This window comes from Streptomyces sp. NPDC007084, from assembly GCF_040703595.1.
Lineage (GTDB): Bacteria > Actinomycetota > Actinomycetes > Streptomycetales > Streptomycetaceae > Streptomyces.
Genome location: NZ_JBEYFY010000004.1, coordinates 1 through 95,794, shown reverse-complemented (window position 1 = coordinate 95,794; position 95,794 = coordinate 1). Strand labels below are relative to the sequence as shown.

78 protein-coding genes, 2 tRNA genes and 1 riboswitch are annotated in these 95,794 nt (G+C 71.9%); of the genes, 51 read left to right on the top strand and 29 right to left on the bottom strand.

Features of this window, described 5'->3' with window-relative positions; genetic code table 11:
• Positions 1-2,193 (bottom strand): DEAD/DEAH box helicase (locus AB0912_RS05460; RefSeq protein WP_366696625.1); only part of this gene is annotated, 2,193 nt, incomplete at its 3' end.
• 471 nt (positions 2,194-2,664) lie between these two features.
• Between AB0912_RS05460 and AB0912_RS05455 the strand changes: the two genes are divergently transcribed.
• Entirely contained in the window at positions 2,665-3,426 is a 762-nt protein-coding gene (locus tag AB0912_RS05455; RefSeq protein WP_366696624.1) for a ferritin-like fold-containing protein, read from the top strand.
• Positions 3,427-3,687: 261 nt separating this feature from the next.
• Here the strand turns inward: AB0912_RS05455 and AB0912_RS05450 are convergent, their stop codons facing one another.
• From AB0912_RS05450 to AB0912_RS05435, 4 genes are all read right to left on the bottom strand, one after another.
• Positions 3,688-3,957: a hypothetical protein gene (locus AB0912_RS05450; RefSeq protein WP_366696623.1), complete on the bottom strand. Its 270-nt coding sequence runs from the start codon at positions 3,955-3,957 to the stop codon at positions 3,688-3,690.
• Between the two features lie 199 nt (positions 3,958-4,156).
• Positions 4,157-4,384 (bottom strand): DUF3107 domain-containing protein, encoded by a 228-nt coding sequence (locus AB0912_RS05445; protein WP_028801993.1) that lies wholly within the window; start codon positions 4,382-4,384, stop codon positions 4,157-4,159.
• A gap of 203 nt (positions 4,385-4,587) precedes the next feature.
• Positions 4,588-5,229: a TetR/AcrR family transcriptional regulator gene (locus AB0912_RS05440; protein ID WP_366696622.1), complete on the bottom strand. Its 642-nt coding sequence runs from the start codon at positions 5,227-5,229 to the stop codon at positions 4,588-4,590.
• A 201-nt stretch (positions 5,230-5,430) separates the two neighbouring features.
• Positions 5,431-5,649 (bottom strand): hypothetical protein, encoded by a 219-nt coding sequence (locus AB0912_RS05435; RefSeq protein ID WP_366696621.1) that lies wholly within the window; start codon positions 5,647-5,649, stop codon positions 5,431-5,433.
• Positions 5,650-5,808: 159 nt separating this feature from the next.
• On the opposite strand from AB0912_RS05435, the gene AB0912_RS05430 reads away from it, so the two are divergent.
• From AB0912_RS05430 to moeZ, 12 genes are all read left to right on the top strand, one after another.
• Positions 5,809-6,798: an alpha/beta hydrolase gene (locus AB0912_RS05430; protein ID WP_366696620.1), complete on the top strand. Its 990-nt coding sequence runs from the start codon at positions 5,809-5,811 to the stop codon at positions 6,796-6,798.
• A gap of 8 nt (positions 6,799-6,806) precedes the next feature.
• Complete coding sequence (locus AB0912_RS05425; protein WP_366696619.1) at positions 6,807-8,465, top strand: DUF3152 domain-containing protein; 1,659 nt, start codon at positions 6,807-6,809, stop codon at positions 8,463-8,465.
• A 56-nt stretch (positions 8,466-8,521) separates the two neighbouring features.
• A complete protein-coding gene (locus tag AB0912_RS05420) occupies positions 8,522-8,614 on the top strand; it encodes an Ms4533A family Cys-rich leader peptide (protein ID WP_366696618.1) in 93 nt (30 codons plus the stop codon).
• Between the two features lie 200 nt (positions 8,615-8,814).
• Positions 8,815-10,536 carry an ABC transporter substrate-binding protein gene (locus tag AB0912_RS05415; RefSeq protein WP_366696617.1) on the top strand — a complete coding sequence of 574 codons (1,722 nt, stop codon included), beginning with the start codon at positions 8,815-8,817 and terminating at the stop codon, positions 10,534-10,536.
• A 4-nt stretch (positions 10,537-10,540) separates the two neighbouring features.
• Positions 10,541-11,707 (top strand): ABC transporter permease, encoded by a 1,167-nt coding sequence (locus AB0912_RS05410; RefSeq protein WP_366696616.1) that lies wholly within the window; start codon positions 10,541-10,543, stop codon positions 11,705-11,707.
• Positions 11,704-12,702 (top strand): ABC transporter permease, encoded by a 999-nt coding sequence (locus tag AB0912_RS05405; RefSeq protein ID WP_366696615.1) that lies wholly within the window; start codon positions 11,704-11,706, stop codon positions 12,700-12,702. The genes AB0912_RS05410 and AB0912_RS05405 overlap by 4 nt, the downstream gene beginning before the upstream one ends.
• A 101-nt stretch (positions 12,703-12,803) precedes the next feature.
• Positions 12,804-14,474, top strand: a complete 1,671-nt coding sequence (locus AB0912_RS05400; protein WP_366696816.1) for an ABC transporter ATP-binding protein — start codon at positions 12,804-12,806, stop codon at positions 14,472-14,474.
• 202 nt (positions 14,475-14,676) lie between these two features.
• The gene (locus AB0912_RS05395; RefSeq protein WP_366696614.1) at positions 14,677-16,410 is read left to right on the top strand and encodes a DUF3492 domain-containing protein; all 1,734 of its coding nucleotides are present in this window, start codon (positions 14,677-14,679) and stop codon (positions 16,408-16,410) included.
• The gene (locus AB0912_RS05390; RefSeq protein WP_366696613.1) at positions 16,407-17,819 is read left to right on the top strand and encodes a hypothetical protein; all 1,413 of its coding nucleotides are present in this window, start codon (positions 16,407-16,409) and stop codon (positions 17,817-17,819) included. Before AB0912_RS05395 ends, AB0912_RS05390 begins: the two co-directional genes overlap by 4 nt.
• 303 nt (positions 17,820-18,122) lie before the next feature.
• Positions 18,123-19,094 (top strand): NAD-dependent epimerase/dehydratase family protein, encoded by a 972-nt coding sequence (locus tag AB0912_RS05385; protein WP_366696612.1) that lies wholly within the window; start codon positions 18,123-18,125, stop codon positions 19,092-19,094.
• Entirely contained in the window at positions 19,082-19,834 is a 753-nt protein-coding gene (locus AB0912_RS05380) for a spherulation-specific family 4 protein (RefSeq protein WP_366696611.1), read from the top strand. Before AB0912_RS05385 ends, AB0912_RS05380 begins: the two co-directional genes overlap by 13 nt.
• A gap of 63 nt (positions 19,835-19,897) precedes the next feature.
• A complete protein-coding gene (gene moeZ, locus AB0912_RS05375; RefSeq protein WP_366696610.1) occupies positions 19,898-21,076 on the top strand; it encodes an adenylyltransferase/sulfurtransferase MoeZ in 1,179 nt (392 codons plus the stop codon).
• A gap of 98 nt (positions 21,077-21,174) precedes the next feature.
• On the opposite strand, the gene AB0912_RS05370 is transcribed toward moeZ, so the two are convergent.
• From AB0912_RS05370 to AB0912_RS05360, 3 genes are all read right to left on the bottom strand, one after another.
• Positions 21,175-22,728 (bottom strand): alpha/beta hydrolase, encoded by a 1,554-nt coding sequence (locus AB0912_RS05370; RefSeq protein WP_366696609.1) that lies wholly within the window; start codon positions 22,726-22,728, stop codon positions 21,175-21,177.
• A 170-nt stretch (positions 22,729-22,898) separates the two neighbouring features.
• Positions 22,899-24,443, bottom strand: coding sequence for an alpha/beta hydrolase (locus tag AB0912_RS05365; protein WP_366696608.1), 1,545 nt, complete (start codon positions 24,441-24,443; stop codon positions 22,899-22,901).
• Between the two features lie 101 nt (positions 24,444-24,544).
• A complete protein-coding gene (locus AB0912_RS05360) occupies positions 24,545-27,352 on the bottom strand; it encodes a lysylphosphatidylglycerol synthase transmembrane domain-containing protein (protein ID WP_366696607.1) in 2,808 nt (935 codons plus the stop codon).
• A gap of 186 nt (positions 27,353-27,538) precedes the next feature.
• On the opposite strand from AB0912_RS05360, the gene AB0912_RS05355 reads away from it, so the two are divergent.
• The 5 genes from AB0912_RS05355 to nudC all read left to right on the top strand — a co-directional run bounded on the left by AB0912_RS05355 (position 27,539) and on the right by nudC (position 38,049).
• Positions 27,539-27,904 (top strand): MGMT family protein, encoded by a 366-nt coding sequence (locus tag AB0912_RS05355; RefSeq protein ID WP_366696606.1) that lies wholly within the window; start codon positions 27,539-27,541, stop codon positions 27,902-27,904.
• A gap of 249 nt (positions 27,905-28,153) precedes the next feature.
• Positions 28,154-31,678: an ATP-dependent DNA helicase gene (locus AB0912_RS05350; protein ID WP_366696605.1), complete on the top strand. Its 3,525-nt coding sequence runs from the start codon at positions 28,154-28,156 to the stop codon at positions 31,676-31,678.
• A gap of 158 nt (positions 31,679-31,836) precedes the next feature.
• Entirely contained in the window at positions 31,837-35,583 is a 3,747-nt protein-coding gene (locus AB0912_RS05345; protein ID WP_366696604.1) for a UvrD-helicase domain-containing protein, read from the top strand.
• Positions 35,584-35,593: 10 nt separating this feature from the next.
• The gene (locus tag AB0912_RS05340; protein WP_366696603.1) at positions 35,594-37,003 is read left to right on the top strand and encodes a dipeptidase; all 1,410 of its coding nucleotides are present in this window, start codon (positions 35,594-35,596) and stop codon (positions 37,001-37,003) included.
• Positions 37,004-37,101: 98 nt separating this feature from the next.
• On the top strand, positions 37,102-38,049 hold the full coding sequence (gene nudC / locus AB0912_RS05335) for an NAD(+) diphosphatase (RefSeq protein ID WP_366696602.1): 948 nt from the start codon (positions 37,102-37,104) through the stop codon (positions 38,047-38,049).
• A gap of 6 nt (positions 38,050-38,055) precedes the next feature.
• Here nudC and AB0912_RS05330 read toward each other — a convergent pair whose 3' ends face one another.
• Positions 38,056-38,298 (bottom strand): mycoredoxin, encoded by a 243-nt coding sequence (locus AB0912_RS05330; protein ID WP_366696601.1) that lies wholly within the window; start codon positions 38,296-38,298, stop codon positions 38,056-38,058.
• Between the two features lie 242 nt (positions 38,299-38,540).
• On the opposite strand from AB0912_RS05330, the gene AB0912_RS05325 reads away from it, so the two are divergent.
• The 5 genes from AB0912_RS05325 to AB0912_RS05305 all read left to right on the top strand — a co-directional run bounded on the left by AB0912_RS05325 (position 38,541) and on the right by AB0912_RS05305 (position 42,488).
• The gene (locus AB0912_RS05325; protein WP_366696600.1) at positions 38,541-40,736 is read left to right on the top strand and encodes an ATP-dependent DNA helicase UvrD2; all 2,196 of its coding nucleotides are present in this window, start codon (positions 38,541-38,543) and stop codon (positions 40,734-40,736) included.
• 164 nt (positions 40,737-40,900) lie between these two features.
• Positions 40,901-41,227, top strand: coding sequence for a hypothetical protein (locus tag AB0912_RS05320; RefSeq protein ID WP_366696599.1), 327 nt, complete (start codon positions 40,901-40,903; stop codon positions 41,225-41,227).
• A gap of 173 nt (positions 41,228-41,400) precedes the next feature.
• Positions 41,401-41,769, top strand: coding sequence for a WhiB family transcriptional regulator (locus AB0912_RS05315; RefSeq protein WP_366696598.1), 369 nt, complete (start codon positions 41,401-41,403; stop codon positions 41,767-41,769).
• Positions 41,766-42,089 (top strand): hypothetical protein, encoded by a 324-nt coding sequence (locus AB0912_RS05310; RefSeq protein WP_366696597.1) that lies wholly within the window; start codon positions 41,766-41,768, stop codon positions 42,087-42,089. Before AB0912_RS05315 ends, AB0912_RS05310 begins: the two co-directional genes overlap by 4 nt.
• A 132-nt stretch (positions 42,090-42,221) precedes the next feature.
• On the top strand, positions 42,222-42,488 hold the full coding sequence (locus AB0912_RS05305) for a hypothetical protein (protein WP_366696596.1): 267 nt from the start codon (positions 42,222-42,224) through the stop codon (positions 42,486-42,488).
• A 10-nt stretch (positions 42,489-42,498) separates the two neighbouring features.
• On the opposite strand, the gene AB0912_RS05300 is transcribed toward AB0912_RS05305, so the two are convergent.
• Positions 42,499-43,980 carry an AarF/UbiB family protein gene (locus AB0912_RS05300; RefSeq protein WP_366696595.1) on the bottom strand — a complete coding sequence of 494 codons (1,482 nt, stop codon included), beginning with the start codon at positions 43,978-43,980 and terminating at the stop codon, positions 42,499-42,501.
• Positions 43,973-45,163 carry a TOMM precursor leader peptide-binding protein gene (locus AB0912_RS05295; RefSeq protein WP_366696594.1) on the bottom strand — a complete coding sequence of 397 codons (1,191 nt, stop codon included), beginning with the start codon at positions 45,161-45,163 and terminating at the stop codon, positions 43,973-43,975. Before AB0912_RS05295 ends, AB0912_RS05300 begins: the two co-directional genes overlap by 8 nt.
• 214 nt (positions 45,164-45,377) lie before the next feature.
• Between AB0912_RS05295 and AB0912_RS05290 the strand changes: the two genes are divergently transcribed.
• The 4 genes from AB0912_RS05290 (at position 45,378) to AB0912_RS05275 (ending at position 49,255) form a co-directional block, all read left to right on the top strand.
• Entirely contained in the window at positions 45,378-45,974 is a 597-nt protein-coding gene (locus tag AB0912_RS05290) for a M48 family metallopeptidase (protein ID WP_366696593.1), read from the top strand.
• 149 nt (positions 45,975-46,123) lie between these two features.
• Entirely contained in the window at positions 46,124-47,791 is a 1,668-nt protein-coding gene (locus tag AB0912_RS05285; protein WP_366696592.1) for a TerD family protein, read from the top strand.
• Between the two features lie 11 nt (positions 47,792-47,802).
• Positions 47,803-48,483 (top strand): AIM24 family protein, encoded by a 681-nt coding sequence (locus AB0912_RS05280; protein WP_366696591.1) that lies wholly within the window; start codon positions 47,803-47,805, stop codon positions 48,481-48,483.
• 16 nt (positions 48,484-48,499) lie between these two features.
• A complete protein-coding gene (locus AB0912_RS05275; RefSeq protein ID WP_366696590.1) occupies positions 48,500-49,255 on the top strand; it encodes an AIM24 family protein in 756 nt (251 codons plus the stop codon).
• Between the two features lie 87 nt (positions 49,256-49,342).
• Here AB0912_RS05275 and AB0912_RS05270 read toward each other — a convergent pair whose 3' ends face one another.
• Both AB0912_RS05270 and AB0912_RS05265 read right to left on the bottom strand, forming a co-directional pair.
• Complete coding sequence (locus AB0912_RS05270; protein ID WP_366696589.1) at positions 49,343-49,864, bottom strand: NUDIX hydrolase; 522 nt, start codon at positions 49,862-49,864, stop codon at positions 49,343-49,345.
• Positions 49,861-51,312, bottom strand: a complete 1,452-nt coding sequence (locus tag AB0912_RS05265; protein WP_366696588.1) for a zinc-dependent metalloprotease — start codon at positions 51,310-51,312, stop codon at positions 49,861-49,863. The genes AB0912_RS05270 and AB0912_RS05265 overlap by 4 nt, the downstream gene beginning before the upstream one ends.
• Positions 51,313-51,502: 190 nt before the next feature.
• Between AB0912_RS05265 and AB0912_RS05260 the strand changes: the two genes are divergently transcribed.
• From AB0912_RS05260 to AB0912_RS05245, 4 genes are all read left to right on the top strand, one after another.
• Positions 51,503-52,618, top strand: coding sequence for an SDR family oxidoreductase (locus AB0912_RS05260; protein ID WP_366696587.1), 1,116 nt, complete (start codon positions 51,503-51,505; stop codon positions 52,616-52,618).
• A gap of 413 nt (positions 52,619-53,031) precedes the next feature.
• A complete protein-coding gene (locus tag AB0912_RS05255; RefSeq protein WP_366696586.1) occupies positions 53,032-53,493 on the top strand; it encodes a molybdenum cofactor biosynthesis protein MoaE in 462 nt (153 codons plus the stop codon).
• Positions 53,494-53,644: 151 nt separating this feature from the next.
• Positions 53,645-53,848 (top strand): hypothetical protein, encoded by a 204-nt coding sequence (locus AB0912_RS05250; RefSeq protein ID WP_366696585.1) that lies wholly within the window; start codon positions 53,645-53,647, stop codon positions 53,846-53,848.
• A gap of 174 nt (positions 53,849-54,022) precedes the next feature.
• The gene (locus AB0912_RS05245; protein ID WP_366696584.1) at positions 54,023-55,120 is read left to right on the top strand and encodes a PDZ domain-containing protein; all 1,098 of its coding nucleotides are present in this window, start codon (positions 54,023-54,025) and stop codon (positions 55,118-55,120) included.
• Positions 55,121-55,228: 108 nt separating this feature from the next.
• Here the strand turns inward: AB0912_RS05245 and AB0912_RS05240 are convergent, their stop codons facing one another.
• Complete coding sequence (locus tag AB0912_RS05240) at positions 55,229-55,771, bottom strand: PPA1309 family protein (RefSeq protein ID WP_366696583.1); 543 nt, start codon at positions 55,769-55,771, stop codon at positions 55,229-55,231.
• 163 nt (positions 55,772-55,934) lie between these two features.
• Here AB0912_RS05240 and AB0912_RS05235 point away from each other — a divergent pair, with 163 nt between their 5' ends.
• The 4 genes from AB0912_RS05235 to AB0912_RS05220 all read left to right on the top strand — a co-directional run bounded on the left by AB0912_RS05235 (position 55,935) and on the right by AB0912_RS05220 (position 61,336).
• Positions 55,935-58,934, top strand: coding sequence for a UPF0182 family protein (locus AB0912_RS05235; protein ID WP_366696815.1), 3,000 nt, complete (start codon positions 55,935-55,937; stop codon positions 58,932-58,934).
• A gap of 52 nt (positions 58,935-58,986) precedes the next feature.
• A tRNA-Met gene (locus tag AB0912_RS05230) sits at positions 58,987-59,060 on the top strand.
• 228 nt (positions 59,061-59,288) lie between these two features.
• Complete coding sequence (locus tag AB0912_RS05225; protein ID WP_366696582.1) at positions 59,289-61,157, top strand: tetratricopeptide repeat protein; 1,869 nt, start codon at positions 59,289-59,291, stop codon at positions 61,155-61,157.
• A 105-nt stretch (positions 61,158-61,262) separates the two neighbouring features.
• Positions 61,263-61,336, top strand: a tRNA-Met gene (locus tag AB0912_RS05220).
• A gap of 129 nt (positions 61,337-61,465) precedes the next feature.
• On the opposite strand, the gene AB0912_RS05215 is transcribed toward AB0912_RS05220, so the two are convergent.
• The 3 genes from AB0912_RS05215 to hisN all read right to left on the bottom strand — a co-directional run bounded on the left by AB0912_RS05215 (position 61,466) and on the right by hisN (position 63,467).
• Positions 61,466-61,882: a Fur family transcriptional regulator gene (locus AB0912_RS05215; RefSeq protein ID WP_366696581.1), complete on the bottom strand. Its 417-nt coding sequence runs from the start codon at positions 61,880-61,882 to the stop codon at positions 61,466-61,468.
• A 149-nt stretch (positions 61,883-62,031) separates the two neighbouring features.
• Entirely contained in the window at positions 62,032-62,424 is a 393-nt protein-coding gene (locus AB0912_RS05210) for a CBS domain-containing protein (RefSeq protein WP_366696580.1), read from the bottom strand.
• 242 nt (positions 62,425-62,666) lie between these two features.
• Positions 62,667-63,467, bottom strand: coding sequence for a histidinol-phosphatase (gene hisN, locus AB0912_RS05205; RefSeq protein WP_366696579.1), 801 nt, complete (start codon positions 63,465-63,467; stop codon positions 62,667-62,669).
• Positions 63,468-63,781: 314 nt separating this feature from the next.
• Here hisN and AB0912_RS05200 point away from each other — a divergent pair, with 314 nt between their 5' ends.
• Entirely contained in the window at positions 63,782-64,393 is a 612-nt protein-coding gene (locus AB0912_RS05200) for a TetR/AcrR family transcriptional regulator (RefSeq protein WP_366696578.1), read from the top strand.
• A 24-nt stretch (positions 64,394-64,417) separates the two neighbouring features.
• On the opposite strand, the gene AB0912_RS05195 is transcribed toward AB0912_RS05200, so the two are convergent.
• From AB0912_RS05195 to AB0912_RS05180, 4 genes are all read right to left on the bottom strand, one after another.
• Entirely contained in the window at positions 64,418-64,741 is a 324-nt protein-coding gene (locus AB0912_RS05195; protein ID WP_366696577.1) for a multidrug efflux SMR transporter, read from the bottom strand.
• Between the two features lie 124 nt (positions 64,742-64,865).
• The gene (gene rsgA, locus AB0912_RS05190) at positions 64,866-65,879 is read right to left on the bottom strand and encodes a ribosome small subunit-dependent GTPase A (protein ID WP_366696576.1); all 1,014 of its coding nucleotides are present in this window, start codon (positions 65,877-65,879) and stop codon (positions 64,866-64,868) included.
• A 16-nt stretch (positions 65,880-65,895) separates the two neighbouring features.
• Complete coding sequence (gene aroA / locus AB0912_RS05185) at positions 65,896-67,236, bottom strand: 3-phosphoshikimate 1-carboxyvinyltransferase (protein ID WP_366696575.1); 1,341 nt, start codon at positions 67,234-67,236, stop codon at positions 65,896-65,898.
• Positions 67,237-67,661: 425 nt separating this feature from the next.
• Positions 67,662-68,393 (bottom strand): M50 family metallopeptidase, encoded by a 732-nt coding sequence (locus AB0912_RS05180; RefSeq protein WP_366696574.1) that lies wholly within the window; start codon positions 68,391-68,393, stop codon positions 67,662-67,664.
• Positions 68,394-68,443: 50 nt separating this feature from the next.
• Between AB0912_RS05180 and AB0912_RS05175 the strand changes: the two genes are divergently transcribed.
• The 10 genes from AB0912_RS05175 (at position 68,444) to AB0912_RS05130 (ending at position 78,714) form a co-directional block, all read left to right on the top strand.
• Positions 68,444-69,259, top strand: coding sequence for an SOS response-associated peptidase (locus AB0912_RS05175; RefSeq protein ID WP_366696573.1), 816 nt, complete (start codon positions 68,444-68,446; stop codon positions 69,257-69,259).
• A 37-nt stretch (positions 69,260-69,296) separates the two neighbouring features.
• Positions 69,297-69,926 carry an alpha/beta family hydrolase gene (locus AB0912_RS05170; RefSeq protein WP_366696814.1) on the top strand — a complete coding sequence of 210 codons (630 nt, stop codon included), beginning with the start codon at positions 69,297-69,299 and terminating at the stop codon, positions 69,924-69,926.
• Between the two features lie 299 nt (positions 69,927-70,225).
• Entirely contained in the window at positions 70,226-70,918 is a 693-nt protein-coding gene (sigR, locus tag AB0912_RS05165) for an RNA polymerase sigma factor SigR (protein WP_366696572.1), read from the top strand.
• Complete coding sequence (gene rsrA / locus AB0912_RS05160) at positions 70,915-71,217, top strand: mycothiol system anti-sigma-R factor (protein ID WP_366696571.1); 303 nt, start codon at positions 70,915-70,917, stop codon at positions 71,215-71,217. Before sigR ends, rsrA begins: the two co-directional genes overlap by 4 nt.
• A gap of 189 nt (positions 71,218-71,406) precedes the next feature.
• Positions 71,407-72,771 (top strand): HD-GYP domain-containing protein, encoded by a 1,365-nt coding sequence (locus AB0912_RS05155; protein ID WP_366696570.1) that lies wholly within the window; start codon positions 71,407-71,409, stop codon positions 72,769-72,771.
• 74 nt (positions 72,772-72,845) lie between these two features.
• Positions 72,846-74,066 (top strand): HD domain-containing protein, encoded by a 1,221-nt coding sequence (locus AB0912_RS05150; RefSeq protein ID WP_366696813.1) that lies wholly within the window; start codon positions 72,846-72,848, stop codon positions 74,064-74,066.
• A 153-nt stretch (positions 74,067-74,219) separates the two neighbouring features.
• Positions 74,220-75,200, top strand: a complete 981-nt coding sequence (locus tag AB0912_RS05145; RefSeq protein WP_366696569.1) for a hypothetical protein — start codon at positions 74,220-74,222, stop codon at positions 75,198-75,200.
• A 59-nt stretch (positions 75,201-75,259) separates the two neighbouring features.
• Entirely contained in the window at positions 75,260-75,910 is a 651-nt protein-coding gene (def, locus tag AB0912_RS05140) for a peptide deformylase (RefSeq protein WP_366696568.1), read from the top strand.
• 351 nt (positions 75,911-76,261) lie between these two features.
• Positions 76,262-77,347 carry an epi-isozizaene synthase gene (gene cyc1 / locus AB0912_RS05135; RefSeq protein WP_366696567.1) on the top strand — a complete coding sequence of 362 codons (1,086 nt, stop codon included), beginning with the start codon at positions 76,262-76,264 and terminating at the stop codon, positions 77,345-77,347.
• Positions 77,344-78,714 (top strand): cytochrome P450, encoded by a 1,371-nt coding sequence (locus tag AB0912_RS05130; protein ID WP_366696566.1) that lies wholly within the window; start codon positions 77,344-77,346, stop codon positions 78,712-78,714. Before cyc1 ends, AB0912_RS05130 begins: the two co-directional genes overlap by 4 nt.
• A 61-nt stretch (positions 78,715-78,775) precedes the next feature.
• On the opposite strand, the gene AB0912_RS05125 is transcribed toward AB0912_RS05130, so the two are convergent.
• Positions 78,776-79,741 carry a helix-turn-helix domain-containing protein gene (locus AB0912_RS05125; RefSeq protein WP_366696565.1) on the bottom strand — a complete coding sequence of 322 codons (966 nt, stop codon included), beginning with the start codon at positions 79,739-79,741 and terminating at the stop codon, positions 78,776-78,778.
• 94 nt (positions 79,742-79,835) lie between these two features.
• On the opposite strand from AB0912_RS05125, the gene AB0912_RS05120 reads away from it, so the two are divergent.
• Positions 79,836-80,039, top strand: a complete 204-nt coding sequence (locus AB0912_RS05120) for a hypothetical protein (protein ID WP_366696564.1) — start codon at positions 79,836-79,838, stop codon at positions 80,037-80,039.
• Here AB0912_RS05120 and AB0912_RS05115 read toward each other — a convergent pair.
• The 7 genes from AB0912_RS05115 to AB0912_RS05085 all read right to left on the bottom strand — a co-directional run bounded on the left by AB0912_RS05115 (position 80,000) and on the right by AB0912_RS05085 (position 90,233).
• Complete coding sequence (locus tag AB0912_RS05115; protein ID WP_366696563.1) at positions 80,000-80,551, bottom strand: hypothetical protein; 552 nt, start codon at positions 80,549-80,551, stop codon at positions 80,000-80,002. The genes AB0912_RS05120 and AB0912_RS05115 overlap by 40 nt on opposite strands.
• A gap of 169 nt (positions 80,552-80,720) precedes the next feature.
• Positions 80,721-82,811, bottom strand: coding sequence for a putative Ig domain-containing protein (locus AB0912_RS05110; RefSeq protein ID WP_366696562.1), 2,091 nt, complete (start codon positions 82,809-82,811; stop codon positions 80,721-80,723).
• Positions 82,812-83,316: 505 nt separating this feature from the next.
• The gene (locus tag AB0912_RS05105; protein ID WP_366696561.1) at positions 83,317-84,351 is read right to left on the bottom strand and encodes a ribonucleotide-diphosphate reductase subunit beta; all 1,035 of its coding nucleotides are present in this window, start codon (positions 84,349-84,351) and stop codon (positions 83,317-83,319) included.
• Positions 84,351-86,732, bottom strand: coding sequence for a ribonucleoside-diphosphate reductase subunit alpha (locus AB0912_RS05100; protein WP_366696560.1), 2,382 nt, complete (start codon positions 86,730-86,732; stop codon positions 84,351-84,353). Before AB0912_RS05100 ends, AB0912_RS05105 begins: the two co-directional genes overlap by 1 nt.
• Positions 86,733-86,866: 134 nt before the next feature.
• A riboswitch (cobalamin riboswitch) is annotated at positions 86,867-87,053 on the bottom strand.
• Between the two features lie 346 nt (positions 87,054-87,399).
• Positions 87,400-89,010: a monocarboxylate uptake permease MctP gene (gene mctP / locus AB0912_RS05095; RefSeq protein WP_366696559.1), complete on the bottom strand. Its 1,611-nt coding sequence runs from the start codon at positions 89,008-89,010 to the stop codon at positions 87,400-87,402.
• Positions 89,007-89,273, bottom strand: a complete 267-nt coding sequence (locus AB0912_RS05090; RefSeq protein ID WP_366696558.1) for a DUF3311 domain-containing protein — start codon at positions 89,271-89,273, stop codon at positions 89,007-89,009. Before AB0912_RS05090 ends, mctP begins: the two co-directional genes overlap by 4 nt.
• A gap of 195 nt (positions 89,274-89,468) precedes the next feature.
• On the bottom strand, positions 89,469-90,233 hold the full coding sequence (locus AB0912_RS05085; protein WP_081219342.1) for a GntR family transcriptional regulator: 765 nt from the start codon (positions 90,231-90,233) through the stop codon (positions 89,469-89,471).
• 390 nt (positions 90,234-90,623) lie between these two features.
• Here AB0912_RS05085 and AB0912_RS05080 point away from each other — a divergent pair, with 390 nt between their 5' ends.
• The 4 genes from AB0912_RS05080 (at position 90,624) to AB0912_RS05065 (ending at position 95,571) form a co-directional block, all read left to right on the top strand.
• Positions 90,624-91,910 (top strand): extracellular solute-binding protein, encoded by a 1,287-nt coding sequence (locus AB0912_RS05080; protein WP_366696557.1) that lies wholly within the window; start codon positions 90,624-90,626, stop codon positions 91,908-91,910.
• 141 nt (positions 91,911-92,051) lie between these two features.
• The gene (locus tag AB0912_RS05075) at positions 92,052-93,041 is read left to right on the top strand and encodes a sugar ABC transporter permease (RefSeq protein ID WP_366696556.1); all 990 of its coding nucleotides are present in this window, start codon (positions 92,052-92,054) and stop codon (positions 93,039-93,041) included.
• Entirely contained in the window at positions 93,038-93,913 is an 876-nt protein-coding gene (locus AB0912_RS05070; RefSeq protein WP_366696555.1) for a carbohydrate ABC transporter permease, read from the top strand. Before AB0912_RS05075 ends, AB0912_RS05070 begins: the two co-directional genes overlap by 4 nt.
• Positions 93,914-93,921: 8 nt before the next feature.
• Positions 93,922-95,571, top strand: coding sequence for a glycoside hydrolase family 3 N-terminal domain-containing protein (locus tag AB0912_RS05065; protein WP_366696554.1), 1,650 nt, complete (start codon positions 93,922-93,924; stop codon positions 95,569-95,571).
• Positions 95,572-95,794: the final 223 nt, after the last annotated feature.

Here is a 95,794-nt window from a genome sequence, read left to right as displayed (position 1 = left end):
GCGTCGGCGGACCGGCTTGGCCTCGGCCTCGGGTGCGTCGGCGGCTTCCGCGTCGGCGGTCGTGGCCTTGGCGCGGGTGCGCCGCGGCTTGGTCTCGGCGACCGTCTCCGTCACGCCCTCGGCCGTGTCGGCCACGGCCTCCGCGGCCTTGCGGGTGCGGCGGCGCGGGGCCGGCTTCGTCTCGGCTTCGTCCGCGGCCTGGGCCGGGATTTCGGCGTCGGTGACGGCCTTGCGGGTGCGTCGGCGGACCGGCTTGGCCTCGGCCTCGGGTGCGTCGGCGGCTTCCGCGTCGGCGGTCGTGGCCTTGGCGCGGGTGCGCCGCGGCTTGGTCTCCCCGACCGCCTCCGTGACCTCGGTCGCGGCGGCCTCGACGGTGTCGACGGCGGCCTCCGCGGCCTTGCGGGTCCGGCGCCGCGCGGGCTTCGCCGGCGCCTCTGCCACCTCTGCCACCTCGGCCGCCTCGATGGTCTCGGCGACCGGTTCGGCGGCCTTGCGGGTCCGGCGGCGGGCCGGCTTGGCGGGAGCCTCCACGGCGTCCGCCACGACCTCGGCGGCGACACTCTCGACCACGGCCTCGGCCGCGGTCACCGCCGCCTCGGCGTTCTCGATCGCCTCGATGCTCTCGGCGGTCCTCCGGGTCCGGCGACGACGCGTCCTGACGGGCTCGTCGGTGGCGCCCTCGGCCGTCGCCACGGCGGTCACCGCGGCCTCGGCCACCGGCGCGGCCACGGCGGCGGGCTCGGAGCCCGCTCCACCGCGCGTACGACGACGGCGACGCGGCGTCCGGGGCTCGGCGGCCCCGTCGGTCTCGGGAGCCGGCGCCGGAGCCTGCGTGGTGCCCTCGGGGGACGCGGACGGCGTCGCGGACGACTCGTCCATCGGCGCGCCGTTGCGCGTACGACGGCGGCGGCGCGGGGTGCGCTCCGCCCGTTCGCGCTCACGCTCGGGGGCGGCCGGCGCGGACGAGCGGCCACCGCGGCCCCGCGGACCGCCACGGCCACCGGTCTCGCCCAGGTCCTCGACCTCTTCGGCCGCGAGCCCCGCGCGGGTGCGCTCGGCACGCGGCAGGACACCCTTGGTGCCGGCCGGGATGTTCATCTCCTCGAAGAAGTGAGGAGAGGTCGAGTAGGTCTCCGGCGGGGCCGGGAAACCGAGGTCCAGCGCCTTGTTGATGAGCTGCCAGCGCGGGATGTCGTCCCAGTCGACGAGGGTGATCGCGATGCCCTTGGCGCCCGCGCGGCCGGTCCGGCCGATGCGGTGCAGGTACGTCTTCTCGTCCTCGGGGGACTGGTAGTTGATGACGTGGGTCACGCCCTCGACGTCGATACCGCGGGCGGCGACGTCGGTGCAGACCAGCACGTCGACCTTGCCGTTGCGGAAGGCGCGCAGCGCCTGCTCGCGGGCGCCCTGGCCGAGGTCGCCGTGGACCGCGCCGGAGGCGAAACCGCGCTGCTGGAGCTGGTCGGCGAGGTCGGCCGCGGTGCGCTTGGTGCGGCAGAAGACCATCGCGAGACCGCGGCCGTCGGACTGCAGGATCCGCGCGACCATCTCGGGCTTGTCCATGTTGTGCGCGCGGTAGACGAACTGCTTGGTGTTCGCGACCGTCGCGCCCGAGTCGTCCGGCGTCGAGGCGCGGATGTGCGTGGGCTGCGACATGTAGCGGCGCGCGAGACCGATGACCGCGCCCGGCATGGTCGCCGAGAACAGCATCGTCTGACGGCGGGCCGGCAGCATGTTCATGATCTTCTCGACGTCGGGCAGGAAGCCCAGGTCGAGCATCTCGTCGGCCTCGTCGAGGACGAGCGCCCGGATGTGGCCGAGGTTGAGCTTCTTCTGGCCCGCGAGGTCCAGCAGGCGTCCCGGGGTGCCGACGATGACGTCGACGCCCTTCTTCAGGGCCTCCACCTGGGGCTCGTAGGCCCGGCCGCCGTAGATGGCGAGGACGCGGACGTTACGCACCTTGCCGGCGGTCAGCAGGTCGTTGGTCACCTGGGTGCACAGCTCGCGCGTCGGCACGACGACGAGGGCCTGCGGGGCGTCGGTGAGCTGCTCGGGCGTGGCCCGGCCGGCCTCGACGTCCGCGGGGACGGTGACGCGCTCCAGGAGCGGGAGGCCGAAGCCCAGCGTCTTGCCGGTGCCGGTCTTGGCCTGGCCGATGACGTCGGTGCCGGAAAGGGCGACCGGGAGCGTCATCTCCTGGATGGGGAAGGGGTTGATGATGCCGACGGCCTCAAGGGCTTCGGCCGTCTCGGGAAGGATTCCGAGCTCTCGGAAAGTCGTAGTCAGGGTGCTGCCTCTTCTGTGTACGCGGTGCGAGGCGAGCGCGGGGGTCGTGTCGGGACCGTGCCGGGGACGTCGGCCGCTCTGTGACGGGCGGGCCGAGTGGCATGGGACCACTGCCGACGCTCGAGCTCTCGTGCCGCTGAGGGTCCCTCCGGATGCCGTACGCGATGTGCCGTACCGACGAGGAGGGCTGTCGGGTCGGAGCCGATCGGGCCACCGACCGGGCATCCTCATTCGTGCGGCCCGACACATACTCGCCGGGCGCATTACCACCATACCCCGGAATCGCGCATACGCGATGGCCGGTTTGGTCACGTAGTCGTCGTCACACTGGTTGACCAGGGACTTCCCCCGTGCGGTGAGAGGGCTATTGTGCGCTTCATGACGACGCCTGACAACGCCGCTGAGAAGCCCGCCGAGGCCCCCGCCGACACCGCTCCGACGGCCGGCGGCATCGCCGCGCAGAACTGGGACACGGCCTCCGCCGACCCGCAGTACCGCGCCGCGGTCGTGGACCTGCTCGGAGCGCTGGCGTACGGCGAGCTGGCGGCGTTCGAGCGGCTCGCGGAGGACGCCAAGCTGGCGCCCACGCTCAGTGACAAGGCGGAGCTGGCGAAGATGGCGTCGGCCGAGTTCCACCACTTCGAGCAGCTGAGCGACCGGCTCTCGGCGGTCGGCGCGGACCCGGGACAGGCCATGGACCCGTTCGTCGCCGCCCTCGACGGCTTCCACCGGCAGACGGCCCCCTCGGACTGGCTGGAGGGGCTGGTCAAGGCGTACGTCGGCGACTCGATCGCCAGTGACTTCTACCGCGAGGTCGCGGCCCGCCTGGACTCGGACACCCGGGGGCTGGTCCTCGGCGTCCTGGACGACACCGGGCACGCGAGCTTCGCCATCGAGAAGGTGCGGGCCGCGATCGAGGCCGACCCGCGGGTGGGAGGCCGCCTCGCGCTGTGGGCGCGCCGGCTGATGGGCGAGGCGCTGTCCCAGTCGCAGCGGGTGGTCGCCGACCGTGACGCCCTGTCCACGATGCTCGTCGGCGGGGTCGCGGACGGCTTCGACCTCGCGGAGGTGGGCCGGATGTTCTCCCGGATCACCGAGGCGCACACCAAGCGGATGGCGGCGCTGGGGCTGGCCGCCTAGCTCCCGCCAGAGCCGAGCGGGCTTCCGGTCCTCCGGCCCGTGGCCTCCGGCCCGTGGCCTCCGGCCCGTGGCCTCCGGCCCGTGGCCTCCGGCCCGTGGCCTCCGGCCCGTGGCCTCCGGGCCACGGCTCCCTCCCCGTACGGAGGGTCAGCCGTCCGGCTTCCTCCCGTACGGCGGGTCAGCCGGGCTTTCTTCCGTACAGCGGGTCAGCCGTTCGGCTCCCGTCGGTGCGACCGGAACTGGCGCACCCGGCGGAACGGCCTACGCGGTCGCCGAGCGCCGGCGAAAACGCTCCTGCGGGCGCAGCAGCAGCGACAGCAGCGCGGCGGAGACGGCGACCGCTCCCACGAGGATGACCAGGAAGTGGCCGGAGCCCAGCGCGGTGTGCGCCAGGAAGGCGCCGAACAGGCCTCCCGCCACTCCCGTCGACAGGACCAGACTGCGCGCCGGCAGCCGGTGGGGCAGGCGGTACGCCGCCGCCCACGCCAGGGCCAGACCAAGCAGCGCGGAGCCGAGCGCTTCCAAGAACATGGTGGGGTGTCCCTCCCTCACGGCCGGTGCAAATCGGTCGTAGCCGGTCCTACCCGTGGCGTGCGGAACGCAACCCTCCCCTGTGGCCGAACTGTGCTCCATCTGTGGAGGAGTTCGGGTGCGGCCGGGATGCGCGCGACGGGCCCGGTGACATCGTCACCGGGCCCGTCGGGTACCTCTGATCCGCTCTGCGAACCTCTTACAGAGCGCTGAATCCGACCTTGCGCTGCGTGGGCTCACCGAGCTCCACGTAGGCGAGGCGGTCGGCCGGAACCAGGACCTTGCGGCCGTGGTCGTCCACGAGGCTGAGGAGCTGCGACTTGCCGGCCAGCGCCTCCGACACCGCGCGCTCGACCTCCTCCGGGGTCTGACCGCTCTCCAGAACGATCTCGCGGGGCGCGTGCTGCACGCCGATCTTGACCTCCACGGCTTTGTCCCTCCGACGGTCAGTCATGTGCGCGTTCGTACGCGCCGTACGCAGCACACATTAGCCCGGTGAGGGGACGTCCACGCTCCGCCCGGGAACGCCAGGAGCGAACAGGGGGCGGGAACAAAAGAGCGGTCCGCTCCGTGGTGGTCGTTGCCGTGCGACGGCCGGTGCCGCTGCGACGGCCGGTGCCCGTGCGACGGTCAGTGGTGGTCGGTGCCGTGCAGCGGGAAGCCCGCGATGCCGCGCCAGGCGAGCGAGGTCAGCAGCTGCACCGCCTGGTCGCGCGGCACGCTGCGGTCGCTGTGCAGCCAGGAACGGGCCACGACCTGCGCCAGCCCGCCGAGCCCCGACGCGAGGAGCATCGATTCGGCGCGCGAGAGACCGGTGTCCTCCGCGATGACGTCACAGATCGCCTCGGCGCATTCGTGCGTCACCTTGTCGACCCGCTCGCGGACCGCCGGCTCGTTGGTCAGGTCCGACTCGAAGACCAGCCGGAAGGCGCCGCCGTCGTCCTCGACGTAGGCGAAGTAGGCGTCCATCGTGGCGCGGACGCGCAGCTTGTTGTCCGAGGTCGACGCGAGCGCCGCCCGCACCGCCTGGAGCAGCGACTCGCAGTGCTGGTCCAGCAGGGCGAGGTACAGATCGAGCTTCCCCGGGAAGTGCTGGTAGAGGACCGGCTTGCTGACGCCCGCGCGCTCGGCGATGTCGTCCATGGCGGCCGAGTGATACCCCTGAGCAACGAACACTTCCTGGGCGGCGCCGAGGAGCTGGTTGCGTCGGGCACGGCGCGGCAGGCGAGTGCCCCGCGGGCGTGCCGCCTCTGTCTGCTCGATGGCTGTCACGCCGCCTCCCAAAGTTGTCCACTGCGGTGTGCGCCGCGCCGCCATCGTACTTTTCGGTAACCGTGCTGTGTGCGGTGCGAGCGCACAATTTCACGTACCGGACGCCGACGGCCCGGGCGCACAGCGGGCCGAAGGGGACGAGCTGGACGCCCGCCCCTCCCTACGGCCCTGATCAGCGGTGTCGCGCCACCGGTCGCACGCTCACCGGTAGTCGTCCTCGTTCAGCCGGACGATCCGCGCCTGCTCGGCGAGATCCGCCTCGTCCGCGCTGAGCGGATCGCCCGGCGGGCGCGGGTCGTCGTCGTCCGCGGGGTCCACCTCGGCGGCCTGCTCGGCGGCGTCCGCCTCGGGGGCCTCCGCGTCGAGGATGTCCCGGAACTGGTCGTCGAACGTTCCGGAGTCTGTCGGGTCGACTGTCATGGTTCCTCTTCCCGAACGGTACGAGTGCGCTCCTGACGTACGGACGAGTGCCCTCGATCGAAGCCTAGGAGACACACGATCCGGGCGCTATGCGATCCGCCCGCCATCTGTGACGGCGAACACATGAACCCCGGCGTGATCGTCTCGTAACATTGCGGCATGTCTTCGACCGAACTCCCGTCCGCGGTGGCCGCCACCGTCACGCCCAGGGTCGGTTCCGTCAGGGTCGCCGAGGGCGAGCGGCTGCGGTCGGTCGGGCTCCCCGGGGTCACGCTGACGATCCGGTCGAGGCCCCCGGCCCGCGAAGGACTGCCGCCCGCCCTGTACGTGCACGGTCTGGGCGGTTCCTCGCAGAACTGGTCGGCGCTGATGCCGCTGCTCGACGACCTCGTGGACAGCGAGGCCCTGGACCTGCCGGGCTTCGGCGACTCGCCGCCGCCGGACGACGGCGACTACTCGGTCACCGGACACGCGCGCGCGGTCATCCGTTATCTCGACGCCTCCGGACGCGGGCCCGTCCACCTGTTCGGCAACTCGCTCGGCGGCGCCGTCTCCACGCGCGTCGCCGCCGTCCGCCCGGACCTCGTCCGCACGCTGACGCTCGTCTCGCCCGCCCTGCCGGAGATCCGCGCGCAGCGCAGCGCCTGGCCGACCGCGCTGCTCGCGCTGCCCGGCGTGGCCGGTCTGTTCACCCGGCTCACCAGGGACTGGAGCGCCGAGAAGCGCGTACGCGGGGTGACCGCCCTGTGTTACGGCGATCCCACCATCGTGACGCCCGAGGGGTTCCGCAACGCGGTCGAGGAGATGGAGCGGCGGCTCGCCCTGCCCTACTTCTGGGACGCCATGGCGCGTTCGGCGCGCGGCATTGTCAACGCGTACACGCTGGGCGGGCAGCACAGTCTGTGGCGCCAGGCCGAGCGCGTTCTCGCACCGACGCTGCTCGTCTATGGCGGACGCGATCAACTCGTCGGCTACCGTATGGCCCAGCGCGCGGCCCGTGCCTTCCGTGACTCCCGGCTGCTGACTCTGCCGGACGCGGGGCACGTCGCCATGATGGAGTATCCACAGACGGTGGCCACAGCCTTCCGTGAACTCCTCGCGGACCAGGGAGAGTTGACCTCCGAGGCGGCAACCGGCGCGGAGAGCTGAGGCAGGAAGTGGGACGACACAGTCGTCGGGGGCGGGCCGACCAGGCGGACACCTCGCGAACGCGAGCGGTGCCCGGGGCCGAAGCGTCACCCGAGCCGGGCCCGGACCCGGTCCGGCGAGCGGCTGCGCCCCGTCCCGGCCCCCTCGGGCCCTACCCGCCCGCGAACACCCCCGCGCCCCGCAGCGCACCCCCACGCGCCGACGTGACCCCGTCCCACGGCTTCCCGACGGTCTCCGACGGCACTCCCGCGCGCGGGATGCCCCGGTTCGTGGACGGGACGCCGGCGCACGGTGTCCCGCGTTTCCCGGACGGCACCCCGGCGCACGGGGTGCCGCGCTTCTTCGACGGCACACCCGCCCACGGCACGCCCCGACTTCCCGACGCAACCCCCGCGCACGGCACGCCCCGGTTCGCCGACGGCACCCCCGCGCACGGCACGCCCCGGTTCGCCGACGGGACCCCGGCGCGCGGGGTGCCCCGGGTGCGGGGTGGGCATCCCGAGCAGTGGGAACAGGGCGGCGGCTGGGGGGAGCCGGGGGGCGGAGTGGCTCCTCAAGGCCCGCCCGCCGGGCCGATGGTCCCGCGTCAGCGTCAGGAGCGTCCGGGCGTCCCGCCGAGCGCCCCTCGGCAGGCGTACGTCGACGCCTTCGACCTCGCCACCGACTTCGACACCGCCACGGACGAGGACGACGACCTCTTCGCGTCCCGCGCGGGCGCTCCCGGCCGGACGCCCGGCCCCCGGACCGAAGACGACCCCTACGACTTCGGCTCGGACGAGGGCGCGCGGGCCGGCGCGGCGGGCGGCTCCGGTGTGCCGCCGGTGCCGGAGAGCGGGACGCCGGACAAGGGGCGCGGCGGCAAGGGGCGGGCGTTCACCGGCATCGCGGCGGCCGCCGTCATCACCGTGCTCGCCGTCGTCGTCGCCGGCCAGGTCGCCACCGGGCGGCAGGACACCGACGCCCGGGCCCGGTCCGCCGCCGCCGGTGACCGGGTGACCCGCGATCCAGCCTCGCGCGGTGACGGCAGGCCGACCCAGGCCGGCCGCCCGAGCACGGCCGCCCTCGCCCTGACGTACGACCAGAAGATGGCCAAGACGTACGCGTTGGGCCCGAAGCTCAAGGGGCCGGGGAAGTTCGACGCGGTCCCCGGGTTCGACAAAGCGCCCGGAAAGGGGCGTAAGTACGTCTATCGGATCGACGTGGAGCAGGGACTCGGCCTCGACGGCGCCCTGTTCGCCGAGGCCGTCCAGAAGACCCTGAACGACAAGCGGAGCTGGGCGCACGGCGGAGCCCGCACCTTCGAGCGGATCAGTTCCGGCAAACCGGACTTCGTCATCACCCTGGCGAGCCCCGGCACCACCGCCACGTGGTGCGCCAAGTCGGGCCTCGACACCACGGAGGACAACGTCTCGTGCGACTCGGCGTCCACCGAGCGCGTCATGATCAACGCCTACCGGTGGGCCCAGGGCTCCGTGACCTACGGTGACAAGATTCACTCCTACCGGCAGATGCTGATCAACCACGAGGTCGGTCACCGGCTCGGATACGGGCACGTCAGCTGCACCAAGGACGGCGCGCTCGCCCCGGTCATGCAGCAGCAGACCAAGTTCCTCGACCACGACGGAATCCACTGCCGGCCCAACCCCTGGGCCTATCCCGGGAGTTGACGCAGGCCTCTGAGGTCACGTTGACATGCGCCGAAAGTTCGTTCATATTTTTCCGCATGTCGCCCCGTCACGCCTCCGCCCGCGCCGCCATCGAGCTGGCGCTCATCGGCGTGACCGCGCTGTGCGTGGCCGACATCGACTGTCGCTGACGCCCGCCCCCGGCGAGTGCGTCGCTTTCCTTCTCGTCTCCTTCCCGTGCGCCCCGGAACCTCTCCGGTTCCCCGCGCCCGTACCTTCTCCGGTCCGGTCGGACTCCGACGCTTGACGCCCTGGGCGGGCTCCGCGCTCCGCTGTCTCATTCCGCGTCACCCCGTCTCAGTATTCGAACCACCCGAGAGGTCGTCTTCCGATGCGTCAACCGTCCCTCATAGCCCGCCGTGCGGCAGTGGCAACCGTCAGCCTGGTCGTGGCAGCGGGCGCCGCCGCCTGCGGCCCTGAGGACAACGATGCCAAGAGTTCCGGAGGCGGCGACTCCCAGGCGAAGAAGGGCGGCACCCTCACCGTCCTGAACTCCAACCCGCAGTCCGACTTCGACCCCGCGCGGCTGTACACCTCCGGCGGCGGCAACGTGCCCTCGCTCGTCTTCCGCACCCTCACCACCCGCAACCGCGAGAACGGCGCGGCCGGCGCGAAGGTCGTGCCCGACCTGGCCACCGACACCGGCCGCCCGAGCAAGAACGCGACCGTGTGGACGTACACCCTGAAGAAGGGCCTCACGTACGAGGACGGCACGCCGATCACCTCCGCCGACATCAAGTACGGCATCGAGCGCTCCTTCGCCGCCGAACTGTCCGGCGGCGCGCCCTACCTGCGCGACTGGCTCATCGGCGGAGCCGACTACCAGGGTCCCTACAAGGACAAGAAGGGCCTCGACTCGATCGAGACGCCCGACGACCTGACCATCGTCTTCCACCTGAACAAGCCCGAGGGCGAGTTCCCCTACCTGGCCACGCAGACGCAGTTCACCCCCGTCCCGAAGGCCAAGGACACCGGCACCAAGTACGAGCAGCACCCGGTCTCCTCGGGTCCGTACAAGGTCGTCAAGAACGAGAACGACGGCGAACGGCTCGTCCTGGAGCGCAACACCCACTGGTCCGCCTCGACCGACGCCGAGCGCAAGGCCTACCCGGACCGGATCGACGTACGGTCCGGTCTGGACTCCTCCGTGATCAACCAGCGGCTGTCCTCCTCCCAGGGCGCGGACGCCGCCGCCGTCACCACGGACACCAACCTCGGCCCGGCCGAACTCGCCAAGGTGACCGGCGACAAGGAGCTGGCCTCCCGCGTCGGCACCGGACACTTCGGCTACACGAACTACATCGCCTTCAACCCGAAGGTGAAGCCGTTCGACAACCCGAAGGTGCGCCAGGCGATCTCCTACGCCATCGACCGCAGCTCGGTCGTCAACGCGGCCGGCGGCTCCTCGCTCGCCGAGCCCGCCACCACCTACCTGCCCAACCAGAAGTCCTTCGGCTACACGCCCTACGACCACTTCCCGGCGGGCGCCTCCGGCAACGCCACCAAGGCGAAGGAACTGCTGAAGGAGGCCGGTTACAAGAACGGCCTCACCGTGACCCTGACCCACTCCAACAGCAAGGACTTCGAGACCAGCCCGGAGATCGCGACCGCCATCCAGGACGCGCTCAAGAAGGCCGGCATCACCGTCAAGCTGCAGGGCCTGGAGTCGAACGACTACAGCGACAAGATCCACAGCGCCAAGACCGAGCCGGGCTTCTTCCTCGCCCACTGGGGTGCCGACTGGCCCTCCGGCGGCCCCTTCCTGGCCCCCATCTTCGACGGCCGGCAGATCGTCAAGGACGGCGCCAACTTCAACACCGGCTTCCTGAACGACAAGTCGGTCAACAGCGAGATTGACGCGATCAACAAGTTGACCGATCTTGACGAGGCCGCCAAGCGCTGGGGCGCACTGGACGAGAAGACCGGCGAGCAGGCGCTGACCGTGCCGCTGTTCCACCCCGTCTACAAGCGCCTGTACGGCAAGGACGTCAAGAACATCGTGATCAGCGACTGGACCGGCGTTCTGGACATCTCCCAGGTCGCGGTGAAGTAGCACCGTGAGCGACGTACTCGTCGCCTCCACGGCCCCCGGGACGGACTCCTCCGTCCCGGGGGTTTCGGGGGCCCGTCAGTTCTGGCGGCGGCTGCGCGCGCAGCGGGCCGCCCTCGCCGCGGCGGCCGTCGTCGCCCTTCTGGTCTTCGTCGCGGTCGCCGCGCCGCTGCTCACCGCGATCGAGGGCCAGGACCCCACCACCTACCACCCCTCGCTGATCGACTCCGCGCGCGGCGGCGTCCCGGTGGGCTCGCTCGGCGGCATCAGCGCCGACCACTGGCTCGGCGTCGAACCGCAGACCGGCCGCGACCTCTTCGCCCGTCTCGTGTACGGCGCCCGGGTCTCCCTCGGCGTCGCCCTCGGCGCGACGTTCGTGCAGGTCCTCATCGGCGTCGTGGTCGGCGTCGCCGCCGCCCTCGGTTCCCGATGGGTTGATCAACTGTTGAGCCGGTTCACCGAGATCATCCTCGCGCTGCCGCTGATGATCATGTCGCTGGCGCTGCTGGCGATCGTGCCCGGCAGCTTCCCCCGGCCGCTGCTGGTCGCCCTCGTCATCGGCCTGATCGCCTGGGGCAACGTCGCGAAGATCACGCGCGCCCAGACGCTCACCCTCAAGGGACTCGACTACGTCTCCGCCGCCCGGCTCAGCGGCTGGGGCACCTGGCGGATCGCCCGCCGCGAACTGCTGCCGGGACTCGCCGCGCCGGTCATCACCTACGCCGCGCTTCTTGTCCCGATGAACATCAGCGCGGAAGCCGCGCTGTCCTTCCTGGGCGTCGGAGTCAAGCCCCCGACACCCTCCTGGGGACAGATGCTCACCGCCGCCGACGTCTGGTACCAGGCCGCCCCGCAGTACCTGCTGCTGCCCGCCGGCGCGCTCTTCGTGACCGTCCTGGCGCTGACCGTCCTCGGCGACGGCATCCGCACGGCCCTCGACCCCCGCGCGGCCTCCCGGCTGCGCATCGGCACGGGCCGCAGGCGCGAGCGCAAGGCGGACGCCGGGACCGGGAAGACCACGTCGGGTGCGGATGCCGGGACCGAGAAGACCTCGCCGGGCGCGGACACCGGGACCGGGAAGACCACGTCGGGCGCGGACACCGCGGGCGGCGTCGGGGCCCTCGGCGCGCGGGCCGAGGCGGACGCGGCCGGCCGGAAGGAGGACCAGGCATGAGCGGCTTCGGCGGGTTCGTCCTGCGCCGCCTCGTCGGCACCGCGCTCACCCTGCTCGCCATCTCGGTGATCGTCTACGTCGTCTTCTTCGTCACGCCCGGCAACGTCGCCCAGATCACCTGCGGCCCCCGCTGCTCCCCGGAGCAAGTGCACCAGGTGGCCCAGCAGTTGAGGCTCGACGACCCCCTCTACCTGCGGTACTGGCACTTCCTCCAGGGCATCCTCGTCGGCCAGGACTACTCCACGGGCACCTCCGTCGAGCACTGCTCGGCGCCCTGCCTCGGCCTGTCCTACCAGGGCGGCCAACAGGTCACCCACCTGATCTTCACCAAGCTGCCGGTCAGCCTGTCGCTGGTGTTCGGCGCGATGATCCTGTGGCTGATCCTCGGTGTCGGCACCGGTGTGCTGTCCGCGTGGCGGCGCGGCCGGCTCAGCGAACGCGTGCTGACCGGCGTCACGCTCGCCGGCGTGGCCACGCCCGTCTTCGTGATCGGCCTCGTCCTGATGATCGTCGTCTGCGGACAGCTACGGCTCCTGCCGTTCCCGCAGTACGTCAGCCTCACCGACGACCCCGAACAGTGGGCCTGGAACCTGCTGCTGCCCTGGCTCTCCCTCGCCCTCATCGAGGCCGCCACGTTCGCCCGGCTGACCCGGGCGTCGATGCTGGAGACCCTCGCCGAGGACCACATCCGCACCTTCCGCGCGTACGGCGTCGGCGAGCGGTCGATCATCGGGCGGCACGCGCTGCGCGGGGCGTTCGCGCCGATCATCGCGCTCAACGCCAACAACGTCGGCAGCGCCATCGGCGGCGCGGTCCTCACCGAGACCCTCTTCGGACTGCCCGGCATAGGCCAGGAACTGGTCCACGCCGTGAATGTCGTCGACCTTCCCGTGGTCGTCGGCATGGTCATGGTCATCGGCTTCTTCGTGGTCATCGCCAACGCCGTCGCGGACGTGCTGTACGCGGTGGCCGACCGACGGGTGGTACTGGCATGAGTCCGACGGGTGGTACTGGCGGGAGTCCGACGGGTGGTTCTGGCGTGAGTGACGCAACGGCCGGGTCCGTCCCCGCGGACTCCGGGTCCTCGCCGGTCGAGGTGGACGGCGGGCCCTCGCTGGTCGAGGTGGACGGCCTCACGGTCGGCTTCGGCGACCTGCGGGCCGTCGACGGGCTCTCCTTCCGGCTGGCGAAGGGCGCCGCCCTCGGCCTGGTCGGCGAGTCCGGCTCGGGCAAGTCCACGGTGGCCTCCGCCCTGCTGGCGCTGCACCGCGGCACCGGGGCGCACGTCTCCGGCACGGTCCGGGTGGCGGGCGTGGACGTCCAGCGGGCCTCGGACGACGAACTGGGCCGCCTGCGCGGCGGGAAGGCCGCCATGGTCTTCCAGGACCCGCTGTCGTCCCTGGACCCGTACTACGCGGTCGGCGACCAGATCGCCGAGGTGTACCGGGTGCACACGAAGGCCTCGCGCCGCGCGGCACGCGCGCGTGCGGTGGACGTGCTGGACCGGGTCGGCATCCCCGACGCGGTACGCCGGTCCCGCTCGCGCCCGCACGAGTTCAGCGGCGGCATGCGCCAGCGCGCCCTGATCGCCATGGCGCTCGCCTGCGAACCCGAACTGCTGATCGCCGACGAGCCGACCACCGCCCTCGACGTCACCGTCCAGGCGCAGATCCTCGACCTGCTGCACACGCTGCGCCAGGAGACCGGGATGGGCCTGCTGCTGGTGACCCACGACGTCGGGGTGGCCGCCGAGAGCGTAGACGACATCCTCGTGATGCGGCACGGCCGCGCGGTCGAGCACGGCCCGGTCGCCGCCGTCCTCGGCGCGCCCCGGGAGACGTACACCCGCGAACTGCTCGGCGCCGTCCCGCGCGTGGACGTGCCCCGCCGCCCCGAGCGCGACGGCTCACCGAAGGCCCGCGCGGAGAACCCCGTGTCCAAGGAGGTCCCGTCGGACGACGTGGTCCTCGAAGCCGTCGGTCTCCGGCGCGAGTTCGGGCGCGGGAAGCGGCGGGTCGCGGCCGTCGACGACGTGTCGCTGACCGTCCGCCGGGGCGAGACCCTCGGCGTGGTCGGCGAGAGCGGCAGCGGCAAGACCACCCTGGGAAGAATGCTGGTGGGGCTCCTGGAGCCCACCAGCGGAACCGTCCGCTTCGAAGGGCGCGAACAGTCCGGCGTGCGCCCCAGTGTGCAGATGGTCTTCCAGGACCCGGTTTCCTCCCTCAATCCCCGGCGCAGCGTGGGCGAGTCCATCGCCGACCCGCTACGGGCACGCGGCGAGCGTGACGAGGGGCGCATCCGGGGGCGCGTACGGGAACTGCTGGAGCGCGTGGGGCTCGAAGCGGCGCACTACGACCGCTACCCGCACGAGTTCAGCGGCGGACAGCGCCAGCGCGTGGGCATCGCCCGGGCGCTGGCCGCCGAGCCGCGCGCCATCGTGTGCGACGAACCCGTCTCCGCGCTCGACGTCACCACACAGGCCCAGGTCGTCGCGCTGCTCGCCGAACTCCAGCGGGAACTCGGCCTCGCGCTGGTCTTCGTGGCGCACGACCTGGCCGTGGTACGCCAGGTCAGCGACACGGTCGCGGTGATGCGGCGCGGCAAGCTCGTCGAGTACGGGCCCGCCGACGAGGTGTACGAGCGCCCCGGCGACCCGTACACCCGGCAACTGCTGGCCGCCGTACCGGCGCTCGAACCCGAGGTCGCGGCCCGCCGCCGGGCGGCCCGCAGGGAACTGGCGGCCGGCAAGGAGCCCGTACCCGCGTGACCGTCCGACCGGCTGCCGGTCTCCCGCTGATCTCCTAGCGCGCCGAAACGCCTCCCGCGCGGGAAAGTTACGACCGTTCACCCCTTTTGGTGGCGCGATGGACAACCGTCCGTCGCGCCACCGCCTTGTCCGCATACGTTCGTCCCGCTGCGAGCCGTCGGGTCAACGGCGGCTCCCCATACGGGAGATCGGGGGTGTACTCGTGCGCATCGGACTGCTGACGGAGGGTGGCTATCCGTATGTGAGCGGTGACGCCAGACTCTGGTGCGACCGGCTCGTGCGCGGGCTCGGGCAGCACGAGTTCGACATCTACGCGCTCAGCCGCACCGAGCGCCAGGAGGACGAGGGCTGGATCCAACTGCCGTCCCAGGTCAGCCGCGTACGCACGGCACCGCTGTGGACGGCGGAGGACGACGGCGTGGTGTACGGACGCCGGGCCAGGCGCCGGTTCGCCGAGGCGTACGGGGACCTCGCGGCGGCCGTCTGCGCGGGACCGGGGACAGCGGGCGCGGCGGAGGTACCCGAGCGGGCGGCGGACTCCGCCGGCGCCCAGGCGGACCGTTTCGCCAGCGCCCTGTACGGACTCGCCGAACTCGCCCGCGACGAGGGCGGACTGGTCGGCGCCCTCCGCTCGGAAGGAGCGGTCCGCGCCCTGGAGCGCGCCTGTCGCGCGCCCGGCGCGCTGCGGACCGCCCGCGCGGCACGCGTCCCCGACCTGCTCGCCGTCGCCGGCCACATCGAGCGCGCCCTGCGCCCCCTCTCGCTCGACTGGTACGAGGACGACGGCCTCGGCTCGGTCGACCTCTGCCACGCGGCGGCCGGCGGAGCGGCGGCCCTGCCCGGCCTGCTCACCCGGCACTTCTTCGGCGTCCCCCTGCTGGTCACCGAGTACGGCGTGCAACTGCGGGCGCACTACCTCGCCTCCGCGACGGTCGGCGAGGCCCCCGCCGTACGCGCCCTGCTGGCCGCCTTCCACGGCGCGCTCGCCGCCGAGGTGTACGGCGCCGCCACCCTCATCACACCCGGCAACGCCCACGCCCGCCGCTGGCAGGAGCGCTGCGGCGCCGACCGCGCCAAGCTGCGCACCGTCTACCCGGGCATGGAGGCCGAGCGCTTCGCGGAGGTCGGGGAGGGCGTCGACGGCAGCCGGTGCGCGGACCCCGACACGCTGGTGTGGGTCGGCCGCATCGAACCCGCCAAGGACCTCATCTCCCTCCTGCACGCCTTCGCGGAGGTCCGCAAGGAGGAACCGAAGACCCGGCTCAGGATCGTCGGCGCCCCCGCCGAGGGACCGGACGGCGCCACCTATCTTGCCCACTGCAAGGCGCTGGCCGCGCAGCTCTTCCCCGACGAGGCCGAGGGCGTGCACGCCGTCGGCGACAACCCCGTCTCCTTCGAGGAGATCGGCGGACCGGAGGTCCCGAACCTCGCCGAGGCCTACGCCTCCGGTGCCCTGGTCGTCCTCTCCAGCGTCGTGGAAGGCTTCCCGATCAGCCTGGTCGAGGCGATGTTCTGCGGCCGGGCCACCGTCTCCACCGACGTGGGCGCGGTCGTCGAGGTCATCGGCGGTACGGGCCTGGTGGTCCCGCCGCGCAACCCGCGGGCGCTCGCCGAGGCGTGCGTGGCGCTGCTGCGCGACACCGAGCGCCGTGAGCGCCTGGGCGCAGCCGCCCGCGCACGCGCCCTCGAACTCTTCACCGTCGAGCAGAACGTCGCGGCGTTTCACAGCATTTACCTGGAGATCGTCTCCCACTCCCCGGTACGCCGCGTGGTCGTGGACCACGCGGGGGAGCCGCTGCCGTTCGGCGTGCCCGCCGAGGCCCACCTCCCCGGCCGCTGGACCGAGGCCCGCCTCGCCGCGGCGGCCCGGACCCGCTGGTCCGAGGGCGCCCCGGTGCGCGCCACGGCGAGCGTCCCGGCGGGGGAGGGCGCATGACGGGCGACAACGGGGCGAGGGGCACCCGGAGCGGTACCGACGCCCTGGCCGGACTCGACCCGGACACCGATTCTGGCGCGGACATCGACTCCGACACCGGCATCGGCTCCGACCCCGGCGTCAGCTCTGGAATCGGCTCCGACACCGGCATGAGCACGGGCTCCGGCACCGGCGTCGGCGTCGGCTCTGGCATCGGCATGAGCGGTGGCTCCGGCACGGACGCCGAGAGCGCCGATGGTGGGTACGGGCCCGTCGGTACCCGCGCGGAGAGCGTCGATGGTGGCCACGGGCCCCTCGGTACCCGCGCGGAGGCGGCCGACGGCGGTCGCAAGCCCGGCGGGCGGCGAGGGGCCGTGGACCCCGTGAAGGCGCTGATGCACCGTCACCGGGAACTCTGCGAACGGGCCGTCGACCCCCTGGAGATCGCCGCGGGACTTGAGGCGCACGGTGTGACCGACCGCACCGCCGCCCGCTTCCGGCACCGGGACGTCTTCTCCCTCGCCGAGGAGATGTACGCGCGCGTGCCGCGCGACGGCGAGGCGGCGCCGCCCGGCACGCAGACCACCGCACAGCCCGCCGGTGCGCGCGCCTACTGGGCCGTCCTCGCCCTGGCACCGGGCGCCCTCGGCGCGGCCGTCGTCACCGGGCTGCGCCTCACGCACGGTCAACCGCGCCTCGCCGTCGCCGCGTTCGGCGCCCTCGCGGTCGCGTTCGCCGTCCGCCTCGCCCTCCGCCGTGGGCCGCTCGGCAGCAGCCACAGCACGACCGGCGCCACCCTCGGCTGGACCTGCTGGCTCCTCGCGTACGCCCTCCTCGGCGACGGCCTGCTGACCGCCGGCCTCGGCGACGGACCGCACGGAGACTGGCCCCTGGCCACCGCCCCCGTCCTCGCCCTCTCCCTGGCCTGCGCCCCGGCCGCCTGGTGCGCCCACCTGTTCGTCAGCCGCGCCCGCCGCCGCCTCACCACGAGCCGGGGCCTGGAGGAGTTCGCCGCCTCCGTACAGCCCCTGCTCCTCGGCGCGGTCGGCCTGTTCCTGTGCGCGCTGCTCGGACTGCTCGCCCTGTGCGGTGCCGTGCTCGACGAGCCGCCCGGCTATGCCGGAGCCGGTGCCCTCGGTGCCCTGCTCCTGCTCGCGCGGCTGCTCACCGCACGCGGCTTCACCCACGCCCCGGCCCTGGCACTCGCGGGCGCGGGCGCGGCCGAGACGGCGGCCCTGGCCACGGTGTTCGCGGCCCGCCTCCCCGGCTGCTCCTTCCTGGCCACCCCCGTCGACACTCTCACCGCCGCCTGGGGAACCGGCGCCGTACCCGCGCTGGCGTGCGGGGCGGGCGCCGCCGTCCTGCTCCTCCACGCCACCCGCACCCTGACCCGGGCCTCCGCCCACGCCCGCACCGGCGAGACCCCATGAGGCGCGGGCGCCGGAACCGGCCCCCGGGGCCGCCGCCCGAGCCGCACCGCGCCACGGCGGACGCGAACCCCGGCCGCGCGGACGGCCACCGGAACCGCCGCCACCCGGACCTTCCCGTCCCCCTCCCGGCCCATGGCCTCGCCGCCCTGGACCCTCCCCGGCCCCGGGACCACCCCGGGGCCGGGCCTCTCGCTCCCGCGGGGCCGACACCGCGGGCCCTCTCCCCGACCTACTGCGCCACCTACAAGGAGACAGCCAGATGATCACCTCCCGAACCGGAGAATCCGCCCCGGGAGCCGCCCGATGAGGGTCCTGCTGATCGGAGCCAACGGCTACCTCGGCCGTTTCGTCGCCGACAGACTGCTCGCCGACCCGGCCGTGCAGCTCACCGCGCTCGGCCGGGGCGACGACGCCGACGTACGGTTCGACCTCGCCTCGGGCAGCCCCGGCGCGCTCACCCGCTTCCTGGACGCGGTGCACCCCGGAGTCGTCATCAACTGCGCGGGCACCACCCGCGGCGGCGCCCGCGACCTCACCCGGCACAACACCGTCGCCGTCGCCACCGTCTGCGAGGCCCTGCGGCGCAGCGGCTGCGGCGCCCGGCTCGTGCAGATCGGCTGCGGAGCCGAGTACGGGCCGAGCCAGCCCGGCTCGTCCACCGCCGAGGACGCCGTACCCCGTCCGGGCGGCCCGTACGGCGTGAGCAAGCTCGCGGCCACCGAACTCGTCCTCGGCTCCGGCCTGGACGCCGTCGTGCTCCGCGTCTTCTCGCCCGCCGGACCCGGAACCCCCGCCGGCTCCCCGCTCGGCCGGCTCGCCGAAGCCCTGCGCCGAGCCATGCAGTCCGGCGACGGCGAACTGAAGCTCGGCGGCCTCGGCGTCCAGCGCGACTTCATCGACGTCCGCGACGTCGCCCGCGCCGTCCACGCCGCCTCGCTCTCCGCCGCGCAGGGCGTCATCAACATCGGCTCGGGCCGTGCCGTCCGGCTCCGCGACGCCGCCTCCGTCCTCGCCCGCGTCGCCGGATACGGCGGCGCCCTGCACGAACTCGACGGACCGCCGGGCCCGGCCGGACCGGCCATCCGGGCCACCATCGGCCACCCCCGCCCGGAGCCCGACCACGCCGCCCCCGTCGCGTACCCGTACCCGGACGGCTGCGGCGGCTGGCAGCAGGCCGATGTGCGCACCGCCCGCGACCGGCTCGGCTGGCGTCCCCGGATCAACCTCGAAGAATCCCTCGCCGACATCTGGATGGAGGCGGCATGCCGCATCTGACCAGCACCGCCACGGGCACCGCCGGCACCGACCGGTCCGGGACCGGCTTCGGCGTCCCCGGCTACGCGCACCCCCTCGTCGCTCCCGTCGAGTGGGACGGACTCACCCGCCCCGGCACCCCCTTGCACTGGGTCGTCCTGAACGTGGACAACGGCCCCGGCGCCCGGCCCGACCCGCGCTGCCTGGAGGCCTCCGGACGACTGCGCAACGCGGGCGTCCGGGTCCTCGGCCACCTGGACACCGCCTACGGCGCGCGCCCGTTCACCGAGATCGTCGCCGACGCGCGGCGCTATCTCGACTGGTACCAGACCGACGGATTCCTGCTCGACCGCTGCCCCGCCGAACGCTCCGCGCTGCCCGGCACCCGCCGCACGGTCGGGGCGCTGCGGGGGCTGCGCGACGGCGCGCACATCGTGCTGGGCCACGGCACCCACCCGTTCCCGGGATATGCGGAGAACGCCGACCAGCTCGTCACCTTCTCCGGCCCCTGGAGCGAGTACCGCTGGTCGCAGGCCGCCGAGTGGACCGCCGAGTATCCCCCCGACCGCTTCTGCCACTTCGTGCACGGCGTGCCGCGTGGCCATCTGGAGGAGGCACTGCGGATCGCCCGCTGGCAGGGCGCCTCCACCATCTACTTCACCGACCGCTCGGACCACGGCGGCAGGGGCACCCCCTGGGAGGCGATGCCCGGCTACTGGGACGAAATCGTCTCGCGGATCGGAACGGGTGTCTCGGAATGAAGAAGGGCGTGGCAGTGTTACGGGGAGAACAACTGTAGTGATTGACCGACCAACGGAGTCCCCGTGTCGCTGCCACCCCTGGTCGAGCCAGCCTCTGAGCTCACCGTAGACGAGGTCCGCAGGTACTCCCGCCACCTGATCATCCCCGACGTGGGCATGGACGGGCAGAAGCGGCTGAAGAACGCCAAGGTGCTCTGTGTGGGCGCCGGCGGCCTCGGATCGCCGGCGCTGATGTACCTGGCCGCGGCCGGCGTGGGCACGCTCGGCATCGTGGAGTTCGACGAGGTCGACGAGTCGAACCTGCAGCGCCAGATCATCCACAGCCAGGCGGACATCGGCCGCTCCAAGGCCGCGTCGGCCCGTGACTCCGTGCTGGGCATCAACCCGTACGTGAACGTGATCCTTCACGAAGAGCGGCTCGAGGCCGAGAACGTGATGGACATCTTCAGCCAGTACGACCTGATCGTCGACGGCACGGACAACTTCGCGACCCGCTACCTGGTCAACGATGCCTGCGTGCTGCTGAACAAGCCGTACGTGTGGGGCTCGATCTACCGCTTCGACGGCCAGGCCTCGGTCTTCTGGTCCGAGCACGGTCCCTGCTACCGCTGCCTCTACCCGGAGCCCCCGCCGCCGGGCATGGTCCCCTCCTGCGCCGAGGGCGGTGTCCTCGGCGTGCTGTGCGCGTCCATCGGCTCCATCCAGGTCACCGAGGCGATCAAGGTCCTCACCGGCATCGGCGACCCGCTCGTCGGCCGCCTGATGATCTACGACGCCCTGGAGATGCAGTACCGCCAGGTCAAGGTCCGCAAGGACCCCAACTGCGCGGTCTGCGGCGAGAACCCGACCGTCACCGAACTCATCGACTACGAGGCCTTCTGCGGTGTCGTGTCCGAGGAGGCCCAGGAGGCGGCGGCCGGCTCGACGATCACTCCCAAGCAGCTCAAGGAGTGGATCGACGACGGCGAGAACATCGAGATCATCGACGTCCGCGAGGTCAACGAGTACGAGATCGTCTCGATCCCCGGCGCCAAGCTGATCCCGAAGAACGAGTTCCTCATGGGCACCGCCCTGGAGACCCTGCCGCAGGACAAGAAGATCGTCCTGCACTGCAAGACGGGTGTCCGCAGTGCGGAAGTCCTCGCCGTGCTGAAGTCCGCGGGCTTCGCGGACGCCGTGCACGTCGGCGGCGGTGTGATCGGCTGGGTCAACCAGATCGAGCCCGACAAGCCGGTGTACTGAGCCGAGCCCGACGAGCCGGTTTTCTGACCGGCGGCTCGGCAAGCTCCTCTGCCGGCGGGGGTTCCGCGGACCGGGTGTCCGTGGAACCCCCGCCGTCGTCATGAGCAGACCTTGCCGTCCTTCGGCACCGTCCCCTCCAGCAGATAGCGGTTCACGGTCGAGTCGACACAGTCGCTCCCACTGCCGTAGGCGCCGTGCCCCTCGCCCTTCCACGTCAGCTCCACGCCGACGCCCTTGCCCAGCTCGTCGGCCATCCTGCGGGCACCCTCGTACGGAGTCGCCGGGTCCCCGGTGTTGCCGACGACCAGGATCGGGGCGGCGCCCGGAGCGCTCACCTCGGGGGTGTCGTACTGCCCGGGCACCGGCCAGTCGTGGCACCAGCCCGCCGTGTCCCAGGCCATGAAGTCCCCGAACACGGGCGAGATCTTCTCGAACTCGGCGAGCCGTGCCTTCGTCTCCCGTGGCGTCGGGCGCTGCTTGTCGTCCAAGCACGATATGACCCGTTGGGAATGCGTCGTCGTGCCGTAGTGCCCGGAGGCGTCGCGTTCGTTGTAGCCGTCGGCGAGGTCCAGCAGCGCCGAACCGTCCCCGTCCTCGGCGTCCTTCAACGCGTCGGTGAGGGTCGGCCAGCCCTGCTTGCTGTAGAGCGGGAGCACGATGCCGGTGACGGCCAGCGTCTGGGTCAGCTCCCGGCCGCCGGCGGTGGGCAGCGGCTTCGCGTCGATCCGCTTCAGCAGGTCCGCGATCTTCCGCGAGCCCTGCGCGGGGTCCTGGCCGGTCGACTTGAGGTAGTCGTCCAGAGCGCGCTGGAAGCCCAGCGTCTGGTTCTTCGCGTGGCCCACCGTGTCCGCGCTCGGGTCGACCACGGCGTCCAGGATGAGGCGCCCCACGTTCTTCGGGAACAAGTGGGCGTACACACCGCCCAGTTCCGTGCCGTACGAGATGCCGAAGTAGTGCGTGCGGCGGTCGCCGAGGACCTGGCGCATCAGGTCCATGTCCCTGGCCGTGTCGGTGGTCGACACATGGGACAGCAGCTTTCCGGCGGCCTTGGCGCAGCCTTTGCCGAAGTCCGCGGCGTCCTTGAAGTAGGCGGCTTCCTCCGTCGCGTCGTCCGGCGTGGTGTCCACCGACTCGGCGGCCTGGATCGCCTTGTCCGACCGGCACCGCACGCCTTCGCTGGCCGCCACCCCGCGCGGGTCCCAGCTCACCAGGTCGTACCGCTCGTGCAGCGGGCCGACGACGCTCCCGTACGACGGCAGGGCGCCGACGCCCGAGCCGCCCGGGCCGCCGAAGTTGAACAGCAGCGAGCCGATGCGCTTGCCCTGGCCGCCGGTCGCCTTGGAGCGGATGAGCGCGAGCCCGATCGTCTCGCCCGCCGGCTTCTCGTAGTCCAGCGGCACCTTGAGGGTGGCGCACTGCCAGCCGCTGCCCGGCGCGGGCCCGTCCGAAGTGGCCTTGCAGCGGCCCCAGTCGAGCCGCTGCCCGGTCAGGGAGGCGGGCAGTCCCGGTGACCCGGTGGAGGACGGTGCCGCCGCCGACGGCCCGTCACTGTTCTTCCCCCCGTCCTTGCCGTCGCCGGACGAGCCACCGCCGCAGCCGGCCACCAGCAACGCGGCGGCGGCAACCGCCGTCCACCGTGCGAAACGTGTCATGAGCGTCCCCCCTTGCCCGTGCTCCGCCCGAAGTCGCGGATCACTTGCAGGCCATAGTAGGCGCCGGCCGCCGACCGTGCCGGAGCCTGTGGATAACGCTCTGACCTGCGAATATCTGGGATCGGGTCTGCGAATATCCCGGAGCGGGCCCGCGAATGTCTAGGCGCAGACTAGGCGCAGACCGTTCCGGCCTTCGGCACGGTGCCCGTCAGCAGATAGCCGTTCACCGCGCCCTGCACGCACTTGTTCTTGCTGTCGTAGGCCCCGTGTCCCTGGCCCTTGTACGTCAGCTCGACGCCCACGCCCTTGCCGAGCGCGTCCACCATCTTCCGCGCCCCCTCGTACGGGGTGGCGGGGTCGCCGGTGTTGCCGACCACGAGGATCGGGGCCGCGCCGGGAGCGCTCACGTCCGGGTGATCGGCGGCGCCCGGCACCGCCCAGTCGGTGCAACTGACCATGCCCCAGGCCAGATAGTCGCCGAACAGCGGCGACGCCGCCCGGAACTCCGGCAGCTTGGACCGTACGAAGTCCGCGGTGTACCGCGCCTTGTCGTCGGCGCAGTTGATGGAGATGTTCGCCGCCGTGATGTTGCTGTAGGTGCCGTTCTGGTTGCGGCCGTTCATCGAGTCGGACAGCAGCATCAGCGTCTTGCCGTCGCCCTCGTACGCCTGCTGGAGTCCCTCCGTCAGGTACTCCCAGAAGTCCTTCGAGTACAGGGACTGCGCGATGCCGTTGGTCGCCGCGGTCTGGGTGAGCCGGCGCGGGAAGATCCCGGGGATCGGCTTGGCCTCCAGGTCCTTCAGCAGTTTGGCGATGCGGTCCTTGACGTCCTGCGCGGTGTCGCCGATGGGGCAGTCCTCGACCTTCGAGGTGCAGTCGTCGGCGAAGTTGTCGAGCGCGAGCTGGAAGCCCTTGGCCTGCCCGAGCGAACTCTGCTCCGGGTCCTGCGTCGGGTCCACGACTCCGTCGAAGACGGCCCGGCCGACGTTCTTGGGGAACAGATGGGCGTACACGCCGCCCAGTTCGGTGCCGTACGAGATGCCGAAGTAGTGCAGCTTGTCGTCGCCGAGCACCTGGCGCATCAGGTCCATGTCGCGTGCCGCGTCGGTGGTGCGGACGTGGGGGAGGACCTTGCCGGAGTTCTTCTCGCACGCCGCGTTGAACGTCTTGGTGTTGCGCAGCAGGTCCCGCGTCTCGGCGTCGTCGTCGGGGGTCGCGTCCTGCTGGAAGTAGCTGTCGAGCTGCGCGTCGTCCTCGCACTTCACACCGGCGCTGCGGCCCACCCCGCGCGGGTCGAAGCTGACCAGGTCGTAGCGGGTGCGCAGGGCCGCGTAGTCCTTGCCGAAGGCGGGCAGGGTGGTGACGCCCGAGCCGCCGGGGCCGCCGAAGTTGAAGATGAGCGAGCCGATGCGCTTGCCCTCGTCGCCGCTCGTCCTGGCCCGGATCAGCGCGAGCCCGATCGTGTCGCCCTTGGGGTCCGCCCAGTCCAGCGGCGCCTTCATGGTGGCGCACTGCCACTCCGTACCGCCCGGCAGGGGTGAGGGAGCGCTGCCGCCGCCCTCGGAGTCGGAGGGTGCCGGGCACTCCTTCCAGCTCAGCTTCTGTGCCGTCAGATCCTCGTTCTTGGAGTCGCTGCCGCACCCGGTCGACCACGCGGCCAGCAGGACGGCGGACAGGGTCAGGGCAGCGGCGCGCAGGGGAGACGGGTTCGGCATGCTTCCCATCCTGCGGGGCAGCGGGGCCGCGCGCTCGGGGCGCGAGCCGTGTGGGTGAGGGCGCGCGGTGAAGCATGTACGACGGGAGCCGCGCGGGTGTCCTAGAGCGCGCCCTTGCGGGTCAGATGGTTGAAGAACAGCCAGCCGGGCAGCACCGGGATCCACAGCGTGAGCAGGCGGTACAGCAGCACGGCCGGGGCCGCGACCTCCTTGGGGAGGCCGACGGCGATCAGACCGACCGTCAGGGTCGCCTCGACCGCGCCGACGCCGCCGGGGGTGGGCGCCGCGGAGCCCAGCGCGTTGCCGGCGAGGAAGACGACGGCGACGCTGGCGAGGCTGAGCGTGGTCGGCTCCTCGTGGCCGAACGCGCGGATCGACGCGTCGAGGCACATCACGAAGCAGGCCGTCAGCAGCAGCATGCCGCCGATGCCGGTGACGAGCTTCTGCGGCCGCTGGAGCACGTCCAGCATGCGCGGGATGACACCCGCGAAAAGCGACCGCACGCGCGTGGCGACGAATTTGCGCAGGAAGGGCACCGACGTCACCACGAGGACGAGCACGGCGACCGTCAGCAGACCGGCGATGACCGTCCGGGACGGCGACAGGGACGGCGTCTTCTCCGTGCCGGTCAGATAGCCGAAGGACAGCAGCATCAGGATGTGACAGCCGAGCCCGAAGAGCTGGGAGGCGCCGACGCTCGCCACGGCGAGCCCGGGCCGCACCCCGGCCCGCTGGAGGAAGCGCGTGTTCAGGGCCACACCGCCGACCGCCGCGGGGGCGACGATCTTCACGAACGAACCGGCGACCTGGGCCGCCACGGTCCGCAGGAAGGGCACCCTTTCGGGCACGAAGCCCAGCAGGCTCATCGCCGCCGCGAAGTAGCTCAGCGCGGAGAACAGCACGGCCGCCGCGACCCAGCCCCACTCGGCGTTGTCGAACAGCGTCCCGAACTCGATGTGGGTGAGCTGGGTCAGCAGGAAGTACGCGCCGATCGCGCCGGCGATGAAACTGATCAGCGTGCGCGGACGGACCCGCTCCAGACGGACCGGTTCGACAGGGGCCTGCGGTCTGATGAGCAGCACCTGATGGCGGATCTGGGTGAGCAGATCCTCCTCGCGTGCCTCGTCCAGCGCCTCGTCCAGGGCGCGCTTCTCGGCGCGCTGCTCGGCACGGACGGCCTTCTTGTCGGTCTTGCCGGGGACGGGCGCCGCCGCCTCGGCCGCCTCCTCGGCGCGGGCGAGCTTGGCCTGCCGGGAGGCTTCGAGGACGGCCTCCCGCTCGCGCTGCGAGCGTTCCCGCGCCAGCTTCCGCAGGGTCGCGCGGGTGCTGCGGGTCAGGGCGATGGGCTGCAGCATGGGCAGGCAGTCCGCGACCGCGTCCGGGCCGAGCACACCGACCGCCGACGCGACCGCGCGCTCGGCGCCCACCCGCAGCGCGACCGTGGTCACCAGCTGGGCGATGTCCACCCGCAGCAGGAGATCGCCGGCCGCGATCTCGCCGCCGCGCAGATCCGTGAGGATCACCTTGCCGGAACGATCCACCAGAATCGCGTCGCCGGCGAGCCTGCGGTGCGCGATACGGCGGGACTGCAGGGCCTGCACCTGGTGCCAGGTGTCGCGCAGCAGCTCGTCGGTGACCATCTCGTCGGGCAGCGAGTCGAGGGTGCGGCCACCGGTGTGCTCGTAGACGAGCATCACCGCGTCGGGCCCCAGCTCGGAGGTGGCGATCAGCTTGGGCGCGTTGGCCCCGGCGGCGATGGCCGCGTACGCGAGGAGTGCTTCCTGCTCCAGGGCCTGGCGCAGCGACTGGAGGCTGCGGCGCGTGGTGATGCCGCGCAGCGTCAGACGCCGCCAGGCGCGGTAGAAGAAGCCCTGCGCCTGCTGCTCACGGTCGACGACCGTGACGTCCAGGGGCGGGCCGTCCTCCAGGGTGACGAAGTAGCGCCGGCCGCGGTCGCCGTTCTCCGTGCTCTCCGGTGTCTCCTCGCGGGCCGCGCTGACCGGGTGGAAGCCCACGTGCCGCAGGCCCGCCATGAGGGTCCGTCCGGTGGGCCGTACGTTCGGCGAGCCGACGGCGTACAGCGTCCCGTAGGCGACGGTCCAGCCGATGAGCACCGTCAGGATGATCGAGAACGGGGTCGTGTAGCCGGTCACCAGCATGGAGAACGCGTCGAGCAGCAGCACCACCCAGAGCACCGCGCGCCAGCGCGGTCTGCGGGACATGCCGACGGCCGTCATATAGGCGATGACCGGCGCGAGATAGCCGTGCACGGGGTCCGTGAGGGCGTGGACGTCACCGGGGGAGGGCTGGGTGAGCGCCTCCTGGATGGAGCCGGGGGCGCCCTTGGCGACCCAGAGGTCAGTCGCCAGGGTCACGCCGTGGGCGAGGACCGCCGCGAGCACGCCGTCGGCGATGCGCAGCCCGTCCCGCTTGATCAGCCGTTCGATCGCGAACGCGACGGGCACCAGGAGGATCGCGATGCTCGACACCAGCCCCGCGATCTTGATCAGCAGATCGGGTGCCTGGCCGGTGCCCTTGTTGATGTCCTGTTCGAGACCCGAGGTGGTGCCGTGCGCGAACGCGGCGACGGCGAGCAGCACGGCGATGGCGAGCACACCGAAGAGGAGCCGCATGAGGTCCGAGGGGCGGTGCACGCGCGCGGGGAGGAGGGGTTCGTCACCCTCGACCTCGTCGGCGTGGGCCTCGTCCGCGTCCTCGCAGTCCGGGCCGGGCCGGCGCTTGCGGGCCGCGCGATCGGTGACGCTCTCGCTCTTCTCGCCTTTCTCGTCCTTGGCGCCCTTCTCGTCCTTGGCGTCCTTGGTGTCCGTCTCGCCGACGCCGGTGTCCGGGCGTGACGAGGCAGCGGAGGTGCTCTCCGCGTCTTCGGGGTGCACGCCCTGCTGCCTCATGGTCTCTTCTTGATCTCGTATCACCGGTCACCGCCCGCACGATGGTGGCATGCCCGACTGACACACGGGGGCATCAGGGTGCAAATGCGGGGTCGCACAGTCTGCCTCAAGCGTCACCCCTGGGCGAGGTGTACGCACAGTCACCACCGGGTCACATTGTCGGTGCCATCGGGCAGGATGGGGCGGATGAGCGAGCAGAGCCTTCCGGCCGACGCCCTGCCGGAGTACGCGGAGCGGGTCCTTGAGGTCGCCGAGCTGATCCCGCCCGGGCGCGTCATGACGTACGGCGACATCGCCGAGTGGCTTGAGGAGGGTGGCCCGCGTCAGGTGGGCCGGGTGATGGCCCTCTACGGCGGGGCGGTTGCGTGGTGGCGGGTCACCCGCGCCGACGGGACGCTGCTGCCCGGCCACGAGCTGGACGCGCTGACCCACTACCGCTCGGAGGGCACGCCCCTGAAGGAGGCGAGCCGCTCCGCCGACGGGCATCTGCCGCGCGTCGACATGAGACGGGCACGGTGGGACGGCGGCGAGCGGGCGGAAGGTCACACCTGACAGCTTCCGGCATTCACGGGGCGGAAGGGGAACCTGAGGCCCGTACGAGGGAACCGAGGCACATCCGTGACATGCCGTACGTTCGTGAGGCGAGGGACGCGCGTGACGTGAGGGAAGAAGCGGAAGCCCTGCTTCCGTGAACCTCACCGGCGTACCGTCGTCGGCGCGCGTCCCCCTCACCCCCGAGGCCACCGCCCCCGACGCGCGACGGCCCGCCAACCCGTACGACCACCAGGACCGGCGAACCACGTGAGCTCCACTTCCTTCACCAGGCACCCGGCGCACCCCCAGGTGCGCCAGGGGAGCCGTGGCGCGTACCGACTGGTGCGCACCGCGCCGGCCCGGGTAGATCCCCCTCGTCTTGACGCAGGACAGCGCACGGTGGTTGAGCACGGCACCGGACCGCTTCTCGTCCTCGCCGGCCCCGGCACGGGCAAGACGACCACGCTGGTCGAGTCCGTCGCGGCGCGGATCGCGCGGGGCGGCGATCCGGCACGCATCCTGGTGCTCACCTTCAGCCGCAAGGCGGCCGTCGAGCTGCGCGACCGCATGGCGCTGCGCATCGGCGCCGCCCGCGCCCCCCAGGCCACCACCTTCCACTCCTTCTGCTACGCCCTGGTCCGCGCCCACCAGGACACCGACCTCTTCGTGGAGCCGCTGCGACTGCTCTCCGGACCGGAACAGGACGTGGCCGTGCGCGGCCTGCTCGCCGGCCAGCCCGACCTGGAGCGGCTCGGCCTCGCCTCGGTGCGCTGGCCGGACGAGCTGCGCGCCTGCCTGACCACACGCGGCTTCGCCGACGAGGTCCGCGCGGTGCTCGCCCGCAGCCGCGAGCTGGGCCTTGGCCCCGACGCCCTGGAGGCCTTCGCCCGGCGCATCGGCCGCCCCGACTGGAGCGCCGCGGCCGGCTTCCTCGCCGAGTACCTCGACGTGCTCGACATGCAGGGCGTGCTCGACTACGCGGAACTCGTCCACCGCGCGGTGCTCCTCGCCCACCGCCCCGAGGCCTCGGCCCGGCTCGCCGCCCAGTACGACGCCGTCTACGTGGACGAGTACCAGGACACCGACCCCGCCCAGGTCCGGCTGCTGCGCGCCCTCGCCGGCGGTGGCCGCACCCTCGTCGCCTTCGGCGACCCGGACCAGTCGATCTACGCGTTCCGGGGCGCCGACGTGAACGGCATCCTCGACTTCCCGGACGCCTTCCCGCGCGTGGACGGCCGCCCGGCTCCGGTCGAGGTCCTCAGGACGTCCCGCCGCTCAGGCGCCGCCCTGCTGGAGGCGACCCGCCGGCTCACCCAGCGCATGCCGCTGACCCGCCTGCCGGCCGAGAAGGTCCGCGCCCACCGCGAGCTGTCCCCGGTACGGGACGGGGGGCGCGCGGAGGTGTACACGTACCCCACGGCCGGTACGGAGCTGGACAACATCGCGGACATTCTGCGCCGCGCCCACCTGGAGGACGGCATCCGCTGGGGCGACATGGCCGTCCTGGTCCGCGCGGGCTCCCGCACCATCCCCACCGTCCGGCGCGCGCTCACCGCGGCGGGCGTCCCCCTCGACATCGACGGCGACGACCTGCCCCTGCGCCACGAACCGGCGGTGGCCCCCCTCCTGACGGCACTGCGGGCGGTGGCCCGGGCGGAGTCGGAGACGGAACCGGACGTCATCGGGGCCGGCGGCCCCGATGACTCGGAGGGCGCCGACGACGCGCAGAGCACCCGGGAAGCCGATGCCACCGGGGACATCGAGAGCTTCCACGTGGCCGGGGAAGCCGGGGACAGCGAGAGCATCCGGGAAGCCGAGGAAGCCGAGGAAGCCGAGGAAGCCGACGACACCGAGCGCATGCGGGAAGCAGAGGGCGGCAGGAGCGCGGGCGGTTCCGCCGGCGGACCGGTCGTCGCGGCCTGGCTCGACACCGAGACCGCGCTCACCCTCCTCGCCTCGCCGCTCGCGAGCATGGACGCCGCCGACCTGCGGCGCCTCGGCCGGGCGTTGCGCGAGGAGGAGCGGGCCGCCGGGAACCTCGTACCGCCACCGTCCGACGAACTGCTGGCCCGAGCGCTGGCCGAGCCGGAGCGGCTCGTCGCGCACGATCCCGCGTACGCCCGGGGGGCCCAGCGGCTCGGCGCGCTGCTGCGCAAGGCACGCGAGCGTCTGGCGGGCGGCGGGAGCGCCGAGGAGGCCCTCTGGGACCTGTGGCAGGGCACGCCGTGGCCCCAGCGGCTGGAGCGGGCCGCCCGCCGCGGCGGCGCGGCCGGGCGCAACGCCGACCGCGACCTCGACGCCGTGTGCGCGCTGTTCGCGACCGCCGCCCGCGCGGAGGAGCGCATCGGGGGCCGGGGCGCCCTGAACTTCCTGGAGGAGATCGACGCCGAGGACATCGCGGCCGACACGCTCACCCGCCGAGCCCTGCGGCCCGACGCGGTGCGCCTGATGACGGCGCACCGCTCCAAGGGGCTGGAATGGCGGCTCGTCGTCGTCGCGGGCGTCCAGGAAGGCCTGTGGCCGGACCTGCGCCGGCGCGGCTCCCTGCTGGAGGCCGACCGCATCGGGCGGGACGGACTCGCCGAACCCCTCACTCCCGGAGCACTCCTCGCCGAGGAGCGCAGGCTGTTCTACGTGGCCGCCACGCGCGCGCGGGAACGCCTGGTGGTGACCGCCGTGAAGGCGCCCGCCGACGACGGCGACCAGCCCTCCCGTTTCCTCACCGAACTCGGCGTCGAACCCAAGGACGTGACCGGCCGCCCGCGCCGGCCCCTGTCCGTGGCCGCGCTCGTCGCCGAACTGCGCGCCACGACGGTCGACCCGAACGTCTCGGAACGCCTCAGGCAGGCCGCGGCCCACCGCCTCGCCCGGCTCGCCGCCCTCTCCGACGAGGACGGCCGGCCCCTGGTGCCCTCCGCGCACCCCTACCGCTGGTGGGGCGTGTACGAGCCGACCGAGAGCAAGGTTCCGCTGCGCGACCGCGACCAGCCCGTCGTGCTGTCCGGCAGCGCCCTCGACCAGCTCGCCAACACCTGCGCCCTCCAGTGGTTCCTCGGGCGCGAGGTGAAGGCCGACGCGCCCGCCACCGCCGCCCAGGGCTTCGGCAACGTGGTGCACGTCCTCGCCGACGAGGTCGCCTCCGGCCGTACCCCCGCCGACCTCGACGTCCTCATGGAACGCCTCGACTCCGTGTGGAACGCGCTCGCCTTCGACGCGCCCTGGAAGTCGGCCCAGGAGAAAGAGCACGCGCGCGTGGCGCTCGAACGCTTCCTGAAGTGGCACGTCATGGACCGCACCGGCCGCACCCCGGTGGCCAGTGAGCACGACTTCGACGTGACCCTGGAAGCGGGTCCCTACGAAGTGCGCATCCGCGGCTCCATGGACCGCGTCGAGGCGGATACCGAGGGCCGCGCCTACGTGGTCGACTTCAAGACCGGCAAACAGGCGCCCAGCGCCGCCGAGGTGACCCACCACCCGCAGCTCGCCGTGTACCAGCTCGCCGTCCGCGAAGGCGCCGTCGACGACGTCTTCGACGGCGAGCGCCCCGAGCCGGGCGGCGCCGAACTCGTCCAACTGCGCCAGGGCGCCGCCAAGAAGGACGGCGGCGAGACCCTTCCCAAGGTGCAGGCGCAGGAACCCCTGGAGGGCGAGTGGGTCGGCGACCTGCTGGCGAACGCCGCGGGCAAGGTCCTTGACGAACGTTTCTCTCCCACGACCGGACAGCACTGCGCCCACTGCGCGTTCCGGGCGTCGTGCAGCGCGCGGCCGGAGGGGCGGCAGGTCGTCGACTAAGGCGTCCCGAGTTCCGTATCAGGGGGCCGGTCCCGCGGGGTCGAGACATCGGACCTCACCGACGTGACGTACGGCACCACATGCGCTGACCAGCGGTTCTTCCGTCCCGGGAGGCGATGTGGCCCCCACTGTCAGCGGGCGCCGCTAGCCTCTCGGACATGCCCGCCCGTATCACCCGTCCCGATCAGCTCAAGGAGCTGCTCGGGATCCCGTTCACCCCGGAGCAGACGGAGTGCATCACCGCGCCGCCCGCCCCGCAGGTGATCGTGGCCGGAGCGGGCTCGGGCAAGACCACGGTGATGGCGGCGCGCGTGGTCTGGCTGGTCGGCACCGGACAGGTCGCCCCCGAGCAGGTCCTCGGCCTGACGTTCACCAACAAGGCGGCCGGTGAACTCGCCGAGCGGGTCCGCAAGGCGCTCGTCAAGGCCGGCGTCACCGACCCCGACGTCATCGACCCCGACAACCCGCCGGGCGAGCCCGTCATCTCCACGTACCACGCCTTCGCGGGCCGCCTGCTCACCGACCACGGCCTGCGCATCGGACTCGAACCGACCTCCCGGCTGCTCGCCGACGCCACCCGCTACCAGCTCGCCGCCCGCGTCCTGCGCGAGGCCCCGGGCCCCTACCCGGCGCTGACCCGCTCCTTCCCCGACCTCGTGGGCGACCTCCTGACCCTCGACGCGGAGCTGTCCGAACACCTCGTACGGGCCGAGGACCTGCGCGCCCACGACGCCGAACTGCTGCGCACCCTCGAAGGCGCCAAGCTCAGCAACGCCGACCTGCGCAAGGTCCCCGAGGCCGCCGCCGCCCGCCGGGAACTCGCCGAGCTGGTCGGCCGTTACCGCGCCGCCAAACGCGAGCGGGACCTCCTCGACTTCGGTGACCAGATCGCCCTGTCCGCCACCCTCGCCCGCACCCGGCCCGAGGTCGGCGAGATCCTGCGCGACGAGTTCCGGGTGGTCCTCCTGGACGAGTACCAGGACACCTCGGTCGCCCAACGCGTCCTGCTCGCCGGCCTCTTCGGCGGCGGCACCGGACACCCGGTGACGGCGGTCGGCGACCCCTGCCAGGCGATCTACGGCTGGCGCGGCGCCTCCGTGGCCAACCTCGACGACTTCCCCGAGCACTTCGCCCACCCCGACGGCAGCCCCGCCACCCGCCAGTCGCTCAGCGAGAACCGCCGCAGCGGCGGCCGCCTCCTCGACCTCGCCAACGGCCTCGCGGAACCGCTGCGTGCCATGCACGCGGGCGTGGAGGCCCTGCGTCCCGCGCCCGGCGCCGAGCGCGACGGCCTGGTGCGCTGCGCGCTGCTGCGCACCCACGCCGAGGAGATCGACTGGCTCGCCGAGTCCATCGCCCATCTCGTCCGCACCGGGAAGGCGCCCGGCGAGATCGCCGTCCTGTGCCGCACCGCCACCGACTTCGCCGAGATCCAGGGCGCCCTCGTCGCCCGTGACCTCCCCGTCGAGGTGGTCGGCCTCTCCGGGCTGCTCCACCTGCCCGAGGTGGCCGACCTCGTCGCCGTCTGCGAGGTCCTCCAGGACCCGGGGGCCAACGCCTCCCTGGTCCGGCTGCTCACCGGCCCGCGCTGGCGGATCGGCCCGCGCGACCTCGCCCTCCTCGGCCGCCGCGCGCGGCTGCTCGTGTCCCACGCGCGCGTGAGCGCCGCCGAGGACCCGGACCGCCGGCTCGCCGCCGCCGTCGAGGGGGTCGACCCGGCCGAGGTGATATCGCTCGCGGACGCCCTGGACACCTTCCTGGAGACCCCCGTCGAGACACCGGGGGACGACGACGGGCTGCCCTTCTCGCCGGACGCGCGCGTGCGGTTCGCCCGCCTCGCCGCCGAACTGCGCGACCTGCGCCGCTCGCTGGCCGACCCGCTGATGGACGTCCTGCACCGGGTCCTCGCCGTCACCGGTCTGGAGGTCGAGCTGTCCGCGTCACCGCACGCGCTGGCCGCCCGGCGCCGCGAGACCCTGTCGAACTTCCTGGACGTCGCGGCCTCCTTCGCCGCCGGTGACGGCGAGGCGAGTCTGCTGGCCTTCCTCGGCTTCCTGCGCACCGCCGCGCAGTACGAGAAGGGCCTGGACAACGCCCTGCCCGGCGGCGAGAACACCGTCAAGGTGCTCACCGCGCACAAGTCCAAGGGCCTGGAGTGGGACGTCGTCGCCGTGCCCGGCCTCGTCAACGGCACCTTCCCCAGCAGTCAGGGCCGCGAGAAGTGGACTGCCCAGGGCAAGGTCCTGCCGCACGCCCTGCGCGGTGACGCCGACACCCTGCCCGACATCGGCTCCTGGGACGCCCGGGGCATCAAGGCCTTCCATGAGGCCATGAAGGACCACCAGCACACCGAGGAACTCCGCCTCGGCTATGTGACCTTCACCCGCCCCCGCAGCCTCCTGCTCGGCTCCGGCCACTGGTGGGGGCCCTCCCAGAAGCGCCCCCGTGGGCCCTCCGACTTCCTGCACGCCCTGTACGAGCACTGCGCGGCCGGCCACGGCGAGATCGAGGCCTGGGCCGAGGAACCGGCGGAAGGCGAGGAGAACCCGGCCCTGACCGAGGCGTCGGCCGACCACGCCTGGCCGCTCCCGCTGGACGAGACGGCCCTCGCCAGGCGCCGCGCGGCGGCCGAGACCGTCCTCGCCCACCTGGAGCGGGTCGCCTCCCACGACGCCGCGCACCCCGGAACCGCAGGGCACCGCCCGCCGGCCGCTCACGACCCGGCCTCGTACGACGACCCGGAGTGGCCGCCCCCGCCCGAGGACGAGGAGCCCGAACCGTTCGCCTACGGGGAGGGCGGTTTTCCCGAGGACGACTATCCGGAGGGCGGCCTTTCTGAGGACGTCGATCAGGACGCCGGCCTCCCCGGGGGGCCCTTCCCCGAGGGACCCTTCTCCGAGGGACCCTTCTCCGGAAGGGGCGGCGACCCGGACTGGGAATCCTGGACGACGACCCGCCCCGGCGACCGTCCAGCCGACCGCCCCGCCGAGCACCGATCGGGCCGCCCGGCCGACCACGGACCAGGCCGCGCCGACGAGCACGGTCCGGCCCGCCCGACCGTCCCGCACCAGGGCCACGCCCCCTCCGAGGACGCCCGCCGGGATCCCGAGGACGCCCGTCGGCATCCCGAGGGCGAGGAGACTGGCACCGAGCGCCTCACCCCCGAGGAGGCCCGCACCCTCGCCTCCTGGGACCGCGACCTGGACGCGCTCACCGGGGAGCTTCTGCGGGCCCGCGCGGCCGTCACCGACGTCCCCCTGCCCGCCTCGCTCACCGCCTCCCAGGTGCTGAGCCTCGCCGCCGACCCGGACGCGTTCGCGCGGGAACTCGCCCGCCCCATGCCACGCCCCCCGCAGCCCGCCGCACGCCGGGGCACCCGCTTCCACGCCTGGGTCGAGTCACGCTTCGAAGAACTGCGGCTGCCCATGCTGGAACCCGAGGACCTGCCCGGCAGCGACGCCGAGATCGCCGACGAACGCGACCTGGAGGCCCTGAAGGACGCCTTCGAGCGCACTCCCTACGCCCACCGCACCCCGTACCGCGTGGAGACGCCCTTCCAGCTCGCCATCGCGGGGCGCGTGGTGCGCGGGCGCATCGACGCGGTCTACAAGGAAGGCGAGGGCGACGAGACGACGTACGAGATCGTCGACTGGAAGACCAGCCGCGAGCGCGCCGGAGACCCCCTCCAGCTCGCGGTCTACCGCCTCGCCTGGGCCGAGCGGCAGGGCGTCCCCGTGGAATCCGTCACGGCCACCTTCGTGTACGTGCGCGGCGGCGACATCGTCCGCCCGGACGGCCTCCCGGACCGAGCCGCGCTGGAGCGGCTGCTCACCGAGGACCCGGCGGGCCCGGCGGACGGCGGCCCCGGGGATCCGCCGGACGAATCCGCCTCCGTGGGCCGCTAGGCTCGTGAGCATGAGCAAGCCCGTTGACGACGCCGTCAGCACCGTCCGTACGTACATCGAGACCCACCGCACCGCCTTCCTCGACGACCTCACGGAATGGCTGCGCATCCCCTCGGTCTCGGCCCGGCCCGACCACGCGGCGGACGTGGCACGCAGCGCCGACTGGCTCGCCGCGAAACTCAAGGACACCGGCTTCCCGACCAGCGAGGTCTGGCCCACCCCGGGCGCGCCGGCCGTCTTCGCCGAGTGGCCCTCCGACGACCCCGACGCCCCCACCGTCCTCGTCTACGGACACCACGACGTCCAGCCCGCCGCCCGGGAGGACGGCTGGGACACCGACCCCTTCGAACCGGTGATCCGCGGAAACCGCCTCCACGCGCGCGGGGCCGCGGACGACAAGGGGCAGGTGTTCTTCCACACACTCGGCGTCCGCGCCCACCTCGCCGCCACCGGCCGCACCGCGCCCGCCGTACACCTCAAGCTGCTTGTCGAGGGCGAGGAGGAATCCGGCTCCCCGCACTTCCGCGCACTCGTCGAGGAGCACGCGCAGCGCCTCGCCGCCGACGCCGTGATCGTCTCCGACACCGGCATGTGGTCCGAGGACACCCCCACGGTCTGCACCGGCATGCGCGGCCTCGCCGAATGCGAGATCGAACTGCGCGGGCCCGGCCAGGACATCCACTCCGGATCGTTCGGCGGCGCCGTGCCCAACCCGGCGACCGCCGCCGCCCGCCTGGTCGCCGCCCTGCACGACGAGCACGCGCGCGTGGCCGTCCCCGGCTTCTACGACGGCGTCACCGAACTCACCGACCGCGAGCGCGAACTCTTCGCCGAACTGCCCTTCGACGAGGAGCGGTGGCTGCGCACCGCCAAGTCGACGGCCACCCACGGAGAAGCCGGTCACACCACCCTGGAGCGCATCTGGGCCCGCCCGACCGCCGAGGTCAACGGCATCGGCGGCGGCTACCAGGGACCCGGCAGCAAGACGATCATCCCGTCCTCCGCCCTGGTGAAGCTCTCCTTCCGGCTGGTCGCGGGACAGGACCCCGACCACATCGAGAAGGCGGTCCGCGCCTGGGCGGCCGGTCAGGTGCCCGACGGCATCCGGTACGAGATCACCTTCGGCCCGGCCACCCGCCCGTGCCTGACCCCGCTCGACCACCCCGCCCTGCGGTCCGTCGTACGCGCCATGGGCCGCGCCTTCGAACAGCCGGTCCGCTACACCCGGGAAGGCGGCTCCGGACCGGCCGCCGACCTCCAGGAGGTCCTGGACGCCCCGGTGCTCTTCCTGGGCATCTCCGTCCCCTCCGACGGCTGGCACGCGCCCAACGAGAAGGTCGAACTCGACCTCCTCATGAAGGGCGTCGAGACGGCCGCCCACCTCTGGGGCGACCTGGCCGAGAACTGGCGCGAGCAATAGTGAACAAGCCGATCCCCACCCTCAGGGGCGCTCCGGACGCCCGCCCCGCTCGACCGCCCGCCGAAATAACCGTTCCACCGGGGGAGTTGGAAGCACCCGTGACCACCTGGACCGACCACAGCGCCGACCGTCCCATCTCGCTCACCGCGCCGAGCGGCATCGACCGCGCCGCCCACCACCGGCTCGACGAGGCCTGGCTCGCGGCGGCCTGGAGCCACCCCACCACCCGCGTCTTCGTGGTCTCCGGCGGTCAGGTGCTCATCGACGAGACGGCCGACGGCAGCACCGAACTCCTGATGACGCCGTCCTTCGAGGCGCCCCTCACCGAGGCGCACCGCTACTTCCTGGGCACGGACGACGACGGGGTGAGCTACTTCGCGCTCCAGAAGGACGCGCTGCCCGGCCGTATGGACCAGTCCGCGCGCCCCGCCGGGCTGCGCGAGGCCGGCCTGCTGCTCTCGCCGCGCGACGCCGGGCTGATGGTCCACGCGGTCGCCCTGGAGAACTGGCAGCGACTGCACCGCTTCTGCTCCCGCTGCGGCGAGCGCACGGTCATCGCCGCCGCCGGACACATCCGCCGCTGCCCCGCCTGCGGCGCCGAGCACTACCCGCGCACCGACCCCGCGGTGATCATGGCCGTCACGGACGACGAGGACCGCATCCTGCTCGGCCGCCAGGTGCACTGGCCCGAGGGCCGCTTCTCCACGCTCGCGGGCTTCGTCGAGCCGGGCGAGTCGATCGAGCAGTCCGTGCGCCGCGAGGTCTTCGAGGAGGCGGGCATCACGGTCGGCGACGTCCAGTACGTCGCCAGCCAGCCCTGGCCGTTCCCCTCCAGCCTCATGCTGGGCTTCCTCGCGCGTGCCACCTCGTCGGAGATCAACGTCGACGGCGAGGAGATCGAGGAGGCCCGCTGGTTCTCCCGGGAAGACCTGCGGGCCGCCTTCGAGTCCGGAGAGGTCCTGCCTCCCTACGGAATCTCGATCGCGGCCCGCCTGATCGAACTCTGGTACGGCAAGCCCCTGCCGACGCGGGGGACCGCCGTCTGACGTCGCTCAGACGCCGATCTTCTGCTTGACCTGGGCCAGCGAGGGGTTCGTCAGCGTCGAACCGTCCGGGAAGAGAACGGTGGGGACCGTCTGGTTCCCGCCGTTCGCCTTCTCCACGAACGCCGCGGACTCCGGGTCCTGCTCGATGTTGATCTCGTTGTACGTGATGCCCTCGCGGTCCATCTGGCTCTTCAGCCGACGGCAGTAACCGCACCACGTGGTGCTGTACATCGTCACAGTGCCCTGCATGTCCAACGGCTCCTTCACGACTGGGGTGCGTGCTCGCTGCCAGTGGAACGCTGACGCCCCGGCCGCCATTCCCGCCGGGGGTATCCGCACGCGTCCCACGTGGGTTCCGCACACGGCTCCGGTCTGGGCCCGTCCGCCGGACGGCCGCCCGGAACGTGACGCCTGCCGCATTCGTACGACCGCGGGCGCCTCCCTGTGGACAACCGGCTCACCCGCCACTGGAGACCTGGCAGCATGGCGGGGTGACAGCAGCAACGCACTCCACCCTCTTCCCGCAGGTTCCGGACACGGCCGACGCGGTGCTCGACGGGCTCGACCCCGAGCAGCGCGAGGTCGCCACCGCCCTGCACGGTCCGGTGTGCGTCCTGGCGGGCGCCGGCACCGGCAAGACGCGGGCCATCACCCACCGCATCGCCTACGGGGTGCGGGCCGGGATCCTCCAGCCCTCCAGCGTGCTCGCCGTCACCTTCACCAACCGCGCCGCCGGCGAGATGCGCGGCCGGCTGCGCCAGCTCGGCGCCGGGGGAGTGCAGGCGCGGACGTTCCACTCGGCCGCGCTGCGCCAGCTCCAGTACTTCTGGCCGAAGGCGGTCGGCGGCGGTCTGCCCCGGCTCGTGGACCGCAAGATCCAGCTCGTGGCGGACGCGGCGGCCGCCTGCCGCATCCGCCTCGACCGGGGCGAGCTGCGGGACGTCACGGGCGAGATCGAGTGGTCCAAGGTCACCCAGACCATCCCCGCCGACTACGCGGCGGCCGCCGCCAAGGCCGGCCGCGAGGCCCCCAGGGACCCGGCCGAGATCGCCCAGATCTACTCCGCCTACGAGGACCTCAAGCGCGACCGCGCGGTCATCGACTTCGAGGACGTGCTGCTGCTGACGGTCGCCGTCCTGCAAGACCGCCACGACATCGCGGAACAGGTCCGCTCCCAGTACCAGCACTTCGTCGTCGACGAGTACCAGGACGTCAGCCCCCTCCAGCAGCGGCTCCTGGAGCTGTGGCTCGGCGAGCGGGACAGCCTCTGTGTGGTCGGCGACGCCAGCCAGACGATCTACTCGTTCACCGGTGCAACTCCGGACCACCTCCTCGACTTCCGCGTCCGTCACCCCTCGGCCACCGTCGTCAAACTCGTCCGCGACTACCGCTCCTCACCGCAGGTCGTCCACCTCGCCAACGGCCTGCTCTCCCAGGCCCGCGGCCGGGCCGCCGAGCACCGCCTCGAACTGGTCTCCCAGCGCCCCCCGGGCGCCGAGCCCGTCTACGCCGAGTACACGGACGAGCCCGCCGAGGCCGAGGGCGCCGCCCGCCGGATCCGCGACCTCATCGCCTCGGGTGTCCCCGCCGCCGAGATCGCCGTCCTGTTCCGGACGAACTCCCAGTCCGAGACCTACGAACAGGCCCTCGCCGACGCCGGTGTGCCCTACCAGCTCCGGGGCGCCGAGCGGTTCTTCGACCGTCCCGAAGTGCGCAAAGCGGGATCGGCCCTGCGCGCCGCCGCCCGCTTCGGCGGCAACGACGCCCTGCTCGACGACGCCGACGACCTGCCCTCCCAGGTGCGCGCGGTGCTCTCCGGGGAGGGCTGGACCAGCCGCCCCCCGGCCGGGTCCGGCGCGGTCAGAGAGCGCTGGGAGTCGCTGGCCGCCCTGGTGAACCTCGCGCAGGACTTCGCGACCGCCAAGCCCGGCGCGACCCTCGCCGACCTGGTGGCCGAGCTGGACGAGCGGGCGAACGCCCAGCACGCCCCGACCGTCCAGGGCGTCACCCTCGCCTCCCTCCACTCCGCCAAGGGACTGGAGTGGGACGTGGTCTTCCTCGTCGGGGTCGCCGAGGGCATGATGCCGATCACCTATGCAAAGACCGACGAACAGATCGAGGAGGAGCGCCGCCTCCTGTACGTCGGGGTCACCCGGGCCCGCGAGCACCTCTTCGTGTCCTGGGCGCTGGCCCGCTCACCCGGCGGCCGTGCGGGCCGGCGCCCCAGCCGGTTCCTCGACGGCCTGCGCCCCGGCTCCGTCACCACGGCAGGGCGGGGCGGTGGCGGAGGCGCCGGAGGCATCGAGCGCGGCGTCCGGGGCGGGGCGGCCACCGCCGTGGGCCGCAGAAGCCGGACGCCCGCGCGCTGCCGGGTCTGCGGCCGGACCCTGACCGACGCCGGCGAGATGAAGCTGATGCGCTGCGAGGGCTGCCCCTCCGACATGGACGAGGGTCTCTACGAGAGGCTGCGCGAGTGGCGGGCGGTGCAGGCGGAGCGCAGCGGCCAGCCGGCCTTCTGCGTCTTCACCGACAAGACCCTGATGGCGATCGCGGAGACCGCCCCGGACGACGCGGGAGAACTTGCCCGCATCCCCGGCGTGGGAGTGCGCAAGCTCAACCGCTTCGGGGCCGATGTTCTGGCCATCTGCGCAGGTCGAGAGGTTGGAGAAGAGCACGATGGTGACTGATTCAAACTCGTCGAAAAAATAGTTTGCGCATGCCCCGGCAATCCCCATAGGTTCTTAACCACGGAAGCAGCGGCCTTCTCCGAGGCCCTGGTTCCGTGCTGTACTTAACAACCGTCGGGTCGGCTCACGCCGATCCCCCAAGACGCCGAGAGGAGGCGATTCCAGTGATCAGCATCAACACCAGCTTCATTCAGTCCGTGAAAATGACCGATCCCTCGACCGTCGTCTCCACCTGCTCGCTCGGTGTCTCGAACCTGGGCACCGGTCTGTCCGGCATTCGTGTCGTCCGGCCGGCGTCCTCCGTGTCTCTCGCGGGTCTTCCTGTCCGTGAGCGCAATGAGCGACCGACGCAGGCACTGGAAGCGGCAGTAGTGGCTGAGGCGCACGCCTATGCCTTTGCGGCAGCCGGTGCCGGATCCCTGAAGCAGACGCAGCAGCACCACACGATGTGGGCCTTCCGTGGGCCTGAACCCTGGAGTGATCCAGCCTGATTCGATCAGGCCGGCGCCTTCAGGGCCGCGGAACCCCACCCGGGATCCGCGGCCCTTCTGTTTGTCCCCGACCAGGGACGACAGAGCGAAAGGGGCCTCGGGACAGAAAAGAACCCGGTACCAGCCGCCAACCGGCCGACCCGGCCGGCACGACCAGACGAGGAAAACCAACCGTGCAACTCGAAGCGCGCGCCCCGTCCGTACCGCCTTCCGAGACGATCCCCCCGCCCGGCCCCACGGAGGACTCCACCTTGATCCCCCTCACCGCGCTCACCGCGCTCGACGACGCCATCGAGAACCTCGGCGTACCCGTCCCCTGCCGTTCCTACGACCCGGAGGTCTTCTTCGCCGAGTCGCCGGCCGACGTCGAGTACGCCAAGTCCCTCTGCCGCACCTGCCCGCTGATGGAGGCCTGCCTCGCCGGCGCCAAGGAGCGGCGTGAGCCCTGGGGCGTCTGGGGTGGCGAGCTGTTCGTCCAAGGTGTCGTCGTGGCCCGCAAGCGGCCGCGTGGCCGCCCGCGCAAGAACCCGGTCGCGGCATGAACATCCGAGGAACGATCGACCGCCCCCTGACGCACGACCCCAAGAAACAGGCCCCGATGAAGCCGTCCACGAGCGAGCCCGCCGGCTCCGCGATCCCAGACTTCACCTCCCATGGCGCGAACGACTCGCGTCAGAACAGGACCCGAGAAATGCAACTCATCCCAGAAGCCCTGGCTCGTGCGCATATGCACGAGCAACTGCACCAGGCCGAGCGGGAACGCCGGGCCGTGCGCCTCGCGACCGCTCGCCGCATGCAGCGCCGGGCCGAGCGCGCTTCGCTGCGCGCCCGCCGTGCGCTGGCCATGGCGGTCATGCAGTAGTCGACCCCGGTCGCTCTGACACCGCGGCAGTTGCAGCCACATCCCTATCCCCACGGGGGCCGGTCCGCTCGGACCGGCCCCCGCGGTGCGTTGTGCGGGGCGATCGACGGACGCCGGGGATATCGTCGCCGGGTGGCGAGTCTTCCCGGGGACAGTGACAGCAGGGGCTCCGCACCGCGGTCCGAGGCGGGCGAGACCCGGAGCGACGCGGTCCGGACCCGGAGCGAGGCGGGCGGGACGCGGAGGATCATGTGCGCGCGCTGCGGTATCCCGGCCGACGGACCACCGCCTACCTGGACCTGCTCCGTCGAGAACGGCGACCGCCACTACTTCTGCGACACCTGCTCCCGCGACAACCTCAGGGCCATCGAGGGTCGCCTCGACTCGCCCTGGTGGTAGCCCGGCCGGCTCACGCCCCGGCGGCGGGCAACTCCTCGTCCAGCTCCGCGCCGGACGCTTTTCCCTTTCCCTCGTCGGCGCCCACCGTGCCCACCGCGCCTTCCGCCTGATCCAGGTCCCCTGTGTCCTCCGCGTCCTCCGCGTTTTCCGCGTCCGCGAGGTCCTCGTCCGTCGGCACGAACCCCGGGAGCCATTCCTCCAGTTCGTCCCGCAGCCGGACGGTCGCGCCGAGCTGACACAGGACGCCGATGGTGCTGAGGGTCACGCGGTGTATCAGGAGGTACGACGGCGGCAGGTTCAACTGCCGCCCCAACTGGTGGGCGGGGGAGCGCGGATCGGCGATCCGGGCTGCCTGGTTGCGCATCCAGCTCCGGGTGAAGGTGAACTCCTCGACCCGGGCCGGTTCGATGATCGGCACCAAGTAGTCAAGGACCGCGTCCGGTTCGAGGTCTATCGACTCCTTGACGAAGCCCTCCTCGCGGAGCATGTCGTAGACCGACTCGGCGTCACCGTCCAATGTCATCCGCAGGGAGTCGCCGATCGTCTGCGGCAGGCCGCCGGGCAGCCGGTCCACCGTGCCGAAGTCCAGGACGCCCAGCCGCCAGCCGCTCTCCTCGTCCGGCAGCAGACGGAAATTGCCCGGATGCGGATCGGCGTGCAGCAGTCCGGTGCGGGCGGGGCCGGAGAAGAGGAAGCGGGCCAGCAACTGGCCGGCGCGGTCGCGCTGCTCCTCGGTGCCGTCACTGATCACCTCGGACAGGGGCACCCCGTCGATCCACTCGGTCACCAGGACCTGCTCGCACTGGTGGACCACCGCCGGCACCAGGACGTCCGGATCGTCCGCGAACTCCTCCGCGTGCGCCGCCTGGGCCTGCGCCTCCAGGCCGTAGTCCAGCTCCTCGGAGACCCGGTCGCGCAGCTCCGCGATCAGCGGCTTGATGTCCATGCCGGGAATCAGCGGCCCGAGCAGCCGGGCGAAGCGGCTGAGCTGGGTCAGATCGGAGAGCAGCGCGTCACCCGCGCCCGGGTACTGCACCTTGACGGCGACCTCGCGCCCGTCGTGCCACACCGCCCGGTGTACCTGCCCGATCGAGGCCGCCGCGGACGGCTTGTCCTCGAACTCCAGGAACAGCTCGCCCCACTCCGCCCCGAGCCGCTCCTCCAGAACGGAGTGGACCGTGCGCGTCGGCATCGGGGGCGCCGCCTCCTGGAGCTTCGTCAGCGCCGCCCGGTAGGGACCCGCGACCTCCTCCGGGAGTGCCGACTCGAAGACGGACAGCGCCTGCCCGAACTTCATCGCGCCGCCCTTCAGCTCCCCGAGCACCTTGAAGAGCTGCTCGGCCGTGCGCTGCTGCAGCTCGCGGCCCACCAGCTCCGCGGACGCCCCGCCGATGCGCTTGCCGAGCCCCCAGGTCGCACGCCCGGCGAAGCCGAGCGGCAGCGCGGCGAGTTTGGCAGTACGGGTCACTGCCTTCCGGGGAAGATCAGACATGCGCCCTCCAGGTCCCAGCAAGCCCTGCCGCGTGCGACTGTTGCTCCCCCATTGTCGCGTGCCGCTTCTCGTCCTCGGAGGCCCGCTCCCGTTTTGTTTTCCCGGCGGCTCCACAGGGGCAGCCGGGATGGGCCAGGACCGGCTTCGCGTGCCAGGCGCAGCCCGGCAGGGACGCCTCCCAGCGGACCCCGCCGGCAGAAGGCGCATCCCCGTCCAGGAAGGCGAGCGCATGACTGGCGGCGAGTCCGGCGACCGCCGAGGCCAGGGCCAGATCGCACGGCGGCACCCGGCGCTGCCTCCCGGAGCGCCACTGCGCGACCAGCCGTGGCCAGGTCGGGTCCCGGTCGGCCCGCGTCTGGTCCAGACAGCCCGCGCAGCCGGTGTCGCCGGGAAGGACCAGGGGGCCCACGACTCCGGTCGCCTCGACGACCCCGGCGTACAGATGGGGTGTCCCCGAGGTGATCAGGGGCTCGGCGGACACCGGGTCGGGCGCGTGCACGGCGAGACCGTCCCGGGGAGCGAGGACCACCAGGTCCAGCCCGCGGGCCGCTTCCCCCTCCTTCCCTTTGGCCGATGACCGGGGTGGACGGTCCGGGGCCGCCGCGCGGACCGCCCGCCGGGCCGCGGACTCACGGCGCTCACCGACCGAGTCGACCGGCAGCCCGCCCGGCGCGACGTCCCAGGGCTCGACCCGGCCCAGGTCACGCACCTCCACCTCGCCCACACCCGCGCCCGCGAGCAGCGAGGCGAGGACGGCCCCCACCCGGCCGGCGCCGCGCACCTGGACCCGCAGGGCGCGGCGGGCGGCGAGGCGCTCGACGGCCCCCGCCGGCTCCGGGGCCACCAGGGAGAGGGAGCCGAGATCGGGCCGCATCCGCTCCATGACCGCCTTCTTCTCCCGCAGCGCCGCCGCGGCGGGGCCGCCGCCGGTCGCGTCGTCCAGCAGCCCCGACGCGGCCAGCCGGTCCACCAGACCGTCGACATGGCCTTCCGGCAAACCCATCTCACGCCCCTGCTCGCGCAGCAGCGGCATCCCGCGTGTCCCGTCGAGCAGGTCGAGGAAGCTGCCGGTCGCCGTGTCCATCGGGCCCAGCACCATCGCGTGCGCCGGTGCCATGCCGAACTGCACCGTGTTGAGATCCCGCCAGGCGCGCCGCAGCGCGGGCTTCACGATCGGATGCATGACCTACCCCCGTAGACCTAGTACGTCCCCGAATGTCCGCCGTGCTCCCGCAGCGCGGACCGAATGCCAGCATGGCCGTCCCGCCCCGGACCCCGCCGAAAGTTGTCCACAGGCGGCATCGTTCGTCATACAAATCAAACGCCGGGGGCGCGGATCGGCACCGAACCGTCCCGGGGACGGGACTTCCCCCCTGCCCAGCGGGTAACGTCGGGGCGTGCCCGCCGACCCACTGCACCGCGCCGCAAAACCACAGCGCAGCACGACGAGCCCGCCGCCGAGCGGTTCGGGGGCGAGCCCGATCGAGGTCCGCAGGAGCGCCCGCCGGCGCAGAACGGTTTCCGCGTACCGCGAGGGCGATCGCACCGTCGTGCTCATCCCCGCCCGGATGTCCGAGGCGGAGGAACAACGCTGGGTGACCGTCATGCTGGACAAGCTGGCCGCCCAGGAGAGCAAACGGGTGCTCGGCGACGCCGAGCTGTCGGAACGCGCCGAGCGGCTGTCGGCCCAGTACTTCGAGGGCCGCGCACGCCCGTCGTCCGTCCGCTGGGTCACCAACCAGAACACCCGCTGGGGCTCGTGCACCCCCTCCGAGGGCAGCATCCGGCTGTCCCACCGGCTCCAGGGCATGCCCGAGTACGTCGTCGACTACGTCCTGCTGCACGAACTCGCCCACCTGCTCGTCCCCGGTCACGGCCCGCGTTTCTGGCGCCTTCTGGAGGCCTATCCGCGGACCGAGCGGGCGCGCGGCTACCTCGAAGGCGTGGTCGCCGCCGACCGGCTGCCCCGGCTGCCCGCCGCGAACGACGAGTAGGGCGTACCCGCCCGGCCGCCGTGGCCCGGGGCGTGCCCCGGCGCGGAGGCGATTGTGTACCGGGTCTGTACCGGCTGAGCCCGGTCCCGGATTTTGCCGTTAGCCTGACGCGACGCACTTGTATTCGGGATGGGGGACGGTCGTTACGCATGGCCAGGGAATTCCAACGCGGCCACAAGGCCAAGATCAGTGACCTCACCGCGGGCACCGATCTGTACGTGGGTGTGCAGATCACCGGTCCCGGGCTGACCTTCGACATCAGTTGCTTCGGCCTCGACGCCAACGAGCAACTGTCCGACGACCGGTACTTCGTCTTCTTCAACCAGCCGAAGTCCCCCGAGGAGTCCATCCAGCTCCTCGGCGCCCAATCGGGTGACACCGAGTCCTTCCGCGTGACGCTCGACCGGATTCCGGCCCACATCCAGAAGCTGTCGTTCACCGCGACCATCGACGGCGCCGGACAGATGTCGCAGATCGCCCCCGGTTACCTGCGGATCGTCGCGGGCGGCGAGGAGGTGGCCCGGTACGCGTTCAGCGGCGCCGAGTTCTCCACCGAGCGCGCCGTGATGCTGGGCGACTTCTACCTGAAGGACGTCTGGCGGTTCGCCGCCGTCGGGCAGGGTTTCGACGGCGGCCTCGAAGCGCTGCTGAAGAACTTCGGCGGCGAGGTCGCCGAGGAGGAGCCCGCCGCGCCCCCGGCCCAGCCGCAGCCGCAGCCGGGCGCCGCGCCGTCCTTCGCCCCGCCGGCCTTCGGCGCCCCGGCGCCCGGCCCGGCTCCCGCGCAGGGATTCGCGCCGCCGCCCGGCACCACCCCGCCGGCCCCGGCTCCCACGCCCTCCGTGCACGCCGCGCCGACCATCGTGGCGCCGCTGCACACCCCGCCGGGCGGCGCGCCGGTCCCGCCGCCGGGCCCCGCCCCGTACGCGCAGCCCCCCGGCCCTCCCGGTCCGCCCGGCCCGCCGCCTGGTTACGGCCAGCAGGCGCCGACCGCACCTCCCGGTTACGGCCAGCAGGCGCCTCCCGTGCCTCCCGGGTACGGCCAGCAGCCCCCGTCGGCATCCCCCGGCTACGGCCGGCAGCCGCAGTACGGGCAGGTCCCCGGGCAGCCCGGCGCACCCTCCCCCTACGGCGCTCCCCAGGGATCTCCGCAGGCCGGAGCCGGTGTCGCCGCCGCTCTCAGCGTCTTCAAGGAGACGCCGACCGGGCAGCGCTGGACCCCGCAGAACAAGAAGCTCATCCGCGTCGACCTCGGCGTCGGCGGCCAGCCCGTCCTGGCCCGCCAGGGGAGCATGGTGCTCTACCAGGGCAAGGTCGACTTCAGCTACAAGGGCGCCGGATTCGCCGGGCGGCTCGTGGGCAACGCGACCGGCCAGGAGATGCAGCTCATGCGCTGCACCGGCCAGGGCCAGGTGTTCTTCGCCGAGAACGCCACCCACGTACACCCGATCGAACTCCAGGGTGACGCCATCTGCGTCTCCGCGGAGAGCGTCCTCGCCTTCGACGAGTCCCTCCAGTACGAGGTCCGGCGCATCGAGGGTCACGGCATCCCCGGCGGCGCGCTGTTCACCATGCAGTTCCAGGGGACCGGCACCATCGTCGTCAAGACGCACGGCGCGCCCGTCGTCCTGCCGGTCACCCCCACGACGTTCGCCGACTGCAACGCCGTCGTCGCCTGGTCGGCCGCCGCGCAGGTGATCGTCTCCAGCCAGGTGCGGACACGCCGCAACGCCTACCCCGGCGACACCGGCGAGAGCGTGAACCTCCAGTTCCGCGCCGCGCCCGGCAGTTTCGTCGTCGTCCAGCCGTACGAGGTCTGAGGGAGCCCGTCATGAACCAGCCACTCGCGGGCTTCGCCCCTGCACCCGTCACCGCGCGCATGGAGAACCACGGCAACCACATGCTGAAGGTCGCCATGCAGAGCGGAAGCGACCTCTACGCGCGCGTGGGCTCGATGGTCGCCTACGAAGGGTTCGTCCAGTACGAGCCCAACCCGTCGGCCGTACGCCAGATCGCGCGCGACTGGATCACCGGCGAGGGCGCGCCCCTCATGAAGTGCTCCGGCGACGGCCTGCTCTACCTGGCCGACTACGGGGCGGACGTCGTCGTCATCAACCTCAACGGCGACGCGATCTCCGTCAACGCCACCAACCTCCTCGCCTTCGACGCGCACCTCACCTGGGGCGTCGAACGGGTGAAGGGGCTCGCCAAGTTCGCCGGACAAGGTCTGTGGAACACCAAGATCTCCGGTCAGGGCTGGGTCGCGCTGACCTCCCGGGGCAAGCCCATCGTCGTCGACTGCGGCGGCGGCGAGGACGAGACGTACGTCGACCCGGACGCGCTCGTCGCGTGGTCCCCGAACCTCAAGGTGAAGGGCAAGCGCAGCTTCAAGGCACAGTCGCTGATCGGCCGCGGCAGCGGTGAGGCCTACCAGATGGCGTTCTCCGGGACGGGCATCGTCGTCGTCCAGCCCAGCGAGGACAGCACCGACCGCCTCCGAGTCCGGGGCTGAGGGGGAGCAGGACACCATGCAGAGCCCGATTTTCGGCTACAACGACCAGCAGACCCAGGACCGCTACAGCCTGCAGAACCCGCAGATGCTGCGCGTCGTCCTGGAGGGACACGACGACATCCTCGCCCGCAAGGGCACCATGGTCGCCTACCAGGGACTCGTCGAGTTCGACGCCGAGTACCAGAACAGCAGCCAGCACCGTGCGCGGGCGTACACCGGTGAGGGCCTCGACCTGATGCGCTGCCACGGGCAGGGCACGGTCTACTTCGCCAACCTCGCCCAGCACGTGCACGTCGTCGACGTGGACCACGACGGCCTCACCGTCGACAGCAGCTACGTGCTGGCGATGGACTCCGCGCTGCACCACGAGGTCATCGCCGTGGACAGCCAGTACGGCATCTCCGGCTCCGGCAAGTACCAGCTCAACATCACGGGCCGCGGCAAGGTCGCGCTGATGACCTCCGGCGCGCCCCTGATGATGCACGTCACCCCGGACCGGTACGTGAACTGCGACGCCGACGCGATCGTGGCGTGGTCCACCGGCCTGCGCGTGCAGATGCAGGCCCAGACGCACTCCTCCGGCGTGTGGCGGCGCCGCGGCAACACCGGTGAGGGCTGGGAACTCAGCTTCATGGGCAACGGGTACGCGCTCGTCCAGCCCAGTGAACTGCTGCCGCCGCAGAACGCGGCGATCGGCCAGGGACTGCGCGCCCAGTACGGCATGGGCCAGCACGGTTCCCACGCGCAGAACCAGGGCAACGCCTGGAGCTGACCGGACGCCGGTCAGGGCCGGGAACGTGAACGATGAACGCGAGCGATGTAAGGGGCGACCACCAGGAGTGGTCGCCCCTTACATCGTTCACAGCCGGGCCCGGGCCGCCTCCAGGAGCCGTACGACCGACGCGTCGGCCACCTCGGGGACCTCGTCGTACGCGAACCAGCGCAGGTCAAGGGACTCGTCGCTGATGGCCTCGACCGCCTCGGACGGCGCTACGGCGACGTACTGGACGTCCAGATGCCAGTGGCACGGCGCCGGGATGGCGTGCCGGTCCAGCCTGACCGGGCCGCCGGGCGCCAGCGTCAGACCCGGGATGCCGGACTCCTCGGTCGCCTCACGCAGGGCGGCGGCGGCCAGCGTCGGGTCACCCGGCTCGCAGTGCCCGCCCATCTGCAGCCACATCCGGAGCTTGCGGTGCAGCGTCAGCAGCACCCGGCCCCGCTCGGGGTCGACCACCAGGGCGCTCGCCGTGATGTGCCCGGCCTGGCAGGACTTCCACATGCCGTCCGGGTGCTCGGACAGATGCGCCAGATAGCCCTGGCGCAGCTCTTCCTGGTCCTCGTAACCCTTCAGCACGAGGACCGCGTCGTCGTACAGGCTCACTCGGTGCCGTCACCCGGCGTGTCGTCGTCCTTGGCGTCGGCCGCCTCCGGGGAGCCCTTGCCGCCCTTCGTCAGGTCCGGGGCGCCGGCCGAGCCGGACGCGGCCTCGCCGAGCATCTTGTCCAGCTCGGAGAAGTCGAGCTGCTCACGGTGCACGAAGCCGTCCGGGTCGTCCAGGTCGGACGCCGTGGGCAGCATGTCCGGGTGGGCCCACAGACCGTCCCGGCCGTCCACACCGCGCGCGTCGGTGAGCGAGGCCCACAGGCGCGAGGCGTCCCGCAGCCGGCGCGGACGCAGCTCCAGGCCGATCAGCGTGGCGAACGTCTGCTCGGCGGGGCCGCCCGTGGCGCGGCGGCGGCGCAGCGTCTCACGCAGCGCGTCGGCCGACGACAGGCGCGGCTTGGCCGCCGCGTGCACGACCGCGTCGACCCAGCCCTCGACCAGCGCGAGCGCCGTCTCCAGACGGGCCAGCGCGGCCTTCTGCTCCGGCGTGTCCTCCGGCTGGAACATGCCCTGCTGGAGCGCCTGCTGAAGCTCCTCCGGGTTCTGCGGGTCGAACTGGCCGACCACGTCCTCCAGCTTCGCGGTGTCGACCTTGATCCCGCGCGCGTACCCCTCGACCGCGCCGAACAGGTGCGAGCGCAGCCACGGCACGTGGGCGAAGAGACGCTGGTGGGCGGCCTCGCGCAGCGCCAGGTAGAGCCGCACCTCCTCCAGCGGGACGCTCAGGTCCTTCCCGAAGGCGGCGATGTTCAGCGGGAGGAGCGCGGCCTTGCCCGCCGGGGCGAGCGGCAGGCCGATGTCGGTGGAGCCGACGACCTCGCCCGCCAGGACACCCACGGCCTGCCCGATCTGCGTACCGAACATGGCGCCGCCCATCGAGCGCATCATGCCGATCAGCGGGCCCGCCATGGCCTGCATCTCCTCGGGCAGCACATCGCCCATGGCCGCGCCGACGCGCTCGGCGACCGGATCGACCAGCTCCCGCCACACCGGCAGGGTCGCCTCGACCCACTCCGCGCGGCTCCAGGCCAGCGCCGAGCCGGCTCCGGACGGAAGCGACGTCGCGTCGTCGAGCCACAGGTCGGCCAGCCGCACCGCCTCCTCGACGGCGAGCCGCTCGGCGGGGCCGACGCTCTCGTCCTTCGTGCCGTCAGAGGTGCCCTGGGAGACCGTCTGGCGGGCGATCTGCTTGGCCATGTCCCAGTTCACCGGGCCGCCCTCGTACGAGAGCATCTGGCCGAGCTGCTGGAACGCCGCGCCGAGATCATTGGGGTTCATCGAGCCGAACATGGCTGCGAGGGGATTGTCGGCTCCGGGACCACCGGCTCCGGGACCGAAACCGAACGGTCCCTGGCCACCGCCGCCCTGCTGGTCCTTCTTCTTGCCCTCGTCGCCGTTGTCCGGCTCCTCCGGCGGAAGGCCGAATCCGAATGGGGTGTCACTCACGGGATTCCTCGGCTGGTAAGGCCGCCGGTGCGTTCCGACGGCGGCTGCCCACAACACCACCCAGCGTAGACACCAGAACCCGATCGGGCCTCGGTGCTTCGCCGACTCGTCGCCTGCGGCAGGATGGATGCCACCTGGTAGGGGCGCGTCAACCGCGCCCATTACTGAAGACAACCGCTGGAGACGCCCGGTGAGTTCCCCAGATCCACAGGTTCGCGCAGCGCGAAACCGCTCAACCAGTCCGGCCGCGCGCGGCCCCGTCGTCGCGGTCACCGGCGCCGCGGCGGGTGTGGGCGCGCTGCTCACCGAGCGGCTGGCCGCCAGCGAGGAGATCAAGCAGGTCATCGCCATCGACGAGCGGCGCGGGGAGTGCGCCGACGCCCAGTGGCACATCCTCGACGTCCGGGACCCGGCGATCGCCGAGCGGCTGCGCGGCGCGGACGTCGTCGTGCACCTGGCCCTCGACCTCGACCTGGAGACGGACGCGGCGGCCCGCACGGCTTACAACGTCCGGGGGACGCAGACCGTGCTGACGGCCGCCGCCGCGGCCGGTGTCCACCGGGTCGTCCTGTGCACGTCGGCGATGGTCTACGGAGCGCTGCCCGACAACGAGCTGCCGCTCGCCGAGGACGCGGAACTCCGGGCGACCGCCGAGGCCACCGGTGTCGGCGACCTCCTGGAGATCGAGCGGCTCGCCCGCCGCGCGCCCCGCGCCCACCCCGGTCTCAACGTGACGGTCGTACGGCCCGGCGTGCTGGTCGGCGGCGGCACGGACACCGCGCTGACCAGGTACTTCGAGTCGCCGCGGCTGCTGGTCGTGGCGGGCTCCCGGCCCGCCTGGCAGTTCTGCCACGTCGAGGACCTGTGCAGCGCCCTGGAGTACGCGGTCGTCGAGAAGGTCGAGGGCGAGCTGGCCGTCGGCTGCGACGGCTGGCTGGAGCAGGAGGAGGTGGAGGAGCTGAGCGGGATCCGGCGGATGGAGCTGCCGTCCGCGGTCGCGCTGGGCGCCGCCGCCCGGCTCCACCGGATCGGCCTCACCCCGTCGCCCGCCGGCGACCTGGCCTACACGATGTACCCCTGGGTGGTGAGCGGGAGCCGGCTGCACGACGCCGGGTGGCGTCCGCGCTGGACCAACGAAGAGGTCCTCGCCGAGCTGCTGGAGGAGGTCGCCGGACGGCACACCGTGGCCGGCCGCCGGCTGGGCCGCAAGGACGCGACCGCCGCGGGTGCGGCGGGCGCGACGGTGGCCCTGCTCGGCGCGGCGGCGGTCGTCCGGCGCGCGCGGAAGGCACGACGCCGGATCTGAGCCCGGGCGTGTCGCGGCCCCCTGCGGTCGGCGGATCACCGGCCGGGCGTGTCGCGGTCCGAGAGGTCTACGGCGGAGCGGCCGTGCCTGGCCGTGCCTGGCCGTGCCTGACCCGGCGTGCCGTGCCCGGACTCGTCTGTGCCGCGTGCCGGACCGCTCGTACGGCGTGCGCGGACCGCTTGTACGGCATGCCCGCACGGCCCGAAACGCGCGCCCGGACGGCCCGAACCGCGCGCCCGGACGGCCCGAACCGCGCGCCCGCACGGCCCGAAACGCCCGCCCGGACGGCCCGAAACGCCCGCCCGGACGGCCCGTACCGCGCGCCCGACTGTAGGAGGCTCCAAGGCGGCACGCGTGCGTGCCGGGTGAAAGGTCTATTCCGGCTTGTCGGCGGGGTGCGGCACGATGGAGTCATGGCACCTACCTATGACCACCCCGGAGAGCTGGGCGCGCGGGATCCGATCCGGCTCCTGGCGGTCCGCGACGAGCCGCTCTCCCTGGACGAGGTCTTCCGGGCCGTCGGGGACGACGCGGCCGGCGGGACGGCGCTCTTCGTGGGGACGGTGCGCAACCACGACGGCGGAGCCGACGTGGCGGCCCTCGGGTACTCCGGTCACCCCAGCGCCGAGGCCGAGATGCGGCGGGTCGCCGAGAAGGTCGTCGCCGACTACCCGGTGCGGGCGCTGGCCGCCGTCCACCGGGTGGGTGATCTGCGGGTCGGGGACCTCGCGGTCGTCGTCGCCGTCGCGTGCCCGCACCGGAGCGAGGCCTTCGAGGCCTGCCGCCGGCTCATCGACGACCTCAAGCACGAGGTGCCGATCTGGAAGCAGCAGACGTTCACCGACGGATCGCAGGAATGGGTCGGCGCCTGCTGACCCGCCCCCCTTCGTCGCCCTTCCCTCGCCCTCCGGCCGCGGGCCGGAGGCTCCGGTTGCGTAACCGGTGCCCTGCCGTGAGCGTTAACCCTGCGGATGGTTAATCTGCTGATCAGTCAGTTGCGGTCGCTCATGGGGTTGGGAGGTCGACATGGCGGCGCTTGCCTGGTTGCTGATTCCGTTTTTGGCCGCGATCGGTGCCGGACTGTGGGGCAGTTGGGCCGGCCGGAATCGCAAGGCCGCGGGAGACGGCGTAGAGCTGGCCGGATACACACGCTTCCGGGAGGCCATGGAGCGGCGTGAGGCCATGGAGCGCTCGGACGCCGTAGCGAAGGCACCCTCCGACGTGCTCTGAGGCACCCCGCCCGCCTTGGCGGACGGACCCGCTGCCGGAGTCCGGCAGCACCCCCGTAGGGTCCGCCGCCGGAGTCCGGCAGCATCCCCGTACGGCCCGCTGACGGAGTCCGGCGGCCCCCCGTACGGACGGCCCCGACGGTGCGCTGACAGGACCGTCCCGTACTGTCGTTCCATGCCACGCCGCACCGCGACGATGCTCGCCTCCACTCTGATCCTGATCGCGCTCCTGTGCGCGGGAGTGTTCATCAAAGTGCCCTACGCGGAGATGTCACCGGGGCCCACGGTGAACACCCTGGGGGATCACGACGGCGAGCCGGTGCTGCAGATCTCCGGGCGCAAGACGTACCCGACGACCGGTCACCTGAACATGACGACGGTCCGGGTGACCAGCGCCGACTACAACATGAACCTCGTCGAGGCGGTCTACGGCTGGCTGGCGCACGACAACAAGGTCGTGCCGCACGACACGCTGTACCCGAACGGCAAGACCGAGGAGCAGTCGACCCAGGAGAACGCCGAGGAATTCAGCGAGTCCCAGGAGAGCGCCAAGGTGGCCGCCCTCAAGGTGCTGAACATCCCGGTGAAGTCCTGGGTGATCGTCTCCACTGTCCTCAAGGGCTCCCCGGCCGAAGGACGGCTGCACGCCGGAGACGTCATCAAGTCCGTCGACGGCACCGCGGTGAAGGCGCCCGACGACGTCGCGAAGCTCGTCACCAAGCACAAGCCCGGTGAGAAGGTCGTGTTCACGATCGTGCCCGCCAAGGAGCAGGCCGCCGCCGCCAAGGAGCACACGACGGCGACGGTGACCAAGGACGTGACGATCACCACGACCACGTCCGACGACAAGGGCAGTGACCGCGCCATCGTCGGCATCTCCGCCGGGACCGACCACACGTACCCCTTCACCATCGACATCAAGCTCGCCGACGTCGGCGGACCGAGCGCCGGTCTGATGTTCGCGCTCGGCATCGTGGACAAGCTCACCCCGGGCAACCTGACCGGCGGCAAGTTCGTCGCGGGCACCGGCACCATCAACGACGCGGGCAAGGTCGGCCCCATCGGCGGCATCGAGATGAAGACCGTCGGAGCGCGCGACAAGGGCGCCCAGTACTTCCTGACGCCGAAGGACAACTGCGCCGCCGCGGCCAAGGACACCCCGGGCGGTCTCACGCTGGTCAAGGTCGACACCATCGACGACGCGATGAACGCCCTGAAGGACATCAGCGCGGGCCGCACCTCCGACCTGCCGAAGTGCACCACCAAGGGCTGACCGCCGCCGACCCGCACGGCACCGTTCACTCGTGAGAGGGGGCGCCCCGGAACTCCGGGGCGCCCCCTCTCACACCGTCACCGCACGGACACCCGTCCGCGCGGCGCCTCAGTCCGCGAACGTCGCCGACAGCGCGTCAGCGAGGCCCGGCACCAGGCCCGCGCCCGTCAGGACCTCCGTCGACGCGTCCTTCTCACGCAGCCGCAGGGCCGAGTCGCGGGTGCCGTCCCGCAGCACGCCGACCGTCATCCGGACCTCCTGGCGGTCCGGATGCGCGGCCACCCACTGGGTGAGCTTCTTGCCGCTGAGCCCCTCCGGGACGGAGGCCTCGGCGGACGGCGGCAGCATCAGCCGCTCCACGGTGAGCGCGCAGCCGGCCACCGCGTCGGGCCAGGCGATGGTGCCGAGGAACTCGTCCAGCGGCTTGCCGGCGGGGATCTCCTCCTGCTCGATGGGGGTGAGACCGGTGGTCGCCTGCTCGTCCTCCAAGCCGAGCTGACGGGCGAGCCCGGGTTCCTGGGCCCGCAGCCGTGCGGTGTCTACGAGGGCGAAGAGGCGGGCGGGCTGGTCCCAGCCGAGGCCGGAGGCGTACTCGTCGATCTCGAGTACGGCCCGGGTGAGGGGGCTCGCTGCCATGGGAGTGTTGGACATGGTCACAATCCTGCCTCGTTCGTACCCGGAAACGGGAACCGAGTAAAGCGTGAGTAAGTTGCATAGATGAGGCTCCTCGATCACGGAGCCTTGCGGACGGCTCTCCGACTCGGGGGCCTGACGGATCAACAGCGACTTCGAGGTGCGCACCTTGGCTTTCCAGATGCCGGACCGCGGCGGAGGCCCGACGGGGCCACGGATCAGAGTGGGCCGACCGTCCCGGCGTGCCCGGACCCTGCTCATGACCCTGGGCGTGCTGGCCGTGCTGGCCATGGCGTTCGTCATGTTCGCCGGGTTCTGGACGGACTGGCTCTGGTACAGGTCGGTTCACTACTCGTCGGTCTTCACCACCACCCTGTGGACCAAGATCGGGCTCTTCTTCGTCTTCGGCCTGCTGATGGCGGCCGCGGTCGGTGTCAACATCTGGCTCGCGCACCGGCTGCGTCCGCCGCTGAGCGCCATGTCGATGGAGCAGCAGAGCCTCGACCGGTACCGCATGGGCATCGCGCCCTACAAGCGGTGGCTGCTCGTCGGCATCGTCTCCCTGGTGGGACTGATCGCCGGCGCGTCCGCCTCGGGCCAGTGGCGCACATGGCTCATGTGGGTGAACGGAGTGCCCTTCCACCAGAAGGACCCCCAGTTCCACCTCGACGTCTCGTTCTACGCCTTCGACCTGCCCTGGTACCGGTTCCTGCTCGGCTTCGGCTTCGCCGCCGCCGTGCTGTCCCTGATCGCCGCCGCGCTCACGCACTACCTGTACGGCGGCCTGCGGGTCACCAGCCCGGGAGCGCGCGCCACGGCGGCGGCCACCGGTCATCTCTCGGTGCTCCTCGGCATCTTCGTGGCGCTGAAGGCGGTCGCCTACTGGCTCGACCGGTACGGCCTCGCGGTGAAGTCCAGTGACTTCAAGGCGACGGGCAACTGGACGGGTTTGCGCTACGTCGACGCGAACGCCTATCTGCCGGCGAAGACGATCCTGTTCTGCATCGCCGTCATCTGCGCCCTGCTCTTCTTCGCCACGCTGTGGCGGCGCACCTGGCAGCTCCCCGTCATCGGCTTCGGCCTGATGGTGCTGTCGGCGATCCTCATCGGCGGGCTGTATCCGGCGATCGTGCAGAAGTTCCAGGTCCAGCCGAACGAGCAGGCCAAGGAAGCGCCGTACGTCGAGAAGAACCTCAAGGCGACCCGCGAGGCGTACGGGATCGACGGCACCGACGTGAAGGACTACCCGGGGGCGAGCGACACCAAGGACAAGACCAAGCTCCGGGACGACGCCGACACGGCGGCGAGCATCCGCCTCATGGACCCGAACGTCGTGTCGCCCACCTTCCAGCAGCTCCAGCAGGTGCGGAACTACTACGGCTTCCCGTCGAACCTGGACGTCGACCGGTACAGCAAGGACGGCAAGGACCAGGACACCGTCATCGGCCTGCGCGAGCTGAACCTGGCGGGCATCCCGAAGAACAACTGGATCAACGACCACTTCCGTTACACGCACGGATACGGCGCCGTCGCGGCCAAGGGCACCTCGGCCGACAGCGAGGGCCGCCCGGTCTTCACCGAGTACGACCTGCCGTCCCGGGGCGACCTCGGCGAGTACCAGCAGCAGATCTACTACGGCGAGAAGACCACCCAGTACTCGATCGTCGGCGGTCCCCAGAAGGAGATCGACTACTCCGACGACAGCGGTGAGCGGACCACGAGCTACAAGGGCAAGAGCGGCGTCAGCCTCTCCAGCCCGGTCAACCGCGCCGCGTACGCGGTGGCGTTCGGCGAGCCGCAGATCCTCTACTCGGGCGCGATCGGCGAGGGTTCCCGGATCCTGTACAACCGCACGCCCAAGGAGCGCGTCGAGTCGGTGGCCCCCTGGCTGACCATCGACGGCGACGCCTACCCGGCGGTCGTCAACCACCGGATCCAGTGGATCGTCGACGCGTACACCACGACCAACGGCTATCCGTACGCGTCCCGCACCACCCTCGGCGACACCACGGCGGACTCGCTGACGGCGGCCAACAACCAGCGGGCGGTGGTGGCCCAGCAGAACCAGGTCAACTACATCCGCAACTCGGTGAAGGCGACCGTCGACGCGTACACCGGCGAGGTCAAGCTCTACCAGTGGGACACCAAGGACCCGGTCCTGAAGACCTGGATGAAGGCCTTCCCGAACACGGTGAAGTCGAAGCAGTCGATCTCGCCGGACCTGATGGCCCATCTCCGGTATCCCCAGGACCTGTTCAAGGTGCAGCGTGAGCTGCTCACCCGCTACCACGTGAAGGACGCGCAGACGTTCCTCAGCGGCAGCGAGGTGTGGCAGGTCCCGGAGGACCCGACGAACAAGTCGGGCAGCGCGGTGCCGCCGTACTACCTGAGCATGAAGCTGCCCGGGGAGACGTCACAGGCGTTCTCGCTCACCACGACGATGACACCGAACGGCCGGGACAACCTGAGCGCGTTCGTCTCGGTCAACGCCGAGGCGGGGACACCCGGTTACGGCAAGATCAACATTCTCAAACTGCCGACCGGCAGAACCGTCGACGGCCCCAAACGGGTGCAGAGCCAGTTCAACTCCGAGCCGTCGATCGCCGAGTCCATCAGGCTCCTCAGAGGCGGCGACTCGGAGGTCGAGTACGGCAACCTGCTGACGGTGCCGCTCGACGGCGGACTGCTGTACGTGGAACCGGTGTACGTGCGCGGCGGGGACCTCAAGTACCCGTTGCTGCGCAAGGTCCTTGTGACCTACGGCGGCAGCACGGCCTTCGAGAACACGCTCAGCCAGGCGCTCAACAAGGTCTTCGGGGCGGAGAGTTCGACCGAGCCGCCACCGGACGAGACCACCCAGCCGCCGCCGACGTCCAGTGACCCGACGGTCCAGTCCGCGCTCGAAGACGCCCAGAAGGCCTTCGACCAGGGCCAGGAAGCCCTCAAGAAGGGCGACTGGCAGGCGTACGGCCAGGCGCAGAAGGATCTCCAGGACGCCCTGAAGCGGGCCGAGGACGCCCAGGACAAGGCGGACAAGGCCGGTAGTGGCGGCTCGGGCGCCGACAAGGGCGGTGACAAGGGCAACGACAAGAGCGGTGAAAAGAAGGGCAGTTCGAGCAGTAGCCCGGGCAGCCCCAGTAGCAGTCCCAGTAGCAGTCCGAGCAGCGACAAGAGTTCCTGAAGTAGCTGGTCAGGGGCCCACTCCGCGCCGTGGTACGGTTGCAGAACAACGGCGCGGGGTGGAGCAGCTCGGTAGCTCGCTGGGCTCATAACCCAGAGGTCGCAGGTTCAAATCCTGTCCCCGCTACTGAAGTCGAAGGCCCGGATCCAGTTCATGGATCCGGGCCTTCGGCGTGTGTGACGCCACGCCGGGGCGGGCCGGTGACCTGGCGACTCCGAGGAAGTCCCGCGCCATACGTGGGGAGTTGGGGGATCTGTGTTTCACTTGTCTCTCTGTGGCCATGTCGACAAAACGCTGAAGTGACCTCACTGGCTGCGGTATACCAGGTGTACCCAGGTTGCAGGTGGTGCGACGATGGACGTTATGGGGGACAAGGCAACTCTGTTGGATACAGGGCGGTTTGCGCAGCCTGCCGACTTTGAGCAGCCTGCCGACTTTGAGCAGCCTGCCGATCTCACGCAGCCTTCGGACCGGGACGAAACCGGGGAGGCCGCCGAGGAGGCACGCCACTGGTCGGCGGCCGAGGCCGGCGACGTCGAGGCGATGAGCGTCCTCGGCGCGATGCTGCTGCGCCGGGGCGATCTCGACGCGGCCGAGCCGCATCTGCGTGCCGCCACCGCCGCGGGCGACCGGGCGGCGGCCAACAACCTGGGTGTCCTCCTGCACCAGCGCGGGTACGCCGACGAGGCCGCCGGCTGGTGGCGGATCGCCGCCGTCGCGGGCAGTGCCGCCGCGGCGCACGCGCTCGGCCGGCACCACCGCGAGCGCGGTGACGAGCCGGCCGCCGAGTACTGGCTGCGCCAGTCCGCCGAACAGGGCCACGCCCTCGGGGCGTACGCGCTCGCCGACCTCCTGGAGCACCGAGGTGATGTGGGCGCCGAGCAGTGGATGCGCTCCGCCGCCGAGCGCGGACACCGCGAGGCCGCCTACCGGCTGGCGCGCGCGCTCGACCGCAAGGCCCTCGACACGGGCCAGGCCGTGGGCGACAACGGTGTCATCGGCGCGGCGGGCGAGGACGCCGAGCAGTGGTACCGGCAGGCCGCCGCGCGCGGTCACCGGCGGGCCGCGCTGCATCTCGGCGCCATCCTGGAGAAGCGCGGGCACCTCAAGGAGGCCGGGCGCTGGTATCTGACGTCCGCGAAGGACGGCGAGGCGCGGGCCGCCTGCGCCCTCGGCTTCCTGCTGCGCGACGCCGGGGACACCGAGAGCGCCGCGGTCTGGTGGCTGCGGGCCGCCCAGGACGGCGACGGGAACGCGGCGAACGCGCTGGGCGCGCTGCACGCCGAGCGCGGCGAGACGCAGACCGCCGAGCGGTGGTACCGCGCGGCGATGGACGCGGGTGACGTGAACGGCGCGTACAACCTGGGGCTGCTCTGCGCGGAGCAGGGGCGGACCGCGCAGGCGGAGCAGTGGTACCGGCGGGCCGCCTACGCCGGTCACCGCGAGGCCGCGAACGCGCTGGCGATCCTGCTGCTCCAGGTCGGGGACGCGGCCGGGGCCGAACCCTGGTTCTCCAAGGCCGCGGAGGCCGGCAGCGTGGACGCCGCGTTCAATCTCGGCATCCTGCACGCCGGGCGCGCGACCGACAGCGACGACGCCGCCGCCCTGCGGTGGTACGAGCGGGCCGCCGCGGCCGGGCACACCGAGGCCGCGCTCCAGGTCGCCATCGCCCGCCTGCGCGAGGGTGACGAGCGTGCCGCCGAGCGGCATCTGCGCTGCGCGGCGGGCGGGGGCAGCGCGGAGGCGGCCTACCGGCTCGCCGCCGTGCTCGACGCCCGCCGACCGCCCGCGCCCGAGCACGAACTCGGCGAGCCCGCGCAGGAGAAGAGCGAGTGCGAGGAGTGGTACGAGCGGGCGGCCTCCCAGGGGCACCGGCGCGCGCAGGTGCGGGTCGGGATGCTGGCCGCGGCGCGCGGTGACGTGGTGGAGGCGGCCCGCTGGTACCGGGAGGCCGCCGAGGCCGGTTCGCGTAACGGCGCCTTCAACCTCGGGCTGCTGCTGGCCCGCGAGGGGAGCGAGCCGGAGGCGGCGTTCTGGTGGACCCGGGCGGCCGACGCGGGCCACGGCCGGGCGGCACTCCGGCTGGCCCTCGTGTACGCCCGCCGCGGCGAACTGGCGGAGGGCAAACGCTGGGCCGACCGCGCGGTGACCCTGGGCCCGACGGAGGTCGCCGAACGGGCGGCCCGCCTGAGGGACGCGCTGCGGGAGGAACTGTCCGCGTGAGGGGGCGCCCATGGGGGCGCTGCTCTGCCGAGGGGGCCGGCGTGCGCTCGCCGGACAACTGATTTGCGCTGGTCCGCAACCGTGACGTACTGTTCAGTTCATCGACGCGGGGTGGAGCAGCTCGGTAGCTCGCTGGGCTCATAACCCAGAGGTCGCAGGTTCAAATCCTGTCCCCGCTACTGAAGGCCGAGGGCCGGAATCCGAAAGGGTTCCGGCCCTCGGTGTTTCCCCCGTCGTGAGGGGGCATGGTCTTGTCCGCGAAAAGCCCCGGCACAGTACGTGTGCCGGGGCTTTCCCATGGAACTTCGCTACGCCGCCGCGCAGTTCGGGCAGACGCCGCGGTACGTCATCTCGACGCCCGACACCGTGAAGCCGAAGCGCTCGGAGTCGGGGAGGTCGCCGAGCGGGTCGCCGCCGGGGTGGACGTCACGGATCGCGCCGCACTGGGCGCACACCAGGTGGTGGTGCGGCCGGTGCGCGTTCGGGTCGTACCGCTTGGCGCGCTTGTCGGTGGCGACCTCCAGCACCTCGCCCAGCGAGACCAGCTCGCCCAGCGTGTTGTAGACGGTCGCCCGGGAGATCTCGGGCAGCTTCGCCACGGCCCGGGCGTGCACTTCGTCGGCCGTCAGGTGGACGTGATCGCCGTCGAGCACCTCGGCCACGACACGTCGCTGCGATGTCATACGCCAGCCGCGTCCGCGCAGTCGTTCCAACAGGTCACTCATACAGATCAGCGTAACAGCAGGGCGCACCAGATCCCGAACGCGTGTGACTTTGGAAGCGGGCTGGACTTGGATCATGTCTAAGTCGCAGCGGGTGCCTCGCGTGCCGTACGCGCCGGGAGTGCCGTACGCGCCGCGCGAGCCGTACGCGGTCAGGCGGGGACCTGCTGGCGGGTCGGGGCCCAGCAGCGGATGATGTCGCGGACCGAGACGATCCCGACCGGGCCGCTCCCGTCGAGCACGATCAGGTGCCGGAAGCCGCCGTGCGCCATCGCGGACGCGGCCTCCTCCAGGGTCCAGCCGGCGGCGGCGAAGACGACGTCGGTGGTGGTGTGGGTGCCGGCGGTCTCGGCGTCGGGGTTCTGGCCCAGGGCGAGCGAGTTGAGGATGTCGCGCTCGGTGAGGATGCCGAGGCCGGAGGAGTCCTCGTCGAGGACCACCGCCGCCCCGACGTGGCGCGCCGACATCAGTCGGGCCGCCTGGCGAAGGGTGTGTGTCGGGCCGATGGTGAGGACCACCGTGCTCATGGCGTCGCGGACGAGCATGGGCTGGAGCCACCTCCTCGGTGAACCGCCGGTCTCCCGGTCACTTGCCGGCCTCCCGGTGAAGTGCCGGAGAAGCGCTCGAGAAGCGATGGAGAAACGGTTCACAAGTTCACAAGTGGGGGAACTCTCAGCGTCGCAGTTAAAGGGAAAGTCAACAAGAGGGCGCGTGCGGTGAATGCGGGGGCGCCCGAGGAGTGCTCGGCGTGCGCGGCGTGCTCGCGGTGCCTACGTGCTCGGAGTGCTCAGTAGCGCTGGTTGAGGTACCCGAGCATCTCGTCGTGCAGGATGCCGTTGGAGGCCGCCGCGTTGCCGCTGTGCGGGCCGGGGCGGCCGTCGAGTCCGGTGAAGGAGCCCCCGGCCTCGGTCACCACGATCGCGTTCGCCGCCATGTCCCAGAGGGACAGCTCGGGTTCGGCGCAGATGTCCACGGCGCCCTCGGCGACCATCATGTACGGCCAGAAGTCGCCGTAGCCGCGCGTGCGCCAGACCGCCTTCGTCAGGTCGAGGAAACCGTCCAGACGGCCCTGGTCCTCCCAGCCGGTCAGCGAGGAGTACGCGAACGACGCGTCGGACATGCGGGACACGCTGGAGACCCGGAGCCGGCTCGCGGAGGACAGGCTGCGGCCGGTGAACGCGCCGTGGCCCTTCGCCGCCCACCAGCGGCGGCCCAGCGCGGGGGCGGAGACGACGCCGACGACCGGCTGGTAGCCGCCCTCGCCCGCCTCCATCAGGGAGATCAGCGTCGCCCAGACGGGGACGCCGCGGACGTAGTTCTTGGTGCCGTCGATCGGGTCGACGACCCAGCGGCGTGGTCCCGTGCCCTCGACGCCGTACTCCTCGCCGAGGATCGCGTCGCGCGGCCTGGCCCGCTGGAGATGACCGCGGATGATCTCCTCGGCCGCCTTGTCCGCCTCGCTCACCGGCGTCATGTCCGGCTTGGTCTCCACCTTCAGGTCGAGCGCCTTGAACCGGTCCATCGTCGCGGCGTCGGCGGCGTCCGCGAGGACATGGGCGAGCCGCAGGTCATCGAGATAGTCGGGCATGACCGAACCGTATCTGCCCGCGTCCGTACGGGGCTACAGGGGACCGAAGGGTGATCGCCTCCCCCCCGGCCGGAGACCCCGGGATCACCGGAGCCGACCGGATCACCCGGGTCACCGGAGTCGCCGAAGACACCGCCCCCCCCCGAGCCGCCGACCCGGCGCCCGAGCTGCCGACCCGGCGCCCGACCCGGCGTCCGAGCCGACCCGCGTCCGCCTCTCCCCGAGCGCGCCGAGCGCGCCGTGCGCCGCGGACCCTTGACAGTGCTTCCACGCGCGTCAAATCTGGCTGCAGAGTCGCTCGCCCCAGGGAGGCGATGATGCCCGCAGCGCGAGAATCCCTCTTGGACGCCGCCTATACGGCGCTGGCGCGCAGAGCGTGGTCGGCGGTGCGGATGGTCGACGTGGCCGCGGTGGCCGGGGTGTCCCGCCAGACGCTCTACAACGAGTTCGGCAGCAAGGACGGCCTCGCGCGCGCCCTCGTACGACGGGAGGCCGACGCCTATCTCGCCGGGGTCGACCGGGCGCTCGCCGCGCACACGGACGCCCGGGACCGGCTGGTCGCGGCCGTCGAGTGGACGGCGTCGGCGGCGCGCGGCAACGCGCTGGTGCGGGCGATGCTGACCGGCTGCTGGGGAGAGCGGCTGCCCTCGCCCGGCCTGTCCGCCGTACCGTCCTCGTCCGCGGTGCCCGCGCAGCGGCGGGCCGACGGGCCGCTGCCCTCGCCCGCGGACTTCGTGGCGCTGGTCAGGGACCGGGCCGTCGCCACCCTCGCCGTCTCCCGGGCGGACGCTCCCGAGGTCACGCGGTCGTGCGAACTCGTCGTCCGGCTCGGGCTGTCGTGCGTCGTCGCGCCGCCCGCCGAGGGCGCGACCACGGAACTGGTGCGGGCCGCGCTGGTGCCGCCGCCCCGGGGCTACGGGGTCTGAGCACCCCCGGGACCCCGCCCCAACTCAGTGCGCCGAGCCCGAGAGTTGGAGGCCGATGACGCCGATGATGACGAAGCTGATGGAGACGATCTTGAGGACCGAGACCAGGTCGTCGAGGAAGATCATGCCGTAGATCGCGGTGCCCGCCGCGCCGATCCCCGTCCACACCGCGTACGCCGGTCCCACGTCGAGCTTCTTCAGGGACAGCGTCAGCAGACCGAAGCTGCCGAGGGCGAAGACGCAGAAGGCCACGGTGGGCCAGAGTCTGGTGAAGCCGTGCGAGAGTTTCAGACAGACGGCGAAGCCGGTTTCGAGCAGTCCCGCCACAACGACCAGCAGCCACGCCATGTCGTGACCTCCCTTGTCCGCACGTCGACTGCTTCGGCTGGCCGCTCCGGGCCCGGTGCGATTATGCATTCACCGGCCGGGAGAAGCCCTTACCGACGGTGGGCCCGCGCAAACCCGGCCGTCCTCAGTCGCCCTCGTGGCGCTCCCGCGTGGCGAGCAGCCGGCGCAGCGAGTACAGCCGCTGCGGGTCCGCGTGCCCGTCCGCCACCCACTGGTCCAGCGCGCAGTCCGGCTCGTCGTGGCTGCACGCGCGGGGACAGCCCTCGGTGCCCGGCTCCAGGTCGGGGAAGGCGTGGATGACCCGGGACGGGTCGACGTGGTTCAGGCCGAAGGACCGGACGCCCGGGGTGTCGACCAGCCAGCCGCCCGCCTTGCCCGCCAGCGGCAGCGCGAGCGCCGACGTGGTGGTGTGCCGGCCGCGGCCCGTGACGGCGTTGACATGGCCGGTGGTCCGGCGCTGCTCGGGCGGCACCAGCGCGTTCACCAGGGTCGTCTTGCCGACACCCGAGTGACCGACGAACGCCGTGATCCTGCCGACCAGTTGTTCCCGTACGAGGTCGGCGGCGGCCTCGCTCTCCAGCTCCTCGCGGCTGGTCACCACGTACGGGATGTCCAGCGCGCCGTACAGCTCCAGGAACTTGTCCGGTGGCGCGAGGTCCGACTTCGTCAGGACGAGCAGCGGGGTGAGACCGCCGTCGAAGGCGGCGACCAGGCAGCGGTCGATCAGCCGGGGTCGCGGCTCGGGGTCGGCGAGGGCGGTGACGATGGCGAGCTGGTCGGCGTTGGCGACGACCACCCGCTCGTACGGGTCGTCGTCGTCGGCGGTGCGGCGCAGCACGGAGGTGCGCGGCTCGATGCGGACGATACGGGCGAGGGTGTCCTTCTCGCCGGACAGGTCTCCGACGATGGCCACCCGGTCCCCGACGACGGCGGCCTTGCGGCCCAGCTCGCGGGCCTTCATCGCCATCACGACCCGGTCCTCGACCAGGCAGGTGAGCCGGCCCCGGTCGACCGTGAGGACCATGCCCTCGACGGCTTCCTCGTGCTTGGGCCGGATGTTCGTACGCGGCCGGTTGCCCTTGCGGTTCGGCCGCTGGCGGATGTCGTCCTCGTCGGTGTTCTTGCTGTAACGCCGCATGATCCAGGTCCGCCCGTCAGTTCCCGAGCATTCCGGTCCACAGCTCGGGGAAGTCCGGCAGGGTCTTCGCGGTCGTCGCCACGTTCTCGATCTGGACGCCCTCCACCGCCAGTCCGAGGATCGCGCCGGCCGTGGCCATGCGGTGGTCGTCGTAGGTGTGGAAGACGCCGCCGTGCAGCCGGCGCGGGCGGATGTGCAGGCCGTCGGCGGTCTCGGTGACGTCACCGCCCAGTTCGTTGATCTCCTTGGTGAGCGCGGCCAGCCGGTCCGTCTCGTGCAGCCGCAGATGCGCCACGCCCCGCAGGGTGGACGGGGAGTCGGCGAGGGCCGCGACCGCCGCGATGCCCGGGGTCAGCTCGCCGACCTCGCCGAGGTCGACGTCGATCCCGTGGATCGCACCCGAACCGGTGAACTCCAGCCCGCTTTCGGTCAGTTCGCAGGAACCGCCCATCTCGGTGAAGATCTCCCGCAGCTGGTCACCCGGCTGGGTGGTGTGCGCCGGCCAGTCGGGCACGACGACCGTGCCGCCGGTGACCAGGGCCGCCGCGAGGAACGGCTGCGCGTTCGACAGGTCGGGCTCCACGATCAGGTCGCGGCCGAGCAGCGCCCCCGGTGTCACCCGCCACACGTTCGGCTCGCCGCCCGACTCCGGGGTGTCCACCTGGGCGCCGACCGCGCGCAGCATGTCCACGGTCATCCGGATGTGCGGCATGGACGGGAGCGTCGAGCCGGTGTGCCGGACCTCGACGCCCTGGTTGAAGCGCGGCGCCGAGAGCAGCAGGGCGGACACGAACTGGGAGGACGAGGACGCGTCGATCTCCACCGGGCCGCCGTCCAGTGAACCCTGGCCGTGCACGGTCAGCGGCAGGGCGCCCCGGCCGTCGTCGTCGATCCGGGCGCCGAGCAGCCGCAGCGCGTCGATCACCCCGTGCAGCGGACGCTCGTAGGACCGCGGGTCGCCGTCGAAGCGGATGGGGCCGTCCGCGAGCGCGGCGACCGGGGGCAGGAAGCGCATCACCGTGCCGGCGTTGCCGACGTCGATGGTGGCCGGGCCGCGCAGGCCCGAGGGGATGATCCGCCAGGCCTCGCCGGAGGAGTCCGGGCCCGCCGCGACCGTCGAGCTGGAGGCGACCGTCTCCTCGATGCCCACGCCCATCGCGCGCAGCGCGCCCGCCATCAGCAGGGTGTCGCGGGAACGCAGCGGGCGGCGCAGCCAGCCCGGTTCGGAGGCCAGCGCGGCCAGCACGAGAGCGCGGTTGGTTACCGACTTGGACCCCGGCACGTGAACCGTCGCGTCGACGGCTCCGCTTGCGTACGGGGCGGGCCAGAGGGCGGTGTGGGCGGGGTTCGCGGTCATGCGCTCCACTTTATCGGCTGGAGGCCGCGCCGCCGTTGGTCCGTCACGGCCGGAGACGCCGGTGGGGGAGGCGGGGACCGCCGGGTGCCCAAGCGCGGCGAGCGCCCGCCGCGGCAGTCCGGGACCGCCGACACCTGTTCAGGTGAGCCGGATGTGCCGGATGTGCCGGGTTAGCCGGGTGAGCAAGGTGACCGGACACCTCCCGGACCGGCGGCCGGATACGTGGCTCACGCCGTTACCCGGTGGCCGACCCCGTTACCGGCGACCCACCCCGTTACCGGCGGCCCACCCCGTTACCGGCGACCCACGCCGTTACCCGGCGGCCCACCCCATTACCGGCGACCCGCCGCGCGACCGGCGACGCCCCCGCCCGACCGGCGACGCCCCGCCCCAGCGGGCTCACCCCCGGCGACCCCCGCCCCACCTCACACCCCCAACAGCCACCGCGCCCCGCCCATCAGCGAGCACAGTGACACCGCGTGGAACAGGAACAGCCACAGCCCCGCCGGTACGTGCGTCAGCCGGGCGAGTTGGTCCGCGTCCGAGTCGCCCGCGTTGCCGCGCATCCGCTTCGCCTGGAGTTCGAAGGCCGGCCGGACGCCGCCGAGGAGCAGGAACCACACCACCGCGTAGGCGAACGCCGCCTGAACCTGGGGGCCGGTGAGCCAGGACACCACCACGAACGTCCCGCCGGTGAGGATCACGGTGACCGCGCCGTACGCGTTCCGGATCATCACCAGCATGGCTATCAGCAGGGCCGTGGCCAGCCACAGCAGCAGCGTGATGTGACCGGCGCCGAGGAGGGCCGCGCCGCCGAGGCCCAGCAGCGGGGGAGCGGTGTAGCCCGCCGCGGCGGTCAGGATCATGCCGAGGCCGGTCGGCTTGCCGCGGCTCACGGTCAGCCCGCTGGTGTCGGAGTGCAGCCGGATGCCGCTGAGGCTGCGGCCGGTGAGCAGCGCGACCAGCCCGTGGCCGCCCTCGTGCGCGATGGTGATGGCGTTGCGGGCGAGGCGCCACACCCCGTGCGGGACGACCGCCGCGAGGGCCGCGACCAGGGTGGCGATCACCACCCACAGATCGGGGTCGGGCTGGCTCCCGAAGACCTCGTCCCACAGGGAGCCGAGGGAGGCCAGCGAGGTGGATGCTGTGCTGTGCATGGTCGGCGGGGGCTCCCTCTCGTGACACGGAGTCTGGCAGTCTGGCACGTATGTGCGGACGGTATGCGGCGAGTCGGCGACCCGAGGATCTGGCGGGAATCTTCGAGGTCGAGAAGTGGGAACCGGAGGAGACTCTGGAGCCCGACTACAACGTGGCCCCGACGAAGGAGGTCTACGTCGTTCTCGACCGTCCCGTTAAGGACGCCGGCAGCCCGAGGCCGGTTCGCCAGCTCCGCAAGCTCAAGTGGGGGCTCGTCCCGTCCTGGGCCAAGACGCCCGAGGGCGGCGCCCGGATGATCAACGCGCGCGCCGAGACGGTGCACGAGAAGCCCTCGTACCGCCGGGCCTTCACCGCGCGGCGCTGCATCATCCCGGCCGATGGCTACTACGAGTGGGTCACCGGCACCGCCGAGCGCGAACTCGAGGTCGAGGGCAAGAAGAAGCGGCCCCGCAAGCAGCCGTACTTCGTGACCCCGGCGGACGGCTCCGTCTTCGCGATGGCCGGACTGTACGAGTTCTGGCGGGACCGGACGCTGCCGGACGAGCATCCGCGGGCCTGGTGGGTCACCTGCTCGGTGATCACGACCGAGGCGGAGACCACCCCGCTCGCGGTGGCGCCCGACGAGGGCCCGCGGGCGCTCGCCGACATCCACCCCCGGATGCCGCTCATGCTCACCCCCGACCGCTGGGACCACTGGCTCGACCCGGCCGCCACCGACCCGGACGCCCTGCGCGGCCTGCTCGCGCCGCCGCCCGCCGGACTGATGCGCGCGTTCCCCGTCTCCACGGCCGTCAGCAACGTCCGCAACAACGGACCGGAGCTGCTGAAGGAGCTGGACGGCCCCGAGGAGGGCACACTCTTCTGACGTGACCGAGACCAGCAGCGAGTCTGACGTGACCGAGATCAGCAGCGAGACGATCGAGACCGACGCCGGCACCGCCCGCGTCACCTGGCACCGGGCGCGCGAGCCACGGCTCCTGCTCGCCGTGAGCCACGGCGCGGGCGGCGGCATCGAGGCCCGCGACCTGAGGGCACTCGCCGACGTGCTCCCCGGACACGGCGTGAGCGTCGCCCTGGTGGAGCAGCCCTGGCGGGTCGCCGGCAAGAAGGTGGCCCCCGCGCCGAAGACCCTGGACACCGGCTGGCGCGGAGTGTGGCCGGCGCTGGCCGGGCCCGGACTGCCGGTGATCTCCGGTGGCCGCAGCGCGGGCGCCCGCGTCGCCTGCCGCACCGCCACCGAACTCGGAGCCGCCGCCGTCCTCGCGCTCGGCTTCCCGCTGCACCCGCCCGGCCGGCCCGAGAAGTCCCGGGCCGCCGAACTGCTCGGCGCCGGGGTGCCCACGCTCGTCGTACAGGGCGGCAACGACCCGTTCGGCAGACCGGAGGAGTTCCCGGCCGGCTCGTACGAACTGGTCGAGGTTCCCTACGCCGACCACGGTCTCGCCGTACCGAAGAAGGCGCCGCTCGGGCAGGACCAGGCGATGGAGATCGTCACGGCCGCGGTCGTCCGGTGGTCCGCGTCACTCGCGTGACGCCCGGGAATGTTGCGTGACAGACCACTGTTGTGCGGATCAGACAGCACGGAGCGCGTGCTGGACCGTTCGTACGAGAGGAAGTCCGCCGCATGGGTTCGACCTTCTGCCCGAGCCGCAGCAGCCGCGCTGACCTGGACTGGACGGTGCTGCACGCGGGTAAGAACACTCCGGTTCGGACACCGGGCGGCCAGGAAGTACGCCCCTCCCCGGCCGCTGGGCAAGCCGCCCCGACCGAAGGTCGTCTATTCTCCGATTCCAGTGGGACCGGTCTCGGTCTCGCTACATCGCTGGAGGAGGTGGGTCCGGTCACTGGGACCGACGCAGGGACCGATAACGGCCAGGCGGAGCAGCCCGAGGGCCGGGGCACGAGCGACGCCACGGCGGAATCGTCCGCCGAGCGCACCGCGCGCTTCGAGCGGGACGCGCTCGAATTCCTCGACCAGATGTACTCGGCCGCCCTGCGCATGACGCGCAACCCGGCCGACGCCGAGGACCTGGTGCAGGAGACGTACGCGAAGGCGTACGCGTCCTTCCACCAGTTCCGCGAGGGCACCAACCTCAAGGCGTGGCTGTACCGCATTCTGACCAACACCTTCATCAACTCGTACCGCAAGAAGCAGCGCGAACCCCAGCGCAGCGCGGCCGAGGAGATCGAGGACTGGCAGCTCGCGCGGGCCGAGTCGCACATGTCGACCGGGCTGCGCTCCGCCGAGTCGCAGGCGCTCGACCACCTGCCCGACTCGGACGTCAAGGAAGCGCTGCAGGCGATTCCCGAGGAATTCCGCATCGCCGTGTATCTCGCGGACGTAGAGGGCTTTGCGTACAAGGAGATCGCGGACATCATGGGGACACCCATCGGAACGGTGATGTCCCGGCTGCACCGGGGCCGCCGCCAACTGCGCGGCATGCTGGAGGACTACGCCCGGGACCGCGGGCTCGTCCCCGCCGGCGCCGGAGAGTCGAACGACGCGAAAGGCTCGGGCTCATGAGCTGCGGAGAGCCGCACGAGACGGATTGCAGTGAGGTACTCGATCATCTCTACGAGTTCCTCGATCATGAGATGCCGGACGCGGACTGCACCAAGTTCGAGGTCCACTTCGAGGAGTGCTCCCCGTGCCTGGAGAAGTACGGCCTCGAACAAGCCGTCAAGAAGCTCGTGAAGCGGTGCTGCGGCCATGACGACGTGCCCACCGATCTGCGGGCCAAGGTCATGGGACGCATCGACCTCATCCGCTCCGGGCAGGCCGTCCCCGACCACGACGTGACCGCGTCGGCCCGGGAGTCCTGACCCCGGCGCGCACCCCCGCGCGAGACGCGGGACGGACGCGGACACCGAAAGACCGTCCGCCCGTCACCCGAACGTGCTAATCCGCGAGCCCCCGGCCCGCGGATTCGCGCATTCCCGGTCCACGCGCCGCGTTCCCCGCCCTAGGCTCCGGAACCTGAGACCGGGGGAGGGACGGGGAGGGGCGAGCGGATGGGTTCGGTTCCGGCGGGGGCCCGGGTGTACATGGCCCTGGTCGTTCTCGCGGCCCTCGCCTGCCTCGCCCCCGCGCCGGCCCTCGACGTCCCCTGGTGGATCGTCGCCCTGCTGGCCGCGCTCTACGCCGGCTGCGACCACGTCCCGCCGCCGCGCGGACCACGCGCCGCCGGCTCCCCCGGCGCCGAGAGCCCCCAGGGCATGGGCACCTTCCTGCCCGTCCTGCTGGCCGGCGCCTTCCTGCTGCCCCCGGCCGCCGCCGCCCTCGTCGCGCTGCCCGGCGCCCTGCTCGCCCGGGTCGACCAGCGCCCCCGCGCGGCCCGCCGCCTCTGGCGCCCCGCCCAGCTCGCCGTCGCCGTCTGGGCCGCCTCCCGGGTCCACGGCGCGCTCGGCGGCCCGGACGCGGTGGCCACCCCCCGCTTCCCCTACGCGCTGGTGCCGGCCGGCGCCGCCGTCCTCACCTTCTGCGCCGTGCTCGCCGTCCTCGACGGCGGCATCCTCGCGCTCGCCGAACGGGCCCCGCTGCGCGGCGCCTGGCGCGGCCTGTTCGCCCGCTCCCTCGCCCCCGTCGCCGTGCACGGCCTCGCCGGACTGATGATGGCGGTGCTCTGGCGCAGCCCCTACGGCCCCGTCGCCGCCCTGCTCGTACTGCTCCCCATGTACGTGTCCTGCTGGGTGTTCGCCCAGTACCACCGGGAGCGCGCCGCCCACCAGGCCACCATCCGCGCCCTCGTCCAGGCCGTCGACATCAAGGACGGCTACACCCGAGGGCACAGCGAGCGGGTCGGCCAGGCGTCCATGATGATCGCCCGCGAACTCGGCATGGACGACGACCGCGTCGAGGGGCTCCGGTTCGCCGGCATCCTGCACGACGTCGGCAAGCTCGGCGTCCCCACCCGGCTGCTGCGCAAGGACGGCCCGCTGACCCCGGAGGAACGCCGGATCATCGAACTGCACCCCGAGTACGGGCACGAGATGGTCCGCGGCATCGCCTTCCTCGGCGAGGCCCGCTCGGCGATCCTGCACCACCACGAACGGCTGGACGGCAGCGGCTACCCCTACGGGCTGACGGGCGCGCAGATCCCCGAGTTCGCCCGCGTGGTGGCCGTCGCCGACGCCTTCGACGCGATGACCTCCACCCGCTCCTACCGCAGGGCCCGCCCGGTGCCGGCCGCCCTGGAGGAACTGGAGCGCTGCGCGGGGGCGCAGTTCGACCCCGGGATGGTCGCGGCACTCGTCCGGGCGCTCGGCCGGCACGGCTGGCACCCCGCCGTCACCGCCGACATCGCCCCGCCCGCCGCCCCCGCACCCGGCACACCCGCGCCGCGGGCCTCCGACGCCCTCGGCGGGAGGACACCGTGAGCACCACCGCGCCCCGCCACCACCTGCCCGTCCGCCCCGTGCGCGTCGCCTCCCGCGTCGGACCGCCCGCCACGATCACGGCCGTACGCGCCCTCGCGCTGCTGCTCGCCGCCCTGGCCCTCGGCGTCACCCTATGGGACGGACTCGACGACCGGGGTACCGCGCTGGCCTTCGGGGTGCTCATCGCCGTCGGCGAGCTGGCCCGCTGGAGGGGAACCGAGGACCGGGAGTCCGCGCCGCTCGGTGCCGCCGGAGCCCTCGCGTACGCGCTGCTCGGCGAGAACGCCGGGCACCGCACCGGACACGGCGTCCTCCAGGTCGTCGCCGTGGTCGTCGCGGCGGCCCTGGTCGGCTGCGTCCCGCACGTCGCCCGGGGCGGCGGGCCCGCCCTCGACCACCTCGCCCGGCGCGTGCTGACCGTCGCCTTCGCCGCCGTCTGCTTCCAACCCCTGCACAACCAGGGCCGGTTGCTGGAGTGGGGCGGGCCCGCGGTCGCGCTGCTGCTCGTCGCGCTGCTCGTGCTCACCACGCTGTGGGACGCCGTGCTCGCGGCGGCGACGGCGCACGCGCGGACCCGCTGGCCGTTCGGGCCGCTGCTGCGCGACGAACTGCGGGCCACCCTCGGGGTCGGTTCCGCGGTGTGCGCGACCGGGGCCGTCATGTCGCTCGCGGTCGCGGTGACCGGGCTGTGGGCGCTGCCCGTCTTCTCGCTGCCGCTGCTGCTCACCCAGCTCTCCTTCCGGCGGTACGCGGCGGTGCGGCTCACCTACCGGCAGACGATCGCCTCGCTGGCCCGGGCGACCGAGGTCGCCGGGTACACCCCGGCCGGGCACGCGCGGCGGGTGGCCGCCCTCAGCCGGGCCGTCGGCCGTGAGCTGGGCCTGTCCGAACCCGACCTCACCGTCCTGGAGTACGCGGCGCTGATGCACGACATCGGACAGCTCAGCCTGGTCGACCCGGTACCGGCCGGCGCGACCGCCGGACTCCCGCCGGACGAACAGCGGCGGATCGCGCTGCTCGGGGGCGCCGTCGTCCGGCAGACCGGGGTGGACGCCGCGGTCGCCGTGGTGGTCGAGCGGCAGGCGGACCCGTACCGGGAACAGCCCGTCACCGCGCGCATCGTCCGCGCCGTGAACGCATACGAGGAGCTGGCCCGGGAAGCAGGGCCCCAGGGGCCGCTGACGGCCCTGGAGAAGCTGCGGCTGGCGACCGCCCGCGACTATCAGCCCGAGGTCGTGGAGTCGCTGGCCCGGGTCCTGTCCCGACCCGGTCTGACCCTGCCCTGGGCTGGGTAACCCATGGGTAATGAGCGGCCGTCCGACGGTACGTGGTTGGATGCGAGGAAGAGGGTGTTCGGGGGTACGGGCCTGCCCGGGCCCGCACTGTCTTCAAGGGACTCTTCAAAGGACCGGCAGGCGGGAAACGCAAGGAACTGGCAGGCGGGAATCGTGAGGATCTTCGGCAAGGGACGACACCGGCCCTCCGCCTCATGGCGGCAGGCCACCGATCGCGCGTTCACGCTCATCGGCGACGGCCGGTACGAGGACGCGGGAGCGCTGCTGACGCGGGCCGCGGACCTGGAGCCCTGGCTGTCCGAGTCCTGGTTCAACCTGGCGCTGCTGCACAAGTTCCGGCACGACTGGGAACAGGCGCGCGCGGCGGGCCTGCGGGCCGTCGCGCTGCTCGACCGGGAGGCCGGCGCACCCGACTGGTGGAACGTCGGGATCGCCGCCACCGCCCTCCAGGACTGGCCGCTGGCCCGCCGCGCCTGGCAGGCCTACGGGCTGCGGGTGCCCGGCGGCGCCGCCGTCCCGGACGAGCCGGTGGGCATGGACCTCGGCAGCGCGGCCGTGCGGCTGTCACCCGAGGGCGAGGCCGAGGTCGTGTGGGGGCGCCGGCTGGACCCGGCCCGTGTCGAGGTGCTGTCGATCCCGCTGCCCTCCTCGGGGCGCCGCTGGGGCGAGGTCGTGCTGCACGACGGCGTCCCGCACGGCGAGCGGACCACCGCCGCCGGGCACTCCTACCCGGTCTTCGACGAGATCGAGCTGTGGGCGCCGTCGCCGGTGCCCACCTGGGTCGTGCTCCTGGAGGCGGCGACCGAGGACGACCGGGACGCGCTGGAGCGGCTGGCCGCCGACGCCGGGTTCGCCGCCGAGGACTGGTCCTCGTCGGTGCGGCTGTTGTGCCGGATGTGCTCGGAGTCCCGGATGCCGTCCGACGAGGGCGACGGGGAGCACCTGGACCCGCACGACCACAGCGAGCCGGGACACCCGGGCCCGCTGGGGCACCGCACCGACGGACAGCTCTGGGTGCCCGAGCGGGAGTGCGGGCTCGCCGCGCCCGCCTCGCTGGTGCGCGGGCTGCTGGACGGCTGGGTGGCGGACAGCCCGGACTCCCGGGACTGGCGGGACCTGGAAGAGGTCTGCTGAGGTCCCCTTAGGCTGTACCCGCAGAATTTCCCGAAGGTTTGAGGAAGGCGTACGTCGTCATGGCCCAGCAGGACACCGATCAGCAGCACGCGGGCGTGCTCCCCGTGGACGACGACGGCTACGTCATCGACACCGAGGACGCCGAGGAGCGCGAGGCGGCCTACCGCGAGCGTGGCACCTCGCGGCCGATCACGGTGGTCGGCAACCCGGTGCTGCACAAGGAGTGCGAGGACGTCACGGACTTCGGCGCCGAGCTGGACGCCCTGGTCGCCGACATGTTCGCCAGCCAGCGCACCGCCGAGGGCGTGGGCCTGGCCGCCAACCAGATCGGCGTCGACCTGAAGGTCTTCGTCTACGACTGCCAGGACGACCAGGGCGTCCGGCACGTCGGCGTGGTCTGCAACCCGAGGCTCGTCGACCTGCCCGCCGAGCAGCGCCAGCTCGACGAGAGCAACGAGGGCTGCCTGTCGGTGCCGACCGCGTACGCGCCGCTGGCCCGCCCCGACTACGCCGAGGTCACCGGGCAGGACGAGAAGGGCAACCCGATCCGGGTGCGCGGTACGGGCTACTTCGCGCGCTGCCTCCAGCACGAGACGGACCACCTGTACGGCTACCTGTACATCGACCGGCTCTCCAAGCGCGAACGCAAGGACGCCCTGCGGCAGATGGCCGAGAACGAACCGCGCTACGAGATCGTCGCCAACGACTGACCGCGCCCGGCGCGGCGCGTCCCCGGCCGTCGCGTACGGCTGTGACAGAAATTGACAGGCGGGACCCCCGGCCGCTCGTGGGCCGGTCCGAACGGTGCCTGGTCGGGAGAACCTCCTGACCAGGCACCGTTCGTATGTGCGTCGCACGTTCGCTCCCTTGTGCTCTCCCGATGATCCGGATTCAGTCACGCGAGGGGGCATTCTCGGCACCTTGAGGTAGTGAATGGAGCAAATCCGTTCCCAGAACGGTCAGTTGTAGTGCTGAATGGGAAGTGCGGGGATACGCAACGGCGCACGCCCGGCACAGCGGGAGGGGCGTGGCGTCAACAGGCGGCTGAGAGGGGTTTGTTCGTGCATGCTTTCTCACACGGCTCTTCATCGACACCGACAGCGATCGCGGTCCCACCGGCGCTCTCCCTCCCGGTGATCGAGTCCGGGTTTCCCCGTCAACTGCACCCGTATTGGCCCAAACTCCAGGAGAACACCAGGACCTGGCTCCTCGAAAAGCGGCTGATGCCCGCGGACAAGGTCGAGGAATATGCCGACGGTCTGTGCTACACGGACTTGATGGCGGGCTACTACATAGGCGCGCCCGACGAGGTCATGCAGGCGATAGCCGACTACAGCGCGTGGTTCTTCGTCTGGGACGACCGGCACGACCGGGACGTCATCCACGGCCGCGCGGACGCCTGGCGGAGGCTCAGGTTCCAGCTCCACGCGGCCCTCGACGCACCCGGGGACCATCTGCACCACGAGGATCCCCTGGTCGCGGGGTTCGCCGACAGCGTGGGCCGGCTGTACTCGTTCCTCGGCCAGAACTGGAACGAGCGGTTCGCGCTCCACTTCCACGCGGTGATCGAGGCGTACGACCAGGAATTCAGGAACCGCACGTCGGGAACCATTCCCACCGTCGACGAGTATCTCGAACTGCGCCGGCTCACCTTCGCGCATTGGATATGGACCGACCTGCTCGAACCGAGCGCGGGAATCGAACTCCCCGACGCGGTGCGACTGCATCCCGCATTCCACCGGGCGGCCCTGCTCAGCCAGGAATTCGCCGCCTGGTACAACGACCTCTGTTCGCTGCCGAAGGAAATAGCGGGCGACGAGGTACACAATCTCGGCATCAGCCTCATTCACCATCAGGGGCTGACGCTCGAGGAAGCCGTCACCGAAGTCCGGCGCCGGGTCGAGGAAAGCATCAGTGAATTCCTCGTCGCCGAGAAGGACGTCTTAAGGCTCGCCGAAACCCTCGCGGACGGCACCGCGCGGGGAAAGGCGGTCAGTGCCGCGGTGACGGCGTGCGTCGGAAACATGCGGAACTGGTTCAGCTCCGTGTACTGGTTCCACCACGAGTCGGGCCGCTACCGGGTCGACAGTTGGGACGACCGCTCCACACCCCCGTACGTCAACAATGAAGCGGCAGGTGAGAAATGACCGTCGAGTCCGTACGACCCGAGGTGCCCGAGGTGCGGGAGCTGTCCGTTCCGCCCCTCGCCGGAGGCGGGGTGCCCGTGCTCGGGCACGGCTGGAAACTGGCCCGCGACCCGCTCGCCTTCCTCACCCAACTGCGCGACCACGGCGACGTCGTGCGCCTCAAGCTCGGCCCCAAGACGGTGTACGCCGTCACCACCCCGGCGCTCACCGGCGCGCTGGCGCTCAACCCGGACTACGAGATCGGCGGCCCCCTGTGGGAGTCGCTGGAAGGGCTGCTGGGCAACAAGGGCGTCGCGACGGCCAACGGGCCGATGCACCGGCGCCAGCGGCGCACCATCCAGCCCGCGTTCCGCGCCGACATCATCCCCGAGTACGGGCCGATCATGGAGGAGGAGTCCCGGGCCTTCGCGGACCGCTGGGAGGGCGGGGCGACCGTCGACTGCACCTCCGAGTCCTTCCGCGTCGCCGTCCGGATGGCCGCCCGCTGCCTGCTGCGCGGCCGCTTCATGGACGAGCGCGCCGAGCGGCTCAGCCTCGCCCTCGCGACCGTGTTCCGCGGTATGTACCAGCGCATGGTCATACCCGCGGGGCCGCTCTATCGGCTTCCGCTTCCGTCGATGCGCAAATTCGACCGCGCATTGGCCGATCTGCACGCTCTCGTGGACGAGATCATCGCCGAGCGCCGCGCATCCGGTCAAAAGCCGGACGATTTGCTGACGGCATTGCTGGAAGCGAAGAACGACGACGGCGACCCCATCGACGAACAGGAGATCCACGACCAGGTCGTCGCGATACTCACGCCCGGCAGCGAAACCATCGCGTCCACGATCATGTGGCTGCTCCAAGTCCTCACCGAACAACCGGAACAAGCGGACAAGGTGGCCGCCGAGGTCCAATCCGTCGTCGGGGACCGGCCCGTCGGATTCGACGACGTCCGGAAGCTGTCGCACACGAACAATGTCGTCATCGAGGCGATGCGTTTGCGTCCCGCCGTCTGGATATTGACGCGCCGCGCGGTGACCGAAACCGAACTGGGCGGCTATCGCATTCCGGCCGGTGCCGACATCGTCTACAGCCCGTACGCGATCCAGCGCGATCCCCGGTCGTACCAGGAACACCTGGATTTCGACCCCGACCGCTGGCTTCCGGAACGCTCCAAGGACATCCCGAAGTACGCGATGCGCCCGTTCAGCGTGGGCAACCGCAAGTGCCCCAGTGACCACTTCTCGATGGCGCAGCTCACCCTCGTCACCGCGACCGTGGCCTCCCGCTGGCGCTTCAGCCAGGTGTCCGGCTCCAACGACGCGACCCGCGTCGGCATCACCCTGCGTCCGCAGAACCTGCGGCTGAAGGCCGAGCCGCGCTAGCGGACCCGGCCGTCCGGCCCCGGCCGGACCGCACCCGCCCGCACGTCCACCTGGCGCACGTTCAGGCCGCCCGAGGGCCCCTGAACGTGCGCCGGTACGCCTGCGGGGTGGTGCCCAGACTCCGCACGAACTGGTGGCGCAGCGCGGCGGCGGTACCGAAACCCGTACGGCTCGCGATCGCGTCCATCGTCTCGTCCGAGGACTCCAGCAACCGCTGTGCCAGCAGCACCCGTTGGCCCAGGATCCAGCGGTAGGGCGTGGTCCCGGTCTCCTGCTGGAAGCGGCGCGCGAAGGTGCGCGGCGCCATGTGGGCACGGGCGGCGAGCTGTTCGACGGTCGTCTCCCGGTCGAGGTGCCGCTGCATCCACACCAGCACGTCACCGACCGTGTCGCACCGCGAGCGGGGCAGCGGGTGCTCGATGTACTGGGCCTGGCCGCCGTCCCGGTGCGGCGGGACCACCATCCGCCGGGCGATGGTGTTGGCCACCTCCGTGCCCTGCTCCTTGCGGACGATGTGCAGACAGGCGTCGATCCCGGCCGCGGTGCCGGCCGAGGTGATCACCGGGTCCGCGTCCACGTACAGCACGTCCGGCTCGACCACCGCCCGGGGATACTGCCGGGCCAGCTCGCCGGCGTGCTGCCAGTGCACCGCGCAGCGCCGGCCGTCGAGCAGCCCGGCCGCGCCGAGCGCGAAGACGCCCGAGCAGACGCTCAGCACCCGGGACCCGCGGTCCACCGCCCGGCGCAGCGCCACGAGCAGCTCGGGCGGGTAGCCGCGCACGGCGAAGGTGTTCCCGGCGGGCACGACGACGAGGTCCGCCTCGTCGAGCCGGTCGAGCCCGTACGGGGTGGAGACGGTGAAGCCGGGGACGTGGGTGCCGAGGGTGGGGCCCTCGGCGGAGACGACCGCGAACTCGTAGACGGGCAGGCCCTCGTCGCTGCGGTCGAGGCCGAACACCTCGCACACCACGCCGAGTTCGAAGGGATGCACGCCGTCGAGGAGCACGGCGGCCACGTTATTCAGCATGCCGCCCAGTGTGCACCGTCGGTGGCAGCAATTCGAGGGTGCGCGGCAGTTCTGCCACTGCCGGTAAGGAGTCACCGACGGGACACTGATGTTCATGAACGCACTCGTGGACACTTTCGTCGGCATCCTCGTCGTCCTCGCGGTCTTCGCGCTGGTGGCGCTCCCGTCCCTGGTCGGGCTCGCCCGCGAGAGGCGGGTGGACCGCCAGCTCAGGGCGGCGGCCGGTGCCCGCCAGGACACCGGCCGGCCACCGCGGCCTCAGGCCTTCCGCACCACCACCGTGACCGTCCACTCCTGAAGCCCCTTGCAGGACATCCGGGCCGGATCGCTCGGGCACATCGGCCGGGACGAGGTCAGCTCGACCGTGCCGGCCGCGACCGCCCGGTAGGCGGCGGTCGCGTCGCCCGGCTGGAGCACGATCCCGCTGTTGGCGGGCTCCAGAGCGCCGCCCGCGCTCTTCACGGGCTTCCAGGGCCGGGGTGTGGTGCCGTCCAGGGTGACGCGGACCGTGTCCCCGACCGCCAGGCAGTAGGTGTGCCCGGTGTCCGCCGCGCCCAGCTCCCCCTTCACCGGCGGGCAGTCCCGGCCGGACGACGGGGACGAGGGCTCCGAAGGGGACGGCGGGGGCGGCGAGTTCGGTGAGGTCGGCGACGCGGACCCGGGTGAGGACGGGGACGACGGCGGAGCGGATGACGGCGACACGGTGCCGCTGCCGCCCGCCTCGCTCCCGCCCCGGGTTCCGCAGCCGGCCGCGAGCAGCAGGGTCAGTGCCGTGAGGGCGATGGTCCTGGTGGGGGTCGTTCGACGCATGGGGTGGCCTCCTTGCGGGTTGGACGCGCCACCGGCGGATCAGGATCCATCCCGCACGCCGCACGCGCACCGGAACCCCGCCCGCCGCACGCGTACCGGGACCCCGCCCGCCGCACGCGTACCGGGACCCCCGGCCGCCGTGGCGGCCGGGGGTCCCGGCGATACCCGCTCAGCTCGTCGTCAGGGCGGTGTCGTCCACGACGAAGCTGGTCTGGAGGGAGGAGTCCTCGACGCCGCTGAACTTCAGCGTGACGGTGGAACCGGCGAAGGAGGACAGGTCGAAGGTCTTCTGGGCGTAGCCGGTGGCCTTGTTGAGGTTGGAGTAGGTCGCCAGCGTGGTGGAGCCGGCGGTGACGGTGAGCTTGTCGTAGGCCGTACTGGTGCTCGTCTCGGCCGTGTCGACGTGCAGGTAGAAGGTGAGCGTGGCCTTGCAGCCGGCCGGGACGGTCACCGACTGGGAGAGCGTGTCGGTGTGGGCGGAGCCGTAGCCGTCCAGCCAGGCCTTGTAGGAGCCGCCGTGCGCCGCCTCACCCGAGTCGGTCGTGATGACACCGCTCGACGCCGTCCAGCCGGTGTTGCCCGACTCGAAGCCGGGGTTCCCGAGCAGTTGCGCCGAGGTGCAGGAGCCGCCGCCGGAGGTGCTCACGGTCCAGGTGAACGAGGCCGAACCGGAGGCGCCCGTAGCGTCCTTCGCGGTGACGGTGACCGCGTAGCCGCCCGCGGTCGTCGCCGTACCGGAGATCAGTCCGGTCGAGGCGTTGATCGACAGCCCGGGGGGCAGCCCGGTCGCGCTGTAGGTGAGGGCCGCGCCCGCGCTGTCGTCGGCCGCGATCTGAAGGCTCACCGAACCGCCCGTCGCCGTCGACCGGTTGCCCGGGTTGGTGACGGTCACCGTGTTGCCCGTGCCGGTGCCCGGGGTGAAGGCGGCCGTGCCGTTCGGGGTGCCCCAGCCGGTCGGTCCGTCGTAGCCGGTGCCGGCGGTGCAGAAGTACGCCGGCGAGCAGGAGCCGTTGTTGCCGCTGGTCACGTCGTAGAGGCTCGACGTGTGGGAGTAGGGGTACTTCGCCGGGTAGTCGGCGGAGCCGGGGGTGCCGGCCAGCGCGTAGACACCGGCGATGATCGGCGCGGAGGCGCTGGTGCCGCCGTAGACCGCCCAGCCGGAGCCGCCGTAGGTGTCGTAGACGGCCACGCCGGTCGCGGGGTCGGCGACCGCGGAGACGTCGGACTCCATGCGCCGCGAGCAGCCGGTGTCGGTCTGCCAGCTCGGCTTGGGGTCGTACGCGGAGCAGCCGGAGCCGGTGCCCTCGGTGCTGTTGGTCTTCCAGACCGACTCGCTCCAGCCGCGGGCGCCGGAGGAGGCGGTCAGCGCGGTGCCGCCGACCGCGGTCACGTACTGGGAGGTCGCCGGGTACTCGGCGCCGTAGGCCTCGTCGCCGGAGGAGACGGTGATCGCGACGCCGGGGTGCTTGAAGTACGCGGTGTCCTCGCTCGTCTGCGAGGAGGCCTCGTCGCCGCCCCAGCTGTTGGAGACGAACTTGGCGCCGAGCGCGACCGCTTCGTTCTCGGCCGTTCCGAGGTCGGTGTCGTTCGCCGAGTTCGCCTCGACCAGGATGATGTCGCAGTTCGGGCAGACGGCGCTGACCATGTCGATGTCGAGCGCCTCCTCACCCGCCCAGCCGGTGTTGTTCGACGGCAGCGAGGTGGTCGAGCCGGTCTGACTGACCTGCTTGAAGCAGCCGTTGGCCTTCGTGCAGGCGGACAGGCCGAACTGCGAGCGGTAGGTGGCCAGGTCGGCGGCGGCGTTGGGGTCGTTGTACGCGTCGACGACCGCGACGGTCAGACCGGAGCCGCCGGTCGAGGGCAGGTTGTAGGCGCTGTGCAGGTTGGCCGGGCTCAGGCCGGACACCGCGGCGGTCGCGTCCGGGGAGACGGCGGCGGCGAGCTGCTGCGCGATGTCGGTCCTGCGCTGCGCGAAGCAGGACATCGTGCCGGGCCGGGCCGCTCGCGCGCACAGGTGCTTGGTCGCGACCTTCTGGCCGGCCTTGCCGGTCGCGTGGACCGTCTGCCGGGCGGGGTCGGTCAGGGCCCGGGAGTTCTGGGTGGTGCGGGAGACGTGGGGGGCCGGGGCGGGCCGCGCGTCGGCGGGCGGCGCCGCCGCGAACCCGGCGAGGCCGAGGGCGAGGGCGGGGAGCGCGGTGGTGAGGAGTCTGCGCAGGCTCCGGACGGGTCTGCCGGAGGGTATCGGGCGCTGGGAGCGCATGGGGGTGTCGCCTCCATCGGTTCATGGCCGCTGCCGGGTGGGCCCGGGTGGGGCCCCGCGCGGCGCCACAGCCGGAAGTGGGGGTTCTCGGCGCTCTGAAGGGGCGGGCCCGTGACGCGCGTAGCGCGGGCCGTGGAGAGACGGCCCGTAAAACGTCATGGGCATGCCAATTCAGTCGTCCTGTCGTGCCCCTGTGGGGAGACACGGCGGGACGGCCAGAACGTAGCCGGGCGCGACGACCTGCGAACACCCGTGCCGGCAGAACTTTGCCGCTCCATGGACGGGGATGGGACGGGGGATAACCGGCGCGGGGCAGCACGTGACGAAATTCGGGCCGACGCGTGACGAAAGCGGGGCGGCACGCGGCGAGAGCCGGGGCGGCGCATGGCGGGAGCCGGGGCGGCACATGGCGAGAGCCGGGCCGCGTGGGCGGCCCGGCTCTCATCGCTGACGGTCAGTCAACAAGGGGTAACGGTCGTTCGGTAGAAGGGGCGTTGACGACCGGTCAGAAGTCCTCGTCCAGGTCGACCGAACCCTCGACCGCCACCTGGTACGCCGACGGACGGCGCTCGAAGAAGTTCGTCAGCTCCTGGACACCCTGCAACTCCATGAAGGAGAAGGGGTTCTCCGAGCCGTACACCGGAGCGAAGCCCAGCCGCTGTAGGCGCTGGTCGGCGACGCACTCCAGGTACTGCCGCATCGAGTCGGTGTTCATGCCCGGCAGGCCCTCGCCGCACAGGTCCCGGCCGAACTGCAGCTCGGCCTCGACGGCCTCCCGCAGCATGTCGGTGACCTGCTCCTGGAGCTTGTCGTCGAAGAGGTCCGGCTCCTCCTTGCGGACGGTGTCGACCACGTCGAAGGCGAAGCTCATGTGCATCGTCTCGTCGCGGAACACCCAGTTGGTGCCGGTCGCCAGGCCGTGCAGCAGACCCCGGCTGCGGAACCAGTAGACGTACGCGAAGGCACCGTAGAAGAAGAGGCCCTCGATGCACGCGGCGAAGCAGATCAGGTTCAGCAGGAAGCGGCGCCGGTCGGCCTTGGTCTCCAGTCGGTCCAGCTTCTCGACCGAGTCCATCCACTTGAAGCAGAACTGCGCCTTCTCGCGGATGGAGGGGATGTTCTCCACCGCGTCGAAGGCCGCCGCGCGGTCGTCCGGGTCGGGCAGATACGTGTCGAGCAGCGTCAGATAGAACTGGACGTGCACGGCCTCCTCGAAGAGCTGACGGCTCAGGTAGAGCCGCGCCTCGGGGGAGTTGATGTGCTTGTACAGCGTCAGCACGAGGTTGTTCGCCACGATCGAGTCGCCCGTCGCGAAGAACGCGACCAGCCGGCCGATCATGTGCTGCTCACCCGGCGTCAGCTTCGCGAGGTCGGCGACGTCCGAGTGGAGGTCGACCTCCTCGACGGTCCAGGTGTTCTTGATCGCGTCCCGGTAGCGCTCGTAGAAGTCCGGGTAGCGCATGGGACGGAGAGTCAGTTCGAAGCCCGGGTCGAGCAGGTTTTTCTCGGACACGGCCTTCTCGGTGGTGGTGTCGGTCATTACTGGCAGGCCTCGCAGGACTCGGGGTTTTCCAGGGAGCAGGCGACGGCGTCGGGGTCGGCGGCCTGCTGGACGGGGATGGTCTTCTCGGGCTGTGCCTGCGCCTGCGCCGCGCGGGCGATCCGCGTCGCCGGACGGGACCGCAGGTAGTACGTCGTCTTCAGGCCCGACTTCCAGGCGTACGAGTACATCGAGGACAGCTTGCCGATGGTCGGCGTCTCCAGGAACAGGTTCAGCGACTGCGCCTGGTCCAGGAACGGGGTCCGCGCGGCGGCCATGTCGATCAGACCGCGCTGCGGGATCTCCCACGCCGTGCGGTACAGGTCGCGCACGTCCTGCGGCACCCAGGTGAAGCCCTGCACCGAGCCGCTGGACTCGCGCAGCGCCTCACGGGTCTGCGCGTCCCACACGCCGAGCTTCTTCAGCTCGGCCACCAGGTAGGAGTTGACCTGGAGGAACTCGCCGGAGAGCGTCTCGCGCTTGAACAGGTTCGACACCTGCGGCTCGATGCACTCGTAGACGCCCGCGATGGAGGCGATGGTGGCGGTCGGCGCGATGGCCAGGAGCAGCGAGTTGCGCATGCCGACCTCGGCGATCCGCCCGCGCAGCGCCTCCCAGCGCTCCGGCCAGTTCAGCTCGACGTCGTAGTGGTCGGGGTGCAGCACGCCCCGGGCGGTACGGGTCTTCTCCCAGGCCGGGAGCGGGCCGTTGCGCTCGGCGAGGTCCGCGGAGGCCTCGTACGCGGCGAGCATGATGCGCTCGGCGATCCGGGTGGACAGGGCGCGCGCCTGCGGCGAGTCGAAGGGCAGCCGCATCTTGAAGAAGACGTCCTGGAGGCCCATCGCGCCCAGACCGACCGGCCGCCAGCGGGAGTTGGAGCGCCCGGCCTGCTCGGTCGGGTAGAAGTTGATGTCCACCACGCGGTCGAGGAAGGTGACCGCGGTGCGGACGGTCTCGTCGAGCCGCTCCCAGTCGATGTCGTCGCCGACGACGAACGCGCCGAGGTTGACCGAGCCCAGGTTGCAGACCGCGGTCTCCCCGTCGTCCGTGACCTCCAGGATCTCGGTGCACAGGTTCGAGGAGTGGACGGTGTGGCCGGGCTCCGCCGTCTGGTTGGCGGTGCGGTTGGCGGCGTCCTTGAAGGTCATCCAGCCGTTGCCGGTCTGCGCGAGGGTGCGCATCATGCGGCCGTACAGATCGCGGGCCGGGATGGTCTTCTTGGCGAGGCCCGCTTCCTCGGCCTTGCGGTACGCGGCGTCGAACTCGTCGCCCCACAGGTCGACCAGCTCGGGCACGTCCGCCGGGGAGAACAGCGACCACACGCCGTCCTCGTTCACCCGGCGCATGAACTCGTCCGGAATCCAGTGCGCGAGGTTCAGGTTGTGCGTACGCCGGGCGTCCTCACCGGTGTTGTCGCGCAGCTCCAGAAACTCCTCGATGTCGGAGTGCCAGGTCTCCAGGTACACCGCCGCCGCGCCCTTGCGCCGGCCGCCCTGGTTCACCGCGGCGACCGAGGCGTCGAGCGTCTTGAGGAACGGGACGATGCCGTTGGAGTGGCCGTTGGTGCCGCGGATCAGCGAACCGCGCGAACGGATGCGGGAGTACGAGAGACCGATGCCGCCGGCGTGCTTCGACAGCCGGGCGACCTGGTGGTAGCGGTCGTAGATGGAGTCCAGCTCGTCCAGCGGGGAGTCGAGGAGGTAGCAGGACGACATCTGGGGGTGCCGCGTACCGGAGTTGAAGAGCGTGGGGGAGGACGGGAGGTAGTCGAGCCGGCTCATGAGCCCGTAGAGCGCGGAGACTTCGTCCACGGCGTGGACCGTGTCGTCCTCGGCGAGGCCGGAGGCGACCCGCAGCATGAAGTGCTGGGGCGTCTCGACGACCTTGCGGGTGATGGGGTGGCGCAGCAGGTAACGGCTGTGCAGCGTCCGCAGGCCGAAGTAGCCGAAGCGGTCGTCGCCGGCCGGGTCGATCAGCGCGTCGAGCCGGGCGGTGTGCAGCCGGACGAACTCGGCGGTGCGGTCGGCGATCAGGCCCTCGCGGTGGCCGACGGCGACCGACTCGGAGAAGGTCGTCACGCCCTGGGAGGCGGCCTCCGCGGCGATGCTGATGGTGAGTAGCCGGGCGGCCAGCCGGGAGTAGACGGGGTCCTCGGAGATGAGTCCGGCCGCCGCCTCCGTGGCCAGTTCGCGCAGCTCGGCCTCGTCGGCGCGGGCGGACCGGCCGCGCAGCGCCGCGGCGGCGACCCGGCCGGGGTCGGCGTCGGGGAGGTCGGCGGTGAGGTCGGTCAGGGTCCGCAGCAGCGCGGCTCCGGGGCCGTCGGTCTCCACCGGGGCCTGGTGCTCGGTCACTGAAGCCGGATCTGCTGGCGCGATGGTCACGTGGGGCTCTCCCTCGCTCGGCACGGGGCCTTTCGGGGAGCACGGGGGCACACGGAAACGCTTCTGGGCAGCCAGCGCACCGCGTCCACCGGCCCATTCCGCGAGGCCCGGACGTCGTCGGCACCCGGGCCGGGTGGCCGGGGTGCGCTGTCGGCAGGTCCTCGGACTGACACGTACGCGGGCACGCCCAATACGCGAACACGCACAAGTACACCGTTGCGGGACAGTTCCGGATTCGCACCGGATTCCCCTGCGGCGACAGCGAGCATGAGCATACATCTTGTGCCGGGCCCAGGGAGCACCCCCACATGTTGTGTCGTGTCGGTGCCGGAGAGCGCTACGGAGTGTGCCGGGGGGTCAACTCGTAGGTGAGCGGCCGGATGTGGCCCGGCCGCCGAACGGGGCCCGGACGCGGCGGGGGAGGGACTGGCCGGGGCGAGGGGGACTGGCCGGGGAGAGGGGCCGGGCGGGGAGTAGCCGGGGGCGGGGAGGGCCCCGGACGGGCACGGCGACGGGCCGCCGGTTCGCGACCGGCGGCCCGTCCTCGGCTGCCTTGCCCTGCCCCTCTCTCGGTGGGGCGATCCCCCTCCCGGTGAGACAGGGCGCCCTCCTGGTGAGGCGCCCTCCCGGTGAGGCGGGCGCCCTCTCGCAGGGGCAGGCGTTTCCCCTAGTGGCCGGCGCCCGCCGTGGCCGGCGGAAGCTCCACCTGGACGCCGGGGTCGCCCGCGTCGGCGGTGTAGTCCTCGGGCGAGGTCTCGTCGATGCCGTCGGGGGCCTTGAACGCGCGCAGGGCGAAGGTGAGGACGACGGAGACGACCACGTTCAGGACGAACGCGGTCAGGCCGATGTAGCCGATCTCGCCGATGCCCGGGATCTCCTTCGAGCTGCCGCCGAAGTGCTTCTGGGTCGGCGAGGCCACCCCGTAGGCGGCGAGCGTGCCGTAGACCATGCCGACCGCCCAGCCCGCGAGCAGCGCCCAGCGGTGGAACCAGCGGGTGAACAGGCCGCCGACCAGCGCCGGGAAGGTCTGGAGAATCCAGATGCCGCCCAGCAGCTGGAAGTTGATCGCGACCGTCTTGTCCATCGTCAGGACGAAGACCAGCGCGCCCACCTTCACCAGCAGCGAGACGATCTTGGAGACGCGGGTCTCCTGCTTCGGGGTCGCGTCCGGCTTGATGAAGTCCTTGTAGATGTTGCGGGTGAAGAGGTTCGCGGCGGCGATCGACATGATGGCCGCCGGGACGAGCGCCCCGATGCCGATGGCGGCGAAGGCCACGCCCGCGAACCAGTCCGGGAACATGTTCTCGAAGAGCTGCGGGATGGCGAGCTGCCCGTTCTGCACCTTCACGCCGGCCGCGATGGCCATGAACCCGAGCAGGGCGAGCAGGCCCAGCATCAGCGAGTAGAGGGGCAGGATCGTCGTGTTGCGGCGGATCACCTCGCGGCTGCGGCTGGACAGCGTCGCGGTGATGGAGTGCGGATACATGAACAGGGCGAGCGCCGAACCCAGCGCGAGCGTGGCGTAGGTCCACTGGCCCGCCGCGGGCGGCACGACCCCGCCGGCCCCGGCCGCCGTGTACTTGTCGCCCGCCGCCTTGAAGATCTCGTCGAAGCCGCCGAGCTTGATCGGGATGTAGATGATGGCCACCGCGATCACGATGTAGATCAGGGTGTCCTTCACGAACGCGATCAGCGCCGGGGCCCGCAGCCCCGAGGAGTAGGTGTACGCGGCCAGCACACCGAAGGCGATGAGCAGCGGCAGGTCCTTGACGAACCAGTTGGTGTTCTCGCCGCCGCCCACCCCCATCACGTCCAGGACGGCCTGGATGCCGACGAGCTGGAGCGCGATGTACGGCATGGTCGCGAGGATGCCGGTGACGGCGACCGCCAGCGACAGGCTCTTGGAGCCGAACCGGCCGCGCACGAAGTCCGAGGTCGTCACATAGCCGTGCTTGTGCGAGACCGACCAGAGGCGGGGCAGGAAGGTGAAGATCAGCGGGTACACCAGGATCGTGTACGGCACGGCGAAGAAGCCGGCCGCGCCCGCCGCGTAGATCGCCGCGGGGACGGCGACGAAGGTGTACGCCGTGTAGAGGTCGCCGCCGAGCAGGAACCAGGTGACCCAGGTCCCGAACGACCGTCCGCCCAGGCCCCATTCGTCGAGGCTGTGCTCGTTGTCGGCCCTGCGCCAGCGGGCGGCCAGGAATCCCATGACCGTGACGGCCACGAAGAAGAAGACGAAGACGCCGAGGGCGACGCCGTTCACACCGTCGTTCATGCTCCGGCACCTCCCTTGGCCTTGGCCGCGCGGGTCCGCTGGTCACGCCGCCAGAGCTGGTGCGCGGTCACCGTCAGCGCGGTGGAGAGCAGCACCCACAGCATCTGGTACCAGTAGAAGAAGGGGATGCCGATGAAGGTGGGGTCCGTCTTGGCGTAGGAGCCGACCCACAGCATCGCCACGAAGGGGGCGAGCAGGCAGAGCGCGATCACCACGCGGACCGGTGTCACCACCGGTGGTTTCACTTCGGGCAGGTCTGACATAACGGCGGCTCCGTCCCCTCGCGATCACCTGTGTAACGCGCAGGCAATCTAGGCGACGGCTCAGCTTTAGGGAACCCCTGGTCGCGGCGCCGGTGTGGAGGCTTGGTGTGCGTGCGGGCGAGGCCCTTGAGGCCGCCGCGGGGCCGCGGTCGGGGCGTACGGCGCCGGGGTGCCGGGCGGGGTGCCCGAACTCCCTCAGTCCGTCGGGCGCTTGAGACGGGCGACGAACTTGTAGCGGTCGCCGCGGTACACCGACCGCACCCACTCCACCGGTTCACCCAGCTTGTCCAGCGAGTGCCGGGAGAGCATCAGCATGGGCAGCCCCACGTCGGTGCCGAGCAGCCCGGCCTCGCGCGGGGTGGCCAGCGAGGTCTCGATGGTCTCCTCGGCCTCGGCGAGATGGACGTCGTACACCTCGGCGAGCGCGGTGTAGAGAGAGGTGTACTTGACGAGCGAGCGGCGCAGGGCAGGGAAGCGCTTGGCGGACAGGTGGGTCGTCTCGATCGCCATCGGCTCGCCGCTCGCCAGGCGCAGCCGCTCGATGCGCAGCACCCGGCCGCCGGCCGAGATGTCGAGCAGCCCGGCGAGCGCGTCGTCCGCGGTGATGTAGCCGATGTCCAGGAGCTGCGAGGTGGGTTCGAGGCCCTGCGCGCGCATGTCCTCGGTGTACGAGGTGAGTTGGAGCGCCTGGGAGACCTTGGGCTTGGCCACGAAGGTGCCCTTGCCCTGGATGCGTTCGAGGCGGCCCTCGACGACCAGTTCCTGCAGCGCCTGGCGCACGGTGGTGCGCGAGGTGTCGAACTCGGCGGCGAGCGTGCGCTCGGGCGGGACCGGTGTGCCGGGCGGCAGCGTCTCCGTCATGTCGAGCAGGTGCTTCTTGAGCCGGTAGTACTTGGGCACGCGCGCGGTACGGATGGGCGCCCCACCCTCGTTCTCCGCACTGCTGACGTCGGTGCTCATGCTCCGCCTTCCCGGCTCCGGATGCCGAAGCGACCGACGTTCCGTCGGTCACGGCTCACATCGTGGCACGGCTCGTGGTGCGAGTGTCCCCCCGCACGCTCCGTGATCCCCTCTATATACCGTTGCCGTTCCTGTTGGTCTAGTCCATCGTGCCGGTGTGGTCTAACACCCCCGCTATTTATGCCGCTTGGCTACTTAAAGGTCCTTGCATATGTAGGTCCCATAACGGACGAGAGGACGGGCTTACACACCCTTGACACCCCTCTAGGTCTAGGCCAAGCTCCCCCTACTGGTCTACACCATTGGTCCAGTCCCGGCCCCACGGGCGGTCACACGTCGTATGTCACCGCGGGGAGCAGGGGGGTTTGTGGCATCCCTGAGGAGGGTGGCGTGAAGCGCAAGCTGATAGCCGCGATCGGTATCGCGGGCATGATGTTCTCCATCGCGGCGTGCGGGGACAGTGACGACAAGTCCGGGGGGTCGGACAAGGCCGGGGACGCGAAATCCCTGACGGTCTGGCTCACGGTCGACGCGCAGAACAACTGGCCCGAGCTGGTCAAGGCGGCCGACGCGGCCGTCAAGGCGAAGCACCCCGGCATCAAGATCAACCACGAGTACTACGGCTGGCCGGACAAGAACGCCAAGCTCGACGCCGTCCTCGCCACCGACAAGGCGCCCGACGTGGTCGAGATGGGCAACACCGAGATGCTCGGCTACATGGTCAAGGGCGCCTTCGCTCCCCTGGACACGTCGAAGTTCGACAACGCGGACGCCTGGCTGGACGGCCTCAAGGCCTCCGTGACCTACGACGGCAAGACCTACGGCGTGCCGTACTACGCCGGTGGCCGCGTCGGCAACTGGCGCAAGGACATCGCCGCCTCGGTCGGCGTGAAGACCCCGCCGAAGACCTACGCCGAACTCACCTCCGACCTGGACAAGATCCAGAAGAAGGAGGGCTCCAAGTTCAGCGCCTGGTACCAGCCCACCCGTGACTGGTACGCGGCCATGTCCTTCGTCTACGACGCCGGCGGCTCCATCGCGAAGGAGGAGGGCGGCCAGTGGAAGGCCAACCTCTCCTCGCCCGAGTCGATCAAGGGCCTCACCGAGTTCAAGAACGTCGTCGACAAGTACATGCACGGCGACAAGACCAAGGACGAGTCCGACCGTTACATCGTCTACGGCCAGGGCAAGTCCGGCATGATCTTCGGTGCCGCCTGGGAGGGCGCGACCGCCGAGGACCCGAAGAGCGACAAGACCGGCAAGCTCAAGGGCAACCTCGAGAACTTCGTGATGCCCGGCCCGTCCGGCAAGAACCTCCCCGTCTTCCTGGGCGGCTCCGACCTCGCCGTCCCGGTGAAGTCGAAGGCGCAGGGCGTGGCCGCCGAGTGGATCAACGCGTTCACCGGACCCAAGGGCCAGAAGGGCCTGATGGGCAAGGGCAACCTGCCGAACAACAAGACGGACCTCGCCACCCTGAAGAACGACCCGGCGACGGCCGTCCCGGCCACCGCGGCCGAGTCCAACTGGTTCGTCCCGATGGCGCCGGGCTGGGGCCAGGTCGAGAAGGCCCAGGTCCTCCAGACCATGCTGCAGAGCATCGGCACCGGCAAGAAGTCGGTCGAGGACGCCGCGAAGGACGCGGACGCCAAGATCGACAAGGTCATCAACACCAAGTGACCTGAGAGCAGGGCCCCGTCGGTCCTCCGTCACGGAGGGGCGGGGCCCTGCCTGCCGTACGGCCAGGCCCGCGGGCACGTCCCGCCCGGCCGTGCGGGCCTTCGCTTCCGTACGACCTGAGGGACCGCTGAGGAGCGCGCGATGAGTGCCGCAGACACCACCACCCCCGCCAAGGTGCCGCCGCCGCGGCTGGCGCCACCGCCACCGGCCGCCCCCAGGACTCCGCGCAAGCGACGGACCTCGGGCTCCGCGGCCACCCCCTGGGCGCTGCTCGCCCCCTGTCTGCTGATCCTCGCGCTGGTCCTCGGCTACCCGCTGGTCCGCCTGGTCACGCTCTCCTTCCAGAAGTTCGGGCAGTCCCAGCTCTGGGGCTTCCAGCCGGCCGAGTCCGTCGGCTTCGACAACTTCACCAACGTGCTCGGGGACGGCGAGTTCTGGGCCGTCGTGGTCCGCACGATCGTCTTCGCGGCCGGCTCCGTCATCTTCACGATGGTCGTCGGCATGCTGATCGCGCTGCTCCTCCAGCGGGTCTCCGGCTGGGTCAAGACCCTCATCAACATCGTGCTGGTGGCCAGTTGGGGCATGCCCATCATCGTCGCCACCACCGTCTTCAAGTGGCTCTTCGACTCCGACTACGGCATCTTCAACGCGCTGCTCAGCAAGCTGCCGGGCGTCGACATGGTCGGCCACAACTGGTTCGCCAGCGGCCCCCAGGGCCTGGCCGTGATCATGCTCCTGGTCGTCTGGGGCGCCGTGCCGTTCGTCGTCATCACCCTCAGCGCCGGACTCACCCAGGTCCCCGCCGAGCTGGAGGAGGCCGCACGGCTCGACGGCGCCGGCTCCTGGGGCGTCTTCCGCTACGTCACGCTGCCGATCCTCAAGCCGATCATCGTGATGCTCACGACCCTCTCGGTCATCTGGGACATGGGTGTCTTCCCGCAGGTCTTCGTGATGCGCGGCGGCCACCCCGAGGACGAGTTCCAGCTCCTCACCACGTACTCCTACGACCGCGCCTTCGTCGTCAACGACTACGCGCAGGGCTCCGCGATCGCCCTGCTGACCGTGCTGCTCATGCTGGGCGTGGTCGCCGTGTACATGCGCCAGATGCTGAAGATCGGAGAGGTCGAATGAGCGCCGTCGCCACGCCCGGGCGGGCGTCCGCCGCGGGGCGGAAGTCCTCCGGACCCCGCAAGTCCAAGCTCGGCTGGAACGTGGTCGGCCTGCTCGTCTTCCTCACCGCGGGCTTCCCGGTCTACTGGATGTTCAACACGGCCTTCAAGCCGGCCAAGGACGCCATCGACCCCGACCCCAGCCTGTTCCCCACCGGCCTCACGCTCGACAACTTCCGCCGCGCGCTGGACATTGCCGACTTCTGGGGCCCGGTCGGCCGCAGCCTCGTCGTGTCCGTCTCGGTGGTCGTCATCGGCATCATCGTCGGCATGCTGGCCGCGCTGGCCATCTCCCGCTTCGCCTTCCGCGGCCGCAAGATCGTCATCGTGGGCATCCTCGCGGTCCAGATGATCCCGCTGGTCGCCATGATCATCCCGGTCTTCCTGCTGCTGAACGACCTGGACCAGTACGACAAGCTCACCGGCCTGATCGTCACCTACCTGACCTTCATCCTCCCCTTCACGGTGTGGACGCTGCGTGGCTTCATCGTCAACATCCCCAAGGAGCTGGAGGAGGCCGCCATGGTCGACGGGTGCAGCCGCACCGGCGCCTTCATCCGCGTGGTCTTCCCGCTGCTGGCCCCGGGCATGGTGGCCACCTCCGTCTACGCGTTCATCCAGGCCTGGAACGAATACCTCTACGCCCTGATGCTGATGAGCCAGAAGAACCAGACCGCGACCGTCTGGCTCGGTAACTTCACCACCAAGCACGGCACCGAGTACGCCCCGATGATGGCCGGTTCCACGATGATGGCCGTGCCGATCGTCGTCCTGTTCCTCCTCGTCCAGCGGAAGATGGCCGCGGGTCTGACCGCGGGCGCCGTGAAGGGATAACGCCACCCGTGACGACATTCGCCAGCGGTACAGACACCCTGACGCGCGACGCCCTCACCGTCCTCCAGCCCGGTTTCACCGGAACCACGGCTCCGGACTGGCTGCTCCGCCGCCTCGGTGAGGGCCTCGCCTCCGTCGGCCTGTTCGGCCGCAACATCGCCACCCCCGAGCAACTGGCCGCCCTGACCGCCCAGTTGCGCGCCGAACGCGACGACGTCCTGGTCGCCATCGACGAGGAGGGCGGCGACGTCACCCGCCTGGAGGTGCGCACCGGCTCCTCCTTCCCCGGCAACCACGCGCTGGGCGCCGTCGACGACGTGGCCCTCACCGAGGCCGTCGCCCTCGAACTCGGCCGCAGGCTGGCCGCGTGCGGGGTGAACCTCAACTGGGCGCCGTCCGCCGACGTGAACTCCAACCCCTCCAACCCGGTCATCGGCGTGCGGTCCTTCGGCGCCGACACCGGCCTGGTGGCCCGGCACACCGCCGCCTACGTCACCGGCCTCCAGGCCGCCGGCGTCGCCGCCTGCACCAAGCACTTCCCCGGCCACGGCGACACCGCGGTCGACTCCCACCACGCGCTGCCCCGCATCGACGCCGACCTCGCGGTCCTCCAGTCCCGCGAACTCGCCCCCTTCCGGGCCGCGATCGCCGCGGGCAGCCGGGCCGTGATGAGCGCGCACATCCTCGTCCCGGCCCTCGACCCCGAGCGCCCGGCCACCCTCTCCCGCCGCATCCTCACCGGGCTGCTGCGCGAGGAACTCGGCTACCAGGGCCTCATCGTCACCGACGGCATGGAGATGCAGGCCATCGCCGCGACCTACGGGATCGAGCGGGGCAGTGTGCTCGCCATCGCGGCCGGCGCCGACGCCATCTGCGTCGGCGGCGGACTCGCGGACGACGACACCGTGCGCCGGCTGCGGGACGCCCTCGTCTCCGCCGTCCGCTCCGGCGACCTCGCCGAGGAACGGCTCGCGGACGCGGCCGACCGGGTGCGGGCCCTCGCCGAGTGGACCGCCGCTGCCGCCGCCGTCTCCCGGCCCGCCTCGAATGGCTCAAACGGTTCGAACGCCTCGAACGGTGCGGGAGCGCCGGCCGTCACGCTCCGTACGGGCTCCGGGCACGCCCCGGCCGGCTCCGACGGCGCGGCGGACACCGGGCTGGACCTCGGCCGGGACGTCGGTCTGGTCGCCGCCCGGCGCGCGCTCACCGTGACCCGCTCCGGGGCCCTCACCCCGTTCACCGAGGCCCCCTACGTCGCCGCGCTCACCCCGGTCGCGAACATCGCGGTCGGTGACGAGACCCCCTGGGGCGTGGCCGCCGAACTGGCCCGGCTGCTCCCCGGCACCGAGACCGGCAGCTTCACCGGCGAGGACGCGGGCACCGCCGCCCTCGCCGCCGCCGGCAAGCGCCCGGTCGTCGCCGTGGTCCGGGACGAACACCGCCACCCCTGGATGGCGGACGCCCTCGACACCCTCCTCGCCGCGCGCCCGGACACCGTTGTCGTCGAGATGGGCGTCCCCCAGTCGGCCCCCCGGGGCGCCCTGCACATCGCCACCCACGGCGCCGCCCGGGTCTGCGGCCAGGCGGCGGCCGAGATCATCGCGGGGGAGCAGGGGGAGCAGGGGGAGCAGGGGGAGCAGGGGGAGCAGGGGGAGTAGGGAACCAGCCCGAGGGGGCAGCCGCGCGCGCAGTCGCGGACACCCCCTCGGGCCCGGACATGCCGGTGCCCGGCCTCCCCTGGGGAGACCGGGCACCGGCATGACGTGCGGCGGAGCGGCAGGCTCTAGGGCGTGTCCGCAATGTCGGTGGGTCGTTGGTCCGTTCGTGGTGCGTCGTCATGAAGTGACTGATCAGGCTTGGGCGGTGATCGGGCCGTTGCTG

Bases quoted from the DNA above. Each gene is read 5' to 3' on its own strand.
- AB0912_RS05450 (WP_366696623.1), bottom strand. From the start codon at position 3,957: ATGTTCTTGGAAGCGCTCGGCTCCGCGCTGCTTGGTCTGGCCCTGGCG.
- AB0912_RS05370 (WP_366696609.1), bottom strand. From the start codon at position 22,728: ATGACACGTTTCGCACGGTGGACGGCGGTTGCCGCCGCCGCGTTGCTG.
- AB0912_RS05390 (WP_366696613.1), top strand. From the start codon at position 16,407: ATGACGGGCGACAACGGGGCGAGGGGCACCCGGAGCGGTACCGACGCC.
- AB0912_RS05155 (WP_366696570.1), top strand. From the start codon at position 71,407: ATGGGTTCGGTTCCGGCGGGGGCCCGGGTGTACATGGCCCTGGTCGTT.
- def (WP_366696568.1), top strand. From the start codon at position 75,260: ATGGCCCAGCAGGACACCGATCAGCAGCACGCGGGCGTGCTCCCCGTG.
- AB0912_RS05200 (WP_366696578.1), top strand. From the start codon at position 63,782: ATGATGCCCGCAGCGCGAGAATCCCTCTTGGACGCCGCCTATACGGCG.
- AB0912_RS05105 (WP_366696561.1), bottom strand. From the start codon at position 84,351: ATGACCGACACCACCACCGAGAAGGCCGTGTCCGAGAAAAACCTGCTC.
- AB0912_RS05385 (WP_366696612.1), top strand. From the start codon at position 18,123: ATGAGGGTCCTGCTGATCGGAGCCAACGGCTACCTCGGCCGTTTCGTC.
- AB0912_RS05180 (WP_366696574.1), bottom strand. From the start codon at position 68,393: ATGCACAGCACAGCATCCACCTCGCTGGCCTCCCTCGGCTCCCTGTGG.
- AB0912_RS05300 (WP_366696595.1), bottom strand. From the start codon at position 43,980: ATGTCTGATCTTCCCCGGAAGGCAGTGACCCGTACTGCCAAACTCGCC.
- AB0912_RS05295 (WP_366696594.1), bottom strand. From the start codon at position 45,163: ATGCATCCGATCGTGAAGCCCGCGCTGCGGCGCGCCTGGCGGGATCTC.
- AB0912_RS05215 (WP_366696581.1), bottom strand. From the start codon at position 61,882: ATGAGTGACCTGTTGGAACGACTGCGCGGACGCGGCTGGCGTATGACA.
- AB0912_RS05195 (WP_366696577.1), bottom strand. From the start codon at position 64,741: ATGGCGTGGCTGCTGGTCGTTGTGGCGGGACTGCTCGAAACCGGCTTC.
- AB0912_RS05285 (WP_366696592.1), top strand. From the start codon at position 46,124: ATGGCCAGGGAATTCCAACGCGGCCACAAGGCCAAGATCAGTGACCTC.
- AB0912_RS05255 (WP_366696586.1), top strand. From the start codon at position 53,032: ATGGCACCTACCTATGACCACCCCGGAGAGCTGGGCGCGCGGGATCCG.
- AB0912_RS05330 (WP_366696601.1), bottom strand. From the start codon at position 38,298: ATGCAGGGCACTGTGACGATGTACAGCACCACGTGGTGCGGTTACTGC.
- AB0912_RS05235 (WP_366696815.1), top strand. From the start codon at position 55,935: ATGCCGGACCGCGGCGGAGGCCCGACGGGGCCACGGATCAGAGTGGGC.
- AB0912_RS05430 (WP_366696620.1), top strand. From the start codon at position 5,809: ATGTCTTCGACCGAACTCCCGTCCGCGGTGGCCGCCACCGTCACGCCC.
- AB0912_RS05345 (WP_366696604.1), top strand. From the start codon at position 31,837: ATGCCCGCCCGTATCACCCGTCCCGATCAGCTCAAGGAGCTGCTCGGG.
- AB0912_RS05130 (WP_366696566.1), top strand. From the start codon at position 77,344: ATGACCGTCGAGTCCGTACGACCCGAGGTGCCCGAGGTGCGGGAGCTG.
- AB0912_RS05380 (WP_366696611.1), top strand. From the start codon at position 19,082: ATGCCGCATCTGACCAGCACCGCCACGGGCACCGCCGGCACCGACCGG.
- AB0912_RS05125 (WP_366696565.1), bottom strand. From the start codon at position 79,741: ATGCTGAATAACGTGGCCGCCGTGCTCCTCGACGGCGTGCATCCCTTC.
- hisN (WP_366696579.1), bottom strand. From the start codon at position 63,467: ATGCCCGACTATCTCGATGACCTGCGGCTCGCCCATGTCCTCGCGGAC.
- AB0912_RS05120 (WP_366696564.1), top strand. From the start codon at position 79,836: ATGAACGCACTCGTGGACACTTTCGTCGGCATCCTCGTCGTCCTCGCG.
- AB0912_RS05110 (WP_366696562.1), bottom strand. From the start codon at position 82,811: ATGCGCTCCCAGCGCCCGATACCCTCCGGCAGACCCGTCCGGAGCCTG.
- AB0912_RS05275 (WP_366696590.1), top strand. From the start codon at position 48,500: ATGCAGAGCCCGATTTTCGGCTACAACGACCAGCAGACCCAGGACCGC.
- AB0912_RS05455 (WP_366696624.1), top strand. From the start codon at position 2,665: ATGACGACGCCTGACAACGCCGCTGAGAAGCCCGCCGAGGCCCCCGCC.
- AB0912_RS05085 (WP_081219342.1), bottom strand. From the start codon at position 90,233: ATGAGCACCGACGTCAGCAGTGCGGAGAACGAGGGTGGGGCGCCCATC.
- AB0912_RS05090 (WP_366696558.1), bottom strand. From the start codon at position 89,273: ATGTCAGACCTGCCCGAAGTGAAACCACCGGTGGTGACACCGGTCCGC.
- AB0912_RS05245 (WP_366696584.1), top strand. From the start codon at position 54,023: ATGCCACGCCGCACCGCGACGATGCTCGCCTCCACTCTGATCCTGATC.
- aroA (WP_366696575.1), bottom strand. From the start codon at position 67,236: ATGACCGCGAACCCCGCCCACACCGCCCTCTGGCCCGCCCCGTACGCA.
- rsgA (WP_366696576.1), bottom strand. From the start codon at position 65,879: ATGCGGCGTTACAGCAAGAACACCGACGAGGACGACATCCGCCAGCGG.
- AB0912_RS05310 (WP_366696597.1), top strand. From the start codon at position 41,766: ATGAACATCCGAGGAACGATCGACCGCCCCCTGACGCACGACCCCAAG.
- AB0912_RS05420 (WP_366696618.1), top strand. From the start codon at position 8,522: ATGTCGCCCCGTCACGCCTCCGCCCGCGCCGCCATCGAGCTGGCGCTC.
- AB0912_RS05210 (WP_366696580.1), bottom strand. From the start codon at position 62,424: ATGCTCGTCCGCGACGCCATGAGCACGGTGGTCCTCACCATCGGCCCG.
- AB0912_RS05360 (WP_366696607.1), bottom strand. From the start codon at position 27,352: ATGAGGCAGCAGGGCGTGCACCCCGAAGACGCGGAGAGCACCTCCGCT.
- AB0912_RS05415 (WP_366696617.1), top strand. From the start codon at position 8,815: ATGCGTCAACCGTCCCTCATAGCCCGCCGTGCGGCAGTGGCAACCGTC.
- AB0912_RS05435 (WP_366696621.1), bottom strand. From the start codon at position 5,649: ATGACAGTCGACCCGACAGACTCCGGAACGTTCGACGACCAGTTCCGG.
- AB0912_RS05365 (WP_366696608.1), bottom strand. From the start codon at position 24,443: ATGCCGAACCCGTCTCCCCTGCGCGCCGCTGCCCTGACCCTGTCCGCC.
- AB0912_RS05250 (WP_366696585.1), top strand. From the start codon at position 53,645: ATGGCGGCGCTTGCCTGGTTGCTGATTCCGTTTTTGGCCGCGATCGGT.
- AB0912_RS05280 (WP_366696591.1), top strand. From the start codon at position 47,803: ATGAACCAGCCACTCGCGGGCTTCGCCCCTGCACCCGTCACCGCGCGC.
- AB0912_RS05075 (WP_366696556.1), top strand. From the start codon at position 92,052: ATGAGTGCCGCAGACACCACCACCCCCGCCAAGGTGCCGCCGCCGCGG.
- AB0912_RS05355 (WP_366696606.1), top strand. From the start codon at position 27,539: ATGAGCGAGCAGAGCCTTCCGGCCGACGCCCTGCCGGAGTACGCGGAG.
- AB0912_RS05240 (WP_366696583.1), bottom strand. From the start codon at position 55,771: ATGTCCAACACTCCCATGGCAGCGAGCCCCCTCACCCGGGCCGTACTC.
- AB0912_RS05115 (WP_366696563.1), bottom strand. From the start codon at position 80,551: ATGCGTCGAACGACCCCCACCAGGACCATCGCCCTCACGGCACTGACC.
- rsrA (WP_366696571.1), top strand. From the start codon at position 70,915: ATGAGCTGCGGAGAGCCGCACGAGACGGATTGCAGTGAGGTACTCGAT.
- AB0912_RS05405 (WP_366696615.1), top strand. From the start codon at position 11,704: ATGAGCGGCTTCGGCGGGTTCGTCCTGCGCCGCCTCGTCGGCACCGCG.
- AB0912_RS05175 (WP_366696573.1), top strand. From the start codon at position 68,444: ATGTGCGGACGGTATGCGGCGAGTCGGCGACCCGAGGATCTGGCGGGA.
- mctP (WP_366696559.1), bottom strand. From the start codon at position 89,010: ATGAACGACGGTGTGAACGGCGTCGCCCTCGGCGTCTTCGTCTTCTTC.
- AB0912_RS05340 (WP_366696603.1), top strand. From the start codon at position 35,594: ATGAGCAAGCCCGTTGACGACGCCGTCAGCACCGTCCGTACGTACATC.
- AB0912_RS05070 (WP_366696555.1), top strand. From the start codon at position 93,038: ATGAGCGCCGTCGCCACGCCCGGGCGGGCGTCCGCCGCGGGGCGGAAG.
- AB0912_RS05225 (WP_366696582.1), top strand. From the start codon at position 59,289: ATGGACGTTATGGGGGACAAGGCAACTCTGTTGGATACAGGGCGGTTT.